General features: G+C 46.0%; 68 protein-coding genes (1 of these 68 running past the window's edge). 52 read left to right on the forward strand and 16 right to left on the reverse strand.

What is annotated here, in order from left to right; translation table 11 throughout:
• The first annotated feature begins 478 nt into the window (after nucleotides 1–478).
• The 9 genes from J2Z66_RS29440 (at nucleotide 479) to J2Z66_RS29480 (ending at nucleotide 17,112) form a co-directional block, all read left to right on the forward strand.
• Nucleotides 479–1,402 carry an ABC transporter permease gene (locus tag J2Z66_RS29440; RefSeq protein ID WP_245375940.1) on the forward strand — a complete coding sequence of 308 codons (924 nt, stop codon included), beginning with the start codon at nucleotides 479–481 and terminating at the stop codon, nucleotides 1,400–1,402.
• A gap of 33 nt (nucleotides 1,403–1,435) precedes the next feature.
• Entirely contained in the window at nucleotides 1,436–2,317 is an 882-nt protein-coding gene (locus J2Z66_RS29445; RefSeq protein WP_209976337.1) for a carbohydrate ABC transporter permease, read from the forward strand.
• A gap of 26 nt (nucleotides 2,318–2,343) precedes the next feature.
• Nucleotides 2,344–4,677 carry a helix-turn-helix domain-containing protein gene (locus J2Z66_RS29450; protein WP_209976338.1) on the forward strand — a complete coding sequence of 778 codons (2,334 nt, stop codon included), beginning with the start codon at nucleotides 2,344–2,346 and terminating at the stop codon, nucleotides 4,675–4,677.
• 32 nt (nucleotides 4,678–4,709) lie between these two features.
• Nucleotides 4,710–6,104: a DUF6259 domain-containing protein gene (locus J2Z66_RS29455; protein WP_209976339.1), complete on the forward strand. Its 1,395-nt coding sequence runs from the start codon at nucleotides 4,710–4,712 to the stop codon at nucleotides 6,102–6,104.
• A gap of 153 nt (nucleotides 6,105–6,257) precedes the next feature.
• Nucleotides 6,258–7,820, forward strand: coding sequence for an ABC transporter substrate-binding protein (locus J2Z66_RS29460; protein ID WP_209976340.1), 1,563 nt, complete (start codon nucleotides 6,258–6,260; stop codon nucleotides 7,818–7,820).
• 127 nt (nucleotides 7,821–7,947) lie between these two features.
• Nucleotides 7,948–13,578 (forward strand): discoidin domain-containing protein, encoded by a 5,631-nt coding sequence (locus J2Z66_RS29465; RefSeq protein WP_209976341.1) that lies wholly within the window; start codon nucleotides 7,948–7,950, stop codon nucleotides 13,576–13,578.
• The gene (locus J2Z66_RS29470; RefSeq protein ID WP_209976342.1) at nucleotides 13,578–14,759 is read left to right on the forward strand and encodes a Gfo/Idh/MocA family protein; all 1,182 of its coding nucleotides are present in this window, start codon (nucleotides 13,578–13,580) and stop codon (nucleotides 14,757–14,759) included. The genes J2Z66_RS29465 and J2Z66_RS29470 overlap by 1 nt, the downstream gene beginning before the upstream one ends.
• Nucleotides 14,760–15,028: 269 nt before the next feature.
• Complete coding sequence (locus J2Z66_RS29475; RefSeq protein ID WP_209976343.1) at nucleotides 15,029–15,802, forward strand: glycoside hydrolase family protein; 774 nt, start codon at nucleotides 15,029–15,031, stop codon at nucleotides 15,800–15,802.
• A complete protein-coding gene (locus J2Z66_RS29480; RefSeq protein ID WP_209976344.1) occupies nucleotides 15,799–17,112 on the forward strand; it encodes a hypothetical protein in 1,314 nt (437 codons plus the stop codon). Before J2Z66_RS29475 ends, J2Z66_RS29480 begins: the two co-directional genes overlap by 4 nt.
• Before the next feature lie 329 nt (nucleotides 17,113–17,441).
• Here the strand turns inward: J2Z66_RS29480 and J2Z66_RS29485 are convergent, their stop codons facing one another.
• The 3 genes from J2Z66_RS29485 to J2Z66_RS29495 form a co-directional block, all read right to left on the reverse strand.
• Nucleotides 17,442–18,884, reverse strand: a complete 1,443-nt coding sequence (locus tag J2Z66_RS29485; protein ID WP_209976345.1) for a hypothetical protein — start codon at nucleotides 18,882–18,884, stop codon at nucleotides 17,442–17,444.
• A gap of 214 nt (nucleotides 18,885–19,098) precedes the next feature.
• Nucleotides 19,099–20,742 carry a response regulator transcription factor gene (locus J2Z66_RS29490; protein ID WP_209976346.1) on the reverse strand — a complete coding sequence of 548 codons (1,644 nt, stop codon included), beginning with the start codon at nucleotides 20,740–20,742 and terminating at the stop codon, nucleotides 19,099–19,101.
• Nucleotides 20,735–22,465, reverse strand: coding sequence for a sensor histidine kinase (locus J2Z66_RS29495; RefSeq protein WP_209976347.1), 1,731 nt, complete (start codon nucleotides 22,463–22,465; stop codon nucleotides 20,735–20,737). The genes J2Z66_RS29490 and J2Z66_RS29495 overlap by 8 nt, the downstream gene beginning before the upstream one ends.
• A 185-nt stretch (nucleotides 22,466–22,650) precedes the next feature.
• On the opposite strand from J2Z66_RS29495, the gene J2Z66_RS29500 reads away from it, so the two are divergent.
• The 10 genes from J2Z66_RS29500 (at nucleotide 22,651) to J2Z66_RS29545 (ending at nucleotide 43,179) form a co-directional block, all read left to right on the forward strand.
• Complete coding sequence (locus tag J2Z66_RS29500; protein ID WP_209976348.1) at nucleotides 22,651–24,345, forward strand: extracellular solute-binding protein; 1,695 nt, start codon at nucleotides 22,651–22,653, stop codon at nucleotides 24,343–24,345.
• A gap of 250 nt (nucleotides 24,346–24,595) precedes the next feature.
• Complete coding sequence (locus J2Z66_RS29505; RefSeq protein ID WP_209976349.1) at nucleotides 24,596–26,557, forward strand: putative phage tail protein; 1,962 nt, start codon at nucleotides 24,596–24,598, stop codon at nucleotides 26,555–26,557.
• A gap of 134 nt (nucleotides 26,558–26,691) precedes the next feature.
• The gene (locus J2Z66_RS29510) at nucleotides 26,692–27,861 is read left to right on the forward strand and encodes a Gfo/Idh/MocA family protein (RefSeq protein WP_209976350.1); all 1,170 of its coding nucleotides are present in this window, start codon (nucleotides 26,692–26,694) and stop codon (nucleotides 27,859–27,861) included.
• A gap of 72 nt (nucleotides 27,862–27,933) precedes the next feature.
• Complete coding sequence (locus J2Z66_RS29515; protein ID WP_209976351.1) at nucleotides 27,934–31,773, forward strand: S-layer homology domain-containing protein; 3,840 nt, start codon at nucleotides 27,934–27,936, stop codon at nucleotides 31,771–31,773.
• Between the two features lie 61 nt (nucleotides 31,774–31,834).
• Nucleotides 31,835–32,806, forward strand: coding sequence for an aldo/keto reductase (locus tag J2Z66_RS29520; RefSeq protein WP_209976352.1), 972 nt, complete (start codon nucleotides 31,835–31,837; stop codon nucleotides 32,804–32,806).
• 147 nt (nucleotides 32,807–32,953) lie between these two features.
• Nucleotides 32,954–34,660, forward strand: a complete 1,707-nt coding sequence (locus J2Z66_RS29525; RefSeq protein ID WP_209976353.1) for an extracellular solute-binding protein — start codon at nucleotides 32,954–32,956, stop codon at nucleotides 34,658–34,660.
• A 76-nt stretch (nucleotides 34,661–34,736) separates the two neighbouring features.
• Complete coding sequence (locus tag J2Z66_RS29530) at nucleotides 34,737–35,636, forward strand: ABC transporter permease (RefSeq protein ID WP_312894831.1); 900 nt, start codon at nucleotides 34,737–34,739, stop codon at nucleotides 35,634–35,636.
• A gap of 18 nt (nucleotides 35,637–35,654) precedes the next feature.
• On the forward strand, nucleotides 35,655–36,533 hold the full coding sequence (locus J2Z66_RS29535) for a carbohydrate ABC transporter permease (RefSeq protein ID WP_209976354.1): 879 nt from the start codon (nucleotides 35,655–35,657) through the stop codon (nucleotides 36,531–36,533).
• A gap of 87 nt (nucleotides 36,534–36,620) precedes the next feature.
• On the forward strand, nucleotides 36,621–38,018 hold the full coding sequence (locus tag J2Z66_RS29540) for an S-layer homology domain-containing protein (protein ID WP_245375945.1): 1,398 nt from the start codon (nucleotides 36,621–36,623) through the stop codon (nucleotides 38,016–38,018).
• A 1,078-nt stretch (nucleotides 38,019–39,096) separates the two neighbouring features.
• The gene (locus J2Z66_RS29545; protein WP_209976356.1) at nucleotides 39,097–43,179 is read left to right on the forward strand and encodes a carbohydrate binding domain-containing protein; all 4,083 of its coding nucleotides are present in this window, start codon (nucleotides 39,097–39,099) and stop codon (nucleotides 43,177–43,179) included.
• A 224-nt stretch (nucleotides 43,180–43,403) separates the two neighbouring features.
• Here J2Z66_RS29545 and J2Z66_RS29550 read toward each other — a convergent pair whose 3' ends face one another.
• The gene (locus tag J2Z66_RS29550; RefSeq protein ID WP_209976357.1) at nucleotides 43,404–44,288 is read right to left on the reverse strand and encodes an AraC family transcriptional regulator; all 885 of its coding nucleotides are present in this window, start codon (nucleotides 44,286–44,288) and stop codon (nucleotides 43,404–43,406) included.
• A 126-nt stretch (nucleotides 44,289–44,414) separates the two neighbouring features.
• On the opposite strand from J2Z66_RS29550, the gene J2Z66_RS29555 reads away from it, so the two are divergent.
• From J2Z66_RS29555 to J2Z66_RS29605, 11 genes are all read left to right on the forward strand, one after another.
• Entirely contained in the window at nucleotides 44,415–47,033 is a 2,619-nt protein-coding gene (locus J2Z66_RS29555) for a family 78 glycoside hydrolase catalytic domain (RefSeq protein WP_209976358.1), read from the forward strand.
• Between the two features lie 137 nt (nucleotides 47,034–47,170).
• Nucleotides 47,171–48,496: an ABC transporter substrate-binding protein gene (locus J2Z66_RS29560; RefSeq protein WP_245375941.1), complete on the forward strand. Its 1,326-nt coding sequence runs from the start codon at nucleotides 47,171–47,173 to the stop codon at nucleotides 48,494–48,496.
• Nucleotides 48,497–48,630: 134 nt separating this feature from the next.
• Nucleotides 48,631–49,509, forward strand: coding sequence for a carbohydrate ABC transporter permease (locus J2Z66_RS29565; protein ID WP_209976359.1), 879 nt, complete (start codon nucleotides 48,631–48,633; stop codon nucleotides 49,507–49,509).
• Nucleotides 49,502–50,332, forward strand: a complete 831-nt coding sequence (locus tag J2Z66_RS29570) for a carbohydrate ABC transporter permease (RefSeq protein ID WP_209976360.1) — start codon at nucleotides 49,502–49,504, stop codon at nucleotides 50,330–50,332. Before J2Z66_RS29565 ends, J2Z66_RS29570 begins: the two co-directional genes overlap by 8 nt.
• 48 nt (nucleotides 50,333–50,380) lie before the next feature.
• Nucleotides 50,381–52,471 carry a beta-galactosidase trimerization domain-containing protein gene (locus J2Z66_RS29575; protein ID WP_209976361.1) on the forward strand — a complete coding sequence of 697 codons (2,091 nt, stop codon included), beginning with the start codon at nucleotides 50,381–50,383 and terminating at the stop codon, nucleotides 52,469–52,471.
• A 231-nt stretch (nucleotides 52,472–52,702) separates the two neighbouring features.
• A complete protein-coding gene (locus tag J2Z66_RS29580) occupies nucleotides 52,703–54,520 on the forward strand; it encodes a sensor histidine kinase (RefSeq protein WP_209976362.1) in 1,818 nt (605 codons plus the stop codon).
• Entirely contained in the window at nucleotides 54,517–55,329 is an 813-nt protein-coding gene (locus J2Z66_RS29585; RefSeq protein WP_209976363.1) for a response regulator transcription factor, read from the forward strand. Before J2Z66_RS29580 ends, J2Z66_RS29585 begins: the two co-directional genes overlap by 4 nt.
• Nucleotides 55,330–55,457: 128 nt before the next feature.
• A complete protein-coding gene (locus J2Z66_RS29590; protein WP_209976364.1) occupies nucleotides 55,458–56,840 on the forward strand; it encodes an ABC transporter substrate-binding protein in 1,383 nt (460 codons plus the stop codon).
• 11 nt (nucleotides 56,841–56,851) lie between these two features.
• Nucleotides 56,852–57,724, forward strand: coding sequence for a carbohydrate ABC transporter permease (locus J2Z66_RS29595; protein ID WP_209976365.1), 873 nt, complete (start codon nucleotides 56,852–56,854; stop codon nucleotides 57,722–57,724).
• On the forward strand, nucleotides 57,724–58,548 hold the full coding sequence (locus J2Z66_RS29600) for a carbohydrate ABC transporter permease (protein WP_209976366.1): 825 nt from the start codon (nucleotides 57,724–57,726) through the stop codon (nucleotides 58,546–58,548). Before J2Z66_RS29595 ends, J2Z66_RS29600 begins: the two co-directional genes overlap by 1 nt.
• A gap of 105 nt (nucleotides 58,549–58,653) precedes the next feature.
• Nucleotides 58,654–60,621 carry an alpha-amylase family protein gene (locus tag J2Z66_RS29605; protein WP_209976367.1) on the forward strand — a complete coding sequence of 656 codons (1,968 nt, stop codon included), beginning with the start codon at nucleotides 58,654–58,656 and terminating at the stop codon, nucleotides 60,619–60,621.
• 68 nt (nucleotides 60,622–60,689) lie between these two features.
• Here the strand turns inward: J2Z66_RS29605 and J2Z66_RS29610 are convergent, their stop codons facing one another.
• The 7 genes from J2Z66_RS29610 to J2Z66_RS29640 all read right to left on the reverse strand — a co-directional run bounded on the left by J2Z66_RS29610 (nucleotide 60,690) and on the right by J2Z66_RS29640 (nucleotide 74,219).
• Complete coding sequence (locus J2Z66_RS29610) at nucleotides 60,690–61,307, reverse strand: nucleotidyltransferase domain-containing protein (protein ID WP_209976368.1); 618 nt, start codon at nucleotides 61,305–61,307, stop codon at nucleotides 60,690–60,692.
• Between the two features lie 781 nt (nucleotides 61,308–62,088).
• The gene (locus tag J2Z66_RS29615) at nucleotides 62,089–64,128 is read right to left on the reverse strand and encodes a hypothetical protein (RefSeq protein WP_209976369.1); all 2,040 of its coding nucleotides are present in this window, start codon (nucleotides 64,126–64,128) and stop codon (nucleotides 62,089–62,091) included.
• An 82-nt stretch (nucleotides 64,129–64,210) separates the two neighbouring features.
• Nucleotides 64,211–66,256, reverse strand: coding sequence for a hypothetical protein (locus J2Z66_RS29620; RefSeq protein ID WP_209976370.1), 2,046 nt, complete (start codon nucleotides 66,254–66,256; stop codon nucleotides 64,211–64,213).
• A 36-nt stretch (nucleotides 66,257–66,292) separates the two neighbouring features.
• Entirely contained in the window at nucleotides 66,293–69,409 is a 3,117-nt protein-coding gene (locus tag J2Z66_RS29625) for a cadherin-like beta sandwich domain-containing protein (RefSeq protein WP_209976371.1), read from the reverse strand.
• A gap of 1,004 nt (nucleotides 69,410–70,413) precedes the next feature.
• Entirely contained in the window at nucleotides 70,414–71,292 is an 879-nt protein-coding gene (locus J2Z66_RS29630) for a carbohydrate ABC transporter permease (RefSeq protein WP_209976372.1), read from the reverse strand.
• A 16-nt stretch (nucleotides 71,293–71,308) separates the two neighbouring features.
• Complete coding sequence (locus tag J2Z66_RS29635; protein WP_209976373.1) at nucleotides 71,309–72,208, reverse strand: ABC transporter permease; 900 nt, start codon at nucleotides 72,206–72,208, stop codon at nucleotides 71,309–71,311.
• Nucleotides 72,209–72,509: 301 nt separating this feature from the next.
• Entirely contained in the window at nucleotides 72,510–74,219 is a 1,710-nt protein-coding gene (locus tag J2Z66_RS29640; protein ID WP_209976374.1) for an extracellular solute-binding protein, read from the reverse strand.
• A gap of 212 nt (nucleotides 74,220–74,431) precedes the next feature.
• Here J2Z66_RS29640 and J2Z66_RS29645 point away from each other — a divergent pair, with 212 nt between their 5' ends.
• From J2Z66_RS29645 to J2Z66_RS29680, 8 genes are all read left to right on the forward strand, one after another.
• Nucleotides 74,432–76,084 carry a sensor histidine kinase gene (locus J2Z66_RS29645; RefSeq protein WP_209976375.1) on the forward strand — a complete coding sequence of 551 codons (1,653 nt, stop codon included), beginning with the start codon at nucleotides 74,432–74,434 and terminating at the stop codon, nucleotides 76,082–76,084.
• A gap of 2 nt (nucleotides 76,085–76,086) precedes the next feature.
• Nucleotides 76,087–77,736, forward strand: a complete 1,650-nt coding sequence (locus J2Z66_RS29650; protein WP_209976376.1) for a response regulator — start codon at nucleotides 76,087–76,089, stop codon at nucleotides 77,734–77,736.
• Nucleotides 77,737–77,890: 154 nt separating this feature from the next.
• Nucleotides 77,891–79,447, forward strand: coding sequence for a hypothetical protein (locus tag J2Z66_RS29655; RefSeq protein WP_209976377.1), 1,557 nt, complete (start codon nucleotides 77,891–77,893; stop codon nucleotides 79,445–79,447).
• 122 nt (nucleotides 79,448–79,569) lie between these two features.
• Nucleotides 79,570–80,736, forward strand: coding sequence for a Gfo/Idh/MocA family protein (locus J2Z66_RS29660; RefSeq protein WP_209976378.1), 1,167 nt, complete (start codon nucleotides 79,570–79,572; stop codon nucleotides 80,734–80,736).
• A gap of 694 nt (nucleotides 80,737–81,430) precedes the next feature.
• Entirely contained in the window at nucleotides 81,431–82,429 is a 999-nt protein-coding gene (locus tag J2Z66_RS29665; RefSeq protein ID WP_209976379.1) for an SGNH/GDSL hydrolase family protein, read from the forward strand.
• A gap of 29 nt (nucleotides 82,430–82,458) precedes the next feature.
• On the forward strand, nucleotides 82,459–85,173 hold the full coding sequence (locus J2Z66_RS29670) for a family 78 glycoside hydrolase catalytic domain (RefSeq protein ID WP_209976380.1): 2,715 nt from the start codon (nucleotides 82,459–82,461) through the stop codon (nucleotides 85,171–85,173).
• A gap of 25 nt (nucleotides 85,174–85,198) precedes the next feature.
• Entirely contained in the window at nucleotides 85,199–86,185 is a 987-nt protein-coding gene (locus tag J2Z66_RS29675; RefSeq protein ID WP_209976381.1) for a zinc-binding dehydrogenase, read from the forward strand.
• A gap of 55 nt (nucleotides 86,186–86,240) precedes the next feature.
• Nucleotides 86,241–87,269 (forward strand): zinc-dependent alcohol dehydrogenase, encoded by a 1,029-nt coding sequence (locus J2Z66_RS29680; RefSeq protein WP_209976382.1) that lies wholly within the window; start codon nucleotides 86,241–86,243, stop codon nucleotides 87,267–87,269.
• A 319-nt stretch (nucleotides 87,270–87,588) separates the two neighbouring features.
• Here J2Z66_RS29680 and J2Z66_RS29685 read toward each other — a convergent pair whose 3' ends face one another.
• The 3 genes from J2Z66_RS29685 to J2Z66_RS29695 all read right to left on the reverse strand — a co-directional run bounded on the left by J2Z66_RS29685 (nucleotide 87,589) and on the right by J2Z66_RS29695 (nucleotide 90,634).
• Nucleotides 87,589–88,503: an AraC family transcriptional regulator gene (locus J2Z66_RS29685; protein ID WP_209976383.1), complete on the reverse strand. Its 915-nt coding sequence runs from the start codon at nucleotides 88,501–88,503 to the stop codon at nucleotides 87,589–87,591.
• Between the two features lie 138 nt (nucleotides 88,504–88,641).
• The gene (locus tag J2Z66_RS29690) at nucleotides 88,642–89,382 is read right to left on the reverse strand and encodes a phytanoyl-CoA dioxygenase family protein (protein WP_209976384.1); all 741 of its coding nucleotides are present in this window, start codon (nucleotides 89,380–89,382) and stop codon (nucleotides 88,642–88,644) included.
• Nucleotides 89,383–89,518: 136 nt separating this feature from the next.
• Nucleotides 89,519–90,634: a GntR family transcriptional regulator gene (locus J2Z66_RS29695; protein ID WP_209976385.1), complete on the reverse strand. Its 1,116-nt coding sequence runs from the start codon at nucleotides 90,632–90,634 to the stop codon at nucleotides 89,519–89,521.
• Nucleotides 90,635–90,908: 274 nt separating this feature from the next.
• On the opposite strand from J2Z66_RS29695, the gene J2Z66_RS29700 reads away from it, so the two are divergent.
• The 6 genes from J2Z66_RS29700 to J2Z66_RS29725 all read left to right on the forward strand — a co-directional run bounded on the left by J2Z66_RS29700 (nucleotide 90,909) and on the right by J2Z66_RS29725 (nucleotide 103,729).
• Nucleotides 90,909–94,259, forward strand: a complete 3,351-nt coding sequence (locus J2Z66_RS29700; protein WP_209976386.1) for an Ig-like domain-containing protein — start codon at nucleotides 90,909–90,911, stop codon at nucleotides 94,257–94,259.
• A 1-nt stretch (nucleotide 94,260) separates the two neighbouring features.
• On the forward strand, nucleotides 94,261–95,919 hold the full coding sequence (locus tag J2Z66_RS29705) for an S-layer homology domain-containing protein (RefSeq protein ID WP_209976387.1): 1,659 nt from the start codon (nucleotides 94,261–94,263) through the stop codon (nucleotides 95,917–95,919).
• Between the two features lie 353 nt (nucleotides 95,920–96,272).
• On the forward strand, nucleotides 96,273–98,741 hold the full coding sequence (locus J2Z66_RS29710; protein WP_209976388.1) for a glycoside hydrolase family 38 N-terminal domain-containing protein: 2,469 nt from the start codon (nucleotides 96,273–96,275) through the stop codon (nucleotides 98,739–98,741).
• 130 nt (nucleotides 98,742–98,871) lie between these two features.
• Nucleotides 98,872–101,982 (forward strand): NPCBM/NEW2 domain-containing protein, encoded by a 3,111-nt coding sequence (locus J2Z66_RS29715; RefSeq protein ID WP_209976389.1) that lies wholly within the window; start codon nucleotides 98,872–98,874, stop codon nucleotides 101,980–101,982.
• A 215-nt stretch (nucleotides 101,983–102,197) separates the two neighbouring features.
• Nucleotides 102,198–102,962 (forward strand): S-layer homology domain-containing protein, encoded by a 765-nt coding sequence (locus J2Z66_RS29720; RefSeq protein WP_209976390.1) that lies wholly within the window; start codon nucleotides 102,198–102,200, stop codon nucleotides 102,960–102,962.
• 407 nt (nucleotides 102,963–103,369) lie between these two features.
• Nucleotides 103,370–103,729: a hypothetical protein gene (locus tag J2Z66_RS29725; RefSeq protein ID WP_209976391.1), complete on the forward strand. Its 360-nt coding sequence runs from the start codon at nucleotides 103,370–103,372 to the stop codon at nucleotides 103,727–103,729.
• Here J2Z66_RS29725 and J2Z66_RS29730 read toward each other — a convergent pair.
• Entirely contained in the window at nucleotides 103,704–106,343 is a 2,640-nt protein-coding gene (locus J2Z66_RS29730) for a glycoside hydrolase family 2 protein (protein WP_209976392.1), read from the reverse strand. The genes J2Z66_RS29725 and J2Z66_RS29730 overlap by 26 nt on opposite strands.
• Before the next feature lie 129 nt (nucleotides 106,344–106,472).
• Here J2Z66_RS29730 and J2Z66_RS29735 point away from each other — a divergent pair, with 129 nt between their 5' ends.
• The 3 genes from J2Z66_RS29735 (at nucleotide 106,473) to J2Z66_RS29745 (ending at nucleotide 109,259) form a co-directional block, all read left to right on the forward strand.
• Nucleotides 106,473–107,138 (forward strand): MgtC/SapB family protein, encoded by a 666-nt coding sequence (locus tag J2Z66_RS29735; protein ID WP_209976393.1) that lies wholly within the window; start codon nucleotides 106,473–106,475, stop codon nucleotides 107,136–107,138.
• Between the two features lie 125 nt (nucleotides 107,139–107,263).
• Nucleotides 107,264–108,577 (forward strand): amidohydrolase, encoded by a 1,314-nt coding sequence (locus tag J2Z66_RS29740; RefSeq protein ID WP_209976394.1) that lies wholly within the window; start codon nucleotides 107,264–107,266, stop codon nucleotides 108,575–108,577.
• 277 nt (nucleotides 108,578–108,854) lie between these two features.
• The gene (locus J2Z66_RS29745) at nucleotides 108,855–109,259 is read left to right on the forward strand and encodes a GNAT family N-acetyltransferase (protein ID WP_376774504.1); all 405 of its coding nucleotides are present in this window, start codon (nucleotides 108,855–108,857) and stop codon (nucleotides 109,257–109,259) included.
• A 742-nt stretch (nucleotides 109,260–110,001) separates the two neighbouring features.
• Here J2Z66_RS29745 and J2Z66_RS29750 read toward each other — a convergent pair.
• Nucleotides 110,002–111,231, reverse strand: coding sequence for an RNA polymerase sigma factor (locus tag J2Z66_RS29750; protein ID WP_209976396.1), 1,230 nt, complete (start codon nucleotides 111,229–111,231; stop codon nucleotides 110,002–110,004).
• Nucleotides 111,232–111,330: 99 nt separating this feature from the next.
• Here J2Z66_RS29750 and J2Z66_RS29755 point away from each other — a divergent pair, with 99 nt between their 5' ends.
• The 5 genes from J2Z66_RS29755 to J2Z66_RS29775 form a co-directional block, all read left to right on the forward strand.
• On the forward strand, nucleotides 111,331–111,783 hold the full coding sequence (locus J2Z66_RS29755) for a GNAT family N-acetyltransferase (RefSeq protein ID WP_209976397.1): 453 nt from the start codon (nucleotides 111,331–111,333) through the stop codon (nucleotides 111,781–111,783).
• 262 nt (nucleotides 111,784–112,045) lie between these two features.
• A complete protein-coding gene (locus tag J2Z66_RS29760; RefSeq protein ID WP_209976398.1) occupies nucleotides 112,046–112,810 on the forward strand; it encodes an IclR family transcriptional regulator in 765 nt (254 codons plus the stop codon).
• Between the two features lie 110 nt (nucleotides 112,811–112,920).
• Complete coding sequence (locus J2Z66_RS29765; RefSeq protein WP_209976399.1) at nucleotides 112,921–113,682, forward strand: SDR family NAD(P)-dependent oxidoreductase; 762 nt, start codon at nucleotides 112,921–112,923, stop codon at nucleotides 113,680–113,682.
• On the forward strand, nucleotides 113,679–114,458 hold the full coding sequence (locus J2Z66_RS29770; RefSeq protein ID WP_209976400.1) for a creatininase family protein: 780 nt from the start codon (nucleotides 113,679–113,681) through the stop codon (nucleotides 114,456–114,458). Before J2Z66_RS29765 ends, J2Z66_RS29770 begins: the two co-directional genes overlap by 4 nt.
• Nucleotides 114,458–115,343, forward strand: partial view of a hypothetical protein gene (locus tag J2Z66_RS29775; RefSeq protein ID WP_209976401.1) — the 5' portion only. Its footprint extends 239 nt past the window's final position; the window shows 886 of its 1,125 coding nt (coding positions 1–886); it begins with the start codon at nucleotides 114,458–114,460; the stop codon falls past the right edge of the window. Before J2Z66_RS29770 ends, J2Z66_RS29775 begins: the two co-directional genes overlap by 1 nt.

A 115,343-nucleotide genomic window follows, 5' to 3' on the forward strand; every position in this document is an offset into this window, starting at 1 on the left:
CCGTCGAGTATACTTTTTTGCCTTCGTGCCGAGGAATTTAGGGCGATTGAGTTACGGAGTTGACAGATACGTTCATATCAGGGAATGGCTGTGGGAGGAAGAGCGGTAGCGTCCGCCTTTAAAGATTTGTTCCTACCTCCTCATCTATACCAATAAAGGGAACAAATCTTTAACAGCGGCTGGAGCCCACAGCCATTCCCTCCGCAACACACTCAAGTCACGAACGCGCACTTCAAAGGGCGCCGCAAGGCGTTTTCTTTAACAGCGGCTGGAGCCCACAGCCATTCCCTCCGCAACACACCCAAGCCACGAACACGCACATCAAAGGACGCCGCAAGGTGTTTTTTTTGTCTTAATGTTTATATTTTATGCCTGTGGAGCTATCTTTTGTAGGGAGAAGTATCCTATTTGTAATTTTAATCTCCTGTGAAAAGAGTAACATAAGACTCTGAAGATATAAGGTGAAGGAGTGACGGGGATGAATACAACATGGAGGTTCAGGCTGAGAAGGGTGGTAAAAAACCGCTGGCTCCTTTTGATGACGCTGCCGGGCATGCTGTTTCTTTTGATTTTCTCCTATTTGCCCATGTTCGGTATCTTGATTGCTTTTAAGGATTTCAGGTACGCAGACGGGATTTGGGGAAGTAAGTGGGTGGGCTTTAAAAATTTCGAATTTTTGTTTGCAACAAGGGACGTTTGGTCCGTTACGTTTAATACGTTAATGCTGAACTCGCTTTTTATTGTTTGCGGCTTGATAGTGTCAGTCGCCCTTGCTCTGCTCATGTTCGAGGTTAAGAATAGAATACTGAATACGATTTTTCAGTCCTCTTACTTTTTGCCTTATTTGCTCTCATGGGTACTCGTCGGCTATTTTGTGTATGCCATGCTTACGACGGATGGATTCGTCAATCAAATCCTGGCCTATTTTGGAATCGAATCGGTTTCATGGTTTACATCTCCGGGCTACTGGCCAGCCATTCTCGTGCTTGTATCGGTGTGGAAAAGTGCGGGGTACACGAGCATCATCTATCTGGCCAGCATATTGGGGATCAATACGGAGTATTACGAGGCGGCCAAGCTGGACGGAGCGACTAAATTGCAGCAGGTGTTTTATATTACACTGCCGCTGATTATACCTGTGATCACGATTATGATGCTCTTGCAAATCGGTCGCATTTTTTATGCGGATTTCGGTTTGTTTTACAATGTTACACGTGATTCAGGCATGCTGTATGCGACGACAGATGTTATTGATACGTATGTGTTTCGCATGTTAAGGAAGGTTGGTGACTTCGGGATGGCTTCTGCGGCCGGGTTTTATCAAGCGGTTGTCGGGTTTATTCTTGTGTTTGTGTCGAATTTGATTGTGCGTAAGGTGGACAAAGACAATGCCCTTTTTTAAAAAACTGTTTTTAGGATATAGGAGGTTGTACGAATGCATAGTATACTAATCAAAGCTGCCATAGGAAAAGGTGTGCTTTACCTGACTCTAATCCTGCTTACGGTCATCTGCATCATCCCTTTATGGCTGGTCGTATCCACATCGCTCACATCAGAAAATGCTTTGACGCTCCATGGCTACGGTTTAATCCCGCAGGAATTCAGCTTAGACGCGTATCGGTATATATGGAACGACTCCAAGCAGCTGCTCGATTCTTATAAAATTACTATTTTGGTTACGGTGCTGGGAACTATATCTGCACTTTGTTTCACTTCTTTACTTTCGTATCCGTTGTCGCGTAAAGACTTTGTATTTCGGAATCCGTTCTCATTTTATATTTTTTTCACCATGCTGTTTAATGGCGGTCTTGTACCTTTTTACATTTTAGTCAGCCAATACTTGCATTTAAAAGATACGATTTGGGCCTTAATTATTCCTTATCTCGTGCAGCCTTTTTATGTTCTTTTGATGCGTACGTTCTTCGCTACTATTCCAGATTCCTTAATTGAATCAGCTAAAATAGACGGAGCGGGAGAATTGTACATTTTCTCTAAAATCATTGTCCCTTTATCCACACCGGTGCTGGCTACTGTAGGTTTGTTTATTTCTTTAATTTACTGGAACGATTGGTACCTGGGTCTTTTATTTATTGAAGATAGAAAGTTACTGCCGCTGCAATATTTACTGATGACTTTGATGACCAATATTGAGGTTATGTCTTCCAATTTGCAGGCAAGCGCTGGTCTTTTACGGATTCCGGCTGAAACGGCAAGAATGGCGATGGCTGTTTTGGCGATAGGTCCGATTGCATGTATATATATGTTTTTTCAAAAGTATTTTGTGCGGGGACTTACGGTTGGAGCTGTTAAAGGATAATTAGTTTAATTGAGGGGATTGATCTTGTGAAGCTGTTATTGCAATCCAGTATGTTTGTAAAAATGCTTGTCTACATTATGATTATTCTTGCAGCAATGACAATCGTTTTATCTGCTGTATTGTATTTCAGCTTTGAGCGATCCGCTCTGGAGACGGTCACCAGAAACAACAGCATCTTTCTGTCGCAAATTAGTTATGGTGCGGACCATATGAATGAGAATGCAAACAACTTCACATGGTCCATGTATGGGGAAGTGGATACAATTCCGCTTATGTATCAGACTAAGCCTGATTATTTGCAATTAATCGGTGCGATGGACCGGATCAATCGTTCGATGCAGTTAAATTCTTCTGTACATTCGGTTTATATTTACAATAGTAAGATGAAGCGTTATCTGGCTTCGGGAAACCGCTCTGTGCATAGCAGGGATTCTTTCTACGACAAGGAAATCGTCGCTATGATGGAGAGCCCTGGATTGCAGAAGCCGGGACGGCTTGTTCCTATTCCGCGGACCATTCATGATTCCTTGGAAGGAGAAGGCGGGGGAAACAGCATTCCGGTGTTTACCTATATCATGTACGACACAGTAACAAGTAACGACACTGTAGAAGGCGCTGTGATTGTAAACATTAAGGGAGAGTATTTGCAAAGCATCATGAATGCGATGAAAACCAAGACTGCCTGGTCAGAAGGGGATACCTTTGTCATTGACAAGAATAGTTCGATCATCAGCACATCGCGAGACAGTAAAATTAGCACTGAGTTTGCTCAGAGGATCGGGATTAAAGCAGCGCAGATGAATAAAGATACGGGTTATTTTTTGGATACCTTAGATCACACGAAAGTGATGGTCAACTATGTTTCTACAGGCTCTTTAGGGTGGAAATTCATTCATGTTACTCCCTATGAAACGATTATAGCGGATATCCGCAAGACACGGGAGACCACCATCCTGGTTGTGCTTGGCTTGCTGTTCATTGGCTTATTAGCTTCTTTTCTGCTTTCCTGGCGTTTGTATTCGCCGATTCGACAATTAGTAAGCAAAGCGAGTCAACTGCTGACTTCCCCTCAAGCTGACGAACCAAGAACGCATGAGCTTGCTTTTCTGAACAACACGATTTCGGAAGCTTATGTGTCGATGAGAGGTACAATGATCAATCGGAAGCATGAGATTTTGAAGGGTATGTTGCTGCAGCAGCAGCCAACCCTAGATAATATGCCTGCCTTGTTCAAGAAATATAAGATTGCTCTTGATCCCACGCAAGCCTATTTGTTGATGGCGTTTAGAATTGATCACTTTGAGCAGTTCAAGCGGCAGTTTTCCGAGAAGGATCGAATGCTGCTTCGTTTTTCAATCGGTAATTTGGCTAGTGAAATGGTTGGTGCTCATTACAAGAATGAAACCGTGGATATGGGGAATGATCTGGTTGTGGTTATCTTGAATGTGGACCAAGAGGCCTTGTCCGGAGATGATAATGAGAAGATTGCCGAAATTGGCGCACAAATTCAGAGCTGGTGCATGCAGCATTTAAGCTTGTCGGTTACAGCCGCTTTTGGATACGCTTCACCCGAAATGTCGGATATGCATCGAGGCTATGAGGAAGTGCTTGTGCACACGGGTTACCGTTTGATATTTGGACATGGCGCCCTGATAACGCCAACCCTCGTAAGCGACAGGAGTACAGAACCTTATAAAATATCGGCACAGGAGGATGGGCAGCTGTACGAAGCGCTGGTGAACGGGAAATTGGAGGAAGCAGCAGCTCTTCTCAGCGGAATCATGACTAAGCTTGGCAATCACACTGTGGACCGGGTTATGTCTAACATCCATTATTTGACCTATTCCGTATATGACACTTTGCAATTAATTGAAGATAACGGCCTGGATCGTTTCGAGGTTGATTACAATGCTTTTATTCAGCAAATTCATCAATTAGAGACAATTGGCGAGATTGAACGCTTATTTGTTGAGCTTTTTACCCATATCACCAAGATTGTAGCATCGAAGAAGGAAAAGCGAAGTACAGTGCTTGTAGATACGATGATCGAGCTTATCAGGCTGAATTATACAGACCGTAATTTATCACTGGAAAGCATCGCTCATACGATGAATATGTCCAAGGTGTACATTGGCAAGGTATTCAGAGAAACACTCTCCCAGTCCGTTGCTGATTATATGCTGGATGTCAGGATGGATAAGGCGATGGAAGCTATTCGATCGGGGGACCAGTCCCTTACAGAAATTCTGGAAAAGGTCGGCATCGAGAATAAAAAATATTTCTACACATTATTCAAGAAAAAATATGGCGTAACCTATAGTGAATACAAGCTGAAAAACATTAAATCAGATTCCCGATAATTTGATTCACCACTACAAGGAGGACTAAAGATATGGACATGAGTATGAGTATAATGGCTGCAGAAACCAAGCAAATGTGGAAAATAGGATTGGAAAGCACGATCATCCCACTGGGGGTTCCAGAAGTAACAGCATGGAGGGAGCAGAATCAACTGACGCTTCGTTTCTCGGATATAACGAAGCTGGCACTTCATTTGCCTACTCATAGCGGTATACGTTTAGACCACACGTTTAACCATGAACAACTGCCATTACCCGGACATTATTCCTGTCCCATTGGAGTCATTGAATATGAAGGCCGTTATTTTACCTTATTTGATCCAGAAGACAAAACGGATATGGAGGTCTATTCGGGTCAGCGCGGCTGGGAATGGGTGTGGCGAACCGAAGAGAACCAAGAGAATCTCGTCCTCATATGGGGCCAGGCTGAAAGCTTAGCAGAATGTGTTGCCTTATACCGGACATACAGGCCTGCAGGAATCGTGAATAAAGAGTTCACAGCTCCAATCAAACGGATTATTACGCTGGATATGATGCTGTCCAGTGGAGAAATCAGCCATCGGTTTGACGATGCGACAGCTTTAATCAACGACCTGGCCTCCCGTCAATTAGCGGAGGGAACCCTCATTTATATCCCTGGCTGGTGCGGCCCTTATGATAAGGACTACCCGAACTATCAACCCAGCGAGCAGTTGGGCGGAGAATATGGATTTACCCGTATGGTGGAGACAGCGAAACTGGAGCGTGCATGCATCATGCCGCATATGAATTATTGGGGTTACGATCCAGGACTGCAGCTTTTTGATGACAAGCAATTGATGGAGATGCAGCTGCGGGATGAACACGGGGAACCGGCAGGCTGGGCTGGTCCTACAAGCCCATTCATCTACATGAGGCCGGATCACCTGGTGTGGCAAAATGTCCTGCTGGAGCAAATCAGTTCATTCCTGGCCAAGTATGATGTCCAAGCGATCATGCTGGACCAGATCGGTTTTGAGATTAAGGACAAACGCTGTGATTATAAGACAGGAACAAATCAAATATTGAGTCATATCCGCAAGCTGCGGCCTCAATTGATCATTTCAGGAGAAACGTTGAACGATGAGCTGATCAGCCAAGTCAATCTCATTCAATTATGGGGAATGCCTTGGTGCGGATTGGATGTGGATTTAACCGCATTCACGTCGCCTCTTATTAAAGAATTATTCCCGGAAGTAGCCTTCTATGGACATCTCGGATTGCCTGCCATATCGGAAGGGAAGTATACATGGACTAATCATGAATATCTTCGCACAAAAGGTATCGAAGCCGCCTTCTATGCTGCGCAGAAACATTTGCAGCATATGGGGGGAATTCCGCATGTAAGATTGCATGATGGATCAAAGGGATTGGATCCTATTTCCCTGAATTACCTTCAGTCTCTATAGAATAGGGCCAGATGTTTAAATTTCAAACCTTCCAAGGTATTGTTTTCAAGCAAAACTAGATGATTTGGCGTTTATTTAATCTGTTGCGCCACTGTATGATGAGCTCATGCCGATCGGATACAGGGGTTGGTAACACATAGAGGAGGGCTTAGAATGAGGTTGAAAAGCAATATCGCATTCACAAGTTTGTTTCTTGTCTTGATGATTCTGATTAGTGCATGCGGAAACAATGCGGGGGGAAACACGGCATCGCCTGCGGCCACCAATCAGAGCGGTACAACAGGGGTTAATGAAACGGGTTCTAATGAGACAGAGGCGGGTAAGCTTGATCCGGTTGAGCTGACTTGGTATTTTCCTAACACACCGCAGAATATGAAAGATGTTGCCATGGTGCAGGACGCCATGAATGTAATTGTTCAGTCCAAGATCAATGCCAAGATTAAGCTGATTCCCGTGGATTGGGGAACTTATGATCAGAAAATGAATGTTATGACTGGAGCAGGCGATACTTTCGACCTTATGTTTACAGCTCCTTGGAGTAACAATTATTTCCAGAATGTTTCCAAAGGGGCGCTGCTGCCTCTTGATGATTTGTTGACGGAATATGCTCCCACCTTGAAAGCGGCAGTACCCGATTCTGTCTGGAATGCGGCCAGGGTGAACCAAAAGATCTATGGAGCGATCAATTGGCAGATTATTGCGATGCCTTATGGCTTGCAGGTTAATCAGAGTTATATAGATAAATATAAAATCGATCTGAATGCTGTTCAGAAATATGAGGATATGGAGCCCTATCTGGCGGCATGGAACGAATCTTATGATCCGCTGAATTATGCGAAGGATGATGCTGATCCCTTTACTCGCCAGCCCCCTTATTTTGAGATGGACAGTATTGGGGAAGATACCTCAGTTGGCTGGATCCGGCTTGACGATTCGGAGACACAAGTATTTAATCAATATGCGTCAGATGAATTTAAGGGCTTCGTTCAATTGATGCGCAAATGGTATCAAGCCGGCTATTTCCCGAAAGATGCTGCCCTGCGTACAAGTGTGGAAAGAGCGGCAGATGCCAAAGCTGGCAAGATCAGTCTCTTCGGCATTGGTTCGCCAATCAAACCAGGGGTTGAACTGGAAGCGAAGGCATCGCTGAACGTAGACCAGAAGTTCAAGCCCTTAAGTAAAGCGATTATTACAACCAACCGTTCCATTGCTACAATGACGGGGATAAGCGCAACCTCCAAAAATCCTGAACGGGCAATGATGTTCCTAGAACTTATGAATAGTGATAAAGAGTTATATAACCTGATTTGCAATGGAATTGAAGGCGTACACTACAACAAAACAGCAGATAATGTCATTGAAAAAGTAAAGGATAACAATGGATATAATCCTGTAACAGATTGGCTCTTCGGCAATCAGTTCAATGCCTATTATACATCACCGGATGCTGTTGGGATCTGGGAGGAAACACTGGAGTTGAACCTGACAGCTGATGCGTCACCTCTGCTAGGCTTCACCTTTAATCCCGACCCGATTAAGTCAGAGATTGCGCAGACTAACGCAGTTTACGCGCAGTATAAGGATGCCTTGCTCAGCGGAACAGCAGACCCGGACAAATTGCTGCCCGAATTCCTCGATAAATTAAATAAAGCGGGAGCAGAGAAAGTAATTGCAGAGAAGCAGCGGCAAATCGAGGAGTGGAAAAAAATCCGTTAAGCTGTAAGACCCAAATGACAGTTAAATGAACATAGGAAATATGTGGCCGGGCAGCCGGCCGCATGTTTGCCGATCACTCTTTTTACTTTGTTTGATTCGATCAAATCTTGTTAGGGGGTATTTTGTTATGCGAAAAAAACTGATTTATCTTCTGGTTTTCTCTCTGTTCATTGAACTCTGCTCCGCTTTTTTTGTAGGTCAGCCGGAAGCAAGGGCTTCTTCTGGTGTGGACATATACGTAGCTCCCAATGGAGCCGGAACTATATGCGAGGTCAGTGTTCCATGTTCTCTGGAAGCAGGAAGGGACAAAGTACGAACGCTCAACGAGAATATGAGCTCCGATATTATCGTTCTATTGCGCGGCGGTACCTATACACTCAATGAACCCTTCGAATTGTTTTCGGCGGATTCAGGAAGCAATGGCTTCGATATTTATTACAAAGCTTATCCTGGCGAGACACCGGTGATAAGCGGCGGAGCAGTGATCACGGGCTGGGAGCTGCACGATACCGCTGCCAATATTTATCGCGCACCAGCAGCCGCTTCTTTGGAAACGCGTCAGCTTTATGTGAACGGGCATAGAGCTGTACGGGCCAAAGGCGGAGAATTGCCCGGCGCTCAGAAAACGGCAACCGGTTACACAACAACAGATCTGACGATAAAGGATTGGGGCAATGTTGGAGATATCGAACTAGTATTTCGTAAGCTCTGGACGGAAAGCCGCTGCAGCGTTGCCGCGATTACAGATGGCACGATTACCGTGGATGAGCCCTGTTTCACGATGGTGAACAATACAAGGTCGGTGCAAGCGGGCAATCCTACATGGATTGAAAATGCTTATGAGCTGCTGGGTGAAGCGGGAGAATGGTATCTGGACCGGACAGGTCATTTCATCTACTATAAGCCTCTGACGGGTGAAGACATGTCTACTGCTGAAGTCATAGCACCTGTATTGGAAACGTTGGTGAAGGGGACAGGGACGTTGGAACAGCCTCTTGAGCATGTTGTGTTTGAGGGATTAACATTCTCCCATGGAACATGGTTGCAGCCCAATACCGAGTATGGCTTCAGAGATATTCAGGCCGGGTTTATGTCACCTAATGAGCCACCGCCTGTCGCATATTCCTACACGGATGTGAAAATGCCGGCAAGCGTAACGATCAGTGGCGGGCGCAACATTCACTTTGAACGGAATACGTTTGTACATCTTGGCGCAGTCGGGTTGAATATCGATTACGGGGCACAAGATAACCTGATCCAGGGGAATATATTCAGAGACATTTCAGGTAATGCGATCATGCTGGGCGATGTGAAGCAGGAGGATTATCATCCGAGTGTAGAAGTCAGGGCAGTAGACCGCAATACGATTAAAAATAATTTTATTACTCAAGCAGGTGCAGAATATCACGATTCAGTGGGCATCTGGACGGGATATACGAGGAATACGGTCATTGCCCACAATGAAATTACCGATTTACCCTATTCCGGAATTTCAATCGGATGGGGCTGGGGGGAAACCGATGAAGGAGGATCTATCGGGTACACGATTCCGACGATCGTCGAGAACAACAAAATTATTAACAATAAAATATGGAACACCATGCACACGTTGATTGATGGAGCGGGAATCTATTCGCTCTCTGCTGATCGCAATCAGCTCATTTCAGGAAACGTTATCTCGGACGTCCATACGCATGGCGCTATATACTTGGACAATAAAAGCCGGTATAACACGATTATCAATAATGTCTCATTTGATATTGCGGGCAGTAATCATCTGTTTTTAAATGACAATAAAGGTAACACGTTATTTTCCTATAATTTCTGGGATCAATCTGCCAAGCTATATGACAACAGCAAGAACGGAGTGTTTCTCAGCAATCAGGTTGTGGAGGATCCACTAACACTTCCGGCATCCATAATAAATAATGCCGGACTAGAGCAAGCGTATCAGGATCTGAATCCGCGAGTCATTCCGGCAGACACGGAGGCGCCAGATGCTCCTGCAGCATTCTCTCTGGCAGAAACCGATACAGCGGTGACTGACAATAGTGTGACTTTGCAGTGGAGTGCATCTGCAGATAATACGGCAGTTACGGGTTATGAAATTAAGCGTGATGATATTGTCGTAGGGGTTACGACAGATACGACCTTCACTGTGCGTAATTTGCAACCTGGACAAAGCTATGTATTCACTGTAGCAGCAAGAGATGCTGCCTGTAACTTGTCATCAGCTAATCCATCCCTAACGGTGGAGACTACTAATCAATCCATACTCGACAACCTGGCCTATAACAAACAGGTTACAGTTCAATATGATTCGCCGGAAGGTCGCGAAGCGGATATGCATCCCAGCCGGGATCCGGAGAACGCCGTAGATGGTGATCCGGCAACGTACGCTGTTTCAATCCATGAATACGCGTGGCAGCAGCAGGTTGATCTGGGATCGGTGCAAAATATCAATAGAGTTGTGGTAAAGATGGATCCTGCTTACTATGCGTCCAAGTATGATATTCGGATCTCGGATGACGGGATCAACTTCACCACGATTAAATCCGTAGTTGGCTTCACTGGTGGAACCAGTGAAGAGTCGTTCGATGACAGTGAAGCGCGATTTGTCAGAATCGTTGCGGTCAAGCCGGATGGGGCGAATCAGCCCGGCAATCAAATGGTCATTTATGAGCTTGAGATTTATAATGACCTGCAGGATGAACCTTCTGAATTGAACCTGGCACTGAACAAGCCAGCTAGAGCCTTCTATATTGGCGGCGATAATATAACGACCAAAACGATGGGTTACGAAGCTATTGTGGATGACGATCCAACCACGTGTGCGCAGGTGCCTCGCGCAACCGTATGGAAGGCTGCTGTAGATCTGGGGTTTGCAACCGACTTTAATCAGATTAAAGTCGTGATGCCACTGACCGCCTATGCAACTGATTTTAAGATAGAGGTGTCCGAGAATGGCAGCAATTACAGTGTTGTTAGCGAGGTTGCCGATTTTGAGGGCGGTAGCTATACGACCTACAGTCCGCAGAACGCCCGCTATGTGCGGGTGGTAGCCACTGCGCCTGTAAATCCTTTGGAAGGCAAACAAATGGCTATTGCTGAAATAGCTGTATACAACACGAGCAATCTTGCTCTTGAACAATCTGCGCAAGCGTTGCAGGATGACGGTACCGATGCAGCTATGCTGCAAGGGCACGAAGCGGCTAAAGCGAATGACGGGAATCCGGCTACAAGTGCCCGCTCTGTGGGACAGGATCCCTGGCATTGGAATTTGGACCTGGGTGCTGTGCACAATATGAATCAAATTCGCCTATTGCTGGATGAAATATCAGATCCGCTGAATAATGTGGATATGAAGATTTCAACTTCCGTGGATGGCGTTGATTTCACGGATATTGAAGAGGTGACGGCGTTCGGCGGCGGCTGGAAGACGATACGCTTCGAAGATCGGAATGCCCAGTATATAAGGGTAGCTATATCCTTCACAAGCGATACACCAGCATTTAACGCCAAATTGGCGCTAAATGAAGTAGAGGTTTATCACGAGAATGTGGTGGAGGTAAATCAAAAAACAACAGATTCCACAGATGCGGATCGTTTCTATTACCAGAAGGTGTCCTCTCAGGAATATGTCTTTAAGGCAGGGGATGTGCTGGAGTATGAGTTCATGCTGTTATCCGATGCTGCAGCAATTGGCGGCATAGATATCGTGACGGCTGACGGAAAGAGACTAAAGGATCAGGGTGGTTGGTACGACCAGTGGCACATCTCTGGTAATCCTGCATCCGATCTAAGTGGGCAAGGCCAGAATCAGTGGTTGAAAAGGACAATGAAGGTATCCTCTGCGATGCAAGGCCGAAGTGCCTCTGCATGGCTGTTGGCCATGGAGAATGATCTTGCGCTCACAGAGCTCGGGGTGAAGTATAGAAATCTGCTTATTCGCAATGCGTATGGCCAGGTTGCAGTGAGAATAAGTATGGATGACAGCATCCCTGTAGAGGACGGTTATATTCAGGGGTACGAATTGGATACTTCCGTAAAATTGGTACAGCTCAATGAGAGTTCCCTGGATCTTCTTATTGGAGACACGGCGACAATGGTTGCCAGCGTCATACCGGCTTACGCGACAAACAAGCAGGTGGTCTGGACCTCCAGCCATCCAGATGTGGCAAGCATTGATCAAGAGGGCGTAGTGCATGCGAATCAGGCTGGTACTGCTGTTATCACGGCGGCAAGCGTTGATGGCGGATACTCGGATACAGCGGAGATTACAGTCAGATTTCATACGACACGCTCCGGGAATTACGCATTGAACCGGCCGGCTAAAGCTTATACAAGCGGCGGAGCAGACAGCACGACCCATCCGGGGAGCGAAGCGGACAAGGCGAACGATGGGGACATCAACACCTTTGCAGCTTCTAACATGGTGTTTGCATGGAACTGGGAAGTGGATCTTGAGGAAGTCAGGCAAATCAGCTTGATTCAAGGACATATGCACGAAGCCAACTATGCGACAGAATTTGAAATTGCAGGGTCGGTTGACGGTCAGAGCTACGAAACAATCGCCCACATTCAAAACTTCACGGGTGGAAGCTTTGCTTCACGGATTCCGGCAGCAGACTTTCGTTATATCCAGATCAGAGCGATTAAACCCGATGGTCCCGGACAGGCAGGCTCGATGATGTTACTAAACGAAGTTGAAGTGTACATGGAAACGCCAATAGATCCAACGATTACGCCGACAAATGCATCCTTTGACAAAAATATTGCCCATGCGGCAGATCTGGAACTAAGCCTGTTCTTGAATGGGCAAACCTTAACCAGTATTGCCAATGGCGAGGATGAGCTGACGCTTAATGTGGATTATACAATCAATGGTGATGTAGTTACGCTCAAGAAACAATATCTTTCAAGCTTGACAGGATCAGAAGTGCCCCTTTTCTTCCGCTTCAGCGCGGGGCCTGCCCGGAGCTTCACTGTAGCTATAACAGATTCGACTCCCGGTTCCCGGCCTGAGCCTCATGTGGAATCGCCAAGTCCTTCTCCGGTTCCTTCTCCTGGGCCAAAGCAGGAAACAAATGGGGAAGAGGTCAAGCAGCCGACGGAGCAATCTCCGAATGCTGTAAAAGACAATCCTAAAGGTGGAACGCTCAAAGATGTACCAGCCGCTCACTGGGCTGCCGCGGCCATTGCCAGAGCGCTCGAACGCGGAATTGTGAATGGGTATCCGGATGGAACGTTCCGTCCGAATGCTGCGATTACCCGTGCTGAATTCGTGACTTTGCTGATGCGCGCATTAAAGCTGGAGGCCGAGTCTGGGGCAAAGGTTGAGCCCAAGTCTGAGCTCGAGCCTAAGTCCGAGTCTGATGCCAAGCCCGAGTCCGGGCCTAAAAAACTCACCTTTACAGACTCATCGATAATTCCGGAATGGGCGAGGCATTCTGTCGCACTTGCTGTAGATGCCGGAATTATTGACGGATACAGCGACGGCAAGTTCTACCCGAATAACAAAATTATCCGTTCCGAGATGGCGGCGATATTGACAAAAGCGTTGAAGCTTCCCATAACGGAGCCATATGCACTGACGTTTGCCGATAAAGATCTCATTCCCTTGTGGGCGGTTCCCTATGTTGCCACGGTCTTCAAGGCTGGGCTTATGCAGGGCAGAGACAATCATTTATTCGCACCGCTAGCAGAGGCGACAAGAGCTGAAGCTGTATTTCTACTGGATCAAGGAGTTGTTAGATAATGAATATTGCAGTAATTGGCTATGGAAACCGGGGAAGGTGTATCAGTGACATCTTGTTGAAATTGAACCGGGATATTCGCTTGACGGCCATTAATGACACGAATTTGGATACAGTCCAGGCAGCATTGCAGGAAAGAAGTCTGACACCTAATTTGTACGAAAATGTGGATGAAATGCTGGATAAAGAACAGCTTGATGGTGTTATCATTGGCACCCGGTGCTCGCTCCATACCGAGATGGCGATAAAAGTACTGCAGAGAAGAATCCCTCTGGTTCTGGAGAAGCCGGTTGCCACAAACATGGAAGATTTGCTGGCGCTAAAGCAAGCGTATGAAAGCTCAGGAACCGAAGTAGCGGTTCCATTCTCGCTTCGGCTCAGCAACCTTGGCCGGGCAGCCAAGAGAATTCTGGATTCCGGAAGGCTCGGAGCTATCGAGCATGTTCAAGTTATTAATAATGTCAGCTATGGCAATGTGTATTTTCAAGGCTGGTACCGGGACGAGAATGAAACAGGAGGATTATTTCTCCAGAAGGCGACCCATGATTTTGATATGATAAATTTCATGCTTGGTCTGCAGCCCACACAATTGTGCGCGATGAAAGCTAAACAAGTATTCAAAGGGAATAAGCCGGCTAAACTGAAATGCGGGAATTGTGAGGAGCAGTACAGCTGCCCAGAAAGTGCAACGTTGCATCGGCTGCGCGGCGAGCCTGCCCATCATGACATGTGCTGCTTTGCAGTGGATACGGGGAATGAGGATTCCGGAAGCGCCATTATTGAGTACGAAAGCGGCATGCATGCTGTATATTCTCAGAACTTCTATGTCCGCAAAAAAGCAGGTGCCCGCACCTTTCGCTTCCTTGGTGTTGAAGGCACGATGGAGTTCGATTATTTTACGAGCCAGATCAAGGTGTTCATGCATCATGAAGATCATGTCGAAATCCACGATATTTCCTCTTCCGGGGATGAACACGGAGGAGGGGATGTTATACTATGTGAAAACTTTATTGAAATGATGCAGGGCGGGCGCTCCAAGACTCCACTGGATGCGGGGCTGATAAGTGTCCTGATGTGCTTGAAAGCGAAAGAGGCTTCCATTACCAATACCTATCAGGAGATTAAATGGCTGGCTAAGCAAGATGGCTATTCATACAAGCTTCAGGAGGAGAGGGATAACTAGTGGCCAATCCTATTCACAGCAGGATCCTTCCGGCACCTCGGAATGGCGGATTCCAAATGGAGGATTATTACATTTGATGCGGCTCAGCTATCAAGGGAGAGGATGGACGTTATCATCTATTTGCTTCGAGATGGCGCAAGGAGCTGGGGTTTGGTCATCAGTGGCTGTTTAATTGCGAGATCGTCCGGGCATCCTCGGATACACCGGAGGGACCTTATCAATTTGCTGAGGTTGTATTAAAGAGAAGAGAACGCCAATATTTCGATGCCTTGAATCAGCATAATCCTTCCATTAAGTACTGGAATGGAACGTACTATCTGTTCTATTTTGGAACGACATATGGGGGGCCTATTCCGGGAGCGGGGGATGCAATATCAGCCGAAAGAGCGTTGGAGGTATGGAATAACAAGCGGATTGGACTGGCAACAGCCCCTTCGGTATTCGGCCCGTGGACGAGACGGGATTTCCCCCTGTTGGAACCGCGAAAACCAGGCCATTGGGATTGCACAATTACATCAAATCCATCTGCAGTCATTTTGCCAGACGGTACAACGTATTTGGTCTATAAATCACGTGAGTACGCCATGTCTACCTTGAAGCTGGGAGTCGCCAAGGCGTCCCGGCCGGAAGGGCCGTATGAACGACTGCAGGACGATCCAATCCTGCGCTTTGACAATCCTGATTTTCATGTCGAGGATCCTTATATTTGGTATTCCGAAGGGATGTTCCATATGCTGGTGAAGGATGATTATAAGAATGAATGCGGAGGATTAACAGGAGAGTGGGGAGCCGGTGTATATGCAACGAGCCAGGATTGTATCCACTGGGACATTCACGCCGAGCCTAAGGCTTACAGTACGAAGATTCTGTGGGATGATGCTGCAATCAGCTCACCGAATAATCTTGAGCGTCCCAATCTGCTGTTCCATAATGGAAAGCCTACGCACCTGTTCCTGGCAACGGGCAATGGACCAGCCCCCTATGAGTTTAATAGCGTGACCTGGAATATGGTTATTCCGCTGAAATCGGAGGATGAAATATGAATCAGCATTCGGATAGGTGGGATAAACTGCGCGTCTTGACCAGGCAAGTGGTGGAGGCTTCACGTATTCAACCTGAAGTCAGCCTATTGGATCTGCCCGGCGGAGAGGAGCTTGCAGCGAGCCAGCCTTCGATGCCTGTCAGGAATACGACAGGCATTACCTTGATTCGTCCTGGCGGCGGGTCGTGTTATCCGTCATTCTGGATTCGAGATTTTGCTATGTCGTTGGACAGCGGAATGATTTCGGCCGAAGAACTTCTCGGCATGCTTCGCCTGACAGCTTCGACACAGAATGGAAGGACTCCGATAGAACTGGACGAGGGTGTCGTTCCGGCCTTTGCGGTAGCAGACCATATTAATCTTGATGGCCAGCCGGTTTTTTACCCGGGCACCTATAGCCCGGGAACCGACCAGGCAGGTAATGGCTGGGGAGAGCATCCGCCCTATTGCGATCAATTTTATTTTATTGAAATGGCCCATTTTTATATCAAGACAACAGGTAATCAGAGAATTCTAATGGAGATGTGGGAAGGAATTCCACTGTTGGAGCGGCTGGAGGGAGCTTTCCTTGTGCCTGCTGCCGAACCCGATACGGGTATTGTCTATTCCGCGCTTAAGCCGCGGGCGGTTAACTTTGGTTTCGTGGACAGTATCATTCAGACCGGAAGCCTGCTATTTAGCACGCTGCTTAAATATCGTTCCTCCATCTTAATGGCCGAAATTATGGAGCTGTGCGGCCAGGCAGATCAAGCCGAGATGTATATCCGGATTTCCCGGCAGATCCGTCATCATGTGCCCTTGGTGTTCGGGAGTGATTCCGGTTGGCTGCTTGCGGCAACGGAGTATGGCCGACAACCGGATGTATGGGGAACCGCCTATGCAATCTATTTGGATTTGCTGGAGGATCTGCCTTATGAAGCGGCGCTTGCAGCCATCCTGGACGGTTATCGCAAGGGTACGACCTGTCTGAAGGGCAATGTGCGCCATGTACCGACAGATGCCGACGCCTCGAAGGAATCTGTCTGGGAGAAGAAAACGGCCGAATATCCGATCAACACCTATCAGAACGGTGCGTACTGGGGAACACCGGCAGGCTGGTATATGTATGCGTTGAGTTTGACGGATCCTGATGCATCCCAGGAGATGTTCGAGGCTTATGTGGACGGTATGTTGGAAGAAGATTATCGCAAGCAAGGCTGGGGAGGGGCACCGTGGGAATGTATTCATCATGACGGGAATTACCGGCAGAACGGTGTTTATATGACTAGTGTCGCTACTCCTTATGGAGTGCTTCTCAAAAAGTTTGGTTAAGGGACAGATTTTCCTTATTGCCATTTGCAGCTGAGAGGGAAGGGACGTGGAGGAAGAATGGGAGGAAGCAGCAATGTAGTAGCAGTCGGTGTGCCGGTGTGTCCACTTAACGATATTTTTCATCGTTAAAGCAAGTGTTCCAGGTCAATCCGTCGCGTTAATGATGATTTTCATCGTTAAAAGAGGCCAGATGGCCTCTCAGGGTGGTTAAAAGGGATTTTAACGATGTTTTTCATCGTTAAAGTAAGGATGTGGAGGGGACCTGATGCTTTTAACGATGAAAAACATCGTTAAAGTAGCAGATCCTCTCCGTTTTTCATGAGGCAAATTTAAAACAATTCACGCAGCAATTCCAGCGAAGCAGCAGCAATCATATCCGCAGCCTCAGGAACGAATTTAGACCAGTTGGATGTTGTAGTTTCGTATCCGCCATGCGGGAATGCTTCCTTCGTTGGAATGTACCCGGCGAACTGCGTATTGTGAACAATATATGTGGGATATGCGGGCGAAGCCAGCTTGATTTCCATACCGGTTTCCGCAAAAGGCTCTCCGGGCAAGCCGACAAAAGCCGCATCACCAATACGCAAAACTTGAACTTCATAATCGTACAAGGGCTGACGCTCGTACTGCTCGTACAAATCCACTAAGCCCGATGCGTACACCCATTTGTCGTCCAGCACAACTTCGTCCAGCCACTTTGGAATCGGATTATCGGCCAAATATTGCTTCGCATTTGCGACTTCCGTCTCGTCCATGTGTCGGAGTGGAATCTGAATACGTTTGATTTTCCAGTCCAGGACCGCTTCGTCGGAGAAAGTAATCCCCTCTATGACTTTGCATGCTGTATCTGCAAGTATATTTCCTGTATACTGGGCATCGTCATTTGGTTTCTCCGCGTAGGGATCCCATGGATTAATATTGCCGCAAGCTCCGTTGAGCACAAGTGGGGTACACGGACCACCTAATCGTTCCTTCATTTGATCCGACAAAGCTCCAGGCCAATCCGCAGAAATGAAAAATTTAGTGATCTCATGTACAGGATGGCAGGTATAGCTTAGGAGCAGCGCTCGGATTTGCTGCGAACTTGGTTGAGAGTCTTGCTTTAGGTCTTGATCGCGATCTGATCCCTGTTCTGCACCAGAGGCTGCTATTTGCTGCAATTCCCGGAAACAGACAACGCCGAGCTCCGGGTCTATCGGACCTTCCAAATACCGGCTGTGCGGCTGCGGGGGACCGCTTTTGCTTGGCATGCTTGCGGAGCCATCGCGCATGATCATCCTGCGATTAAAGGCGACCCGTCCTTCTATGCCGCTAGCGGCTCCCATTTCTACTGGAATCATGGAATGATAGGCGGTCTCGATAGAGTCAATAATTTGCTTGAAGGCATAGGCGTGAAAGCCCTCGTCTCCTCCACGAACCCAATCTAAGTCTGCAGGAATTCCTTTATAAGTATCACTGATTTTGAAATGACCCAGTGAGGGACTTTTATGATTTTGTGTAGCATGGATCATGATCGCATCACGCTCAAATCCCCAGCGTCTTTCAGCTTCATCGCGAATAAGCTCCACGTAACGCTTGGTGATCATTAGCAGATCAAGTGATATGATGCATAGCTGACGCTGATTGGAACGGATGATTAATGTTTTCGCATATAAGGGATCTTTAATTGCATCGACGCGGATTTTGCCGCTAATAGTGGCTCCGCCAAGAATGACGCTCTTATCGGGAGTCACGTCGACCTCGCTGCTGCCGATATATAAGTGATTGCTCAAGCAAATCTCCTCCATTTAGAAAATATATCCTACAGGCCACACGTAGTGAGTTTTAAACAGTGTGTTTACTTAGTTATAATATTTACTTTATTCCCTTATTTTAAAATGCGAAAGCATCCGCGTCCAATATAAAAATATGATGTCTATTATAATCAATTTGGAATGAAAAGATGGTCGTGGCCCATCCAATGGATTTTATGTAATCATTATTAGGTCATATCGTATTATTCTGTTTATACTCCTGAGGAGATATCCCCATGTTTTTTTTGAAAAACTTAGTAAAATAAGAGACATTATAGAAGCCGAGCTCCAGTGCCACTTCCTGAATTTTGATCCCCTCCACTAGCAGCAGCTCTTTGGCCCGGGCAAGCTTAAGCAGCTTCATTCTTTCCGATAGAGATATTCCTTTTTCTGCATGATAAAGCCGTGACAAATAGTAGGGACTGAGATGAAATACTTTGGCCAGATGGTCAAGGGACGTGTTTTCATGCAATGATTTAATGATATAGGCGTCCACTTTATCGATAATATCTTTTTTCTGATCCTTCTTCTCACCCTCAGCATAGGAGAACAGCAGGACAGCCAGGCGCGAGCAATAATCTTCAAAAGCAGGCCAATTGGCGAACATGCCATAGTTGGCAAGAAGCTTTAAATCAAGCTGCTCACCGATGCTTTGCGTTATTTTCCGTGCGTTCATGTAGGATAGGAACATGGCGGTCAGGTGCGCGAATATTTCCAACTGCAGGGTAAAATCAAGAAAAACAGCTTTCTGCATATGGTGGAAAAAGTTGGTCAGTGTATGGTGAAAGGTTACTTTATCTCCGGATTCTAGCAGGTTAGTTAGCTGGTTTATGTTTCTTTTGATGTCCTGTGGTAAAAGCTCCTGCTCACTGTACTGTGAAAGGATGCTGCTTGCCTGCTGGGCGAGGATGATGCCTTCATCAAGCCCGATGCCACGCTGTAGCCAGTCGCCCATTTCTTTGTAAGTATGATGGATTTGCTGCCAGCCCACATTGGGTTTAGAGAGAACAAAGGAGACAGGCAGGTGCAAATACTGCTGGATGGATTGCTGTATTTTCTCAAGCAGCTCGTTAATGTACCATTGCAGGTGGCTGCTATCTTGGCTATCAAGCTGAGAAGGGGGGGCCTGAATCAGCCAAACTACATGGCGATCCCCGATAAATGCGGCGATTCTGCAAGACCCACGCAAATATTCCTCGACAATATTGTTGACAGCATACTGCAGCAGCAGCTTGTCCTTCAGCTGAAAGTCCTGTGGCCAGCGGTCAGCTCTCCCGATCATAAGGATGATGTCCTGCTCCGGATCAAGGGGAATTTGCAGCGTTTGCACGTATCCGGCAATGGACTCCGGTGTCAGAGGGACGCCGAACAATAAATTTTCGAAAAAATCCTTATGCAGCAAATAGTGCGCTTTCTGCAGCTGCAGCTCCGACTGTACCATAATATCCTGCAGCTGCAGGTCGGACGCAATCTCCGCAATCACCCGCTGGACCGTTTCCACAATCACTTCATCCTCAATGGGCTTCAGCAAATAATCAAAGGCGTTCTCCCGCAGAGCGGTTTGCAAATATTCGTAATCCGAATAGCCGGACAAAAATATGACTTTACAGCGGCTCCACTGCTTCTGCACATGCTTGATTAGCTCAAGTCCTGACATGCCTGGCATACGCACATCCGTAATCAGGATGTCGATCCGGTTGCTCTTCATAATCTCGATGCCCTCGGGAGCAGAACCAGCTTTCCAGATGATCAGCTCCAAATGTTCCATTCTTGATAGCATATTAAATAAAGTTTCTACAATAACCGGTTCGTCGTCAATAAGCAAAATGTTATTCATCTTCGTTCGCTCCTTCTATCAAGATAATCAGCGTTGCGGTGAGTCCGCCCAAGTGATTCGTATGCAGCCTGACTCCACTGCTGCTGCCATAGCGCAGCTGCAGGCGGCGATGTACGTTCCACAAAGCGTGATCGCCAAATTCATCCTCCAGTGTACTTTGTTCTTCCCATTTCATGAGCTGCTCAGGCGAGGCGCCCTTGCCGTTGTCCTCGATTTCGACAGTTAAGTGCTCTGCGGCTGCGGTGACGCGGACATTGACAAGACCATTGCTGTACGTATCCTCAAGTCCATGAACAATAGCATTTTCCAGAAAAGGCTGGATAATTAACCTGGGCACTTCCCATGCATTCAAGGGACCATCTTCAGCAAAATGAAACGCGATTCTACTGCCGAATCTGATCTGCTGGATGGAGGTATACACTTTGGCGTGCTGGAGCTCTTTGTCCAGTGGGATGAAATCAGCTTTATTTTGCGTAATAAATTTGAAATAATCACCTAAATGCTTGGACATCGCCGATACGCCTTCGAAATCCTCTTCTTGAGCCATCCGGTACAAAATATACAGACTATTATATAAAAAATGCGGATTCACCTGTGACTGCAGCTGTTTCAGCTCGGCCTTCTGGCTGCGGATCGTCTGCTCGTACACTTGCTGAACGAGTATTTTCAGCTTTCCCGTCATCTGATTGAATTGCTGGTATAAATAATGAAATTCGTCCTTGTTGCGGTGTTGGAGGTTAATATCAAATTGGCCGATCTCGACCATTTTGAAAGCTTGCATTAATTTGCGCAGCGGTTTGTGAATGAAGCGCAGTAATAACAGCGATACGATGAGAACGACAAATATGGAAATCGCATAGAGTACGGACAACCATATTTTAAACGAATATACAGGCTGTAGCATTTGGTCTCCTTCAACAACGGTTACAAAGGACCAATCGGTAAATGTAAATGGTTTTGTGAAGCGAAGATAGTTTTTATTATCCTTTTTAAACATGGTATCCTGCATAGATGCGGTTTGTTGAATAAACTGTATGTTCTCGGCAGTAGCATCATTTGGAGAAATAATAAAAGAAGTGCTATTTTCACTGCCCATAATATAAGAGGTACCATTTCCTATCGCGTTAGGGTCGGCCAGCTCTTCACTGATCTTATCAACAGACAATTCGATCACTAACAAAAATTGACTTTTGGTGAGGTAAGGAAAGCCCATGGGGAAATAAATCCGCTCATCGAAAGCAACTAAGCCGGAGGCTGAGGGCTTTTTTGTAAGAAAATCGTTCAGCTCTTTTGAATTCATTTCCGTCAGGCCTGTAAGCGAGGATAAACGTCTCTGGATGTTCGGCATGATAATAAATGCCTCTTTAATATATCGACTTGATACCGAGAGTGTGAACAGCTTGGAATGAAGGTCGTTAATCGTTTTTGTTCGTTCATAAGGCCTTAACGTATCTGAACGTATGCTAATAACCTGCAAATCCGGATCCTTAAGAAAGTCTTCTTGCAGCTGAAAGACGCGCTTTAATTCCGAATCCATGGAAGAAACGAAGAAGTCAGACTTTTGCTCCATCAGTACAAGAATTTGCTGGCGAATGAGTTCAACTCCGGATTTACTCATCAATGAGCTGATTAAGTAGACAGGAATACATATAAGCAGAAAGGTTGTCAAAAGCTTTAGGAAAATTCCGTATCTGAAAGGAAAAAGCGCAGACATCTTTATCATAACCAAGGCCCCCTTCATTTGAATTTCATCATACTTTGAATGGAAAAAAAGAGCAATAGATAGCAACAGATAGCAACAGAGTGCATAACATGACAAGTATTTGCCCTTGTTCAGGCATGCTGCTTCACTTAAAGTAAATATATACAATTCGAGCTGTAGATGATAATGGATTGGGGGAGCATCGATTGAAAGTAAAAAGAGGTAAATATTTGATTGTTTTTTTGCTAATCATCATGGTTATGACCTCGGTGTTGAGTGCATGTGGCAGTAAAGGAACGAATGACCCGAAAGAAACAAAGGAAGCTCATTCAACATCTGCCACCAATACTCCTGCTGGGAATGTGAATGAAGCTGTTGATCCACTCGGTAAATATGAGACACCTATTGAAGTGAAGATTGGCAGAAGTGCTGACAACCTCAAGTTTGAACCTGGACAGTCCATCGATAACAATCTGGTTTATGACTTTTACGAGAAGCAATTGGGAGTTAAATTAATCAATGAATGGGTTGTACCTTCAAATCAATATGCTGCTAAATCAAATGTAATTATTTCTTCAGGCAATATTCCGGATCTATTTAGGGTGGACGGAATTCAACTGAGAAATTTAGTGGAAGCTGGTATGATCGAGGACCTGACGGAAGTATATAAGAAATATGCAAGCGATGCTACGAAAAAGACAGTGGCCGAGGATGGTGGTTATGCCGTTCATGCAGCCACGATAGATGGTAAAATGTATGGCTTTCCAGAAACTTCACAGGGATTCTGGACCTCGAACGTGTTATGGCTCCGTCAGGATTGGTTGGAGAAGCTAGGTTTGCAGCCACCTAAGACGATGGATGAATTAATTCACATCGCTTCGGAGTTTGTTAAGAACAATCCGGATGGGGTTCAAGGGACATACGGGCTAGGCGTCTCCAAAGAACTGGGTCAGTTAAATGGTTTCTTTAACGGCTTTCACGCGTATCCGTTTCAATGGATCAGCGACAGCAACGGTAAAATTGCCTATGGAGGCATCCAGCCGGAAACGAAAGCTGCCGTATTAAAACTGGCTGAAATGTATAAAGAGGGACTTATTGATAAGGAATTTGGAGTGAAGGATGAAAGTAAAATTAATGAGGCATTCGTTGCCGGGAAGTTAGGGATGATATATACTCACTTCGCATATCCATCTGTCGGTGGCATGATGGATTTGATCGCCAATCATCCAGATGCCAAACTAAGCGCTTATCCGATGCCATCTGCCGACAGCGAACCAGCTAAAGCGTTTGTAGGTCCCACTGCTGGAGCGTTCTGGGTAGTGAAAAAAGGATTTAAGCATCCGGAAGTCGTTATTAAATTAGCAAATATGTTTACGGAGCATTGGATGGTGAACCCTAAGCCGGAATATGGGACAAATGAAGAAACAGGTATTATGTATTATCCATATTCGATTCTGGCATTCAGTTCGCCGATGCATCAAATCAATCAACACCGAAGGGTTAAAGCTGCGATGCTTGTCAAAGAACCAATAGATAAATATGCAAATACCAGTGATGAATATTTTTATTTGAAAGGGATTTATGATTACTTAAAGAATCCCAAAGATACCAAAAAAACGGAAATTAAAACCGGGTGGATGTATCAAGGGATCTTCGGGACTCCTAATAGCGGGGCCGAAGTATTGGATTATTACTTTACGAATAACCTGACGATCACGACACCACTTAAAGTAGCTTCTACGCCTACCATGTCACAAAAAATGCCGACACTGAACAAGATGGAAGAAGTGCTCTACACCAAAATCATCCTTGGTGAAGCAGGAGCAGCTGATTTTGATAAGTTTGTAGCCGATTGGAAAAAGCAAGGCGGGGATGAGATTACTAAGGAATTGAACAACTAGATGTCTTGGCAGAAGAGCAAGCAGGGGGGATCCCCCCCATTGCTATAATCTTAAGGATAGGACGATGGCATGACACAACATACGTCCGCTAGGTTCAACATGAAAGCGTATTTATTTCTGCTACCGACAATAGCGATGCTACGGAGCCAGAAAAGAAGACTATGTTCGGAGAGTTAGTAAGGTGTATCGGCTAAAGCTTAACGGCTTAAGCCTCCACATAAAATAGAAAATAGAGGAGATGTTTTTGCAGATGAAAATTTCTAATGATGGTTCCAGGGCAGACGTAAAGGTGGCTGAAAGCGCTGACATTGATGCATTGAACCTGACTTATCAGGACACTAGTGATAGGCCAGCAAATCCATCGGTGATGAGCCGAAGGAAATTATTGAGTGCACTGGGGATAGCAGGGGCCACCGCCGCCGTCGCCGGGATGGGATTAAACGGATTTGCAGGAACAGCTTCGGCAGCTCCATCAAATGTCTTAAAAGTAGTCACGTCGATTTCAGCACTAAGGGCGCTGACGAAGGTCAATAATACATACGCCTACGTGACAGGCTATTATTCGTCCGGGGATGGTGGCGGCGGCAACTACAACTACGACTCGACCGACACGACGAGTTCCGATAATGGCGGTACTGTGATCGTAGCTGCTGATGGAGGCCGCTGGAAGCTCTCTGCCACTGGCATGGTCAGTCTGAGGCAGTTCGGTGCAAAGGGCGATGGGGTTGCAGATGACACCGCAGCGACGCAGGCGGCGATGACATGGTGTGAGACGAATAACCGTGCTCTCTATGTACCATCAGGCACGTACAAAATTACGTCTCCTGTTACTACCGCCTACACTATCACGGTGATTGGCGAGGCGATTAGTCCATCTGAAACGCCAGACTATCGGCTAGGCGTGCCAGCCGTTACCTTCCTCTCCACGGTTGCCGGGGATTATTGCTTCAAATTCGGGAACACACCCGGGGGATACCGGCGCGGCGGTCAACTTTGTAATTTTCGCGTCTTTGGGGCTGGTATCAATGGTTCTGGAATTTATCTCCTTAATCAGGGTTGGGATGGCCTGATCGATTCCATTACTGTTGAGGGATTTGGGCAATATGGCGTGACCTGCGACTATATCCAGGACATGCATATCCGCGCGCTCGGCATCATCGAATGCGGCAAGGAGAACGTCTACCCCTCACTCTATCTTCTGAATAACTGCAACTCGGTCCATTTCGACCGACTGCATATCGAGATCACCCCTTACATGTTGCATATCAGTGGCAGCCACGATATTACATTCAACGGTGGCCACTTCGAAGTCAGCGAGTATCCGTCTGACAACATAACGCTTCTGAACAGATACTCCCGATACTCGCAGATTATCATTAACAATGGTTCTACCCACATCGATTTCAACGCATGTATGTTCGCACCGAACAGCGTTCAGGGGGTAGCTTCGCATTTCGGTATTGCAGAAACGTCTGTGGAGCCGTTCATGACCGCCACTGGCGTAAAGATCAACCTCCGGCAATGTTCATTCCGTCAGACACAGAACGGCAAATCGTCGAATATGTTGTCATTTACTTATTCGTCGTCATGCCTCGTTGATGGTTGCTTTTTCGAACAGGTATATATGGATCAATATTCCATCCTTTTATCCGGCACTACCTTCGTAAACAACGAGGTCATGTGGATCGACAATGGTACAAGCACGAATTTTTACGGCATTGCAAACAGCAGCAATGGCTCACCATCCCGGGTAAGAGATAATCGTTTTTTTGCCTTCAACAGCACATTCGCCGATAAGACGGATGGCTTCCTTGTATTTAGCGCCTCCGCTATAGCGCCGATTACTCTTGGCGACAATGAATATTTTGTGCCGAAGTTTTACAAACATCATAATGCAGCATGCAAAGCAGATGCCTTTATTGCGCGAGACCGGATCATGTTGACCGGCTTGCCCGCAACGCTTGATCTTGAGCGATACGACATCAATACACTTTTTGGCTATACGGGGACCACAACGACCTCATCAATTATCAATCCAGCAGCCGGCCAACAGGTCAGCTTCATCAATTATGCGGCAGAATCATCAACCATTGTGAATGGAGGCATTGTTGCTCTTAAGGGCTCAGCAGATGCAACGCTTATAACAAATGGTTTGCTTGTGCTCCAGGAAACACTTAACGGTATTTTGGTTGAGAAATCCCGTAATTTCTGAGGTCGCCATTCATCGTGACACACAACGCGTTGATGAAAATGTGAAGGTATCTATCCGCATTCAGTCCCTCCTACTGCAGGTGGGGCTGAATGCGGATAGCCAAAGGGCTTATCCAAGGGTAGGAGGAAAGAGTAATGACTAATGTGGGTGTGATCGGTTACGGGGTTCAAATAAGAAGGCTTTTGACGATATTGCAGGAGCAGGATCCAGCCTGCAAAATTACGGCGATTGCAGATGTGAGATATGTGGAAATTCAGCAAAATCTCTTGTTGGAGGGGGTGGATATATCCGGAATTCGCTTCTATAGTAGTGCAGACGACATGCTCGCTTCGGGCGGGCTCGACGGCGTTTGTGTCGGAACGAGATGCTCCCAGCACACGCCGATGGCGATTAAGGTGTTGGCTGCCGGGATTCCATTATACCTAGAGAAACCGGTTGCGACTACGATGGACGATCTGGTCAAGCTGCGTGATGCTTACCGGAAATCGAACAGCCAGGTTATCGTCTCCTTTCCTTTGCGTGTTACTTCACACGTGCGGCTTGTTAAGGAGATTATTGACTCCGGTAAGATCGGAACGGTTGAGCATATACAGGCGGTTAACAACGTTCCCTACGGCTCGATTTATTTCCACGGGTGGTATCGGGACGAGATGGAAACAGGCGGGCTTTTTCTTCAGAAGGCGACGCATGATTTCGACTATATCAATTATGTTTTAGGGAGCACTCCGGTTCTAGTATCCGCCATGACGTCCAATCGCATTTTCAAAGGGGATAAGCCGGCCGGCCTGAAATGCGCCGATTGCACAGAGCAGGAAACGTGCCCGGAAAGCCCGCAAAACTTAAGCTTGGCAGGTGAGAACCGTTTCGGAGACTATTGCGGGTTTGCCGTCGATACTGGAAACGAAGATTCCGGCAGCGCCCTCTTGCAATATGAATCCGGCATGCATGCCAGTTATTCGCAAAACTTTTTTGTGCGCAAAAAAGCTGCACAGCGTGGTGCCCGCTTTATGGGCTACAAAGGCACAGTGGAATTCGATTGGTACACGGATGAAGTCAAGGTTTATATGCACCATACGCCCCGAGTGGAAACGTATTCCATCGATTCGGCGGCAATAGCAGGGGGACACGGTGGAGGCGACTATGCCTTAATGCGTAACTTTGCCGCGATTATGCAGGGGAAAACGGATGTTTCCGTGGCTCCGCTTGAAGCAGGACTCTCCAGTGTACTTGTTTGTCTGAAGGCGAAACAATCTGCAGAAACAAGCACCTTTCAAGCGATCCAATGGCCAAGGGAGGAGGGATAGCAAGATGAATGGGCAGCGGTAAGCGGGTGAGTAAATGGTTTCACAATAATGGATAAGAGGAGCTGAATTTAAATGAAATCCTCCAAAGTTGTATTCATCATCTTATTTATTTTTATATCCATTGTTCCGCAGTTAGCTGTTGTTAGGGTATATGCGAGCGCATGTAACCCGATAGATGAGACTTACACGGGACCATGGGATGTAACGGCATTATCTCAGGCTCCTGCAATTCAATGGGGTAATTCAACGGAACATGCAACCTATACCATGAAGGAGATATATTTTTCCGGTGAGCCTTATCAGGGCAATTCGACCCGGGTATTCGCCTATTATGCGATTCCAAAAAATGTGAGCGGCCAGTTGCCGGCCATTGTTCTTGCACATGGGGGTGGTGGAGCAGCCTATGAGGAATGGGCGGCACAATGGGCCGAAGAGGGATATGTTGCCATCGCCTTGGATCTCATGGGCAACGGACCCGGAGGTACCAGATTAGTGGATGGCGGTCCAGCCCAGACGAATACCTCTGTTTTCGAAGATCTGGCCCACCTCAAGGATATGTGGGGGTATCATTCTGTTGCTGACGTTATGAAAGCAATTTCAATTCTTTCAGTTGATTCCAACGTGGATCCCTCTAAAATCGGCGTCATGGGGGTTTCATGGGGCGGTTATACAACGGGGATTGTTGCTGGAATAGATGATCGTCTTGCTTTTGCAATGCCTGTCTATGCTTCGGGCTATTATTTAGAGGGTTCTGTTTGGCGAGATGTGTTGAAAGCCCTTCCGGAAGCCGATCTCAATGCCTGGATTGAAAATTTCGATATGCGCCAGTATATTAGTCAAGCTCAAATTCCAATGTTCTGGGCAACTGGAACGAACGATTCAGCTTTTTATCTGGACAGTTGGAGAAAAACGAGTAGAATGGCACAAGGTACAAACACTTTGCGATTGATTCCTTATTGGACGCATGATCATGCGACTTCATGGCATACACCCGAGTTTGTGGCTTATGCCGACTCTATAGTGAAGGATGGACAATCGCTCCTATCTATTACACCGCAAAGAAAGACTGGGAGCGAGACATGGGTCAATTATTCTGGCGTCCCAACGGTTACAAGCGCTGCCCTGTTCTATACGACGGACAGAGGAGAATATACAAATCGGATATGGAAATCCATTGAAGCCACTGTTCATTCAGCTGATAAAAAGATAAGTGCCAATATCCCTAATGGCGCCACGGCTTACTATTTCAATATTACGGATAGCCAGAATTATGTGGTTAGTTCCCAGCTTGAAGAGAGCTTTGCACAAAAGGTAGAAGCTGAGGAGTATAAATCGGGTGGAAGTGGTCAAGGTTATCACATACCGGTTTCAGGAAACTCCAATACTTACAGGAATGACGATGTAGGTATATACTCGTCTCCTGGTACGCTGTATTCCAATGGCCATGCTCTTGGAGAAACGCAAGCAGGACAGTGGATGGCCTATGAAATCGATGTTTCAACGGGGGGTAACTATCATTTTGATTTTTCTGTGGCTACCCTGGATCATTCGGCAATTGTCGAATTGATCGTTGATGAGATTTCTAAGGGGACAGTGACATTACCGAATACAGGTTCCTACCAAACGTTTCAAAAGGCTACGCTTCCTGAAGTTGCTTTAACTACTGGAAATCATGAGATTAAAATAAAAATTACAGAACAAAATAACGCGTTTTTATTGGATTACTTTGAATATTCGCCGGATCTTGTACATGGGAGTGATCCTGAGCTCGTTGCTATCTCAGACACATTCTCCATCGATGGTGTCAAGCGTTCGGTTGGCAGCTCGTTAAATGGCAAACAGGCTGAAATTGGAAATGTGAATTGGGAAACTACTTATATTAGTTATCCTTATGATGGAGCGTATGCTTTTGCAGAAAAGGACGGAGAACAGTTCGTCAAGTCTGAAAGTGTGGGGGTGTTCCAAGCTAATGTACCATTTATACCGGAAGTGTACCAAGTGAGTGTCGAAGCAGATGTTGGCCCGGATGTTCAGAGTGATGGATGGATGGCCATAGGGTTAAATAAAGAAAATTCTGAGTTCTGGTCCAAGGGTCAAGTATGGATGTTACTATATGGAAATGGTTCCTACCAGGTTTATGTCAATGGAGCAGCTCATATGATTGGTCAAGGGATGTCCGCTTCTTTCATTCCGGGTGGAATGAACAAATTGAAACTCACCTATGATGCTGCCGGGAAGTCGGTAACCGCTTGGTTAAATGATGACATGGTTGTTGATCATTATAGTTTGAACAATTTTGTGCCGGATATTCGATATGCCGGTTTTATGGTCATTTCCAGTAATGTGACGGGTCAGCCGATCGATAACTTCGTCGTCAGGGGAAAAAAGGATCCAGTATTACCCATACAAAATGCTGATTTGAGTGGGTTGACGGTTAGCACGGGCGCTCTTGAACCAACGTTCAGCCCTGCCATCACTTCCTATAAAGTGCATGTAGGTAATGAAGTTACGAGCTTGAGTGTTACAGCTGCAACCTATGAACCAACTTCATCGATCTCGGTTGCAGGGCAAGTGTACGGCAGCGGAACATCGATACCCGTGAGCCTGAATGTGGGAGTGAATGAACTGCCCGTTACCGTCATTGCCGAGGGAGGCTTGACGAAAACCTACCTGTTAGAGATTCATCGTGACGCCGCGAGCGGAGTTAATCCTGACGATGGTAATGGAAATAGTAGCGGAAATGGCAGCAGCAACAGCAACAGCAGGAATAACGGAAACAGCGGCGCTGCTGTTGAGAAATCCGGGGTTCTTGTGGTGAAACCGGGTGATTTAAAGAAACCCGCTGGCAAGGATAACATAACGATTCAAATTGCCGCAGATATTACCCAGATTGTTCTTCCTACCGATGCAGTTGAACTACTGAAAGGGAGTCAACTGGAACTGATATCGGATACAATCACGCTTATAATACCGGAGGAATTGCTTAAGCAGCTTATCGATCAAGTGAATTCCGAGGTATTGATGGACAGCAGCATAGTGATTAACATGAATCCTTTGTCCAAATCGGAAACAGATGAACTCATGACAAAAGCCTCAGCTTCCAGTCAAGCACTAATCAGCCTTTCCGGCAAAGTATATGATCTAAGCTTGTTACTTGTCACGAAAGCTGGCAAAGAATTCAAACTAATGACATTTGACAAGCCTATCATGATGAGTATGAAAGTTGATAAGTCTGTAAATCCACAATTAGCTGGGATATACAATATTGCTAAGAATGGTGCATTGGAATTTATCAGAGGAAGCTATAGAGGAGGCCAAATAAAGGCCGAAATCAATCATTTCAGTCCTTATGCTGTGCTGGAATTCAAAAAGAACTTTATCGACGTACCATCTACGCATTGGGCTGCCAATACGATTCTTGAACTTACCGCCCAGCATATTGTTAGCGGTACTAGTGCTACTGAATTCGAGCCGCAAAGAACGATTACCCGCGCCGAATTTACGGCATTAATCGTGAGGGCTCTGAATCTGAATTCCATAGGAGAAATAACATTTAAGGATGTACCTGCAAATACTTGGTATACAAAGCCGGTAGCTATTGCGGTTCAAGCAGGTATTGTCACAGGTAGAGATGATACAAGATTCGATCCGGATGCCCGGATTACACGTCAGGAAATGGTTACGATGCTGATACGGGCTTACAAAAGGATGAAAGGCACACAATTAGAAATGTATCCAAGCACTCCGTTTAAAGATGAATCGAAAGTATCGCCTTGGGCTTTAGATGCTGTCAGAGCGGCTGCCGCTCTTCATCTTATTCAGGGACGCACGGCTAATGAGTTTGTCCCGGCGGGAATAACCACCCGGGCTGAAGCGGCCCAAGCTATCCGTAATTTCTTAGGGTTGAACTAATTAATTTTTAACAGGGGTGTAGATCTGGTGAATCGGTAACGAATCTGAGGAGGTTTTATGAATGATACTAAAAATGATTCCTGCTACTAATTTGCACGCTTCTGTCATTTGTTTGGGTACTGCTCCGTTCGGTAGTTCAATTAACGAGACGGAATCATTTAAACTGTTGGATTCATTCGTTAACGCGGGTGGGAATTTTATAGATACATCGCTTAATTATGCAGACTGGGCTTGTGAGATCAAAGGTATCAGCGAAAAAACGATTGGAAAATGGCTGAAGACTCGAAAAAACAGAGGGGACATCATTGTCGGAACAAAGGGTGCTTGTCCATCGACCGATCCGCGATATTTCTTCAGGCTATCGCGGGAAGATATCCTGTCTGATCTGGAGCAAAGCCTGCGTAACCTTGAAACGGATGTCATCGATTTATATTGGCTGCATCGTGATGACCCGACAAAGCCGGTTGAGGGTATTATTGACGTGCTAGATGAGCAGGTACGAGCAGGTAAGATCCGTTTTTTTGCTTGTTCGAATTGGACAACAAAGCGAATTGAAGAGGCACGTCTTTACGCAGTTAATCATGGCAAGCATCAATTTTGCGCTAGTCAGATAATGTGGAGCCTGGCTGAACCGAATCAGGCTGTTTTCTTGTCTGATCCAACAATAGTTTCGATGGACGACAAGACTAGGCATTACCATGAACAAAAGAATTTGGCAGTAGTCCCGTATAGTTCACAGGCAAACGGTTTTTTCAGCGGCCAATACCGCAAGGACGAGCTGCCAAACAAACCAGCAATTGTAGAGAATTATTTTAACGATCTCAATTTTGATAGACTGGATAGGGTTATGGAGTTATCGCGACAGCTGGATAAACCTCCTTCTGTCATCTCATTAGCTTATTTGTCCTCGTCGCAACATGGGTTTCCAGTCTTTCCGATCATTGGGGCGAGTAATATCAAACAATTGGAAGAAAGCTGTCTGGCAGGGGATGTAATTCTTGATGCTTCAGCAGTCCGATATTTAGAAATGTAGCTGAAAGAAAAGCGCAGACAGCTTTATCATAGTGAGCAATAGAGTGCATAACATGACAAGTATTTGCCCTTGTTCAGGACTACTGTTTCACTTAAAGTAAATATATACACTCGAGTTGTATATAATAATTGATTGGGGGAGCTTCGATTGATAGTAAAAAGAAGTAAATATTTAATTGTTTTTTTACTAATCATCATGGTTATGACTTCGGTATTGAGTGCATGTGGCAGTAAAGAAACGGGTGACCCAAAAGAAACAAAGGAAGTTCAATCAACAACAACGGCTACGAATACACCTGATGGGAATGTGAATGAAGTTATTGATCCACTCGGCAAATATGATCCACCTATTGAAGTGAGGATTGGCAGAATTAATGATGACTACAAGTTTTTACCCGGTCAGACCATTGATAAAAATGAGGTTTATGACGATTACGAGAAGGAATTGGGAGTCAAATTAATCAATGAATGGGTTGTACCTTCAAGTCAATATCCTGCCAAATCAAATGTAATTATTTCTTCAGGCAATATTCCGGATGTATTTAGGGTGGACGGACTTCAATTGAGAAATTTAGTGGAAGCCGGTATGATCGAGGACCTGACGGAAGTATATAAGAAATATGCAGGCGAGGCTACGAAAAAAATAGTGACCGAGGATGGTGGGTATGCCATTAATGCAGCCACAATAGATGGTAAAATGTATGGCTTTCCAGAAACTTCACAGGGATTCTGGACCTCGAACGTGTTATGGCTCCGCCAGGATTGGTTAGAGAAGCTGGGCTTGCAACCACCTAAGACGATGGATGAATTAATCCACATCGCTTCGGAATTTGTCAAAAATAATCCGGATGGGGTTCAAGGGACATACGGGCTAGGCGTCTCCAAAGAACTGGGTCAGTTAAATGGTTTCTTCAACGGCTTTCATGCGTATCCGTTTCAGTGGATCAGCGACAGCAACGGTAAAATTGTCTATGGAGGCATCCAGCCGGAAACGAAAGCTGCCGTATTAAAACTGGCTGAAATGTATAAAGAGGGACTTATTGATAAGGAATTTGGAGTGAAGGATGAAAGTAAAATTAATGAGGCATTCGTTGCCGGGAAGTTAGGGATGATATACACTCACTTCGCATATCCCTCTGTCGGTGGCATTATGGATTTGATCACCAATCATCCAGATGCCAAACTAAGTGCTTATCCGATGCCATCTGCCGACAGCGAACCAGCTAAAGCGTTTGTGGGTCCCACTGCTGGAATGTTCTGGGTAGTGAAAAAGGGCTTTAAACATCCGGAAGTCGTTATTAAATTAGCAAACTATTATATAAAGCCAGACACGAGAACGGATGAGGAAAAGGAAGCGCATAATAAGCCATATCAAGAAGCTGGAGTTTCGCCCTGGCAATATCTGATTCTTGCATTCAGTTCTCCCATGACGCAGATCAATGAACACCGAAGGGTTAAAGCTGCGATGCTCGCCAATGAACAACCTGATAAATCTATAATGACCAATAACGAATATGGTTATCTGAAAGGGATTTATACTTATTTGAAAAACCCCAAAGAAACCAACAAACAAGAAATTAAAACCGGATGGATGTATCAAGGGATCGTCGGGACTCCTAATAGCGGGGCCGAAGTATTGGATTATTACTTTACGAATAACCTGACGATCACGACACCACTTAAAGTAGCTTCTACGCCTACCATGTCACAAAAAATGCCGACACTTACCAAGATGGAAGAAGTGCTTTACACCAAAATCATCCTTGGTGAAGCAGGAGAAGCTGATTTTGACAAGTTTGTAGCTGATTGGAAAAAGCAAGGCGGGGATGAGATTACCAAAGAACTGAACAACTAGATGTCCAGGGGGGCAGCGGAAATACCGGATGTCTCCCTTCTTTTTTTGAGATGTTGATTTAGGAGGTAAATGTAAGGTGAACTCAAAACACTGGAGAATGAACTTGCAGCTTCATGTCATGTTAATTCCTGCTACTATATTGGTCATATTGTTCTCGTACATGCCCATTGCCGGGATTGTTATTGCTTTTCAAAGGTTCATCCCTAACAGAGGTTTTTTCAAATCAACCTGGGTGGGGTTTGATAATTTTATTTATATGCTTAATATGCCGGATATTTATCAAGTTGTATACAACACCGTATTTATCGCTGTGATGAAAATCATTGTTGGTTTTATTGTGCCGATCGTTGTTTCTTTATTACTTAACGAAATCAAAAAGAAAGTGCTGGTAAGAACTGTCCAAACGTTGATTTATTTACCTCATTTCCTTTCATGGGTCATTCTGGGAGGCATCCTGATAGATATTCTGTCTGTCGAGAATGGATTTATCAACAGGATTATTACGGGGCTGGGTTTGCCACCGATTTTTTTTCTGGGCAGCAATACCTGGTTTCCATTCACGCTTGTATTCACGGATGTTTGGAAGGAATTTGGCTTCGCCACCATTATTTATATGGCTGCTTTGACCTCCATAGATCCCTCGATCTATGAAGCTGCCTATATCGATGGGGCAAATCGTTGGAAACAGACGCTGCATGTCACACTGCCTGGCATTACCCCGATTATTGTACTGCTTGGAGTATTAAACTTGGGTGGCATTCTTAATGCCGGATTTGAGCAAGTATTTATGCTTTACAGCCCATCCGTATATGATTCCGGAGATATTATCGATACGATGCTTTACAGGATTGGTTTTGTTGATGCCCAGTATGGGGTCGCAACAGCCGTGGGGCTAGTAAAATCAGTTATTGCCGCAGCTTTAATCGGGATTTCTTATTGGCTTGCTTATCGCCTTGCGGGGTATAGAATTTTTTAAATAAAAGAGGGATTAAAGATGGGATCGAGAGCAAATCGTTCACAACAAATAGCAAACATTATAATTAGCGCTGCCATGACCTTGCTTGGCATTGTGTGTTTACTTCCCATTGTTCATGTTTTGGCATTTTCATTAAGCAGTCCTGCTGCTGCAAGCGCTGGCAAAATTGCGTTATGGCCGATTGAATTCACCATGGATGCCTATATATATGTAATCAATGAACCTAAATTTGGCAGAGCGTTTTTAGTATCCGTTCAGAGGATTATTTTGGGTTTATCTATAAGTACTTTATTAACCATACTTACAGCCTATCCGCTCTCTAAGGAATCTGCACAGTTTCGGCCACGGACGTTCTATGCCTGGTTTTTTGTGACGACGATGTTGTTTGGCGGAGGACTTATTCCTACTTATATCATAGTGCGGTCATACGGTTTGATGGATACAATTTGGGCGCTTGTGCTTCCAGGTGCTGTTCAAGTATTTAATATAACACTTATGTTGAACTTTTTTCGGGGGTTGCCGAAAGAATTGGGTGAATCTGCGTTTGTTGACGGTGCAGACCACTGGACGACTTTGTTCCGTATTTACCTGCCACTGTCGCTGCCTTCCTTGGCAACGATTTCTTTATTCACGATGGTTGGCCATTGGAATTCCTGGTTTGACGGATTGATCTATATGAACAGAGCGGAGCATTATCCACTTCAGACGTATTTGCAAACCATTATTACCAAACCGGATATGAGCAGGGTGTCTAACTTTACGGATGTAAAGAACATTACCACGGAAACAGTCAAAACAGCTCAGATTATAATTGGGATGGTTCCGATCATTGCGGTATATCCATTTTTGCAAAGGTATTTTGTGAAAGGAATTGTATTAGGAAGCGTGAAAGGCTGAGGTAATACGACCTGTGCAATTTGGTAGGGTAACGCTATAAATTAGCAAAACCAAATATGATTTGATGAGGTGAAGGTTAGAGTGAAAATGAAAAAGAAAATAGTAGTTACGACTATGGCTGCGAGCTTATTGTTCGGAGCTGCAACAGGACTTCCTTTAAGTAAGAAGGAGGTGGCAAGTCAGCTTGGTTTTAGCACGGGTGTAGCGTTCGCCGATGCAGATCAATTAAAGGATGAAACCCCTGAGAAGAAAGCGGAATTGTTAGCGGCAGCTCGGACCCAGGCTGAAGAAGCCGTTAAGAAAATGGCCATTATCGACGTGTCCAAGGCCATTACCATTGTTGGCGATAAAGCAACACTAAAGTTGAACGTTGGCGATTTAGTCAAGCAAATCGCAGAGATTAACAAGCAAGTTAATGCTCTTAACGAAACCCTGAAGAGTTTGGATCCAAATGCAGTGGGTGTCAAGGCAGAATTCAGGCTTGATTTGGGTACAATAATTGCCAAAACAACAGAAATTCCGCTTCCCAAAGAATTATTCGCAGCTTTGAAAGATAATGGTATAGCAACGCTAGACATACTTAACGGGCTGCGCGCGCTTGAAATGTCCATAAGCTCAACTGAATTTTCGGATGACATGATTCTGGTTATCACTAAACAAGATAAGACGGTAGCTACGAATAAAACAATCGTATCAGATGTCTATAAATTTGAATTTAAACATAGATCAAGTGGAGCCATTGTTAGTAAATTTACTAAGCCGATTCGATTAATGATCCCTATAACTAATAGCTTCATGATCGATATAGAACTGCTGACACTAGCTAAGATTGTTGACGATAAACTTATCATCCTCGTAGGTAAATATAAAGATGAGCACCTGGAAGCTACACAGAATTCGTTCTCTACTTACACAGTTGTAGAAAACAAAACTACGTTTGGTGATACTGCACCGGTACAACAATGGGCAGGAAGACAAATTCAAGTAGCTGCAGCCAAAGGAATTCTCGAAGGACGAGAAGCGAATTTATTCGTACCAAACGGTAAAGTGACACGTGCTGAATTCGCAAAAATGATCGTTAAAACGTTTGGTCTTGAAGATGAGGCTGCAACGGAAAGCTTTAAAGATGTTAAAGCCTCCGATTGGTTCAAGATGTATGTAGCTTCTGCAGTTAAGCATGGTATTGTAAATGGACGTGCAGAAGGCGTGTTTGATCCTAACGGTCAAATCACTCGTGCTGAAATGGCCACAATGGCTGCAAGAGCTCTTACACTAACCGGAACTGCAAAGAGCGTGGCAGACGTGGACGCAGCTCTGAAAGGATTTGTTGATGCTGCAACTGTTAATGCTTCACTTAAGGCAGGGGTAGCCTTGGCTGCAAGTGAAGGCATTATCATCGGTGAAGAAGGCAATAAGTTCAATCCCAATGCGGATTCCACTCGTGCACAGGCAGCTGTTGTAATCTATAGACTTTTAAATAAATAAATTTAATGCGATTGTAAACTTGGTACCAATAGACTGGACACTTTGAAAAAAAGTGTGCGGGCTGTGGTACCTTTTTGTATACTAGAGTAACAACCTAGGATGCGGAATCATCGGAAGCAGGGGGTCAACATGTTCGAAAGCAAAGCTGCGGCCTACTATTTTGCCGGATTTTTTTCCTAGTATTCTCATCTGTTTTTTTTTTGAGAAAGGATTGACGTACCAGGATGCAGGAGATCATTTACATTCGAAGCTTTTCCTCCTGGAGGTATGTGCTGCCTAATTATACCGCCATTTGCTTCTGCTTGGTGATCTTGAGCTGCTTTGTTTTTCGCTAACCTCTCCTGATTCGGAATGTGCAATATCCGATTGGGTTTATGCAGTTACGATAACTTGAATTCTTGTTATTATTAAATCGTTATCATGATGAAAGATATAGAAAAGTGTGAGACGCAAAGCTGCTAGAATGTAAGATGCAAAAAGAAATATTGTTGTTATATTTAGGCTCAACCTAATAATCAGTGCTTGACAGTCAAGCTAACCTTCGATGGCGGTTAAATTCTACGAAAATGCCAACTTTATAGCGGCCCGGTACTTGTCATAGCTATTTTCATATCGGCGAGGGTAATACGTGCGCTAATGGTCACCGCAGTCCGTTAGAAGCGGAAATGCAGCGAAATGAGAGTGTAACGGTCACGGATGTCCCTTACAGGCTGAAAAGGGGGCGATTGTGGGGAAAACCGCCTTCTAATGGTCGCGGATGTCCATTAGAATCGTAAATATGTAAAAAACAGCCTCTAAAGGTCAGCGGTGACCGTTAGAGACAGGACCTTTCCGTATCTGGAAGATATCTTCCGTCGTTGTGATATACGGATTCTGTATCGGTCTATTCCTCTTTTGTTGTTGGGTAGGACTTTCAACCGTACAGGATTGGCAGGACCAAAGTTTAATTTAGTCTTTTCTGAAAGCGATTGCAAAGGAGTTGTCATACGAAAGGGGGAGGTAACTTTGTAATTTATTTAGAAGGTACACCAGGAACTAAGAAGAGAGCGTTACTAATTATGATGAGAGGATGAATACAATGGACATACGAAAAAAATCAAGGCTTGCAATGTTATTAATTTGTTGTTTAGTGTTTCAACTGTTGGCTGCAGTAATGGTGAAGCCAGCTGCCGCTGCATTAACCGGAAATCTGATTGAAAATGCCGGCTTCGAGGATACGACAGGAATCATTCCTGCGAAATGGACCCCTTTCGGAAATATATGGAATAATTCAATTAAGGCGTCGACAGAAGCTGCTTATACAGGAAACTATGGTGTTTCAATCCAGACTAACACTGGCAATAGTCCTTGGGTAGCCATAGCGATTCCTATTCCAGTTGAGGTAGGGGCAACATACGAAGTGACGTCCTGGTTTAAATCAATTAACGTCACTGGAAGACCCGGTTATAAGGTCGAATTTTTCAAGGGAATGGAGAAAACAGCTGAAAACTGGATTATGGGCTATACATATCAATCAAGCCCGGATCAAAACAACGGTCAATGGAACGAATTGGAGTATTCAATCCAAGCTCCTCCAGAGGCCACCTATATGTATGTCTACTTACGCCTTTGGTATGGGAGCGGTACTGTCTATTTTGACGATGTTTCCGTCACGAAAACGAAAAACAAACCACAGCTTATCGTGGAGTCTGCGCAAACTTATTATTATACGGATGTGTTGAATGGAAACGTCAGGCTGCTGAGCGATCCGATCGATGAAATTTATTCGGGAAAAACGATCGATGTCCGTATCATCAATGAAGTGTCTGGAGAGGAACTGTTTGCGCAGAATGGAATTGCGGCCGCTGCAGAAGTAAATGTTCCATTCGATACCTCGGGCATGGCAGTGGAACAGTCGTATCGCATCTTGGCAGAACTGAAGGATGTATACGGACAACTGATCGAAAATAGTGAACAATTGATCTATCGTTGGGACCGTCCAACTGCTATACCTGCAAATGGTCCCATTCTTGTAGATGGCAAGCCGTTCTTTCCTGTCATCGCTTACCACGCCGAGCAGTCCGATTATCCATTCCTTAAGGAGATTGGTGTCAATACTGTCCAGGGGGTAATTCCGACAAACGAAGCGACGATGCAAGCGATACTCGACATGACACATGCAAACGGTTTAAAAATGCTCGTTCCGCTTTATTACAATATGAGGGTCAAAGAAAATTTTGAGCGTACCCGACAGTTCGTCACAAGGTTCAAGGATCACCCTGCTATTCTTGGCTACATGATCATGGACGAACCGACCACGAACGGCATCCCGCAGTCGGAGCTTGTTGATGCATACAAGCTGATCCGATCGATCGATTCTGTTCATCCGACTTATATGGTAGAGGCGGAATCACTTCATTACCGGCAGACCGGACAGGCAACGGACATACTTGTTACAGACGTTTATCCTTACAGTCAGGGCAGCCCCATAACGATTTCAGCAGTCGGAGATGGCGTTCGCAAAGCGATCTCGGATGTAGACGACGTGAAACCGATCTGGACAATCCTGCAGACATTCCGAATTCCGGGTACAGGCTGGAACTATTTGCCGACGATTGATCAATTGCGCAACATGGCATATCAGTCGTTCCTGGCAGGCACCAAAGGGTTCGGCTATTACTCGATCCACGATCCGGGCTGGAACCTGAAAGAATCGGAGCTCTGGCCGGGTCTGGTCAATTTCAAGGAGGAAATTGCTCTGATCGCCAGTCTTGTCTCTGGGGGAAGCAAAGTGAATGAGAACATTGGCAGTGCTGTCCAATGGGCAATTTACAACAAAGGACAGGAGCAATACGTAGTCGCGCTCAATGTGACCCAAACAGCACAAACAGCGTCCATTCCGGTGACGCAAGCGGGCAATCAGGTAGAGCTCTTGTATGGTGACCAGCCTGAGCAATGGGGTAGCTGGGATTCTGCACTTAACGTTGATCTTGGTCCTGAGCAAACGCTCGTGTACCGGATAACGCCTTTCGTGACGGGTGTCGATCAGGCGATCGGTGAGATGCAAAGCGCAATCGGTCTCATTTCGAATAACCAATGGGAGAAAAAAGCGGAAAAGGTGATTAATGAGCTGCTTAAAGTGAAGGAGGAACTGAACGGAACATCGATTGATGAGGGGAAAGCCATGAGCAAAGCAGAAAAAGCGATGGACGAAATCACCAAGTTGCGAACGTGGGTGAGCGGAAAATCGGATCTCATCTTGCAAGGGAAAAGAGATCAGATCAATGCCTTGCTTGACCAAGTGTATGCAAGGCTGCTGCCTATCGTTCAGTCGATGGCTCGCCTTGAGTTGCAGCTTACCGCTGCATCCTGGCTGCCTGGAGATGAGCAGGATGTGAGTATCCTGGTCCGGAACGTCGGGGATAAAGCAATCAAAAATGCACGGCTGTCGATTGAACTGCCATATGCAGCCGGGCTTCTTCCTATTCAGAAGCCTGTAGGAAAAATCAAGAGTGGAGAAAGCTTTGCCGTCACCGTAAATCCTGTCATACCCTCTACAATGCTACCAGGAACTTATGATGTGAAAGCAATACTGTCTTATGAATACAAAGGAAAAGAAATCCATATTTCTACCAAGAAGGAAGTGAAGGTAACACCACTACTGCTAGCACAGCTTATGCCAAACAGCTTGGATGTGGCGAAGGCGGGATCTTATCCCTTCACTATCAAGCTGACGAACGGCTCTGGTCAGCCTCTATCTGTTGATCTTTCTCGCGTTGCTGCGTCCGGTATTACGGTTGATCTTCCAGCATCGTTGACACTTGCGGGTCTGGAAAGTAAGACAGTACAAGGATTAGTAACGGTGCCGGTATCGGTCACGAAAGGTGATTTTGCCGTAAGCATCGAAGCGCTAGCTGGCGGTGTACGGCATGCTATCCTGCCGCTGATGGTTTATGTGGATACGAATCCGGTGTACAACGGAAGTTTCGAAAAGCAGGCGGCTGCAGGAAGCCAACCTGATGGTTGGAACATGCTGGCGGGTGTATGGGATAAGAATGTTGCCCGCAGCGGGCAAGCTTCAGCAAGGCTAAATCCGGACGCGAACAATACATTTAATGTGATAAATACTAACTCTATCAGAGAATTCCCGCTTGCCTCAGGTGCCAAATATACGCTCACAGGATGGGTCAAAACAAGTGCAACGGCCGGCTCGGTTGCATTAGGCATCAGACAGATCGAAGCGGGTGGCGCTTCCATTGGCTACACATGGAAAGAGGTTGAGAAAACCGGCGATTGGACGAAGGTGGAAGTCACCTTCACGACTCATCCAAACGCAAAACGGGCTTCTGTTTATTTCAAAATGGATCAGGCGGCCAATGGAGCGGCTTGGTTGGACGATTTGGAAATGAATGAGGTCACCACCGTTCTTGATGCCAGGCTGACCCCGGAAAGCATGGAATTGAATCAGCCGGGAACATATCCTTTCGAAGTCGAGTTGACGAACTATACTTCTAATCCAGTAACGGTCGATTTGTCGCGCGAAGTGCCAAACGGTATTACAGTGACGCTTGAATCTGCTGTAACACTGGCGGCCAGTGAGAAGAAGACGGTGCAGGGAACCATTCATATCCCCTCATCGGTAACTGAAGACGTGTATAGTGTAGTCATCGAAGCAAAGATTGGGAATGTGAGCTACGCTACGCTTCCACTTTCAGTTGATATCAGCACGAATCCGGTATATAACGGGGGCTTTGAAAAACTGACATCAGCCTCTAAGCCGGATGGGTGGTATACGAGCGCGGGAGTGCTGGATCCATCAGTCTTCCATAGCGGTCAATATTCCGTAAAGCTGAGCGCTGACGCAAATAATGCGAATAACACGATCAATACGACACCACAGCGGGCAATCACTGTAATACCAGGACGTAGCTACAGACTCTCCGGTTGGGTCAAAAATAGCACTACGGCAGGCTCAGTAGCTCTGGGAGTGAGGCAGGTGAACGAAAACGGGGGGAGTATTACCTACAACTGGACGGAAACGGTTAAGAACAATGAATGGATGAAGGTTGACGTTACGTTTACGGCGCTGCCGCAAACGAAAACAATTTGGGCTTATTTCAAAATGGATCAGGCCGCTAATGGACCTGCATGGGTAGATGATCTGGAACTGATCGAGGAGTAGAACAGGTGATATGTCTCTACCGTAACCGAGCAGTCCTCCGTTACGGTAGAAATTATAGAGTTGAAGAGCTTATGACAACTGTTGAACCACCCAAACATGCCAAGTCGTTGGATGTGAATGGGAGACATGTCGTATGAACGGACCCATATCAAAAGCCGCTCCTATGTGAGCGGCTTTTGATATGGGCCCAGATCGTACATACTCTTGTCCTGGTTAAGCTGGCATTATATCCCCCCTCTCATCTGAAGGGGGGTATAACCAGTTTTTTTCTTGAAAATTCGTGAGAAGTAAGCCACATTGTCATAACCAGTTTGACTTGCAATCTCCTTGATTGTCATATTCGTGGTTAATAGCAGTTCAATCGATTCCTGAATGCGTAGACGGATGACGTGCTGGTGCAAGGAAGTTCCGGTATAGGCTTGAATGAGTTTATTTAAATAGATGGGATGAAAGTGAAAACTGCTTCCCAGAATTTCATAAGTAATGGGTTCTTTGTAATGAAGCTGTATGTAGTCGAGTATTTCATGAACGAGATTTTTTTTGAAATGCATGGAAGCTTTCTGAATCTTCGGCAAGCGGGCGACAATCATGAGCCACGCAGTAAACAAACCGTTCATATAAGCTTGATTGAATAGAAGGCCGTTTCGGAATTCATCTGAGATTTCCCGTAAATATTGGCCTACTCGCGGTTCTGACAATACATTGATGTGGGGCGGAAAACCTTCAAAATCGGCAAATGCAACGCTTTGAGACTTCATGAGCGAAGAATCGAAATACGCTAAGTCTAAAGGTCCGATTGGAAATTTCATGTACTCGTATCCGCTGACAAAATCAAAATGGATACCGGAAAGTGTAAATGGGTGCTCGTGGTCAGCAGAAATGCGGTGAACTACCTGCGGTCCATAGAAGAAAAGATCTCCGGGAACTGCTCGATAAGAGACCCCATTGATGTCAATGACCCCTGTTCCATCAAATATATATAGGAATTGATGATCGTAAATCATACGTGGACCATAAGTTTGTCCAGAATAGAACTTGAAAAGATTGATAAATCTTACATGAGGATGGATGTCATTCATAGGGATAACCTTAGGGTTAGGATTTGTCAAATACAGCAACTCCTCATTCGGAATGTGCAATGTCCGATTTGATTTATGCAGTTATTATAGCATAAATTACTGTTATTCTTGAATTAGGATTCATATTTACTAGAAAAAAAGAAAGGGTGCATGATCATGCTGCTTAAAAATCTGAGAGTTGAATACATTAAAAATCCCCTTGGTATAGGAACAAATGTGCCAAGATTTAGTTGGGAGCTTGAAGCCCCGGTAGATGTACGAGGCGTTAAACAATCCGCTTACCGAATTCTGGTTGCAACGGATATCAAGCTGCTTGAAGGCGACACCGGAGACTTATGGGATTCGAAAAGAGTCGATTCTAACGCCAGTGTCAGTATTGAATATGCAGGAGCTGGCCTGGCTTCAGGTCAATATGCGGTGTGGAAGGTGATGGTATGGGATCAAGAAGGTCAGCCAGTTTCGTGGAGCGAGGCAGCGATGTTCACGATAGGTTTGCTGGATGCGAGTGATTGGCACGGGTCGTGGATCGGGATGGCTTCTGCCGCCGAGAAAGAGCATATCTGGGTTAGAAAGACATTTACTCTGGAACGTATCCCGACTATCCGGGCGCTAGCCTACATGGGATCTGTGGGTTACCATGAGCTTTACATCAACGGGGCAAAAGTTGGAGATCAGTTATTGGCCCCTTCTGTCAGCAACTTACAAGTGCGTGCGCATTATGTGACGTACGATATTCAAGACTATTTGCAGGAAGGAAAGAATGTAATTGCATTATGGTTGGCTGCCGGTTGGGCGATGTATACTGGAGCGAACGAAGACAGGTCTAAAGTATATGACCATATAGAGAAAGGACCGCTAGTGATCGGCCAGTTCGACATGCAATATGAGAATGAGCAGATCCTCATCACGACGAAGGAGGATTGGAAATGCGCGCTCAGCCCCAGCAAGCATATCGGTGGCTGGGGAAACAATGATTTCGGAGGAGAACAATACGATTCAAATAAGTACCAGGAAGGGTGGAACCATGTAGAATTTGCAGATGAGAATTGGGAATCAGCGACTTCTTATAGCCCTGGCTTGTTATTATCTCCAGACTTGATCCCCCCGAATCGAAGGTGCGAGGTCGTTTCTCCGATTTCCGTCATTCCGATCGAACGTGCAAAATGGAAGGTGGACATGGGGAAACTGTTTACTGGCTGGATCGAAGTTGAACTCAAGGGTTCTCCTGGAGATAAAGTGACACTGGCCGCATCCAGTGATGAGAGCCTGGAATACGATTTCAATCAAGTGAATGAAATCATTTTGGACAATAACGGAAGAGGAAGGTTCAGTAATCGCTTTACTTATCAAGAATTCCGGTTCATTACGATCCAGGGGACGGGAGAAGAGCTATCGATTCTAGGTAGTACAGGTTATCGAATAGGCAATGATTTCACTAGAGTTGGAAGCTTTGAATGTTCCGAACCACTAATCAACAATATTTATCGTTATACGTTGAATACCTATGTCAATCTGACGACGGGAGGCATGACGGTTGATTGTCCGAATCGGGAACGCAAAGGATATGGCGGGGATGCTCACACGAGCCTTGAGCTGAGCTTGATGAACTATGACTCTCATGCTTATCTTGCCAGATGGGCGCAGGACTGGTGTGATGTGCAGCAGCCGGATGGTTGGGTTCCCCATACCGCTCCTACCATTCAAGGTGGCGGAGGTCCGGCTTGGAGTGGCTATCTGGTGATGATGCCGTGGGAGGTGTATCAAACGTATGGTGACCTTCGGCTGTTGGAGCGGGTGTACCCTTTTATGAAGAACTGGATGAAATGGATATTGTCCCGAACACAAGAAGATGGCCTTCTGTTGAAGTTTGGCGGGTACTGGGATTTCATTGGAGATTGGCTCACACCACACGGGAGTGAAGAGGCTGCCTCACCAGACGCACTGTTGTTTAATAACTGCTATTATCTGTTATGTTTACGTACGATGTCAGATATTTCTTCCAGACTTGAACTTACTGAGGATGCTGAGGACTATGTGCGACAGGCTGATCGTTTAGTGCAAGCGATAAATGCCAGGTTCTTGGACCCGGAGAGGTCAACCTACATCGGTACCCGGCAAATTCATTGCGTGATGCCACTGCTATCACAGGCCGTACCGCAGGAGCATGTAGACATAGTGAGGGGAAATTTGCGTGATGAAATTTTGATTCATCAAAAAGGCCATCTGGATACTGGCTTGCACGGGACGTATTACATGACGAAGTATTTAACCGAGCAGGATGATAACGAGCTAATATTCAAGTACGCAAGTCAAACATCTTTCCCGGGATACGGATATTTGATCAGCCAAGGGTACCAGACATGGCCAGAGTATTGGGAAGGGGCTCCTTCCAAAATTCATGGCTGCTTTAACGGCATCGGCGGCTGGTTCCAGCGGGGGGTGCTGGGCATTCGGAACATACCTGGACTGCCCGGATATCAACAGTTTGTAATTAAACCAGGTGTCATTAGCGGCATGACCTGGGCAAGTGGACATTATGAAACGCTATACGGAAAGATAGAATGTATTTGGACGAAGGAGGAAGGCGGATTGGTTTGCTCGATTACTGTTCCAGTCAATACACAAGCCTTGTTATACCTTCCAGCTGCATCTGCGAATCTCATTTCCGAAGGCGGACAGCCACTAAGTGAGGTGAAGGGGGTTTACGTGATCGGCAGTGAAGATAACAAAATCCAATTACTAGTCGAGTCGGGAGCTTATACATTTCAGGCTTGATAAAAGTAAGTCCAGATTCGGAATGTGCAATTTCCGATTGGGTTTATGCAGTTACGATAACTTGAATTCTTGTTATTATTAAAACGTTATCATGATGAAAGATAGAGTTCATATTGTAAAACACAGGAGGGTTTAATTTGAAAAGAAGATTCATGTTAGTTTTAGCAGTTGTGTTAGTGCTCTCATTGGCAGCATGCGGAAAAAGTGAAAATGGCAGTCCTTCTTCATCACCGGCAGGCACCAAGGCGCCGGATGCTTCTGCACCACCTAAAGAAATGAAATTGAAAATCGGCCTTCCGGGCGCCTATGACGTAACGAAGAAAGAAATTATCGATGGCTTTATTGCGAAATACCCAAACATCAAGACAGAGGTCGTTGAAGCGCCTTGGGGCGATTTTACGACAAAGATTACGACGGAGATCGCGGGCGGCACCGCGCCAGATATCTGGTTTCAGGAAAACGCTGTAATCCTTGGCTATGGGAGCAGGGGAATTGCCGAGGACCTGACACCTTATATCAGCAAAGATTTAAAGGATGACGAGTATATTTCAGGCCTCTTTGCTGCCAAAGCGTCTGACGGCAAAGTATACGGCATTCCACATGGCATCAACCCGGTGGCATTGGCCTACAATAAGAAAATGTTTACGGATGCTAATATTCCGGTCCCTACTGATGACTGGACTTACGCAGATATGCTGGATGCCGCCAAGAAATTGACGAAAGATACAAATCAAGACGGCAAAACGGATCAATACGGCTTCGCTGCTTCGCAAGGCATTACGCAAGGATGGTACCCGTGGACTCGTTCCCATGGCGGCCAGGTGCTCGATGAATCCAAGACGAAAGCCATGTTTACCGAACCCAAATCCATTGAAGGTGTGCAGGCATGGGCAGACCTGGTGAAGGACGGCATTAGTCCGGATGCCGATTTCCTCAAGCTGGCAGGAGGCGATTGGAAAGCATTCGGCGCCGGCCAGGCAGCTATGTTCTTTATGCAATACAGCACTCAGGTGCTGATTAATAAGGAATTTGCAGCGCTTGATTATGATACGGTTATGATGCCAAAAGGAGCTGACGGTACACGCATCGTGCCGATGGTAACGAACAGTTGGCTGATCTTCTCCAAGGCCAAGCCGGAATCCAAAGAAGCAGCATGGGAATTTCTTAAATACTACTTAAGTGAAGAGGCGCAAACGATACTTGCGCAGAGTGGATCTTCCATTCCTGTTCAGAAGAATGCGATTACCAAGCTGGATACGAATGTAAACCCGAAAAATAAAAAGGCGTTCAGTGAAGGTATCGCCGAAGCTGGCGTAACTACAGATGAGAATCCTTCATGGCAAGAATGGCGACTTGCAGCTCAGCCGTTTTACACCGATATGTTCACCCAAAAAATTTCAGTCCAAGAAGGCATGAAAGAGATTCAGCAAAAGGTGCAAAGCGTACTTGATCAAAACAAATAACTATTGATAGTGATGGCGGCGGTTCCTGAATGAACGAATTGGGAATTGGTGAATGAAGGGAACCCCCGCCAGCTATCTTTTTTGAGTCAGACTGGGTGGATGCATCTTGGTATTTGCTTGAAGGAGGAGTCGAGTTGCGTAAAGAAGCTCGCTGGGGCTATATATTAACATTGCCGTTTAGTATCCAATTGCTAGTATTTTTTGCATTCCCTTTTTTCTTCTCTTTATATTTGACCTTTACGCAGTGGGATATGTTTAACTTGCCCGTCTGGATTGGAGCCAGCAACTGGATCCGGCTGCTTGATGATAAGTCGTTCTGGTACTCTTTGAGAAATGTACTGATGTTCGCCGTTATTTTTGTTCCACTGCAGACGATTATGGCTCTTGTGCTCGCCTTTTCCCTGAATCAGGCGATCCGCGCGAAATCCTTGTACCGCGTCATTTATTTCCTGCCTGTGGTAACGCCATGGCTGGCGGGCGGAACGATGTGGGTTTGGATGATGAACAAAACGTATGGACTGGCCAACTATCTGCTGGGTATCATGTCGATATCGCCCGTGAATTGGCTGGACAGCAAGCATTGGGCAATTCCTATTATGAGTGTTGCGCTTGTTAATGTGTGGAAGGGAGTTGGCTCCTCCATGGTCATTTTGCTGGCTGCCATTCAAGGGGTATCTAAGGATCTCTATGAAGCCGCATCTCTTGAAGGAGCGAGTCGCCGGGCTCTATTCTGGCATATTGTGTTCCCTATCGTTTCCCCGATGGTTTTCCTGGTTTTGGTGTTGTCAACCATTTCAGCATTCCAGGCGTTCGATGTGTTCCTGATTATGTTCGATACGCTCAATAACGTTCCCGATTCGAAAGTCACACCGAACATCTTGATTTACAAAGATGCCTTTCTCACGAACAAGATGGGCTATGCCTCGGCCATGTCCTGGGCGCTGTTTATGGTGATTCTGGCCGTTACCCTTCTACAGAAATATTTTGAGAAGAGGTGGGTTCATTATGAATAAGAAATCTCCCTATAAGAACTTTTTTACCCATATTCTCTTGATTCTTGGCGGGGCGGTTATGTTGATTCCTTTTTATTGGATGGTTGCCACTTCACTTAAGGCCGGGGCTAACGTGGCTTCCATCCCGCCGCAATGGATTCCGAATCCGTTTGTGTGGAGCAATTATGCGGAGGTATGGCTAAAGGTAGACTTTGGCAGGTATACGCTGAACAGTTTTTTTATCGTGATCCTGGATGTTATCGGTATTTTGCTTTCCTGCTCCATGGTGGCCTTTGGGATGGCGATGTTTCAGTTTAAATTGAAAAAGGTGTTGTATCTGGGGATGCTAGCTACCCTTATGCTGCCGTTTCAGGTAACGATGATTCCAGGGTACTTCATATGGAAGTCATTTGGGGCTCTTAATTCCTATTACCCGCTCATAGTTCCAAGCTTTCTGGGGGGAGCCTTTGGTATTTTTCTGCTGCATCAGTTTTATAAAAGCACAACAAGGGAATTGTACGAGGCGGCTACCATCGACGGCTGCGGCCCCTGGACGGCGTTATGGAGAATCTATTTCCCGCTATCGCGCTCGGTATTGTCTGCACTTGCCGTATTTACGTTTATGGGGGCGTGGAGCAATACCATTGGCCCGCTGCTGTACCTGACGGATAAGAAATTATTTACGCTGCCGCTTGGCCTGTTATTTTTGAGAAATGAGGCAGGTCTGGAGCAGCAAATTCTGATGGCAGCGGCTGTGATTGTAACCTTGCCGGTCGTTCTTGTGTTTTTATTCGCGCAGAAGCAATTTGTGGAGGGGATCGCCTCGACTGGATTAAAAGGCTAACTGGCTCTTGCCGTCGGTTCCGAATCTATAGATGAGAGGATTTTTTCAATGAAAAATAAACGGAATAACCTTTATGCTCAAACATTTCGTCGAGGGTTATTTGATTTTCATGCAGGTGAAGCCGTGCCCGAGGTTGAGATGGACATAAGTGCCTATTTCACCGCAGCGGCAAAAGCAGGCATCCAAACGATCACCTTTATGACCAAGGATGCTTTTGGCAACAGCTATTTTGATACAAAGACAGGCCATAAGAACAGGCGGCTGCAAGGAGACCTACTGGCAGATGCCACTGCAGAAGCAAAGAAGCACGGCATTGACATTATCGCCTACTATAATGTAGGTCTGAACAGCCACGTGGCGAAGGAAAATCCGGATTATCGGCAGCGGACTGCAGATGGGCAACCTGTGACCGAAGCCTTCGATTATTACGATATTCTCTGTATGAACTCGCCGTATCGCGATTATGTGTATGGACAGCTTGCCGAGATTGCGCGGAATTATGAGGTGGCGGGATTTTTCTTTGATATTTCCTATGTGTGGGAAGGCAGTTGTCACTGTGAATATTGCCAAAGATGGTACCGAGCAAGATTCGGACGTGCGATGCCCGTTTCTCCGCAGCCTGGCACGGAAGAGTTACGACAATGGAAAACCTTTCAACGGGAAATCAGACATCACTTTCTGCGTGATGCTGTCAGCCAGCTGAAAAGCATTAATCCTGCCTATTTAATCGGCTGGAATCATGCGGGAGACCCGAAATTCGGGCAAGTAGAGGCCGATGAGCATGCGGATTACTTCACTTCCGAATTCCATCCTCCTCATTATATGTACGGCAGCTTATTGGCCAGATGGAAACGATCCTTCGACAAACCATTCGAATTAATGATGCCAAGCGAAATGGGCAGCTGGGGAGAGTGGACGGTTGCACCGGCTGCTACACTCAAGACAACTGCGGCGATTGCTGTGGCTAACGGTGGTTCTATTAGCTTCGGGCATGTGGTTTATCCTTCTGGAGTGCTAAAAGGCCAGATTCCAAAAGCAGTGACAGACACCATAGGCGAAGCAAATGATCTGGTAAGAGAACTGGAACCCTGGCTCCTGGAAGCGAAAAGCATGCCAATGGTGGCCGTGCTCCATTCCATCGAGAACCAGCGTATGCTGGAAGCTTCCGCTCTTGCCGGGAGTCCGGATGCTGCTCATTTGCAAGGCATTCACCGGATATTAATCGAAGGACATATTCATTTTGATATTATCGATGAACATAAGTTAATGGAAGCTGTTCACCTGTATGAAGTGCTGATTGTTCCTGATCAGGCTTATTTGAGCGAGGCGGTAGAAGCCGGTATTCGAGAGTATGTGCGAAATGGCGGCTGTGTACTGGCCTCAGGCAGGACCTCGCTATACGGACAAGAGGGGATCCAGCGACCCAATTTTGGATTATCTGATTTGTTTGGTGTCGATTTCATTGATTTCTCGGTATACAGTACTTCCTATCTGTATCCCATCGAAGAGAGCATCAAGCAGAACCTTCCCGATCTTCCGATTCTGCTCAAGGAGCAAGGCCAACGCAGATTAAACGTAATAGCGAGTCCGCAGGCAGCCTGCTTAAGCGGCAGTATGAACCCTGCTGTTGAAGCAAAGGTGCATCGTCATGTGTATCATCAGCATGCCCATCCGGCGAATGAAGCCCCGTATCCTGCTGTTGTGACAAATGCGTTTGGCAGAGGAAAAAGCTTATATATAGCCGGACCTATTGAAGCCTCCTACTGGCAAACCGGCTCACCGTGGCTGCGTAATCTTTATTTAAATTGCCTGCGTAAACTGAATCAGGAGCCTAGGCTGGTTGTCAAGGCACCATTGTCAGTGGAAGTGAATGTGATGGTCCAAGCCCGAACCCAGGATCAAGCTTCGCGGATTATTGTACATCTTATTAATGTTCGTGAAGACAAGGCGGCAGGTTCCAAGTCCTTTATTGAGGAGGTTGCTCCTGTAGACAATGTAGAGGTCAGGATACAAGCTTCAGCTAAGCGGGTTTACCTAATACCGTCCGGTACGGAGCTGTCCTTCACGCAAGAAAAAGATAGCATTCGCTTTACAGTGCCTCGCGTGGATATTCATACGGCGGTTGTTATTGATAAATAATAGATAGTTTTCATAGAGAAAAGTAAGATCCCTTTTAGTAGAAGAACTATTTGGGGTCTCAACTTTTCTTTTTTTATTTTTGAGAGAACGCTAGTAAGGCAGGACCCTATTCATAACGAAAGTTATTTGTTAGGATAAACAAGAAGACAGCTTTCCTTGGCAGGTTCAGCCAGCAGCAAAATGGGCAGAAGACCAAGGTGTTCTCTTTTCATCCTAAAGCAGGGGGCCAACATGTTCAAAAGCATAGCTTTTCAAAAAAAGCTGTTTATTCATTATTCCATTGTTGTCACGATCATTATTGCCGGGTCGGTTGCTGCCTTTTATCAATATATGGTGAAGACGACAGAAGAAACAGCGATGAACAATTTGAAGCAGGTTGCGGTGAAAACGTCGGAGCAGCTGGATTCACTTTTTAGAAGTATGGATCAAATTGCTCTGCAGGTTATTGTGAACCAGCGGGTTATTGAAATGATGGGCGTTATTCATGAGAAGCAGATTTCAAGTAATTATTTCGAGATGAATGTGCGAGACTCCACGGAGCTGGGGAGGATCTTGCTTACGATCAATGGACCCAATATTGCGGCTCCGCGGATAAGTGTGTTTAATCTTCAAGGCGATTATATGAGCTTGGGTGTCCTGGAAGAGTCCGCTGAACAAATTCAAAGACACCTTCGTTCAAAGCCATTATCAGCTCTTTTTGCTGAGCTAAATGAATTGAAGGGCAAGAGCAAGCTGCTTAAGCCTCATAGCGATTACTGGTCGGAGGGGGCGGAGGATGAGCAGCAGAAGCTGATCTCGATTGTTCGTCTGATTAGAAACTTGTCCACAGGCGAGAACTACGGAATGGTAGAAGTGCAGCAATATGAGCATAAAGTAACTGATTTGCTAAATTTAGAACATATAGGTAAAGTGAGGGCGCTTGTATTTGATGACAAAGGAGAAGTCGTAGCATCCCATACGGCATTGGACAATCAACCTGCTGTGAAGGAACCGGGGCATTATTTTCTGAGCGTGGATGAAGGAGGTGTTCAGAGCCGCACTGTGATCAACCCTGAAACTGGAAAGGAAGAGGTGATGGTTGGCGTGAACATAGCCTTCTCCAATCTCTCGCTGGTTCTGGTGCAGCCGAGGCATGATCTGTTTGCGACAAAGCGTACAGCTGTTCAAATTTTGCTTTTCCTGGGAGTTAGTCTGGTTGTCGTTACGTTGGCTATTATGTTTGTTATGTCCAAGAACCTGACCCGTCCACTGAAGCAAATAAGAAAATCGATCCATGAGGTCACGCTCTTCAATCTTTCGATTGAGCTGGACCCAGCTGGCAAGGAGAATGAGCTTATTTTACTGAATCGGACATTTGCGGCGATGTTCAAGCGTTTGAATGAATCCGTAAATCAAGAAATCAAGGCGCATATGCTGGCTTTGCAATCGCAGATGAATCCTCATTTCTTATACAATATACTGAGTGTGATCAGTTCGACTGCGGAAGAATCCGGCAATGATAGAATCATGAATATGTGCTACAAGCTCTCCCAGATGCTGCGTTATGTCTCGACGATTAATGAAGCTGACATCACATTGAAGGATGAGATCGCGCATACAAGCAATTATCTCGATTTAATGAAGGATCGGTATGAGGAGTATTTCTCGTATGTGATTGAAGCGGATGAAAAAGCGGTTGCGCAGGTCAAGGTTCCCAAGCTGATTCTGCAGCCAATCGTCGAAAACTGTTTCCAGCATGCCTTTACCCAAACTTCTCCACCATGGTTTATAAGGATATCGGTTCATGTCGATGATGATTCCAGATGGACGGTTGAAGTGTCCGATAACGGCACAGGGTTTGATCAGGAGGCACTACATGCTTTGACAAATACAATAAATGATACTATGGTGAATTTGTCCAATACAGAGGCACTGAAGATTGGTGGACTTGGACTCGTCAATACCATTGTCCGCTTGAAGCTGCTGTACAGAGAGGATTTTCATTACCAGATTACGAAGAATGAGCCGCAAGGCACTTTAGTCAGGATGGGTGGCAGGAGCAGGAAATGATCAAGGTGATGATTGTAGAAGACGAACCTCCGATTGCAAGGAGCTTGAAGAGGATGATGGAATCAGAGCACAGCAGCTATCAGGTGGTGGCTTGTGCAATAAATGGACAAGAAGCGCTTGAGTGGCTGCAGCGGGAGCAGATCGATGTTGTTTTTACGGATATTCGCATGCCGGTTATGGATGGGATCGAGCTGCTCTCCCGTCTGAGCTTGCATGATCCGCAAATTCTGAAGGTAGTCATTAGTGGGTACCAGGAATTCGAGTATGCCCGCAAAGCGATCCAGTATCAGGTATTTGATTATATGCTCAAGCCCATTGTAAAGCCGGTTCTGGCAGAATTGCTCCATAAAATAGCTGATCAGATCCAAGTGAAAGAAGCGGACTTAAAGAGACAGCAATTGTATGAACAATTGAGCCAGACGATGCTGCCTGGAGAGCAAACATCGGAAACTCAAGCATTGGAAGCTCAGACATTAGAAGCAAAAACATCAGAATCTCAGCCTTTACCTGTCGTTCTGGAAGTTGAACGATTCCTCCAGAAGCATTATACAGAAAACATCACCAATGAAATGCTATCCCAAAAGTTCGGGTTTGTTTCTTCATACATCAGCAAGTTGTTTAGAGCGCACAAGGGGGTGTCACCGTCCCAATATGTAACGAAGCTTAGAATCGATAAAGCCAAGGAAATTATTCGGTTACAGCCTCATTTAAGGATGAAAGAGGTCGCAGAGCTCGTCGGATATAACGATGCCCTCTATTTTAGCCGTGTGTTCCGGAAGGAAACGGGAGACTGGCCGACCCAGTTTTAAAGATTTTACTATTGTCCATTGGATGTTTCATTTTATCCATTTAGCCTTGTTGGCAGATCATTTACAATGTACCTAAGCGGCGGTGATCCTGCTGGCGATAGTAAATATACGATAGAGGGGCGACTGGTATGCGGTTTCAAAGACTTCAAAAACTTCAAAGATTTCAAAGCTTTCAAAGCTTTAACAGGTCTAACAGGTTTAAAACGATTGCTGTAAGCATGTTGTTGTTCGTAATGATTGTGGTTAGCGCTTGCTCAAACAATGGCGATGGAGGAAGCAAAGCATCAGGCAATGGCGGACAAGAGAAAGGAGGAAGTAAGGAGCCCGTCACGATTACGTACATGATCTCTCAGACATCACTGAAAGAAGTACATAAGAAGATGGCTGAAAAGATCAAACAGGACGAGAATATTACGGTGGAATTCGAAGTCGTTCCGGATGTGCAGTACACCAATTTGCTGCAAACCAAGATAGCATCGGGAGAGGTGCCGGATGTGGTTGCCTTGAACATGCCGGAGCACCTGCAGATTTTTAACATTGATAATTTCGAAGATTTGAGCAGCGAGCCGTGGGTAACCCGGTTGAACAATCCCGATCAATTCAAATATATGGACGGGAAGTTTTATGGCTTTCCATATGCGGCCCCTGAGCTAGCTTTAGGTGCGGTTTATAATAAGAAAGTGTTTGCTGATTTAAGCTTGTCTGAACCGAAAACGTACAGTGAATTTATAAGTGCGCTGGATACAATCAAAGCATCTGGCATCGATCCGATATATATGTCGAACAAAGAGCTATGGACCACCCAAATTGCGATGTTGATTTATACGAATGCAGCGTTGAAGGATCGGGCGGCTGCGACGTATACGGACTTGATTGAAAATAAGAAGAAATTTGCTGATGTTCCGGAATATAAGCAGGCGATGGAAGCTGTTAAACAGCTGGTAACGGGCGGCTATGTGAATAAGAATCATGTGACGGCTACTTACGATATGGCCAAAGAAATGGTTGCCACGGAAAAGGCTGCTTTGATGATCAATGGTCAATTTGCGATTAATGATATTGCGGCCAAATGGCCAAATGCCGACATTGGATTTTTCCCTATCCCTTACGAGGGTGCCGATTCGGTAGTGACATCGAATATTTTCAACAGTCTAGCCATCATGAAAAACGGCAAGCAAGTGGATAAGGTGAAAAAGTGGTTGGATCTCTGGTCTCAACCGGAGTATCAGAATTTGTTCAACCAAGAGAATCCGGGTATTCCCGGTGTTAAGGACGCCACACCTGGTGAAATTCATCCAGCGATTCAGTCGATCAATGACAATTACTTGAATAAAGGGAAAAGCTCTATTCAAATGAACGACTATTTCAATGCTATGGGCAACTTTGGGAGCGGCCTGTTGTATCCCATCTATGTAGAGATTCTGATGGATAGGAACATAGATGAGGCGATCAAGGACATTGACAAGGGCTGGCAGGACCTGGGCAAGGAGAAGAAACTGCCCGGTTTCTAAATCATAGGACGATGAAGAAAATCTTGAATTTATACAGCTATTCCCTTACTTATCCGGCGCTGCTGATTTACTTTGTTTTTTTCGTAGTTCCTGTTGGCGCCGGGCTTGCAATGGCTTTTACGGATTGGAACCTGCAAAATCTGCTGCAGCCAAAGTTCAACGGACTGGACAATTTCAAGATCATCGTGGACGATGCGAGGTTCATCAAATCACTCTGGAATACGCTGGTGTTCGCTTTCTTTACAACCGTATTCAAAGTCATGTTTGGCTTGCTGCTCGCGCTTGCTCTGGTTCAGAAGCTAAAGCTCAGAAGCTTGTACAGGTCGATTTTTTTCTTTCCGGCGATGCTAAGTGTGGTTGTGATTGGCGTTATTTTTACCTCAGTGTTTCAAATGGGTGGATTGTTCGATCAGCTTCTGAATGTGTTTGGCATTCAAGCGGAAATCAATTGGCTGGGACAGGGAAGCACGGCTATGCTTGTCATTATTTTAACGGAAATATGGCAGTGGAGCGGTGTGATCATGATCATCTTTATTGCCGGATTGATGGGCATTCCAACCGACTATTATGAAGCGGCGAGAATTGACGGGGCCTCTTGGTGGGGGCGGTTTAAGCACATAACCTTTCCACTACTGGCTCCTGCGTTCACCATTTCGGTTACGATCAGCCTGGTCGGAGGGTTGAAGGTGTTTGCTATCGTTTATGTACTAACCAATGGTGGACCAGGCTTCTCTACGCAGGTATTGTCTACCTATATTTTCCAGGCGTTTACAAACGGCTTACTGGGCCGATCTAGTGCGATGGGGCTAGTATTGACCGTGCTCGTGACCTCATTCACGCTCGTCTTGAATTACTTTCTGCGCAGAAGGGAGATCGAGATGTAATGACTTCCTTCCATAATAAAGCGAAAATGATCCTGCTGGAGCTGCTCGTTGTGCTCTCAAGCCTGATTATTGTGTTTCCTCTGTTGATGATGATCTTCGGATCGCTGAAAACGCCCATGGAAGCTGCGCAGTTCAATATTAAGCTGCCAACGGAATGGAAATTCGATAACTACAGCTTTGTTTTTCATGCAGGCGGCATCATGAGGGCCTTTTACAACAGTGTAATCATCACTTCATTCGCGACCCTGGCTACAGTGGTCATGTCATCGGCGGCCGCTTTTGTTATCGCCAGAAGAAATACGAGATTAACGGAAATGATGTATATTTTCTTTTTGATCGGCATCATTGCACCGATGCAAATTGTTACCACATATGCTTTGTTAAAGGCTCTGGGATTGATGGGATCCTTCTTGGGTGTCATTTTGGTCAATGCAGCTATTAATGTGCCTTTTAGCATATTTTTATATTGTGGTTTTATCAAAAGCATTCCGCGTGATCTCGACGAAGCAGCAGCCATTGATGGATGTGGCTCGTACCGGCTTTTTGCCCGGATAATTTTGCCCTTACTATTGCCTGTGGTTGCTTCGAATGTCATTTTCTTAGTGCTTGGCATCTGGAATGATATCATGCTGCCCTTATATTTTCTGAGTGGAACCAAGTGGCCGCTGCCGCTTATGGTTTACAAGTTCTTCGGGCAATACTTCAGCAACTGGAACTATGTATTTGCCGATTTGATTATCTCAGCAATACCAGTCGTCGTGTTATTTTTGACAGCTCAGAAATATATAGTTTCTGGTGTTGTTGCTGGAGCGGTTAAGGGCTGAGCCCAATAATGCAAATAAATCGGCTGAAGAGGCAAAGCTTTATACAAGCATTATCCTTATAATTTGAATCAAAGCCCAAAATAAATTTATAAAAGGAGTTATACGATGCGATACATTAAAAGAGCGGTTCATATTGATTTTCATACCCTGCCGGACATTCCTGATTTTGGCGCTAATTTTGACGCTAAAGTGTTTGCCCAAACGCTGAAGGATGCCAAGGTGGAATTCATTAATGCATTCGCCAAATGTAATCTTGGCTATGCCTACTATCCGACAGAGGTTGGGGTCACGCATCCGCATCTGGATTTCGATATGTTCGGGCAAACGGTAGAAGAGTGCCATAAGCTGGGCATTGGTGTCACTGCGTACTTTAACCTCGGATTGGATCATGAAATGGCCCGCAAACACCGGGAATGGACCATCGTCAATAAAGAAGGACAGGTAATCTACGGGGACAGGACGGAGCATTTCTTCCGGAATATGTGTCTGAACTCAGGTTACGGAGATTACATGCTGGACATGATTAAAGAGGTTCTTGACCGTTATCCGGTTGAAGGGGTTTTCCTCGATTGTATCAATATGCACCCTTACCCGTGCTATGGCAATGAGTGTAACGAGGATATGGTGGAGCGCGGCATGGATCCGCTGAACGATGAGCAGGTGCTGGCTTTCTCCAGATTACAGACGCTCGAATATTGCCGCAAGGTTAAAGAGCTCGTAGGAGATGACAAGTTCCTGTACCTCAACGGCCTGCTCTTTGGCGAGTCCCAGGGACTGAGCACGCATGCGGAGATTGAATGCCTGCCAGGACTCTGGGGGTATGATTTCTTCCCGGCTCAAGTAGCCTATGCCCGGAATTTGGGTATCCAGGTGTTCTATATGACGGGACGGTTTCAGGCGAGCTGGGGAGATTTCGGCGGTCTGAAGACCAAAGCATCGCTTGAGAATGATTGCTGGGATGCGATCAGCAACGCCGTAACGACATCGGTTGGCGATCATATGCATCCGCGTGACGGGCTGGATCAGGCTGTATATCGAATGGTCGGAGAAGTGTATACCGAGCTTGAGAAATATGAGCCATGGACGGATCATGCCAAAGCGGTGGCGGAGATTGGGGTGCTGGTTCCGGTCAGCGGAGTGATCAGCAATTATCACAACGCGGCTGTCCGCCTGCTCGGAGAGCTTAAATACACGTATAATCTCATCGATGAACGTATGGATCTAACCCCCTACCAAGTCATTATCCTGCCCGATGAGCTGACGGTTTCACCAGTGCTAAAGGCCAAGCTGGAGCAGCATCTGGCTGCGGGCAAAGGGATCATCAGCTCGGGCTATGGCGGACTTAATCCGGAGAAGACGGCATTTGCGGTCGAGGCGTGGAATCTGGATTATGACGGAGAGGACCCATGGAATGCCTCCTATTTCACCATGCTGGAGCCTACATCGGGGGATATCCCGGATATGCCGCATGCCGTCTACAAACAGGGCATCCTGATGCAGCTGAGAGAAGGCGCGAGCATGGTGGCTGATTATATCCAGCCGTACTTTAACCGTCATTGGGATGGCTTTCACGGCTACTTTTATACACCTCCTGAGAAAAGCACCGGCCGTCCCGCCCTGGCCCGATCGGGGAATGTATTTCAGTTCAGCTTCAAGATTTTCTCGGCCTACCACCAGTATGCGATGGTCACTCATAAGAATATGGTCAAATATTGCCTGGAGCAGCTGCTGGCTAGTCCGCTCATAAAGTGCGAGAATATTTCGTCCTCCTCACGGATAACGGTGACCCAAAAGGAACATATGCGCATCATTCATATTAAAGCGACACAACCGGAAAAAAGAGGCAACTATAATGTGGTCGAGGACTGGCAGGCGCTGTCGGATGGCGTGGTTTATCTGAGAAGCGGGGAAGATGGCAAGGAAGGCAATGCAAATGGAGGTAAAGAAGACACTGGAGTCAAAGCCGTATATCTGGCTCCGTCGAAAGAGCCTTTGGCCTATGAGCATGTAAATGGTTATATGCGTATTGCTCTGCCGAAGGTGGAAGGGTATGCGATGGTAGTTGTGGAATAACATTGAAAAAACAAGCCAATCCCCTTTATGGGGTTTGGCTTGTTTCGTTTGTTTCGTTCAGATATAAATCACGATGTTAATTGATCAATGTGTTTTATCCATTCATGACCACTCGGAAACTGTATGTTCAAAGATGATCTAAGCCATTCGATTGCTTGTGGGGAAAGAGATGGAAGCAGCAAAAGCAGATCATTAAGATCCTTTGTCCTGATTTCTGAACTGCTGCCCTTATAAAGAAGTTGTATTTCTGGCTTCAAGTAAGGTACTCCCTCATGTGTTGTGGAGCATATATCTTTCACTGGTCTCCGAATCGAGGTTTCTCTGCCATAAACCCAGGCTTCCTCTTCCGTGTCAACGATCATAATCTGAAAGGCCCAAGGTGAAGTTGCGTCTTTACTTACCCAAATATCTTTCGTGGCGGTTAGCCGTTCTCCTTCTTTCCAGAGACTCAGGTTTCCTTTGTGCGCTTTGTACAGCAACCAATCTTTTGACAAATATTCGAACGCGGTGAATTGATCTTCTCGAAATATGATTACATCGATATCCTCATGGACCCTCGATTGCCTTCCTAAGTACAAATCTAGAGCCCAACCACCTGCAATACACCATTTCACTGAAATATTGGAAAAGATTCTGAAAATATCAGGTACAGTTAAAGGCAGCCAATTATAATAGTCCGTCCTCAAAATTATCCTCCTTAATGAAATGAACTTAATAGTTTAGCGTGGCCAGGTAATAGTGCGACAAGTTGTCCGTAATGCAGATTACTAAACAAAATAAGCACTATATATTAGTGTAGCATAAAGAGAGAGGAAGGCTAGCAGTAGGTTGCTGATCGGCTGAATCAAGGTCATGGCAGCTAAAACGATGCAGAAGTGGACATGAGGTACGTTATTTCCCCGAAATCGGTCTGATTCGAAAGCCTTACGGACATGACAGACCTTATTTGCCCATAAAAGGGCTAGAACAAGAGAAAATATGCCCAATAAGGGCTTCTGTGTCCGTAAGGAATCCAAAAGATGTGATTTTGCCAAAATAACGTCCGTGATGTCCGTAAGCATTTTCGCCAAACATTTCGTCAAACCTCTCGCCTCTCGCAAGCCTCTCGTCAAGCTTCTCACCGACAACTCGCCAAAAAGCGTTCCTCGGTATAAACAGACTAATCTCAAACGGACAGCCAGTAGACGTCTGCTTCCTGAGGCAAAGGGATAGTGATTACAATGAACATTTGGAATTCCTTACAGATTCCTTTATCCAACAGCGATAATACATCACTACTTATTTGCATTATCGCTTAGTCGCATTACCGCTTTACTTATATAAATTGACGAGAGATTAATGTGAAATGTCAACAACTCATCTTTATTAACACAAAAAACCGTCAGGAGAATCATTCCTGACGGTAATCGATGCGCAGCTATTCATACAGCTCTTACAATTCATACCGCTAATTAGCAATGAAGAACCCTAAGGATAAACCTGACAATTCAAAACGCCTGCATCCGTAATCGTGACTTTATAGGAAGTTCCGTTAGGTGACTTCATGATGTAACCTTCTCCAGCGGTGCCCAGAGCGTTATTTAGCTGATTGATGAAGGATTCGCGATGCAGAATTTCCTGCTGTGCGAATACCTCCATGCCGGATACGAGGATTGAGCCGCTGTCTGCTGATATTTGTAAATAAGCGGAAGCTGCGGCAGCCGGCACCGCAATCGCTTTCACGACTTGCGTCCATTTCGTCGTCTTGATATCTGCAGTTGTAATCAATGTAAAGGAGCCGATGACCACTCCGCTTGCATTCACCCATACGATTTTGACGGTTTCATCCGCGCCCCCGGTCGTATATTTCGCCCACCCGCGGAAGGAAATCGCATGGCCCTGCGGAATAGGGAAGGGGTGAGAATAAATATAGGAAATTCCGGAGGATGCTTTCACCTCAATAGCACTTTGGAAACCAAGCGGTACATCCATGGTGTTTTTGCGGAAATAAACAGTACCTGTTCCTGTGTACACATACATCATCCAGCCCGACTTCGGATTGGTGTCCGAAACAGCTGCCATATATTGCCCTGTAGTGTCCACATTGACAGCAAGGTTCGTAAAGCTCTCCTGATCATTAACCAGCTTATTGTAAAACACAGAATCTGTATCGGTAAAGTTGAAACGGGTATGCTCCACATGAACGCGGTCTCTGTCTGAGCTGGCGATCCGGTAATCGGCCCACTCGTGAAATTTTGATTTTTCGATAATCACCTTGTAGGCGGGGGCGGCACTTAGTCCATGAATCACATATGCCGTTGAAATACCGCCAAAGCCAGAAGTTCGTTTGGTGAAGACCCGATTTAGAAGCAGCCTGCCCTCGGTATTAGGCGCAACCTCGAATAAATGCTGATAGTTGCCTCCTTGAAAGCCCATATCCGATTGGGTGATATAAGCATCTCCTTCCAAATATCCCCACGTACTGCCGATTTCGATTGTGCAATTGCTGAGGGTAAATACACTTCCTTTAAAGGCGTAGCCTTCGGCACTTGCTACTTTCAATATGGCGCAATTGTCAATGGTCAGGGAAGTATCTTTATTATAGAAGCAATATGCATCTGCATGGCTGTAAGGAGTAGGGCTTAATGTATTCCATTCATAAGGACTGCAGTCGATGACACCGCCCATTATTTTTAAAACTCCGTTAGGTTGATTAAGGATCATGCAGTTCTGTACACTTCGAAAATGAATGCCAAAAATGTAGTTCTCACTTTGCGGTGCATCCAGGGGACTCGGATCGTCCAAATAAGCTCCATATTGAAGTCCAACTATAAACCGGTTGATCTGCAAACCATATATTTTGATATGCTCGGCAGGTCTTGTATTGCTTTCAGAGCGCCAGTGGACGCCGCATTTATAGTTCAGACTGAATTCATATGCGATGACTTTTATATTATACAATTGCAAATATAAGCCGGCGATTTCCAACACACAATCCCGTTCGGCGGCGGTATCTGAGCTTGAACTGATTCCCCACAACCAGAAGCCGTTGAAGTCGATTTTCTGGTCAATACCAAACATCCGGACGGATTTTACATAGTAATCTCTATTGAAGATAACCGGTTTTCCAGAATCAAAAGCGGCCTGCACCGCTGCCGTATCGTCAAGTCCAGTCCCGACTTTATAAAAGTCAGGAGTTATAGATCTACCGGCAAATTCCGAATCGATTCGTTCAAAGTTGCCATTCACATCGATACTATCCAAAGGATCCGTTTGCTTCAGCTTCAAATTAGGAGTTAGTGTTGTTGTGGAAGGACCCGTGACCGAGCTTCCCAGCATTAAATCCTTCACTTTCGTGCGGCTCTCTATTGGATCGGCATAGGCTTTGGATATAGCGCCATTAACGAGCCCTGTGGATGCAAGCGCCACACCAGCCATTCCTAAAGAAGCGAGCAGTTTTCTTCTGCTAATCAAGCTTTTTTCTTGTTCAGGGCTTTGCAGATCTTCCATTTTTTTATCTTCTGACATGTTTCATTCCTCCTGTAGGTGTGAGATAAGTGGGCAGAGAATCTGTTGGTATCAATATTAAATAGAGCTCAATTAGAGCTATCTAAACAATAGCTGTTGGGGTCAGGACACCAGAATCATCAATTGTAATTTTGTATCTTGTTCCGTTGGAGGACGTCAGGATAATACCTTCACCCGCGCTGTTAAGCGCATGATTGATCTGATTGAGCAGCGAATTGTGATGGACACTTTGCAGATGTGCATGCAATTCCAAGCCTGTCACCATTATGGACCCGGCATCCACATTAATTTGCAAATAAGCAGAGACTGCGTTGGTTGGCACCGTGACGTTCCGGATCAATTGCTTCCATTTTGTTGTATAGATATCTCCAGTCTCAATAACCGTTTTGACGCCAAAGACGGCTCCGTTCGCATCGACCCAAACGATACTAACCTTTTGTTCCGCACCGCCTGTTGTATATTTCGCCCACCCTTTGAATACGAGAGATGAGCCTGATGCGACAGGGAAGGGGGACGAATAAATATAGGACATGCCGGAGGAAGCTTTTACCTCGATGCAGCTTCTGAATCCTACTGGAAGATCCGTCGTTGTTTTACGAAAATAAACGCTGCCAGTACCTGTGTACACATACATCGTCCAGCCTGACTTCTTACTCGTATCAGAAGCGGTGGACATGTTTTCACCCGTGGTATCCACGTTTAAGGCCAGATTAGTAAAGTCTTCTTGATCGTTAACAACTATATCATGAAACATGGACTCCGTATCGGTATAGCTGAAACGTGTATTGTGTACGTAAACCCGGTCACGACCTGTACTTGCGATGCGATCTGCCCACTCCACAAATGTAGAGTTGTCGATCGTTACTAAATAGTTCGCTGCCTGATCCAATCCATTAACCACATGTGCATTTGAAATCTCACCGACCCCAATACCAGTGTATCGTTTAGTTAACAACCGGTTCAGGTTTAACCTGCCTTCCGCTCCCGGTGCTATTTCAAACAGGTTTCTACTAAACCCGCCCTGGTAGCCGCCATCCGAATAGTTAATATGGGCATCACCCTCTATGTATCCCCAGGTACAGCCGATTTCAAGTGTACAATTATTTAAAATAAATCTACTTCCTTTAAAGCCGTAACCTTCTTGACTCATTACTTTTAAAATGGCACAGTTATCGATGACCAAATCTGTATTTTTGTTATAGAAGCAATAAGCTTGCTCATGACTATATGGATTTGGAGTTTGCATATCCCATTCTGTTGGATGACAATCGATCACACCACCAATAATTTTCAAAAAACCATTGGGTTGATTAAGAATCATACAGTTTTGTGTGGCTCGAAAATGAATCCCGAAAATATAGTTCTCACTCTGCGGGGCATCCACCGGATTGGGGTCATCCAAATAAGACCCGTATTGAAGCCCAACCATAAACCGGTTGATCTGCAAACCATATATTTTGATATGCTCGGCAGGTCTTGTATTGCTTTCAGAGCGCCAGTGGACGCCGCATCTATAATTCAGATTGTAGCCGAAGTCGGAAATGACTTGTACGTTATACAATTGCAAGTACAGACCGGCGATTTCTAGCACACAATCCTTCTCTGCAGCAGAATCCGTACTTTTGCTAATTCCCCATAACCAGTGGCCGTTGAAATCAATTTTCTGATTAATGCCGAACATCCGCACTGATTTAACATAATAATCCCTGGTGAAAATAACAGTTTGACCAGAATCGAAAGCAGCCTGCACGGCTGCAGTATCATCCTCTCCAGTCCCGACTTTAAAGAAGTCTGGAGTTACGCCTCTCCCGGCAAATTCCGAGTCGATCATTTCAAAATTGCCATTTACGTCGAGACTATCCAAAGGATCCGTTTGCTTCAGCTTCAAATTTGGCGTTAAGGTCGTCGTGGAGGGACCCGTAACTGTACTGCCCTTCATTAAATCCTTTACCTTCGTACGGTTCTCGGCCGGATCGGCGTAGGCTTTTGAAATAGCTCCGTTAACCAGCCCTGACGATGCAAGCGCAACGCCAGCCATCCCCAAAGAAGCGAGCAGCTTTCTTCTGCTAATCATGCTTTTCTCTTGTTCCGGGCTTTGCAGGTTTTCCAATTCCTTATCGTCTAACATCGTGCATTCCTCCTGTTATTTTGAGATGGGATTTGTTTAATTCATAAATCCTGCAGTCTGCAGCATCCGTTTAATAACAACCGCAGCCTGTGCGCGAGTAGCCAAGTCTTGAGGAGCAAATTGATGCTCTGTGATACCTGTCATCATACCGGATTCAAGCATTTGTGCTGCCGCAACCTGTGCCCATGAGCTAATCGCCGATTTATCTTCGAAAACAGCCAACAAAGGAAGCAGCTTTCCAGCAACAGCAATAGGTTTATTAGCAAACAATAACGCATTTGAAAGCATCACAGCCATTTGCTCTCTTGTTATCGTGTCATTAGGCCGGAAAGTTCCGTCCTCAAACCCGCTGACGATTTGCGCCTTCACCGCCGCGCCAATTGCACCCGCGAACCAGTCGGTTTCTGCAATATCCGTAAACGCTGGGGGATTGGTCTGAGTATTCGTTGGAACATTTATCTGAGCTGGCATCGAATCCTCTTCAAGCCCTAATGCACGGATAATGAGGCTGACGAACTCTGCACGAGTGACATTCCCTTCTGGAACAAAGTCCGCTTCGGTCTGCCCATTTACGATGAGCTTGGAGGCAAGCAGCTCCACATCGGTTTGCGACCAGTGACCTTGTAGATCGGCAAAAGATCTCTTGGACTGAGCTATCGTGTACAGACTGTTTCCGGTGCGGAAGATATGGACCTCTGTTAATCCGTTCATTGTTGTAAAGGTGGAAGGAACAAATGAGAATTCGCCGGTTTGCGGATTGATCCTGACTGCTGTCGCCATATCCATATCCGAACCTCTGTCTGACTCTGTCCCCGCAGCAACAATGCTTCTGCTCACATACGTACGTCCGAAGTCAGTGAATACTTGTTTACTGCCATCCACCTCGATACTAAGGGTGAAGTCGATGATGTCTCCTACAAGCGTCACGCCAGCTGCTTTCGCCTGCTCAACCATCTGTTCTTTAGCTGTGCCTGTGATCGTTTCTATCGTAATGAAGACAGTTGCTTGTTCCAGCTTGCCGCCGAGCTGCTTCAATCGAGCTGTAAGCGTAGGGAAGTGGATTGGCAATGTGTAGCTGGCATTCTCCGTCTTGATCTTGATTAAGGCATTGGGATTTTCACTAGCAGCTGCAGTAAGCAATTGAGCCGGAATGCCAACGTTGCGGATAGCTTCCGTACCCGGTATTTCAAACAAAATGGTTTGCGACCCTTTTGTTTTTCCTTTAAGTATGCTGAATGCTTTTGTTAGCGAGTCCGCATGCAGCATTGCTGTGGCCTCCGTTTTTCCGTTCGTTTCCGCAGCTGCCTTTACGGTGAATACTGCCGCATGGCTAGTAAGCGTTGCGCCACTTGTAGTCTCTTTTACATCTTCGGATTCCGGCTTCAAGGTGTCCGTCTTATCCGGAGTGCTTGTATCCGAAGGAGTAGGAGGTCTGTATTCAATGGGGGCTTCTGCCCGATTTACGGTTAAGGTGTAGGTCTTGCTAGTTAAACCATCTGCTGCCGTAGTCACAAGCATGACCTGATTGCTTCCTACTTGAAGGCTTACGGGATTCGACACACCGCCGTTATACGATTGACCATTGATTCTTATCGTAGTCGCAGGGTCATATGTAACCGCTGTTACACTGATGCTGGATACGGTATATCCGACTTCAACAGAATAAGAGAGTACTTCCGGAGCAAACAAAGGCTGCAAAGCGCCTGCACTAACACTGATTTCACTTAGATCAGCATTCGGCTCGGTATCACCAGCCCGGTAAATCGTTACCGTGTACGTCCTGCTTGTCAGCTCATCTGCCGCATGTACGACAATGGGCAGCACGTTAGCCCCTATATGCAGGCTCACCGGTATCTCCGCGTTATTTCCGTACACTTGCTCTGTGACCGAAATACTCGCAGCTGAATCATACGCTGCTGCCGTTACGGTAACATTTTCTACCTCATTTCCTACATGAACCGAATAACTGTTGATGCTCGGATAAAATGCCGGGCTAAGGCTCCCTGTGCTTACCGATAACGTGCTCAAATCCGCATCCGTGACCCGCTCATCGGCGATGACGGTGATTTCGTCACTATTGAAGTTGGCTACATAGACTTTGTTCAGTCCTGTGTTCACAGCAGCAGCAATTGGGTTCGTTCCAGCCGCTACAGTAGACGTCATCAGACTCATTCCATCGATCACAGTCACATTGTTGCTGTCATAATTCGCTACATAAATCTTATTCGTAACTGCGTTGATGGCCAGCGCACTTGGTCCGGATCCAACGGATACCGTGGAGAGGTTATGATTGGCACCATCAATGACCGTCATATTGTTACTGCTCGTATTAGTCACATAAATCATTCCAGTCACTGGATTGACTTCCACCGCAGTCGGCGTTATGCCAACATTCAGAGTAGAGACGTCTCCCGTAGCTCCATCAATTGCAGTAACGGTATTACTGTAGAAGTTGGCCACGTACACACTGCCTGTCAGTGGATTTACCGCTAATGCATTGGGTCCAGCGCCCGTCGAAACAGAGGAGGGACTGTTACTGACACCGTCAATGACTGTCACCGTGTCACCATCCACGTTCGCCACATACATCTTGTTCGCCGCTTCATTAACAGCAATGGCAAACGGACTTTCCCCGACTTGCACCGTTGCAGTTTCGGTATCGGTATCCGTAGTCGCACCGTCAATGACCGTCACTGTATCGCTGCCTAAGTTGGCGACATAAATTTTGTTGGTCACCGAATTGACTGCTACAGCAAACGGCAGGATGCCAACCTCCACCTCGACGGTGTTGTTCGTCACACCGTCGATCACGGTTACCGTATCGCTATCCACGTTCGCCACGTAGATCTTGTTCGTCACCGGATTAACGGCTACCGCGTAAGGCGTTGTTCCAACCTCGACGTTAGCCACGGTGACAACACCCCCGCTATATGTATCTTCCAGCACGGTCACGCTGTCGCTGTCGGCATTGGCTACGTAGATCCTGCTAGTTACCGGATTTACAGCAACGGCATGCGGCCCTCTACCTGCAGCGATATTTGAGGATGAAGCAGCTGCAGACACTTGAGAAACAGGCAATCCTGCAGCAAGTAACAGGAAGACGATCATTCCTACGAAGCCATAACGCAGTAGGAGGTTTGTTTGAAAATTCATTAACCACCAATCCTTTTCACAAATTTGTTAACGCTTTCACTTTGAAAACCAATTTTAAATCAGTTTTCACACTTTCATTATGCTTTCATCGTGTTGTAGGTTCTTTAGCTGATCACCTCCTTAATATCATATATTGGCCATGAATACCTGCAATTGTGCAGGTAAATGGCGACTTCGATCGGTCAAACGGGTAAAAGATGCAGAAAGCCTGCACGTTTGCAGGAAATTGCTTTTTACGGGTTCATTATTGTCCCCAAAAATGTACATATGTTCTTTTTTCCCGTAGAGAGAGTTGGTCACTTACAAGTTAATCAAGAGGTATGGGTTTAACGATGTTTTTCATCGCTAACGCAGGGATTTCCAGGTGGATCAGCGATTTAACGATGAAAAACTTCGTTATTGGAGCAGGTAAATCCCACTTCGACGAATAAAGCGACTTTTAACGATGTTTTTCATCGCTAACGCAGGGATTTCCAGGTGGATCAGCGATATAACGATGAAAAACATCGTTATTGGAGCAGGTAAGTCCCACTTCGACGAATAAAGCGACTTTTAACGATGTTTTTCATCGCTACCGCAGAGATTTCCAAGTGAAACAGCGATTTAACGATGAAAAACATCGTTAAGGAAGCCGATTTCGTCTGAGCATGCCTCGCCTTCGTTAGCCAAGCATCCCGCACGGAAAATCCCTGTAAGGAAGATCCCGAAAGGGAAGGGAATCCCGGAATCTCTTCCCTTCCGGAATCTTTTTCAGCCAGGAAGAAACCCTGGCTGGCTGTCCATTTGAGCTTAGCTTGTTCTGCACCATGCAGCTAAAAAGAGGGAAGAGGTGTGGGTGGAAGAGCGATAGCGTCCGCCTTTAAAGATATGTTCCTACCTTATTAGATTCCATTGAGGGAACATATCTTTAACAGCGGCTGGAGCCCACACTTCTTCCCTCCCCCAACGCACCCACGTCATGAACACGCTCCTCAAAGGACACCCAAGCCAGGCGGCTCTTTCGTTTAGCCTTTTACGCTGCCAAGCACAATCCCTTTAATGAAAAAGCGCTGCAGGAAAGGGTATACGATTAGAATTGGAAGCATGCCCACAAAGATTTGCGCTGTTTTTACGGTTCGTGTGGATATGTCCTGAAGCTGTGATAAGTTTTGAATTTTCGTCAGATCAGGCTGTGCGACCATCGTTTGCAAATAGGTTTGCAGCGGATATTGCTCTGCCCGGTTCATATAAAGCAGTCCGTCGAACCAGGAGTTCCAGTGGCCTACCATCGTGAACAAGGCTATTGTGGCAAGGGAGGGCAAGGATAAGGGCAAGTAAATACGAAATAAAATGGTCCAGTGCCCGGCACCGTCAACAAAGGAAGATTCCTCCAGTTCCTTGGGTAAGCCGCGAAAAAAGTTTAACATCAGGACTATATAATACACAGATACGGCTGTAGGCAAAATTAAAGCCCAGAAGCTGTTCATGAGTCCGTAGCTTTTGATGGTCATATAGGTTGGAACGAGTCCGCCCCCAATCAGCATGGTGATGACGAAATACCATACATAGACGTTTCTCATCCTGAAGCGAAGGTTCTCTTTGGATAGGGGGTAAGCAGTCAGGATGGTAACGAGCAAGCTGATGGAGGTCCCTACGGCAACTCTTTGGATAGAAACCCAAAATGCTTGAAGGAACTGTGGTTCGTTCAAAATATAAGCAAAGGCATCGAAGTTGAGTTCGACAGGCCAGAGTGTGACAAGTCCCGAATTGGCTGCGGAAGAACTGCTTAATGAAATGGCAAAAATATGGATAAAGGGCAGCAGGCAAAGAACGCCAAGCGAAATTAGCAATGTATTATTGATAACATGGAATAACTTTCGCGAAAAAGATTTATGTTCGAACATCCGGTTCTCCTTCCTGCTAAAATATGCGGTAATTGGCAAACTTGTAAACCAGTCTGTAAGAAACAATAATAAGAATCATGCTGATTACCGATTTGAACAAGTTCACTGCAGTGGATACGCCATACTGGGCATCCAGAAAGCCGATCCGGTATACTAGCGTGTCGATAATATCGCCTGAATGATACACTTGCGGATTGTATAAAATAAATATTTGTTCAAATCCGGCATTTAACACATTGCCTAAGCTGAGTAAAGCAAGCAGAACCATGATCGGAGCAATGCCCGGCAAGGTGACGTGCTGCGTCTGCTTCAAACGATTGGCGCCATCGATATAAGCCGCTTCATATAAAGAAGGATCGATGGAGGTTAAGGCGGCCAAATAAATAATGGTGGCAAAGCCGAATTCTTTCCATACATCAGATACGATGACGGTGAAGGGGAACCAGGTGTTGCTTCCTAGGAAATAGATAGGCTCAATTTGCAAAAAAGATAAAATTTGATTAATAATCCCATCATTGATAGACAAAATATCGATCAGCACGCCGCCAAGAATGACCCAGGAAAGAAAATGGGGGAGATAGATCATCGTCTGTACAGAACGGGTGATGAATTTATTTTTCATTTCGTTTAGCAATAAGGCCACAAGGATTGGCACCAATTGACCAAAAATAATTTTCCCGGCAGCAATAAATACCGTATTGTAGATAACCTGGTAAATATCAGGCATGTTGATCATGTAAATAAAGTTATCAAAGCCGACCCATTTGGATCCAAATAATCCTTTATTGGGGACGAACTTTTGGAAAGCTATGACGATTCCGGCCATTGGAATATAGGAAAACATAAAGACAAGGATGGCGCCTGGTAAAATCATCAAATGAAGAGGCATATTTCGTTTCCACTGTTTCAATTTCATTCTGTTGTAACCTCCTCAAAAAAAGGAAGCAGGAGATGGTTGCATGTGATTCACAGACTGCTACCAGGTTGCTGAATAGCATTCCATTCATAGCACTCATAGCTACTTCCGAATTTTCCGCATCTCTTGAATCTTCAGCAACTTTAGCAGCTCCCGCATCTCCAACTTCTCCTGCTTCCCTGAATCTCTAAAACTCTAAAACTCTAACTTTCACTTTCTAGCTCTCTAACTATCTAACTATCTAACTATCTAACTATCTAACTATCTAACTATCTAGCGCTATAACGCTCTAGCTCTCCAACTATTTCAATTCATTAACTTCCTTAGTAATTTGTTCGCCGCCCTGCTTGTACCAATCCTGGACGAAACGGTCAAACTCATCGATGCCGACATCGCCGACAATGATTCGTGTCATCATCACGTTCTCCATCTTGTTTAATGTCGCCATTTTTTCTGCCATAGTAGGCGTCGAAGAGACGGTTAATGCTGTATTGATATACAAATTATTTTTGAGATAGTAATCAACGACTTCCACGCCGCCTTTTTCCCCATAGGTCCGGTCGGCTATCCAGCCGTTTAAAATTTTGGTGTCTTTGGTATTCAGGCGGTCGGCATTGTAGGCGGTTATATTGTCATAATAAAATTTTTCGTTAGAAGTGAATTTGGAAGTATCGTAAGTATCGCCCCCGGCAAATGCAGCTTTCAGGGTACCGTAGGTTTCAACAGCTTCCATCGCTTGAGATGGCGTTACTATGGCATAAGGATAGATTTGAGTTCCTGTTTCCTTATTGCTTCCTAGAGATTCGTCAACATTAACGATGGTGCGATCGACCCAGTAGTTAGCCAATTTGACCACAACTTCAGGATGCGCGTATCCTTTTTTGATGGCATAAAAAGAGGCTACGGATGAACCAATAAATGTTTTCGCCGGACTGTCGGTTGCAGATGGAATCGGATAAGCCACCCACTTGGCTTCTGGATTTTGTACGATGGAATCCTTATTGGCATACCAAGGCACCGCAAAATCGCCATAAAACATGCCCACTTTGCCTGCACTTATCGATTCGAATACTTTGGCTGTATCTTTAACGCCGAATTCTTTGTCGATCAGGCCAGCCTTATACATTTCCGCTAATTTGAGCAGGGCCTCTTTGACTTGTGGCTGTGTGCTGCCATATACGATGCTTCCGCTGCTGTCTGTATACCAGGATGCCGGATAGGCGCCATATCCTTGAAAGAAGCCTTCCAAGCCCGGAGCACCCCAGAAGAACAGCTCTTTGGAAACTCCAAAGCCGTAAGTGTCTTTTTGTCCATTATTGTCTGGATCATCATTGGCAAAAGCTTTGGCGATGTTCATGACATCATCCATCGTTTTGGGTGCTGGCAAATTTACTTTATTCAGCCAGTCCTCGCGAAGCCAGAGCATTTTCGTTGTGCCTATAGCTGGAATGGTATATGGGATTGCATAAAGCTTGCCGTCTATTGTGGACGCCTTCATGGCAAAGCCGCCATCATCGGTCATCAGCTTCTTCAAATCTTCGCTGGCATATTTCTCGTAAGCCTCTGTCAAGTCTTCAACCATATCAGCTTCAACAAGGTTTTTGAACTGAAGGGACTGGACACTGACGAGGTCGGGTATATCTCCTGAAGAAATGGCCACATTCAGTTTACTGTTATAAGCATCTGCACCCGAAACGACCCAGGCATTTTTCACGTTGACGCCTAAATCCCGGCTGTATGCATCGTAATAAGGGTTTTTGTCAATGGATGTGCCCTCATCAAACTTCAAATTGTCATTCGTGCGGGCAATGTTCAGTTCAATAGCGGGCTCATATTTACCAAGCGGATCTTCCGCTTTCACGGCAGGCTTGTCTGTTGCAGCAGCACTCTCTTGGGGCTGGATGCTGGCAGCTGGCGTTTCATTTGTTTTAGCGCAAGCGCTGATCATGGAGATTACAAGTACAATAAGCAGAGTGGAAGTGAGCAGGCTTCTTTTTTTCATTTGTTTCATTGATACATCCCCTTCATGATTTCTTTAAATTTTGTTAGCAAGAGTAGCTACTCAGGTGATTCCTATTGTAAGGGTGGTGCAAAAACGTTACAAGGGTAATTCAATGATATTCATTATACTCTCATGCTCTTTTTTATAGCTTAAGGGGAAAAAGGACGTGCATGTCGAATACTAGCTCTAGGATAAAAAGAGGATGTACGGGGGTGCAGCATATGCATATAAGGCAGTTTTTTTCGGTTAAATATGGGATCTTTTTTAAGCTGTTGACGGCTTTTTTAATCATTGTTGTTCCGATTTATTTGATTAGTTCCTTTATGTACCGCTCAGGTGTGGATACGATCCGCGAGCAAATTATGACGGTCATGCAGCAAAAGGCAGATTTTCTGGTGTCCTCCATGGACTCGGAGTTGAAACGAACCGCCCAGCTGCAGGTACAGTTTATTAATGATTCCGATTTGCAGGATCTCAGCATCCGTTCAGAATCATTAAGAGATTACGAACGTTTCGAAGTGGTTAACGATCTTCAATCCAAGCTAAGGGCGCTAGCTTCATCCAGCCGCTATGTGAAAGATGCATTTGTGATGATGCCGCACTATAACAAGAAATTGTCGTCTCTCTCCCAGCTTACGGATATGGACAAGAGCGAGTACGAAACCTTTCGGGAGGCGAGGACCGATGCATCAGGGTTGGCTTTTATTGATAATCGCTATTTTCTATTGACGGGTTATCCGGTTGCGACCAATACGCAGTATATGTTGATCATTGAGCTCTCCATCGATAATATAGATGAAAGTCTTGGAAACTCGGCGTATATTAAGGATGAGGAGCATAACCTGATTCTGGCTCCAGCAAATTTCAATGAGAATCTGGAAACTATAGAGAATGATTCTGCCTATTTAACTTTAACGAAACAATTTTCTTTCAACAATAAGTGGTCCTTGGTGACGATCAACGAAGAAGCAGCTTTACTAGAACCGGTTAATGCTTTCAAGAAGTGGAATAGTATACTGTCTGCTTTAGCGGTGCTTGTTATTCTGATTGCTTCCTATTTGCTTTTTCAATTGATTCATAGGCCACTGAAAATATTAGTCCAAGCTTTCAAAAAAGTGGAGAGCGGCCAATTCGACCTTAACCTTGAGCACAAAACGAAGGATGAGTTTGAATATTTGTATCACCGCTTTAACCATATGGTGGCGCAACTGAAGGTGCTCGTACAGCAGGTGTATGAGCAGACCATCCGCAGGCAGCAAGCCGAACTGAAGCAGCTGCAGTCGCAGATTAACCCTCACTTTCTGTACAACAGTCTATATGTACTGTACAGGCTGGCGCAGGACAAAGATTTTAACGGGGTATCCTACCTGTCTAAATATTTAGGCGATTACTTTAAATTCATTACTCAGAATAAAACCGATGATGTGGCTTTGGATAAGGAAATCGAGCATGCCCGCGTATATGCTTCGATCCAGCAAATGAGGTTTGGCAACAGGCTTTCTTTTCACTGGGAGGTTCCAGAAGACTTAAGTCAGTGGGAGGTGCCGCGGCTGATCTTTCAGCCTCTTCTGGAGAATGCGGTTGTGCATGGACATCGCGACACGTTCAAGGATGGAATCGTCCGCATTGCGGTTACGGCTGACGAGAAACGGCTGGAACTGCAAGTAGAAGATAACGGCATAGGCATGACCGGGGAGCAGCTTAAGGAATGGGAAAGCAGACTGAACAGACCGGATGAGATGGATGATCATGCTTTGTGGAACATTCATAGACGGCTGCAGCTGCGCTATGGAGAAGGCAGTGGACTTGAGCTGAAAAACAATCCGGAGCGTGGTTTGATAGTAACATTGGTCATCCAGAGGGAGGAAGCATAAAGATGCACAACATTTTAATGATCGACGATGAACCTATTATAGTGGACAGCTTGTATCGTCTGTTGTCTGAATTGAAGGAGCCTGCGCTGCAGGTATGGAAAGCATATTCAGCCCAGGAAGGGCTGCTTGTCATGGAACAGAACCGGATCGATGTGCTCGTTACGGATGTAAGAATGCCAGGGATGTCGGGCTTGGAGCTATGTTCACTTGTTCGCAGTCAATGGCCAGGCTGCAAAGTCATTTTTTTATCCGGATATTCCGAATTTGAGTATTTGCAAACGGCTCTAAGGCAGGACGCATTCGATTATTTATTGAAGCCGATCGATGACGAAACGGTTGTGGAAGCCATTAGGAAGGTCATCCTGCAAATTAACAAGGAAACTCAGGAAGAAGATGAAGTGTCTCGTGCCGGGGAGCAGCTGCATAAAGCACATGATTTGTTGAAACGGGACTTTATGAACCATCTGCTGCAAGAGAAAGCTTTGACTATGGAGAGGGTACACGAACAAATTCAGACGCTGCAGCTTCCCGTCAGTCCTGACGGAAGGCTGATCCTGATGATCGGCAGGGTGGACCGCTGGCCTAATGGATATGCGGCACGGGAGAAGCTCCTGCTGCATTATGCGATAGGGAATATTGTTGAAGAATACATCGGACAAGCCTGTAAGTTTGTATCGCATACGGAGGGTCGGCATTTGACATGGATTTTACAGAGCGGTGGCCCAGGCAGACATGGAAGTACGGGTGATTTACTTCAGCTGCACGGGCATTTAACCAAGATGCTGGGACAAATTCAAGCTTCTATTCAGCAGTTCTTAAAGCTTTCTTGTTCTTTTGTCGTTTCGGGTCCTGAAATTGATTGGCTGCAGCTTCAGCAGACGTATGTATCCTTATGTGATTTGTTGCAAAGAGGTATCGGATTGGATGCGGATATTATTTTAGTAGATAAAGCGGAGGCCTTGCTGGCTCATCATCACCATGAAACGGAGCTTTTGCAGCAGGAAGCGAAGCGGAATGTGTATCAGCTCGTACATTTGCTTGAAGCAGGAGAGCAGGATAGCTTTCATGAACTATTGGCCCGGTTTTTTCATTCCGTACAAAGCTCTGTATTTCTTGATTATGGGCTTCAGGCAGAAATTTTTTCACACTTGTCCTCTATGTTTTTATCCTATATGAATGCAAGGAGAATTACACAAACCGTCGGACTGCAAATGGATTTTGAATTTCTCTTCAGCTTCAGTAAACATTCGGATTGGTTTGCTTTGGAAGAAAGCTTCAGTCAATTGGCCAAGCTGCTTTTCTCATCTACAGAAGTAGGGTTAAAAGAGCAAAAGAAAGAAATTGTTGAAAAAGTCGATGCCTATATCAATAAGTCCCTGCATCAGAATATTTCTCTGGAGCTGCTTGCCAAGCATATTCATCTGAGCCAATCTTATTTATCAAGGCTGTATCATACGGAAAAAGGCTGCTCGATTTCAGATCGAATCAAGGATTTACGGTTAGCCCGGGCCAAAGAGCTGCTGCTGGAGGACGGATTGAAGATTAAAGAAGTGGCTGCCCAGCTTGGCTTTGATAATGTTCCTTATTTTACTAAATTTTTCAAAAAGCATGTGGGTGTTACGCCTCAAGACTATCGGCAAAGCCATAAGTGAGCAACAAAGTATAAGGGATGACATAGCATTACCGTGTTCTGGCTGAATAGAGAGCTTTATAATAGATAGATAAGTTTGATGTTTTGATACTTAAGGTTGCTTAGGGTCAATCACAATCAGGCTTGTCTATTTTTTATTTGGAGGGTGTAATCCTATGAACATGCATTACCCGCTTGCTTCGTCCATTGTGCTGGACCCGGCTCGTACACAATTGTTGAAAGCAATGAAAGCAGCAGGCTTGAATAAAATTTGGCTGCACGGTTATTTTTACGGACATATGGCTTCTTCGTTATCAGATATGGTTGAAGCGAAGAGCATTCTGGAGCAGCTTGGATTTGAAGTTGGCATTATGAACGTTCCTTTCAATCATCAAGGCAATGCATTGAACCCGGATGATCCGGATATGCAGCTTACCTTGCCCGATACCTGGAAATACCGGATAGACCGTCACGGAGATCCCGTGTATTACTGTGCGGAAATTGAAGCGAATATGATCACGGATCAAATAGCAGCGATGGAAGTGCTGAGAGATGCGGGCTTCACGGATATTTTTCTGGATGACGATACGAGACAAGGCAATTGGAGTCCTGAAATTGAAGGCAGCTTTTCCGAGGAAAGTATTGTGGAATTTAACGAAAAATGGGGCAGAAGCGAAAGCAGAGAGAGCTTAAGCCGCCGCATTGAGCAAAAGGAAACGTCTGAAATATTAAAAGAATGGATGATCTTTAACAGCGCTAAAGTGACGGCATTCATGAAGGCCGTGTCGCTGCCTGGCATTCGCATTGGCCATATGATTATGCCGGATGGGGATGAAAGGCAGGGGCTTGATGTTGTCGCTATGCAGCAGGCCATTCCAGCGTGTATGTTCCGGGTCGGAGAGCATCAATACAGCGACCGTGCTTACGGGAACCCGAAAGGAAGAGCGCTGGGCTATATAAGCACACAAAAACATTTAAACCGGATTGGCAAGGAGTTTGCCTATAGTGAAACTACAGTGTTCCCTGACCGGGCTTTAAGTGCTGACAATCTTGCTTTTAAAGCCAAAATGGCGGTCGTTGCAGGGATCTCAAATATTATGTTTATGAGCGGCACAGCAGTTATAGCTGAGGACAACTGGAGCGTCATCCAGCAGGAGCTGCCAAAGCTGCAGGAGTTGGAAGGCTATTTGGCTGCTTGCGAGCCGGAATTCCCTGTTCATTTGGTTTACAGTACGCATCCGGTTTATCAGGAGCCGCTGGAAACCCCGACGCTCGCCACACTTGCTGGACTGCCCGTCAAACCGGTCCGCGGAACGGAGAAAACGCCTGCCGGCGACATCCTTCTCGTATTCGGAGATTACAAGCTGGACGAGGAGTGGGAGCCTCAACTTCAAGGCTATAAAAAAGTGATCCTCGATGCAGCGGCTGCAAGGAGAAATCCCGAAAGATTGAATGGGCAAGGCGGAGAGAATATCCATGTCTGGAATCATGAAGTCGGAACAGCGTCCCAGGAGGCTGAAGCCGCCATGCTGCGGGAGCTTCTGCAGGCAGATGAGTGGGAATTCCCGTGGCTAACTGCAGGCGACAACGTGCTTTTGGTTTGGCTGAAGGACAGCCGGCGCGTTCTCCTGGTGAATCTGGATGAGAAGGAGCAGGCTTGTCAGCTTCGCTATAGCGGCGCTAGGCAGGATGTATCGGTTCCATCGTTAGCATATAGGCTGCTTTCACTTTAGCAGATTTATGAAGATAGTTTAGTTAGCGAAACTCAGCATATGCTTGCGAAGAAAGTTTTGCAAGGCAAGCCGAGCTTACGAAGAAAGTTTTGCTAAAGCAAAACTTAAGGAGGAAAGACAACGTGTCAAGAATTGGGGTTATTGGTTACGGCTTTCAAGTGCGGCGGATTCTGAAGATTCTGCAGGAGCAGGACGAGAATTGCCAAATTACGGCGATTGCCGATTTAAGAAGTGAAGCGATCAAGCAAGAGCTTGTTGCTGAAGGTGCTGATGTCTCGGGAATTCGCTTCTACGATAATGCGGATGAGCTGTTGCAGACTCCGGACGATTACGACGGTATTTGTATAGGTACCCGATGCTCTCAGCATACGCCGATGGCGATAAAGGTGATGGCAGCAGGGCTCCCTCTGTATCTGGAAAAGCCGGTGTCCACCACCATGGAGGATCTGGTCAAGCTGCGTGATGCATATCAGCAGTCGAGCAGCCCGGTAGTCGTTTCTTTTCCCTTAAGAGTGACTCATCATGTAAATCTGGTGAAGGAAATCATTGATTCAGGCAAAATAGGCACGGTTGAGCATGTACAAGCCGTGAATAATGTCGCATACGGCGGTGTTTATTACCATTACTGGTACCGGGATGAGCGGGAAACGCAGGGGCTGTTTCTGCAGAAAGCGACCCATGATTTTGACTATATCAATTCCATTCTTGGAGCCAGGCCGATGAAGGTATGTGCTATGACGTCAAAGCAGATTTTCACGGGGAACAAGCCCGCAGGCTTGAAGTGCAAGGATTGCAGCGATCAGGACATATGCCCGGAAAGCCCGCAAAATCTGCGTAAATCGGGAGAAACGCCTTTTGGGGAGTACTGCTGCTTTGCTGTGGATACCGGGAATGAAGATTCGGGCAGCGCATTGGTGCAGTATGAGAGCGGGATGCATGTCAGCTATTCCCAAAACTTTTTCGTGAAAAAGAAAGCCGGAACAAGAGGAGCACGCTTCATGGGCTACAAGGGGACTGTGGAATTTGATTGGGCTACCGATCAAGTGAAGGTGTATATGCATAACACGCCCCGGGTTGAAACGTATTCGATCGACTCTGCAGCAACGGCCAGCGGACATGGCGGCGGCGACAGTACGTTAATGGAAAATTTCAGGATGATTATGAAAGATAGAAGCACTGCTTCGGTAGCACCTCTGGAAGCGGGGCTGGAAAGCGCGCTGATGTGCTTGAAGGCTAAGGAATCGGCACAAACGGGCAGTTTTCGGGATATTGTCTGGCCGGATGCATAAAAAGATGCGTAATAGATAGCGAAATAGTGTCGAAATGTTCGAATCATAGAATCTATAGGGAAGTCCCCATTTTCCTTATAGTCATTATCCCTTTCGCTCAGGAATCAGACGTCTGGTAGATGTCCGTTTGAGAATGGCTTGTTCGGGAACTTTGTAGATAAAGAGAGGGAAGGGGTGTGGGGGGAAGAGCGATAGCGTCCGCATTTAAAGATGTGTTCCTACCGACTCATCCTCATCCATTCAAAGGAACACATCTTTAACAGCGGCTGGAGCCCAATGTTGTCAGGTTACCGAGGGGCAGCGGACGCGAATGGGAAGCCAGTAACTGTAACGGACGCCAGTGTTCCTTAGCGCCTCCCAAAAGCTCAGCTGGAATTCTAACGGACATTATCGCCTCTTACAGCCCTAACGGAGCGTATTTTTCCCTTGTTGAGAGGCTAAGAGTCGCTGATGTCCGTTAGATGGGCGACGGATGAAAAAAACGCGTCTAAGGTGCAACCTTGTCCGTTAGAAATCCGTCCGCTCTCCGCGTGCCGTTGCTCGGGTTGCTCGGCGTATCGCTTGAGAAGTTGCTTAACCTGACAACATTGGCCCACAGCCATTCCCTCCCTCCATGCACCAACGCCATGAACACACACATCAAAGGACGCCACAAGGCATTTTTCTTACTAAAAATCTAAAGAGGTGAAGCAGTATGGAAAAGAAAAGACAGTTGGGTGAAAGTGTTGTGCTTATCCATGAGGACTACCATAAGCTGCGTTATTCGGGTCTGATAAAGTGCATAAGTGTTAGGAGTCACTCGTTTCCAGCAGATGATGGGAATTTAGAATATGAGGAAGGCCGGGATTATCGCATTAACCATCTGGAAGGGACGATCAGCAGGACGCCGGACAGCCGGATTCCGAACTGGGCGAATCATGTTCTGTATGAGAAGGCTGATTTCGATCATAACCTTTATAAGGATTGCAGCAATCGGGCTTATACGATTTGGGTGGATTATGAATATGATCAGGAGGTCAACCCTCCACTGGATGGGCTGGAAGCTCCGGCACAGAGAAGAAAGCTGCAGCGTGTCATCGATAAGTTGGTGGGTGGCAGGAGCATCCGGTATGTGGTCTTCGGCGATAGCATTAGTGCCGGCGGGGATGCCAGCCGGGATGAGGTGGCTTTTTATCAGCTTTTTGCTGATGAGTTAAGAAAATCTTCTAAGCATGCTGATATTGAAGTGATTAACAAAGCTATTGGAGGCGAAAGCAGCGTAGGCGGGTTATCCAGAGTAGAAGCGGATGTCATCTCCCTTCAGCCGGATTTAGTTAGTATTGGCTACGGCATGAACGATCATTGCAGGATGGGGGAGGAGATTTGGAACGGTATACCGCCTGGCTTATTCGAGCGCAATATCAGGCAGATAGTGACAAAGATACAAGAACAAACAGATGCGGAGATCATACTCGTGACACCGTGTATCTCCAATCCCTTGTGGACCCACTCGAGCGGGGATATGGCGATTTATGCGGATATTTTGCTGCGTCTAGGCAGAGAGTGCGGAGTATGTACAGCTGATGTGCATGAGCTCTGGCTTCAGGAGCTATATGCAGGAAAGACGCATGAGAGCTTGCTGCTGAACAACATCAATCATCCGAATGATTATGGACATCAGATCTATGCGCAGGCATTCAGGCACTTGATTTAAACAGACTGAACATATGTTAGAAGCATTGCATGTATTTAAAAGCATTGTATGTAATCCAGAGCGGTAAGGAAGTGACTCCTATGGGCAATATGAATCCTACAAATTCAAACAAGCTTTCTGTACACAATCTTAGAGTAAATGAACTGAGCAGTCCTATGGGAATTGACGAGAGATCGCTTGTTTTCTCCTGGCAGATCAGTAGTTCTTTAAGGGGAGCAAGGCAGCTTTTTTACAGAGTGTTAATCGCTTCAGACGAAGCACGTTTACAGCAGAATAAGGCAGACATATGGGACAGCGGCAAAACAGCAGGAAACTCGCAGCAAGTGCTTTATGAGGGGCCGCATTTAAAAGGTCATACCCGGTATTGGTGGAAGGTAATGATTTGGAACGGGCAGGATGTGCAATCAGAGTCAGCAATCGAGATTTTCGATACCGGACTTTTTAAGGAGGACTGGCAGGCGGCATGGATTTGGAAAGCTGGAGCTGTGCAGATCAACGATTTCGCTTATTTTCGCAAAGAGATTAGCCTGCGCAAGCCTGTCGCCCTGGCCAAAATTTTCGTGTCCGCACATCATTATTTTCAAATGTATGTGAACGGGGCGAGAGTAAGCGGCTATGGATCTCCTGCACCCAGCCATCCGTACAAGCATAAATATTACCTTGCATATGATGTGACCTCTTTGTTGCAGGATGAGTTGAATTGTTTGTCCGCGATCGCTCATTACTTGGGCGGTGAAGGCCAGAACTATATCCAGGCACTGCCGGGGTTTATTTTGCAAATGGAGATTGTCTATGAGGATGGAAGCACTGAAACTGTAGTGACGGATAAATCGTGGGAGACGCTGGATGTCATTCCCCATCAAATCGGCACACCTTATCAACAAAATCGGAAGCTGTCTGCTATTGAAGACTATGATGGACGGAAGCTGCATACGGATTGGATGAGAGCGGGTTTTGCGGAGGGGGTACGCAGCAGGGCTGTTGTGGCAGGAAGGATCGAAGCACAGCAGTGGCCGATGAAATGGCAGCAGATTCCTGAGGGGATTATCGAAAGGACGATTGTGCTGCAGCCTGCGAACAGACAAGAGACCGGTCGTCAAGTATTTGATGCGGGTTTTGTTGTAACAGGCTGGCCGCGTATAACCATCAAGGGAATTCCAGGAGTAACGATTCGTATGCGGTATTCGGAAGACCTGGATGAGCACGGTTATGTGAAGCATAATGTGACGAATGAAGAGTCCGAGACTTATTACGATCAGTATACGATGCGCGGCGATGAAACGGAAACGTGGGAGCCTGATTTTTCCTATAAAGCATTTCGTTATGTGGAGGTAACGGGTTATCCTGAGCTGCTGTCAGCCGAACAAGTCGTTGTCGTTTCTGCTCATACAGCGGTTTCCCATGAGGGCAGCTTTCACTCCTCCAGTGAGCTTTTAAATAAGATGTACGAAGCCTGCATCCAAACGCAGAAAAATAACACATTAGGTCTACTCGTCGATTGCCCGCACAGAGAACAGGCGCAGTTTCTTGCCGATGCGGATCTGCAGGCAGAGACATTGCTTTATAATTTCCAAGGCTCATACCCAGTGCTGGAAAAAGTGCTGAGTGATTTCACTGATGGCCAGCTTGAAAATGGCACGTTTCCCTTCGTCTTTCCGTCGAGCTATACACATCCTGGCTTTAGCGGCTGGATTCCGGAATGGGATCTGCACTTTTGTACGATTCTGTGGAAAGCCTATGAATGGTTCAATGATCCCGGGCTTTTGCAGCGCTATTATGAGCCGGCTAAGCGAATGCTGCTGTTTTATCTGGGTAGTGCTGATGCCAGGCTCGGTCTTATCCCTAAATCTCAGGATCCAACGGACGGGCACATCAGTGATCATCCTCATGCGAACATCGATCAGAGCGGAGATTTCCTCACTGTGCAGAACGCCAAAGTTGCTCATACCCTCGACCTGATGGGCAGAGCTGCAGAGATTCTGGGCTACAAGGCCGATGCGGAATGCATGAACATGCGTCATGAGCATTTGAAAAAGGCGATGCAAACCCACCTGTATGATGCGAAAAATAAACGTTATACGGATTGCTATTTGTCGGAGCAAAGCCATCAAGGAACCCAGGTCGTTGCTCTTCAATATGGTCTTGTTCCTCCTGAGGACCAAGGGGCCGTATTGGATTTTATCAAAAGCCAGGGCCTGGATTGCAGAACGCTGCTATCGTTAAACCTGCTTCAGGTTTTGTTCGACCATCAGGCTGGAGCAGAAGCCTACAGTTTGCTTGCTAAAACCGACTTCCCAAGCTGGGGGTATATGATTGAACAAGGCTCCCTCACGATGTGGGAAGGCTTCCAGGATATCGAATCCCACAGCCATGCATGGAACGCCTATCCGGCTAGAATGATGGTTGAGTACCTGGTCGGCATACAGATGGCCTTGCCTGGCTGGGAGCGGGTTCGCATCAAGCCGTATATACCTGCTGGTATTGAGACTATGGAAGGCACAGTCACTACTGGCAGGGGCAGCCTATACGCCAAATGGGAAGTGGTGCCGGATGGTTTGCAAATGCATGTAGACATTCCTGCGAATACAACGGCAAGTGTTATCATTCCTATACCTGAAGGTATAGCCGAGTGGAAACTTGAGGAGTCCGGCGAAGAATTGAATAGCTGGGAAGAAGTACCCGGCGGTATCGCTGTTGATATTGAATCGGGTAGATACACGTTCAAAGTGAGCTTTTCTGAATAAGCAATAAGGAGGTCGGTCGATAACAATGGAAGCCAAAGCGGTCGTGTTTACAGATAAGATGAAGGTGGCTTTTCAAGCTGTGGAAATTCCCGAGCCAGCCAGGGATCAAGTGCTTATCGATGTGGAGTATTCCTGGATCAGCATTGGCACGGAATCTTCCTTTTTGCGTCAAGAGCGCATTTCGGGTGAAATGGCCTATAAGGAAGGAGACCCGTCTCCCTTTCCACATGTCCCCGGCTACCAAAAAGTAGGCGTAATCAGGGCAATCGGCCCGGACGTTGAAGGCTTGGCTGTGGGTGATTATGTTTTCGCAACGATGGGGGAGGTTAACGGGATGTTTTTCCCGAGTGGTGGACATATCAGTCCATCTCTTACGGACGCCAGTCAGGTATGGAAGTTACCTCAAGGCGCTAATCCCATTGCCTATTCAGGTCTTGTCCTTACCCAGGTAGGCTATAATTGCGGTATGCGGCCGCCTGTTCAGTCTGGGGATGTTGCGGTTGTGATCGGAGATGGGCTTGTCGGGCAGTGGGCTGCTCAGACTTTGCTGCATCGTGGAGCCGAGGTTATCGTGTTAGGCCGGCATGAGGAACGATTGCGATTATTACCCGAGTCCATTAGAGGGATAAATGTCAAAGAGGTACAAGTCACGGAGGCTGTTCAGGCGTACAAAGGAATTAACATTGTTGTGGATTCTGTGGGAGCAATGGATACCTTCTATGAACTGCAGCCATTAATGAAGCAAAACAGTCACTTCGTATCTGCAGGATTTCTGGGCACGACCGGGACCATAGATATTCAAACACTTCGTGCTCAAGAAATTACGCTGTACTGTCCTTCTGGAGGAGACAAAGTAAGGTTGGATGCAACGCTTCAAGGCATTGACGAGGGCTGGTTATTAACGGAGGAGCTCATCACTCACCAATTTTCAGTGGAGCAAGCGGCAGAAGCTTGGGAATTGATTTTGGATAAGCGGCAGTTTTGTCTGGGTGTTGTTTTGAAGTGGAAGTAGCTAATAAGAACAAGGCGGGGCTCAGAAAAAGACAGCAAAAAGAAGGAGAATATAAATGAATGAAGCTAATAAAGTGAATGAAGCGAATGAAGTTAATAAAATTAATAAAGTCCAAGAAAATTCAGGGAAAAATACGATGAAGGCTTTACAGATCATGGGTGTAGAGCAAGCAGAGCTTCAGGAGGTAGCGATACCCGAGCCTGGAGCGGGTCAAGTTCTGGTTAAAGTTAAGGCGGTTACTACATGTCCACAGTGGGATCTGCATGTTTTTTATGGTAAACCGATGGTTGGTGAAGTACCGTTTCCGTTTCCACATACACTTGGACAGCCTGGTCATGAAATGACAGGAACGATTGCCAAATTGGGGGCAGGTTGTACGTTGAAGGTTGGGCAAACCGTCAGTGCGTGGAGAGATCAGGGCTATCACCGGACGGGATGTTATGCAGAATATGTGATTATGGAAGAACAAAACGTTCTAGCTGTCCCAGATTCTCTTCATTACACAAAAGTAGCCTCTCTGGAATTAGCGATGTGTGTAGCGGCAAGTATTTTAAGAATGAAGCAGACGGTAGGGATTTCTGGTAAAAAATGCGGGGTGAACGGACTCGGACCTGCAGGACTGATCGCGGTACAGATGTTGATTGCAGAGGGAGCATCTGAAGTGGTCGGCATTGATCCGAATGAACAGCGGCGGGAATTGGCAAAAAAGCTTGGAGCAAGCGACGCAGTTGTGCCGGATGATGCATCTTTGCAGCTAAGAGGCCAGGCCGGAGCCTTGCAAATCACCATTGATTGCGTGGGTTATCCACAGGCTGTTCACTCGATCATGGACCGTACGGACGAAGCGGTTGCCCTGTTTGCTGTTCAGAGGCATCCTTACGAGCTGTATCATCAGGGCCTTACAGTCCTCGGCTATCCAGGTCACTCCAGGGAAGCTGCCGAATATTCGCTTCAACTGATTATAGATCAAAAGCTGGATATGAGCGTGCTGATCAGCCGCGAGCTTCCCTTCGAGTCCTATAAAGAAGGTGTGGAGCTGCTTCGCAGTCAGGAAGCGATCAAGATTTGTTTCGTGCTGGAATAGGGTCAGTGAACAAGGTTAACGGAACAATGGGGGAATGCTTTGCAGCTTGCTGCGGGTGTTTCCCCTTTTTCGAAAGCAGAATGCTAGGCAGCTCAATTTTAACGATGAAAAACATCGCTAAAGAGCTGAGCTTCAGGGAAATATCTGACTTAACGATGAGAAACATCGCTAAAATCCCGGAATTCAGCTGAAATCGGAAATAATCTCACTTTAACGATGAAAAACATTGTTAAATATCCGATTATCTGTAAAATTCTTCGTATAACGATGTTTTTCATCGTTAAAGTGAAGAATGTTAGATCTACAGAGGAGGAATTCCTCAAACGGAAAGCTGAGACGCCCTGTTTCGCAGCCCTCTAGGTGACAGGCCGTAACGTGCTTTGAAGGCACGTTCAAAATAAGGCAGCGTGTTAAACCCTGAGGCAAAGCAAATTTCTGTAATGGGGAGAGAGGTCGTGCTGATGAGTGATTTGGCGAACTGGAGTCTCATGTCTCGCACGTAAGCCTGAAAGGTGAAACCGGTTTGTTTGCTGAAGCTTTCGCTGAAATAATTGGCAGATAAACCAGCTAACTGGGCTACTTCTGCCAACAAGAGAGGATTGCGGAAATGATGCTGCAAGTAAAGAAGCGCCTTTCGAATGGACGGATGGACAGGCAGCAATGTTTCCACTCCCACTTTCACTTCCGCTCCCGCCATTTCTCCCGCCACCGCCACCGCTTCCTCTTGCATGTTTTCCACGGGCAACGTGCAGCTGCGGGACAGGTCGACCAACAAGCGCTCGATACAGCCTTTGACGATTATTCCGCTATGCTCCTGCCACGCCGCTGATTCATTCAGAATACGCTCATATTCCCGTTCGGCCTCCACATATGCTTCTGGCTCCAATAAACAAATATATTCTTTTCTGCGCTCAAACAACTGCTCAGAGAGCTCTTCCGAGATCATGCCTTCGGTAAAAATCAGATTGTACAGCTGAAGCGTCTGCCCGGGGTCGGGCGTAATCTGATGAAAATCCGCTGGCGTCAACAGAAAAGTATGTCCCCGTTCCAAGCGGAGAGGAGTCCCGTTAATTTTGTGCACACCGGTTCCAGACACGACAAGCCCCAGCTCGAAAAATTGATGCCAATGCGTGTCGATGTTCTGGTCGAGGGTATGCCGAAACATGCGAAAGTTGGAAGGTGTATCCACATATTGATTGATCTGCAGCCGCTCCGGTATGTCTCGAATCGTCATTCATCCACCTCCTTATTCAACACGTATTCAATTTGAACAATCGGTTCTTCCAATTCCGTTCTACTTGAGGCCATACGTTTAACCATATATGAATCTAATGTACGTTTGTGTACTATACATTTACTACACGTTTACATACTACACGTTTACAAATTCGCTGCCCGCAAGATCCTTGCCCCGCGCAAGCCAGATCTTAAAGCCTGGATTTTTCTCCGGGATCACCCGAGCTTCTGTAGAAAAGTATCTCATTGTATAGCCGCAGCGGCGGTATGGACTCGTATTGGCTGTGGCGCCGTGATAAATCCGTGAATCGTGCAAGGAGCATTCTCCTGGCTCAAGCTCGAAGTAGACGGCTTTGGATTCGTCGATATGTTTAATTTTCGTAGGGAAAATGTTCTTATCCTCATCTACGCTTTCATATTCCGAGAAGCCGTTATGATGAGTACCCGGGATGACTCGCATACAGCCGTTCTCGCGGTTGCTTCGATCAATGGCCAGCCAGACCGTAACAATTTTATCAAAGCGGGAAAGTCTTCCTTGCCAATAGGCAGAATCCTCATGCCAAGGCGTCTGTTTACCGGTATAAGGCTCTTTACTAATAAAATGGCTGGACCACAGCCCGATATTGGGCCCGATAATCGGCTCTACCAAATCAAGAACCTCGTCAGACAACAGAAACTCAAGCAAGCGCTCATCGCGAAAATGAGGAGTATCCAGCTCGCTGTTCAGCTTTTTGCCAACCATCGCCCACTGCTCTTCGAAAATATCGGTTAATCTGTGCATTTTCTGCGCTTCGAATAACGGCTTCCGATGGAGCGCGTACCCGTTACTCCTGTATCCCTCAAGCTGCTCCTCTGTCAATGTTCTATCTTCAGACATTTTCACATACCTCCCATAAAGTTGTGCATCCGGCCTTCACTTTTATTATGGAGACAAGGGAAGCATAAATCTTTGCCTCATTACGGAAAAAGTATGCTTTATATCGGAATTTATATCGGAAGCTGATCAAACCGCCTTACAACTTTACCCTCGCGGTGCTGTCCCTGACGATTAAGTCAGGAGCAATCATTGATTCAGCAGCATGCTGCTCACCCCGCGATAGCTGGAAGATCACTTTTGCAGCCTGGGCGCCGAACTTGAACGTATTTTGATTTACTGTTGTTAGACGAGGAAGGGTGTATGCTGTAAATGGTTGTCCATCGTACCCGATAATGCTGATATCTTCAGGCACACGGTATTTCTGATCCTGGGCTGCATATAACGCGCCGAGCGCTTTATAGTCGCTGCCTGCGAAAATAGCAGTTGGCGGATCAGCCAGTGACATGAAATGCATGAACCCTTCGTACCCTGACTGCGTATCCTCTTCCTGAGCATCATTCACAAAGATCAGCTCTGGCGAAAATTCAACGTTAAAGCTGCTTAAGGCCATCCGGTATCCCTGCAGCCGCAGAGCAAATTCGGTATTAATATCAAAATACGAGCGCCCTGTTAAAATAACACCTATTTTCCTATGTCCGAGAGACAGCAGATGCTGTGTAGCCAGAAATCCTCCGGTCACATTGTCGCCAACGATATAAGGGAGGTTCAGGTGCGGGAAATAAAATTGTATAGTCACAAGCGAACGTTTCTCATGCTCCCAACGCTCTAATGTATCGAGCAATTCAGCGCTTAGATTATGCAGAACATCAAATATAATAAATCCGGACTCCGGTTCATTGGGCAGCTCAAAGTGTTTATCAATGCCCAGTAGATGAAAATCAGTGCCGTTCTCCGCACAAATTTGTTTAATGCCTTCGAACATTGAAAGATAAAAACTTTGATTCAGCAAAGTGATCTTGGATTGTTGATGGACAAAATAAATTTTGTCTAATAGGCGGCTTGACCCTGGATCAGGTGCAACAGACGGGTTTGTTCCAATAAAGCTGCCCTTTTTGCGGATGCGATAAATGAAACCTTCGTCAGCCAGTATGGAGAGAGCCTTGCGCATGGTCATTTCACTCGTTTTATAGATACGGGATAACTCAATTTGGGAGGGAAGTGGATCATTCGGTTTAAGCTCGCCCAGCATGATCTTATTTTTGAAATCGTCGATAATTTGTTGATATAGGGGGACGCCTTTTTGTGCCTTCATTTCATGCTGCACTCCTTTGAGGATGTGAATTAAAGATGCAATTTTCTTTTATTAAAGATGTTTACAATTTTATTATAAGCAAATATAATCGTTAAAGATACTATTTTTGTGAAAAATATTAAGGACATATCTTTAATTTTGTGGGAGGGGAGCGAAGGCTGCATTTGTATGTGCAATTGAATTTGTATGCGTTTTCAGTTATTTTTCCAGGCATTCGATTGGCGATTATTTTTTTTGAAAATGAACCCAATTACAGAAAGCAGGTGGAATGATGATGAAGAAAAGATACAAGTTATTGGCATTTTTTACGCTATTGCTCTCCCTTTCTCTTGTGTTAGCAGCCCTTTCCACGCAAGCCTTGGCGGGGGATACACAACATGTGTCCACGACAGCGTCAATCACAACAGGCAAGATTTCAGACGAGAAATACCCCATCGGCATTTATTGGCCGCCTACACCTGAGTACACAACGCCCGCACAGTATGATCTGATCAAGGAAGCTGGAATCAATACAATTGAAGTGCCTAACATACCGGGATACCTTGCCGTCAGGAATGATGCAATTCTTGATTATGCAGCGGCCCGCGGAATGAAAGCCTTTGTTCCTCCATCAGAGGCGATGGGCGCTAATGCGATGGCACTTACTGACGATCAGCTTCAAGCGTATGTGAATCAATATAAAGATCATCCGGGCTTGGGCGGCTATTTTATTATGGATGAGCCAGGACCGGCTGTAATGAGCGAGGCAGCGCGCATATATAAAAAAATTGCCGAGCTCGATCCGAACCATCACCCCCATGTGAACATGCTGCCCTTCACCAATTTATTTCAACAGTGGGTAGATCTTGTAGGCGCAGATAAGTTGAATTATTTGGCCACGGATTTTTATCCCTATATCGTGAAGCCTGGTGGCGGTACGGCGATTAAACCCGATTTCTATTCGTTTCTGGATGAACTGAGAAAGACAGGCTTGAAAAATAACGTCAAAACAAGCAATTACCTGCAGTCAGTCGGCATAGACGGTTATCTTGTGAGACCGGATGCCAACAGAATGAGGCACGATGTTTACTCCAATTTGTCCTATGGTGTCAAAGGCTTGACCTGGTTCACCTGGTGGTCGCCTGGCAATACCGGTGTGGAGAAATTTTCAGATGAAGCTATTGTCACTAAAAATGGGATGAAATCCGATCTGTATGAGCCTGTCAAAGAGCTGAACAGACAGATCACTACGCTTGGCCCAACACTGCTGAGGTTAAATGCTGTAGAGGTTTATCACGCAGGACAAATGCCTGATGGAACGGTAAAGGTTCCTGCTGATTATTTTTTTAAACTGATTCCGGATGATAAGGGCAAGGAAACACAGACGATTATTTCACATATGGTGGACGCCGAAAGCGGCAGAAATTACATTATGGCCGTCAACAGAACCTTGGCCCAGACGTACGACTTATCCTTCAAGCTGGATCCATCATGGAAAATTAAAGAAGTGACCGAAGTCTCCAAGAAGACAGGCAAGGAGATTCCAACCGATTACAATCCCACAACAGGTGTTCTAAAAGGAAACTTCCTGCCAGGGGAAGGAAAATTGTATGCACTTGACCCTGATTTTACATACCAGGCTTCTAAGGCTGTAGGTAATGACACACCTGGAAATCCGAGTACAGAACCCGTTTACGGTCCCTATACGAACCTGGCCTTGCAAAAGCATGTAACGGCAACAAGTTCTTATGACACTGGCGGATGGGGCTTGTGGCAAATTGTTGATGGCGTAAATATGGACGGTCTCTCACATGGGTCGAATTTTGGCTGGTCAAGTCTTGGCGATATTTATAGGAATCATACAGATTCAGTGACCATTGATTTGGGTGGACTGTATCCGGTTGATCAGGTTAAATTATTTCCGACTATGGGGGCTGGATATTTTCCGAAGCAATATAACATTCAGGTATCCGAGGATCTAATTAATTGGCAAACGGTAATAACGTCCTCTGAACAACCTTTTGATAATGATCAGCTTATAAAAGATGCAGTAGTGCACGGATTTACTCCAACATCTGCACGCTATGTGAAGACAGAAGTAACGGATATGGTGCAAGCCGCCGAGGTCCACGCCCAGTTTGCTGAAATTGAAATTTATGCCAGAACGATATCGCCCTTATCTGTAAGCTCGGATTCCAAAATATTAATTGCCCATAAACCGGCTCCTCTTACCGTGAAAAAATGGAATGCAGCAGGAGAGCTAGTGAATGTGGCGGGTGAGAACGTGACCTTTGTCAGCAAAAATGAAGCTGTTGCAACCGTAGATGCAGGCGGAGTTGTGACGGGTTTAACATCGGGTCAGACCCAGATCACGGTAACTGTAACAGATGGTGTTTATGGTCCTAGCGAAAGCATAGATTATGGTATAGAAGTTATTGCCTTCCCGCAACCTTGGGATGCATCGTTTATAGGCTCAGCAAGTGGAAGATTACTGTCATCTCCACCGGACACGTTCACGATCAACTCTACTGGCAAAGGGCTGGGGAAAGGATATGCCTACATCAAGCAACCATTGGACATAAGTGAACCGTTAGTACTAACGACAACTTTGAACCAGTTGTATCAAACCAATGAAGCAGGTGGAATGGACGGACGTGCGGGGCTGCTCATAAGCAGTGATAATCCGGCAGAAAATGTTTTTCTTTCGGCCAATGCCAGTGGCAGGTTAACTTTAGTGACTGGATCTCAGGTAGTACTCGGAGATTATGTGAATTTTCCAGCTGAATTGGCACTGATTAAAGACGGGAATTCTTATTCAGGATATTACAAGAAAGCGGGGAAATGGGTTCCTTTCAATAACACCCAGGCACAATCCACCTCATCCGGTAATATGGGCGGAGCACTAACGTGGGGAGTTGCCACTTTTTCCAATTCGGACACCCTGCATAACCAGGCTCAATTTTCCGGGACCAAAAGTTATCCAGGGATGAGCGCGGACATAAGGGCCTTGCTTTCCTATCCGAAGATGCCGATTGATGCTCAGCAGCAGATTGTTATTTTGGGAACAACTAAAGAAGGCTTTCCAGCGGCTGTTCCAGCTAATTATGAGATGGCTTATAAAAGCAGTAATTCAGATATTGCTACAGTAGACGAGAATGGAACGATTCAAGCTATAAAGGCTGGAACTATCCAAATTACGGTAACTGTATCAGATAGCGGCAATGTAAGAGCTGTACTCACTGTGGACCTAGAAGTTCAACCAGCAACCTGGACGGATGAGATCGAAGAGGTGGATCACGGAAGCCCATTTGAAGTGAGAGATGCTGTGTTTAAAGATTTCGAGGGCAATGTTATCGATCGTTTGATTGGCAGAGACTTTGTTAAGGCCTATGCAACTTTGCATAATAAGTCGGACCAAGCCCAAACGGCCACCATTATCACAGCCTTATACGATTCGAAAGGGGCCATGGTCAACTTATCTTATTTGGAGCACACCGTTCAAGGTGGTGGCACCGATTATCTCAATGCCGGTTTTCGGCTGCCCGAGGAAACAAAGGGGTTCGTGCTTAAGATGTTTGTATGGGATACGCTGAACCAAATGACACCTTGGTCAAACGAAGTCTCACTGAAAAATGAGGTGGAGTAGGATGAGGAAAGCAGTCAACTATATGTTGCTGGTTGTTGGGATGTTTGTGCTTTCTGCATCCAGCGTGTTTGCGAGTACAGATCAGACTAGTCTGACGGAACAAACAAGTCAAACCGCGCAGACTAGACATATCAATCAGACTAGTCAAACGGAAATGGCACCGACGAGGATTCAAGCTGCGGGGTATTGGAACGCGCAATCCTATATAGCTCATATCGAAGGGACTATTACGAGCGGGGAAGGGCGATGGATCACTTTATCTGTCCATAGTCCTTCAGGCAAGCTGTTCTATATTGATCAAACTACGAGTGGAGCAGGCGGGAAATTTGTATTTGACTTTCCGATCGATAAGCTTGAAACGTACAGCTTTTCGGTGAATGGGAGCGGGGCTGCAGAGAAGTTTCAGGGAACGATCAGCAAACAAACACCTACAGATCCTGTAGATCCCGTGGATCCCGTAGATCCTACAGATCCGGGGAATCCTCCAGGTCCAGGAAATCCACCTGGCCCATCAGGTACTGCTGGTGGCGATACAGGAAAGGAAACCCATTCAGCCGACGTCTGGAATGTATCGCTTGATGAACTGAATGAAGCCATTCGTCTTGCGGCTGATAAGGTTGTTAGCCTTGAACTATCAAAAGAAATCAGTGAAGTGAACCTGCCAGCCGAGGCGATGGAGAAGCTGTTAGGACTAAGTCTGGTTTTCAAGCAAGGGGAGCTGCTGGTGCGGGTGAATGATCTAGCAGATCTCTTTCCTCAAGTTACTGGAGATCAGCTTGAGGGAGCTAGCATTGTGTTTTCTGTAAAACGTACAGCAGGCAGGGAAAATCCCGTAAGCTTTGAGAAGAACTTGAAGTATGTCTTGGCGGGGGATGTATATCAACTTAAGCTGTATCTTAAAACGAAAACAGGAAAAGAAATCCCTTTTTCGGGAGCGTCCGTCTCTGTGAGTTTGCCATACAGTCATCCTGCGATTGAAGAGCTGCTGGGCATTTATCATTACAATGAAACAAGCGGACAATGGAATTACAAGGGAGGGGAGGTTGATTCGGTCAAGCGGACTGTAACGGCAAGGCTTACCAGCTTTAGCCAGTATGCTGTGATCGAATATGACAAAAGCTTTGACGATGTGGCAAACAGCCACTGGGCGTGGAAGGCAGTTCACACGCTTGCTGCCAAGCACATTATTAAAGGAATTGATGAGACTCACTACGCACTCACTAATAACGTGACGCGGGCAGAATTCGCCGCCCTGCTCGTTCGGCTGTTGAAGCTGGAGTCAGTTGGACAGTCACCGTTCCACGATGTGCAGAATAATGAATGGTTTGCCCGGGAAGTGACCGCAGCCTACGAAGCGGGAATAATCCAGGGGCGCACCAACGAACTTTTTGCTCCGAGCGAGCCAGTAACCAGGGAGGAAATGGCAGTCATGCTAGCCCGATCGATCGACCTTTCGCAGAATCAGCCTGTATCAGACAGAGCTTTCAAGGACAGCAGCCATATATCCGCTTGGGCACTTGATGCAGTACAAACATTGTCCAAACATAACATAATCGAGGGAGACGATCAGGGCAACTTCAATCCGGGTCATTTGCTCACTCGTGCAGAAGCGGCACAGGCCATTTATAACTTATCGTTGAAGGTGAACATGGATAAATAAATAGGCAGGCAGCGCAGAATCTAAACTGTGCCTGAGGGGTTAAAACACTCTTTTAATGATGAAAAACATCACTAAGGAGCCCAATTTATTGTGAATCTCCCACTTAGAGATGAAAAACATCATTAAAAGCTCTGAATTCAGCGAAAAAGGAAGCTCCACGCTTCGTTAACGATGAAAATCATCGCTATTGCACCAAATTTACGAATTATGCCTGCCATAGCGATGAAAAACATCGTTAAGCTCGGGATGCGCTCGGATTATGATGAAGGATCAGGTGCGCTTAAGGCGAATCGATGATTAGAGACATAGAGACATTAGAGACATTGACACATAGACAGATGGAGGGATTTGCCTTGAAAAAGCTTCACTTGCTCAGTAATGCACACTTGGATCCGGTATGGCAGTGGGAATGGGAGGAAGGTGCGGCAGCGGCGGTTTCGACTTTTCGCGCGGCAGCTGAATTTTGCGAGGAATATGAGGGTTATGTGTTTAATCACAATGAGGTCATATTGTACAAATGGGTGGAAGAATATGAGCCGGCCTTGTTTGAGCGAATCAGGCAGCTGGTTGCCAAAGGCAAGTGGAATATAATGGGGGGCTGGTATCTTCAGCCGGACTGCAATATGCCCTCTGGGGAATCGTTCGTCCGTCAGATTTTAACCGGTAAAAGCTATTTCAGGGAAAAGTTCGGTGTGGAGCCTACAACGGCAATCAATTTCGATTCATTTGGGCATACCAGGGGGCTGGTACAAATTCTTCAGCAGGCGGGTTACGATTCCTATATTTTTATGCGTCCCAATGATTTCAAAGGAGTTTCCGAAAGAGATTTTATATGGAGCGGCTTTAATGGCAGTGAGGTAATGGCTCATAAGATTATTGGCGGTTATAATACCTTACTCGGTCAAGCGCATGAGAAAATTCGTGAATGGCTGCAGGAGAATGAGGAGGAAAAAACTGGTCTTATTTTATGGGGAGTGGGCAATCATGGAGGGGGGCCATCCCGTCTGGATATCACGAAAATCGGTGAACTGATGGAGCAGACCGAATCTTTCGAGATTGTCCATTCGACGCCTGAATCCTATTTTCAAGAGTTGAAAAGTATGAAGGAATTGCCTCGTTTCGAGGGGGATCTGAATCCGTTTTTTGTGGGCTGCTATACTTCGCTCATTCGGATCAAGCAGCTGCATCGCCGGTTGGAGAATGAACTGTACATGACAGAGAAAATGCTTTCGGCCGCTGCCATGCAAGGTCTGCTTACGTATCCATCCGCTGAGCTGCATGAAGCATTATGCGATTTGTTGACCTCGCAGTTTCATGATATTTTGCCGGGCAGTTGTGTGCAGCCTGCTGAAGAAGCTTCGCTGCGCTTGATGGAGCATGGTTTAGAGATTTTGGCACGCTTGAAGGCACGCGCTTTTTTCGCGCTTGCAAAGGGTCAGCCTAAGGCAGCGCTGAAGGAGTATCCTATTCTTATTTATAATCCTCATCCATTTCCGGTCAGAGGCATTTTCGAATGTGAATTTATGCTGGAGGATCAGAACTGGAAGGATCAGGTTTCACTTCCAACCGTGGTGCAAAGCGGAGTCGAGGTCCCTTCCCAGCTGGAGAAGGAGCATAGCAACCTGAATCTGGATTGGCGCAAAAGGGTTGTGTTTGAAGCGGAGCTTGCGCCTTCCACGATGAACCGGTTCGATTGCCGGATCGATGTGCTGGAAAGCAAACCGGCTCCACTGCTTAAGGAGGAGGGAGGCGCATTCAAATTTATAACACAAGATTTGCAGGTTGTAATCAATGCAAAAACCGGACAAATAGACGAATATGCCGCACGCGGAATCCCTTATTTCCGGGAAGGCGCCTTTACTCCTCTGGTGCTGGATGACATTGCAGATTCCTGGAAGATGGATGGCCATGCTTTTTCACCTGTCAGCGGTCGCTTCGAGTTGATGGATCAGGAAGCAGGAAGCCGCTTTTCCGGTGTGAAGCAAGCACTGCCCTCTGTTCGCGTTGTCGAGGATGGAGAAATCCGTACCGTTATTGAAGCGCTGCTCCATTACAATCAATCTTCGATTTGTATGACCTATAAGCTGCCCAAGAAAGGAACGGAAATTGAGGTACAGCTGCGGGTGTATTGGCATGAAAAAGATAAAATGCTGAAGCTCTCGATTCCAACATGGATGCGCAATGGGGTTTATTGTGGGCAGACTGCCTTCGGCATCAGTGAGTTGGCTGACAATGGCGATGAAACGGTTTCGCAGAAATGGGTATCCGTGCAATCCGCCGATAGCGACCAGGCGCTGACCTGTATCAATAACGGCACTTATGGTTCAGATTATCGGGATGGAGAGATTCGCCTGTCCCTGCTGCGCAGTTCCGCTTATTGCGCACATCCGATCAAGGAGCGTCCTATTGTGCCGCAGGATCGTTTTATGCCGAGGATGGATCAGGGAGAACGGATCTATACGTTTTGGGTGAATGGCGGAAAGCTTGCACAGCGGCAGGAACAAGTGGATCGGGAGGCTGTCATTCATAATGAAAGGCCTTATGCCTTATCTTTTTTTCCGTCAGGGGATGGGGTGAAGGGGGAGCCGGCTCTCATACTCGAAGACGATATAGTACAGCTTAGCGCATTCAAAAAGCAGGAGAATGGAGATGGATACATCCTTAGAATTTTTGAACCGACCGGCAGTGCAAGAGCAACTGCGATCTCAATTCCTGTCTTTGGTATTCGCAAGGAAGTTCAACTGAACGGTTTTGAATTTAAAACCTTCGAGCTTGACCCCATAATGGGTAGCTTGACTGAAGTTGGCATGTGTGAACGCTGACTATCCCGGTAAGTTGTGAGAAATACGCCCTTTATGGACGTCCTTAGAGGAGCGTGTTCATACGTGGGTGCATGAGGGAGGAATGGCTGCTGGCTCAGGGCCGTTGCTAAAGAAAAGGAGGGACTGAAACATGGGAAATGTATGGTTGGATACGCTGGAGCTATACAATGTCCATACCATGTATGGCAGCGAGAATCGGACGCGTGTTGAGTCAAGTGGACCGGGAAGCATACAGGAACTGTCTTTTTCCCGTGGATTTATATCAGGCCCCCATGGCAAAATTGCGATAGAGCTTGAAGTTCCAGCGGCAAGGCTGCAGACTTTTGTGTTTGCGCAGGGGACGAGCGGAGGGTTCGAAGCGGAAATTACAGGAGATGGACGGCCGTTATGGATTAGCGATGGAAAAATAACACCCGAAAGCCAACCGCTTTACATCGATGTGGATTTGTTCGGCGTCTCGCGCATAGAGCTGCGAATGAGCGGGGGCGAGGCTGATTGCGATTGCCAGGCACTTTGGGTCGAGGCCAAGCTCCTTATGGACCAAAGTACTGCCAAGGCATCTGGAATCAGCATGCTTGGCGAACTGCAACCTGCGGTCATACGGCCTGGTTATGATCACTTTTACAAGGATAGAACGCCATCGGGAACCGAAATATCTGTTGGAGGTAACATCTATCAGAAGGGGATCTGTCTGAGCGGCGACGGCGATCTGATCTATACGTTTAATCAGGGCAAATATGCACAATTTGAGACTTATATCGGTATTGATGCTGGCTCTTTGCAGGGAACGGCATGCTTCCGGGTTTATATGGACAACGTATCCGTCTTTGTGAGTCCTCAGCTTGCTATTGGTGACGAGGCGATTTTGGTGTCACTGCCTCTGAATGGTGCGTGCGAGCTGAGGCTCGTTAATGAGTGCAGCCAAACAGGTGTTAGTGCAGTCTGGGCCTCGCCGCTGCTCAAAGACAGCTTGAGCAAAATTGATGCTCAAATTGATGCCCAAGTTAATGCTCAAGATGCACGAGATGTTCAAGAAGGTCAAGAAGCTCAAGGTGCTCAAGATACTCAAGATACCCAAGATATCCAAGCAAAAGTATCTGCAGAAAAAACCTTCTATGAGGTAGGGAATGCTGATTGGCATATTGATTTGACAGCAAGAGGCGAAATCGTCGGAGTTCACTGCGGACAAGGTAAGCTTGCGCAATTCTTTCCAGCCACAGGCTTTACGGCGTTAGCTGGCTGTACAGCGGAAGTGACTGCTGTTGTGGGGGACGCTACAGGCGTATCATTTGAAAAGAAGTTCCATGATGTTGTCACCGGCGCCGTTTGTTATGCGATTGAGAGCTTTACGCCGGATGAGGGAGCGATTCGCTGGGATTTACGAATCCGTGGAGAGGGGAAGCCATGGAGCACAGCGATTGAGAGCGTGCTTGCGTGGCCGGTCACTGAGGCGGGTTCACATTTTTGGACCGCTTGGGGAGATGTGGATCTGCGGACTCAAGGCTGGCGGAATCCTTTGGAGAGCAGACCGTTCCGTGATCTGCTGCTGTATTACGGCAGCCACTACTTCCGCGGGGATGAGCCGCGGCTTGGCTACAGTCCTTTCCAGCCGGACGTATTTGCGATCCCGATTGCAACCGTGATTGAGTCATCACAGGGGATTGGCTGGAGTGCAGTCCTATCCCCCCAAGACCTGACGCTGGATATGTCCCTGCGAACGAGTGCCGGCGGAGAAATGGCTTTTTCCCGTGTCAATCATCGGATTACGTCTTCTCAGGAGCTCCACTTCACGATGCATTTGGTCATGCATGAGCCGGAATGGCGGGGCGGCGCAAGCTGGATAGCTGGAAAATATCCGGCTTACTTCGAGCCAGCCAATCGCGCGGTGCATGAGCTGTCTGGCTGTGGAGCCTATTCGATGCATGAGGGCGAGCTCGATGTGGAGAAGCTGAAGCAGATGGGCTTCAGTGTGAATTGGAAGGCGAGCCTGGACTTTCCGTATATGGGGATGTTTTTACCTCCGGTTGCTGAAGAAACGCCATGGTCCCGGTTTAATGAAGACGGAGCCTATAGCTACGACGGAAATCCCGAAAAGCATCGGGGAGCATACGAACAAGCCAGCATCCGCAAGCTTGCCGATTATTCGAAGCAAATGCGGGAGCTGGGCTTTCATGTGCTCAGCTATTTTAACGTAACCGAGTTTGGGCAGAAAATTACCGGACCGGACAACGTCCAACTGGATGCTGACGACCCTGATTTATGGAAGAGCGCGAATGATTATTTGTTTGGCCGTTTGGCTGATGGTGTGCTTTATTGGCCGCAGGGCTTTCCGGAGCGGGAGGGGTTGATTGAGACGTGGGGATGGGCTGTTGCTATGGACCCTGGAGGGCAAAGCTACCAGAGCTTCTTGCTGGAGCAAGCCCAGCGCCATGTGGATCTTCTCCCAGCAGCGGATGGCATTTGCATCGACCGTCTTGATTGGCTGCGTTTTTACAATGACCGTGAAGACGATGGCGTAAGCTGGCATAACGGCAGGGCGGTGCGATCACTGGTGGTCTCCTGGCATCATCTGATGGAGAAGCTTGGTCCTATCATGCATGAACAGGGTAAGGTGATATACTGCAACAACCATGTCCGGCGAATTGATCTGCTTCATCATATCGACGGGATTTTCGGCGAATTTGAGTATTCCGGCGTAGCGGCTAATTTGGCAGCCTATTGTGGATTTGGCAAGCCTGTAGTTGGCTGGATTTTTGATGAAAGTAATTTGCTGCCTGACCCGGATGCCTTCCTGCAGCGGTTTCTGCATTTAGGCATGCATCCGATGGTTCCTTTTCCGCTGAACAATCATTCGATTAATCCAGGTGTGGCCTGGGCGGATCAGCAGTTTCTTGACTATGGTCCCTTGTTCAATGCGATGAAGGGAAGGATCTGGCTGCTTACGCCAGGCGCGGTTGAAGTCGCTACGAGCTCAGCTAATTGGAATGTGTTTACGGTAAAAGAAAGCTGGCTGATTGCTGTAACCGGAGGCGCCCTGGAACAGGAAGTACGTATTGTGCTGCACAAGCCTGAGTCTCGATGGAAAACGGAAGTACTGACTATATCGGTCATTTATCCTGGAGATCCGACCTGGTATCCTCTTTATACGGGGAGATGTACAGAAGGCTTGGAAGTTCGTACACCTTTGCGGCGGAAATGTGCCCTTGTCCGGGTCTCGCCTGTGCGCGAAACGCAGTCTTGATGAAGAACCGTATCGCATTGGAAAGTATGGTTGAATGGCAGGAGCGAGATTTCTTTTAATATCTTTTAACAGGTCGAACTAATAGGCCGAAAGTGGTAGAAAATGGGAGGTGAGTTGCAAAAAAATAACTCTCTGGAAGGATTGTAGACCTAAAAGCCTCCTGCTAGCATAAAAGCAAGAATGGAATTTACGCTAGGGAGGATGAAATCGAAGCAATGAGAAAAGCAGGTTGGATGCAAAAAGTGCTGACCGTGGCGGCCGCTATGCTGCTGATCGTAACAGTTGCGAAGATGCCGCAGGGCGAAGCCAATGCGAATGCGTATGCGTATGCGTATGCCAATGTCAAGTTCAATGCAAATGCAAATGCTGTTGCTATGGGCCAGATTATTAAAAGCGACATGGAAAAAAGCACCGCCGCTGAACCGGAAAATGTGCTGGATAAAGCTGTCGAGACGGCTAGTGCTTGGGCTCAGGAAGATGTGAAGAGCGCCATTCTTCAGGGTCTGACGACAAACAGCGTGCTGGGAAGCTTTCAACAGCCGATCACGCGCCAGCATTTTGCAGGCATTGTCGTAAAGCTGATGGAGGCGCTGACCGGAGAGAAGGCGGAGCCGATCACCGTCAACCCGTTCATCGACACGGATGATCCCGATGTTCTGAAGGCTTATGCACTCAGCGTGGTTCGTGGGGTTAACGATGACAAGTTTGATCCGCAAGCCAAGGTAAGCCGGCAGGAGATCAGCGTTATGCTGTACCGCGTGTTCCATCTGACGGGGAAATTTCCTCAAGGCGCCAGCCAGACGGTCGTCTTTTCCGATGAAGGCAAAATCGCTTCGTGGGCGGCGGATGCAGTCAGCTATATCGCATCGGCGGGAATCGTCCAAGGAAAAGGCAACGGCATTTTTGATCCGCTTGGCAGCGCCACACGGGAAGAAGCCATCGTGCTGATCAAACGCTGCTACACTGCGGCGGCGGAGTAGGGGATGGCTGTAAGGTTGGCGGTGTGACGGCAAGGAGAAGTAAAAAAAGGGCAGTAATAAAGGGGTGTAACAAAGGGCTTTCTCCTTCTGAGGGGAGAGCCTTTTTTGCTTAACTCTGTAAGCATAAGTGTCTGAAGATTGGCTTGTTTTGCATTTAGTAGCTGAAAGAGGGAAGGGTGGTGGAAGGATGAGCGATAACAGCAGCCCGCCCTCCACCGAAATGAGCGTGTGTCCACTTAACGATGTTTTTCTTCGTTAAAACATGAGTTCCAGGTCAAACCGTCACGTTAACGATGATTTTCATCGTTAAAAGAGGGTGGATGACCTCACTGGGGGGTTAAAAGGGATTTTAACGATGTTTTTCATCGTTAAAGTAAGGATGTGGAGAGGACCCGGTGCCTTTAACGATGAAAAACATCGTTAAAGTAGCAGATCCTCTCCGTTCTTCAGTCCCAGCGGTTTGCCCGCTAGGAATTTCCCCCACCAAGAGAAAAATCCCTGTTGGCTGTCCGTTTGAGCTTGGTGTTCGAGTGATTCGTACGATTCGTGCGAGTGTAGCTGAGAGAGGAATGGCTGTGGGAGGAAGATTGATAGCGCCTGCCTTTAAAGATTTGTTCCCCAAAAAAATTCATTCCATTCAGGGAACGAATCTTAACAGCGGCTGGAGCCACATCCATTCCCTCCGCGCAACATATCCAAGCCACGAACACACTCCTCAAAGGACGCCGCAAGGCATCTATCTCATTGATTTATGCACTTCGGAATGAGGCAGTCAGTGCTGAAAGATTCGGAAGGCTTCGGCTTCCTCATCGATATCGTTCTCTGTTCACCTGGGAGCAAATCGAAATATTCATCGCTGAATTGAATGCGTTCATCCAGCCCGAAATGGACTGCATGGGCAAAAACATCGCTTGTTACAGAGAATGAAAGACAATCTCCTTTATCCTGAATATTGGAAAGGGTCAGCAGCGCACTTGGTATCATTAGGTCTCTGAACGAAGCAGCTCTTAATACCGCTGGTTTGAAGGAAGGAAGATCGCTGACCGATTTTGCATATTGAAAGGCTTGGTGAGGATCGTACTCATTCGCTTTCCACTCAAGTATTGTGCCTCTGTAGGAAGGAGGGATGACCGCATGGAACAGTTGAATCGGTTGTTTATCCTCTTCCACAGCATCGTATCGTGATTGACCGTATGCTATCGTTTCCGTTATTGTTGAGCTTGTTTCATTGATTGCTGTGAGAGTGACGGTCCCGTTCTGATGACGCAATATGAGCTTGACTGGTTCGAAAGCACGTTTAACAAAATAATAGGAGATTTTACGGGTTAAATAATAATCGATAATCGACCAGCCGACCTCTCCCCAGCAGTCATTATACATCCAGAACAGAGCGCCGGAGCAAAATGGCTTGGAGAGCATAGATTCAAGTGAATAGCCGTACATTAGCCCTTGGCATAAGCCGGCATAAAGTAAGTAGTCATCAATGTTTAGATTCTCTGAGGGGACATAGTGCTTATCAATTCCTGCCAAAACCGTGTCTTTCTCAAAGGTGTTATTATGAAGCTGCCATACCTTGCTTGTCCGATCTAGCGGGAGGCCCTGGTGGTAAGCCTCGATCGATGACTTGCGGCAGGGACCGATATAGCCATACTCAGACACGAACTTGGCGGTTATTTTATCATATTCCTCAGGAGTAATTCGTTTCTCCATTTGTTCATTCATTGTGCAATCATGCCAATGGTGCCTGTCCCCTGAGACACTGCCGTTCGGACGAGTACCTCCGTAAGGTGATCCGTTCCAGTAGGGGATTTCTGGACAATTGCGTTCTACGATACGAGGGGCTATATCATTGTAACAAATTGCTCCTCCGAAGAAATCAACCGCATCGGTCTCATTCCAGCCTTCGTCGAATGCCCATTGGACTTCGTTGTTCCCGCACCATAGGGCAAGCGAGCAATGATTGCGCAGACGTAATGTCTGATAATCGATTTCCCGTTCCACCTCTTCGCGAAACCAGGCTAAGTGGTCCGGATATTTGGCACAGGCGAACATAAAGTCCTGCCAGACCAAAATACCGTATTCGTCACACTTCTCATAAAAGATATCCCGTTCATAGATGCCGCCACCCCAGATTCTAAGCATATTGAAATTCGCTTCCTTGGCTTCTTGCAGCAAAGTTTCATAGCTCTCATTCGTCAGTCTGGCGTAGATGGAGTCTGCAGGAATCCAGTTGGCGCCTTTGCAGAAAATTGGCACTCCATTGATTTCAAAGGCAAAACGGCGCTCAACATCCTCACATAAGATTGCACTTTCATTTTCTTTCTCTTTCTCTTTATCATTCTCGCTCGCATTCGCATTCGCATTCGCATTCGCATTCCCATCAGTCAGCTTCTCCATATTCAACCGCAGCGTGCGGATGCCGAATTGGAAGGAAGGGAGGTCGACTCGCTGGGAAGACGATTGCGCAGAAGCCCGCACGGTATAAAGCGGCTGATCGCCCATGCCGTTCGGCCACCACAGCTTGGCATCGGGAACCTCCATCCGAAGCTTGATATAATTAATGCCTGATCGGAGATAGTGTTCGGCTTCCGTACTGACCGCCAATTGGGAGCCATATAATAATTCTACCTTAAGACTCGTTTCCATGGTCCGAAAAGGGTGCAGGTTTTCCAATTCAATTTGCAAGCTTACCTGTGCCGCACCGTTCCCGCCAGTATCAACAGACAAAGTTACTGCGTGAGCGTTGCGGAAGCGCAGTCCCTGACTGAAGTCGAGGCGGACATCACCAACTATTCCGCAGGTAGCTATCCGGGGGCCCCAATCCCATCCGTATACGTATTGGGGTTTTCGCACCATCACCCGGCGTTCATCGCCGCGCACACCAATGACATTGCCCGTTAATGGAACAACGGATTCCCGGGTGAGGGAAATATCCTGCTCGGAATATCGCTCTAAGCCGGAGGTCACTCTTACGAGCAGCCGGTTTTCGCCCTCATGGATGAGGTTTTTCACCTCACGCGTAAACGGGTAGAATGCACTGCGATGATGACCTAGAAATGTATCATTCAACCATACATCCGCTTCCGCGTCCAGCGCTTCAAAGGTAATTTCAATTCGCTCAGAGGCGATCTGTTCGGCATTTATTTTAAAATGCTTGGAGAACCACCAGGAGCGTTTTTCCGTCCATTCGCTCGAAAAACAATTGTCTGCATGGAGAGGTTCAGCAATGATGTTATACTTGATTAATGGCATATGGATATCACAAGGCAGATTAGCATCGAGCCAATCTTTGGACTTGTTTCTTACATGGAAAGCGTCTGCAGCTTCACGTGAAAGCGGTTCCCAAGTTATTTTCCAATCATCGTTTAATAACATTCTCATCGCTGTTCCTCCTATATTCAATTCCTTTGAATTAAATATAAGAGTTATCAGGCAAAATCACAATCCATAATCTTGTTTAAATAAAAGTATCACAGGCGTAAGCTCGTAGATGCGATTAGGAGGCGAATTATGATGCAGTATGATTTCTTATTGCGTGTAGTTTTAGCTGGTTTTTGCGGTATTCTTATCGGGTATGAGCGCAAAAGCCGAATGAAGGAGGCTGGGATAAGAACTCATTTTGTAGTTGCTATTGGCGCATCTCTTATGATGATTATTTCCAAATATGGTTTTCAAGATGTGTTAGGCAGGGAAGGTATTGCTCTAGACCCTTCACGGATCGCGGCCCAAGTGGTTAGTGGAGTCGGTTTTCTGGGAGCGGGTATGATATTCATGCAGCGGCAAACGGTGAAAGGCCTGACAACGGCTGCAGGTATATGGGCAACAGCGGGAATCGGTATGGCTATAGGTTCTGATCTTTATATAGTGGGTGTAGGTGTTACAGTTCTCATCCTGGTTGCCCAAAAGCTATTGCATAATCGAATTGGCTGGCTATCCCCTCCAAAAACCGAGCAGTTATCAATTCGTATAAATAATGAACCTGACTCAGTCACCTGTATTCAAAAATTGCTTAAAGAAGAGGGCATTTCCATTCTAAATTTTCATGTGGAAAAACGGAATGGGACTTCAGAAATCCTTATGGAGATTACGATCAAGCTTCCTGCAGCCTTTGAAGTTGATCAATTATTGCCTCTCATTCAAAAGCTTCCGTTTGTTAATATGCTTGAGGTTCAGTAGGCCACATTGGGTAACAACCTTCGCTAGATAGTGAACTGAGCTATACAGATCAAGAAAAATGTTGACCTTAACCTTAAGTCATAGTTTATCCTCCAATTATCAAACGATAGCAGGAGGTTTTTTTTATGAAAACATTAATCAAGAATGTCGTCATCCTTAGCCTAACCGGTGAGACCAGTCCCATTAACGGACATAGATTTGGAGAGAAATTTGGAGATATCCTCATTGAGGGGGATACGATCCAGAAGCTGGGGCATGCCATTACCGACGATGTAGACAAGGTTATTGAAGGTCGAGGCATGCTTGCAATGCCTGGACTTATTAATGCCCATCAGCATACCCCGATGAGTTTATTGAAGGGTTTCTCGGATGATCTGAAATTAATGGATTGGCTGGATCAAAAAATGCTGCCCGCTGAGGCAAGAATGACGCCTGAAGATATATTTTGGGGAGCTAAGCTCTCGATGGCAGAAATGATTAAGTCAGGAACTACGGCTTTTGCCGATATGTATATCCATATGAATGAAATTGCTTCAGCTGTCGTTGAGGTTGGGATGCGGGCTTCATTGGCGAGAGGGATGGTGTTTCTTCAGGATGATGGGGGCAAACGGCTCACAGAAGCACTTGAATTGGTTGAACGTTGGAATGGAAAAGCGGGTGGCACGATTTCAACCATGTTGGGTCCGCATGCACCCTACACTTGTCCACCGGAGCCTTTGAAGGAAATAATAAAAATAGCAGAAGAAATGAACCTGCCTATCCACATTCATTTGGCCGAAACAAAGGAAGAAGTTATCAAGATTCGGGACAAATACAATCAGACCCCGACAGAGTATTTGTATCAAGCCGGTCTTTTTGAAAAGTCTCATGTTCTCTTGGCCCATAGTGTGCATGTGAACCGCCGCGATATCGGTTTGTTGAAGGGAATGAGAGGAGGTGTATCCCATAATCCTGTAAGTAATTTGAAGCTCGGGTGTGGGATTGCACCTGTTTCTGAAATGATGAACCAGGGTATCGGCGTGGGTATCGGAACGGACGGATCAGGAAGCGCCACAACGATCGATATGTTCGAGGAGATAAAAGCCGCTGCTTGGCTGCAGAAATTAGATTATGGCGATCCAACCGTACTTCCCGCCAGCCAAGTTCTGCGTATGGCAACAATCGGAAGCGCTAAGCTATTGAAAATAGATCATCAAGTAGGGACTCTAGAAGTTGGGAAAAAAGCGGACATCATTCTCATTGATATGAACAAACCGCATTTACAGCCTGTTCATCATATCGAGTCGCTGCTTGCTTATAGCGTGAATGGAGCAGACGTGGATACAACGATCGTCAATGGCAAAGTGCTCATGCAAAACCGGAAGTTAGTTACAATCGACGAAGAAGAGCTGTTGAAACAAGTATCTACTCGTGCGAAACGGATTGTGGAGGGGATATAGTAGAGGCTGAGAAGGATCTGGAAGGATTTATTTTATCACCTCTAGCTAATTGGCTTGCCAAACGCAATGAACATATTGCAGCTGAGATGACCGCTAAAATGATTGGCTGGTTTGGAATATAAATCGTTTTTCTGCTGCCGCGGCGGATGGATGCTGGGCAAAGGAGCGGGAATTTCGACGGAAATATAGACGAAAATATAGATGAAAATGTTGATGTTGACTGGATGAATAGTCAGTTATATAATCGTTCCAACTATTATCCAAGGATGTGATGGGTGTGGAACAGGCTTATGGTGATTTTATAATTAGTGATGATAAGTCACTACTGAAGATCGAGACGATTTGTGATTTTCTTTCCAGGAGCTATTGGGCTAACCAGAGGCCAGTGGAAACAACCATAAAATCAATTCATAATTCGATTTGTTATGGTATTTATCTTGGAGATAAGCAGGTTGGTTACGCTCGAATAGTAACGGATTGGGCCACGATTTATTACCTGTGTGATGTTTTCATTGATGAAGATTATAGGGGCAAGGGGCTAGGGAAGAAGCTAGTTGAAATTATAACAGAACAATATGAAGGAATGATGGGCCTGCTGGGTACCTTGGATGCTCATGAACTGTATGAACAGTATGGTTTTATTAGGAATACGGAACGTTTTATGAATAGAAGACCGCGGTGATTGGAAAAATGGACAATGAGTGCATATATCAGAAAAGGCTGCCGTTTGGCAGCCCTTTTTCTAACAAATTAGCAAGTTAAGTGCTTCCCCGAATGGAGTGGGTGCTTTAGCGATGTTTTTCATCGTTAAAAGAGTGTTTCCAGGTCATTCAGCTACGTTAATGATGTTTTTCATCGCTAAATGAGCACGGATGGCCACAGTGGGTGGTAAAAAGGGATTTTAACGATGTTTTTCATTGTTAAAGTAGTATGTGGGGATGATCTCGTTCATTTAACGATGAAAAACATCGTTAAAGTAGGATAGCCTCAATTATCTTCAAGTATCTTCTCATATCCCAGCAGATTCTCACGTATGTACACGCATCTACACGTATCTTCACAAATCTTCGCGCATCCTATCATATCCAGGCAGATTCCTCTCGCTCTCTATCCCCAGTGTCTGAGCTCGCTAAGAAATCTCCTCCGGTCAAGAGAAAAATCCTTGTTGGCTGTCCGTTTGTGCTTGGTGTTCGTACGATTATAGCTGAGAAGAGGGAATGGCTGTGGGTGGAAGAGTGATAGCGTCCGCCTTTAAGGAAACAAATCTTTAACAGCGGCTGGAGCCCACAGCCATTCTCTCCCTCCATGCACCAACGTCACGAACAAGCTCCTCAAAGGACGCCCAAGAAGTTGAAAGAATTCTATTGCTCACAAACATTTGTTCTGCTAAAATTTATATAGCTGGGATTAAAAGATCAGACTGATTAGTGTTTATTCCTCAAATACTGAACCCACTGCTCATACAGCTCTAACTCAGTATGCTGAAAGATTTCGTTGAAATCAGTGGGCTTCCTGATAAGCTTGTTTAATGCATCATAACCGTATTTATCAATGATGAATTCCACAATCAAATAAGAAAACTGAAATCCTTTCATTGTTCCAAAATCCCACGTATCGTTATTTAATTCCTGAAAAGTTGGGATCACAAGATTGTGGATGGTATCTGAAGTCGTATTTTTTATATATGCCTCGCTCATTTGTTTGCATTCATATCCGCCTATGCCCTGACGCATCCATTTGGGAGCATGGGGATTGATGTCGCTGATTAACCACATCGTAAACAGATGGACAGTGGATTTAAGAATGGATTCATACGTATGCTCAGGTCCCGGATTCAGAGGAGAAACAATTTTTAATTTGTTTTCCTTATAAGTACCCATAAACCAATTAGGTGCGTCTGCTTCTCCCACAGCCTGATGGAAAGTCGGAAGATCTGGATATATTTCAACAATAATTTTTGTCGAGGGCTGGTGATTATATTTGGATGAAATGCGCTCAACATTATTTTTTAGTTCATTAAATAAGTCCTGATGCACCTTCGTAAGACTATCGTTCTTGTCGTTGGCATCACTTTTATTTACAATGGATATCCTATCTTGTATAGACATAATAGTAATGTCACCCCATTCTTTTAATTCACTTCTTAATTTTTCCAAGGAGCGGTACAATCTGTTCTTTACCGCACTCTCGCGCATATCCACAATTTTGGAGATTTCCAGTAAGGTACAATCTACAAAAAAGCGCAATGCAATAATTTGTTGGTCCAGCTCATTTAGTTTTTGTAGTGCAGAGCTAATATCAATACGAATTTCAACATACTTGGCAAAATCCAAAGAAATGGACTGTGATTCATAATCTGTAAAGTCATAGGGGATTTCTTTTTTTCGTGCTAAGCTTCGCCATTCATTTTTAACGGTATTCTGGGCAATTTTGAAAATCCAAGTGAATAAACTGGAATTTTCTTTGAAGGTATGAATGTGTTCCATGGCTTTTAAGAAAACTTGCTGTGTTAAGTCCTCCGCAATCATCGGGTTTACTTTTAACGAGATATATTTGCAGATTCTTTCGCGGTATTGATCATAACTGACTTCAAATTTTGCAATGCTTCCCTGCTCATCCGGATAAACAGGGCTTTTATCTTGAGCTCCAGACATTGTAAGAACCTCCTCTAGACCCTACACATCATTAGACACCGCAGAGCGATAAAAAGCCACATCAAGTAAAAAATTCTTTTTTGGCAAGGAGATATACACGTGGAAATACGTAAGCTGCATGCAAATGAACAATTTCCAATGGAGTTACTGTTATTGGCGGACCCTTCGCAGAAGCTAGTTGAAGAATATACCCAAAGAGGGCAATGCTTTGTAGCTGAAGCAGATAGCCGTGTAATTGGTGTCTATGTGCTGCTGCAAACAAGACCTGAGACGGTTGAATTAGTCAATATAGCAGTTGATGAACAGCAACAGGGCAAAGGAATAGGCAAACAACTGGTCAACCATGCTATTGAACAGGCAAAGCTGCGCGGTTTTAAGACGATTGAAATCGGTACTGGAAATTCAAGTATAGGGCAGCTTGCGCTCTATCAGAAATGTGGGTTCAGAATCATTGGAGTGGACAGGGACTTCTTTATTAGACACTATAATGAAGAAATTTTTGAAAATGGGATACAGGTCGTGGATATGATACGTTTATCGCAAGATTTATGAGCAAATGAGCAGCAAATTCCATATTCACTGAGCATTTTTTAAATATACTTATTTAATATCTATCGGGATTGCTAATCTTTATGTAGAATGATTAATTGTGAGCTCAAATTGGAAATATAGTGCTTTGAAAAAAAAACTTCATTTTCCAATGAAAATGCCCTGAATTCGTTCTAGAGTTACATAGACAAAGTTTATGAAATCGTATACAATGAGCCTACAAATTCATATAAGTGAATACTTTTTTTGAAAAGGGTGAGTAGATTTGGAACAACAATCACATAAGGTGAAATCTGCAGACCGGGTGCTTGATATATTCGAGCTATTTACCGGGGGGACAGAATCCTACAATTTAACGGAGATTTCCAAAAATTTAAATATGCCGCCGAGCAGTACGTATCTTCTGCTTCAAAATATGCTAAAGCGCGGATACCTTGAGGTCGATAAATCAGGTAAGCAGTTCAGGATCGGGTACAAGCTTTTTATGATTCAGAATAGATACAGCCAGGGCACCAGCTTGAGCGAAGAGTTCTATCAAGTAGCGGAGAAAATCGCCTTTGACCTTAATGAGACTGTAAGCTTAGCGATCCGAAGCGGAAGCCAGCTTCATTATATTGGAGAGAAAATAAGCACGCAAGGGCTTCGTTATACTCCGAATCAAGGAGAAACACCACCGCTTCATGCGACTGCATCCGGCAAAATATTTCTGGCCCATATGACTAAGGAAGAACTGCTGGAGCTCTATCCAACTGAACAATTGGAGAAGATTACAGATAAGACGATTGGTACTCTAACCGAGCTGCTAGAGGAGCTTGAGAAAGTCAAGAGCCGCGGCATTGGTTACAATATGGGGGAAACCGTAACGGGAGTTCACTGTGTAGCTGCAGCGGTATTTGATGCGGAGCAAAAGGTCGTAGCCTCCATTAGTATTTCAATTCCGGTGGTTAGGATTACAGATGAGTTATGGTCTAGAATACATGATTGGATCGAGCGTGCGAGCTCAGAGCTTAGCCGAAAAGTGTACGGGTAATGGAGTTGTAATGGAGTTGTAAATAAAGGTTGACTTTCCCTGAATAAATATTTACTATGAAAGTGCTATATCGTGAAATTAATTCACATACGTAAAGGGAGAGAACAACTGTGGGTTCTTTACAGCTACAAGACAAAGTGATTCTGATTACTGGTGCATTAGGTGCTGCCGGACGTGCGGCTATCGAGTTGTTTTTAGACAAAGGTGCTTTAGTTGCTGCAAGTGATATCAAAACTGTGGAACATTTCCCTGATTTGGAAGATTTGCAGAAGCAATATGGCAGCAACCGCCTGATTTATGTAGAAGCGGATTTTATGAAAGAAGATCAGGTTAAGGCAGTGATGGCGCAAATTAACAAGTATTTTGGCAGACTGAATGGGTCTTATCATAATGTATATATCAATGCTTGGGGGGATATTGCGAATTTATCCCTGGAGGAATGGGAGGCTTCCATTACAGGAACTTTAACCAGCACATTTCTCGTATGCAAATATGCCGCGGAGCTGATGATCGCTTCTGGCGGTGGCTCCATTGTTAACGTATCCTCGATTTTGGGAGGAAAAATAGCCATGTCGCATAATGCCGGTTATGGTGCGGCCAAGGCGGGAGTAGAGCATTTGACACGAATTATTGCCGTTGAATATGCGGAGCATGGGATCCGTGCTAATGCCGTTGTTCCCGGTGATTTCAAGAACGAGCAGGTATATGCAACCATGTCGCAGGAGCACTTCGATACTATGAAGAAGACCACATTGATTGGAAGAAGCGGAACACCGAATGAGATCAACGAGGTGGCAGCCTTTCTGCTTTCAGATGCTGCTTCCTATGTGACGGGTTCGATGTATCCAGTAAATGGAGGATTGGGAATATGAAGGATATACTACTACATTATAATACGCGGGAAGAAATTTCAGAGAAAGCCGCTGCCGGGTACGCAGTTGTCATTCCACTTGCAGCAACAGAGCAGCACGGACCCCACTTGCCTGTGTTTACTGACAGCTTGATTTGCGAGCATATTGTAACTGAAGCGGTTCGTAAAGCTGCCGGTACAGTTCCCTTGTTGATGGCTCCGGTACTTACAATTGGTTGTTCCCAGCATCACCTTTCCTACGGAGGCACACTTTCCTTCACTTCTGCTACGTATTTGCAGATGCTTAGGGATATTGGAGAAAGCTTAGTTAAAGACGGCTTTAAGAAAATTATTTTTGTTAACGGTCATGGAGGCAATGATCCGATTATGGTCCAGACGGCAAACGATCTGGCTGTTAATCATCCAATATGGGTAGCATCTACCGCTTATTGGAGTGTATCACGCGCGGCATTAAGCGATGTTAACGCGGCTGAAGTTGGTATGGTTCCAGGACACGCTGGCGGTTTTGAGACGGCTGCCATTATGGCGCTGAAACCAGAGCTGGTACGTACTGACCTTATTAATACAACGCATGTGATGAGAGAATGGCTCAATTCTGGTCTGCCTGGAACGTTTATCGGGAAGCATCAGGAGCTGACTGGCTACGACGGCTACACCGATGCTCCAAACAAAGCGACCGCCGAACTGGGCAAAGTTTATCTGGCTGCTATTGCTAACAGTGTAGCTGATTGGTTAGTAAGTGTCGTACAAGCTATGGAAAAGGGACGTGAAGTGTAATGACCGCCAAGCACTCCATTCCTAAGGGTAATGCCAAGAGAGTCGCTGTTATTGTCACAGAGTATAGATTCAATTCCCATGCCGATGTTATTCTAGGCAGATTACTGGGTGATCTTGATTATGTACCAAGGGTTGAAGTGGTTTCGCTTTACACAGATCAGGTTCCGGATAACGACATGAGCGTAGAAGAAGCTGCGCGGTGCGACGTCCCGATCTATGCGAGAATTGAAGAAGCCATCAAAGTCCCTTATTCCAAAGGCGGGCTTGATGGTGTGATTATCATCGGTGAGCACGGGGAATATCCTCTGGATGAACGGGGCTGCAAAAGCTATCCGCGCCGGCGTTTACTGGATGAAGTGTTACAAGCCTTGGATGATTTGCAATTGAATATTCCTATCTTTTCGGATAAGCACTTATCTTACAATATTGAAGACACGTTTTGGATGTATAATGAGGTGCAGAAGCGGAATATTCCATTTTTTGCCGGGTCTTCGATTCCGCATTGCCCGTATGTACCGGCTTTCGACCTGCAGCTTTTGGAGGATGCCGAACAATTATTGGTGATCAGCTATTCGACCGAGTATGAAGCCTATGGGTATCACGGTCTGGAGACACTGCAATCCATTGCGGAGAAGCGGGCTGGCGGAGAAACGGGCGTTCGGTCTGTGCAGGCTTTTAAAGGAGAACGATTAGGGGAAACCGTGGAAGATTACCCGGCAGAGCTGATCGAGAAGGCATGCGCTGTATATGATCCTTCCGGCTCCCTGTATGCCAAGCATAAAGATGATCTTATGGTGCTTTTTGTCGTAGAATATGTGGATGGAACCAAAGGTTATGTCATTCAGCATCCGAACTGGGTGGAGCAATGGGGCTTTGCATTCCGCC

Origin of the sequence: Paenibacillus eucommiae, assembly GCF_017874215.1 — a bacterium.
GTDB lineage: Bacteria > Bacillota > Bacilli > Paenibacillales > NBRC-103111 > Paenibacillus_AI > Paenibacillus_AI eucommiae.

Coding starts and splice junctions, on each gene's coding strand:
- J2Z66_RS29715 (WP_209976389.1), top strand. CDS start 98,872: ATGGGAAATGTATGGTTGGATACGCTGGAGCTATACAATGTCCATACC.
- J2Z66_RS29480 (WP_209976344.1), top strand. CDS start 15,799: ATGAATCAGCATTCGGATAGGTGGGATAAACTGCGCGTCTTGACCAGG.
- J2Z66_RS29670 (WP_209976380.1), top strand. CDS start 82,459: ATGTATTTAAAAGCATTGTATGTAATCCAGAGCGGTAAGGAAGTGACT.
- J2Z66_RS29505 (WP_209976349.1), top strand. CDS start 24,596: ATGAAAATTTCTAATGATGGTTCCAGGGCAGACGTAAAGGTGGCTGAA.
- J2Z66_RS29620 (WP_209976370.1), bottom strand. CDS start 66,256: ATGTTAGACGATAAGGAATTGGAAAACCTGCAAAGCCCGGAACAAGAG.
- J2Z66_RS29440 (WP_245375940.1), top strand. CDS start 479: ATGAATACAACATGGAGGTTCAGGCTGAGAAGGGTGGTAAAAAACCGC.
- J2Z66_RS29545 (WP_209976356.1), top strand. CDS start 39,097: ATGGACATACGAAAAAAATCAAGGCTTGCAATGTTATTAATTTGTTGT.
- J2Z66_RS29700 (WP_209976386.1), top strand. CDS start 90,909: ATGAAGAAAAGATACAAGTTATTGGCATTTTTTACGCTATTGCTCTCC.
- J2Z66_RS29675 (WP_209976381.1), top strand. CDS start 85,199: ATGGAAGCCAAAGCGGTCGTGTTTACAGATAAGATGAAGGTGGCTTTT.
- J2Z66_RS29725 (WP_209976391.1), top strand. CDS start 103,370: ATGAAAAACATCGTTAAAGTAGCAGATCCTCTCCGTTCTTCAGTCCCA.
- J2Z66_RS29770 (WP_209976400.1), top strand. CDS start 113,679: ATGAAGGATATACTACTACATTATAATACGCGGGAAGAAATTTCAGAG.
- J2Z66_RS29445 (WP_209976337.1), top strand. CDS start 1,436: ATGCATAGTATACTAATCAAAGCTGCCATAGGAAAAGGTGTGCTTTAC.
- J2Z66_RS29575 (WP_209976361.1), top strand. CDS start 50,381: ATGAAAAATAAACGGAATAACCTTTATGCTCAAACATTTCGTCGAGGG.
- J2Z66_RS29605 (WP_209976367.1), top strand. CDS start 58,654: ATGCGATACATTAAAAGAGCGGTTCATATTGATTTTCATACCCTGCCG.
- J2Z66_RS29510 (WP_209976350.1), top strand. CDS start 26,692: ATGACTAATGTGGGTGTGATCGGTTACGGGGTTCAAATAAGAAGGCTT.
- J2Z66_RS29750 (WP_209976396.1), bottom strand. CDS start 111,231: ATGTCTGGAGCTCAAGATAAAAGCCCTGTTTATCCGGATGAGCAGGGA.
- J2Z66_RS29580 (WP_209976362.1), top strand. CDS start 52,703: ATGTTCAAAAGCATAGCTTTTCAAAAAAAGCTGTTTATTCATTATTCC.
- J2Z66_RS29650 (WP_209976376.1), top strand. CDS start 76,087: ATGCACAACATTTTAATGATCGACGATGAACCTATTATAGTGGACAGC.
- J2Z66_RS29455 (WP_209976339.1), top strand. CDS start 4,710: ATGGACATGAGTATGAGTATAATGGCTGCAGAAACCAAGCAAATGTGG.
- J2Z66_RS29735 (WP_209976393.1), top strand. CDS start 106,473: ATGATGCAGTATGATTTCTTATTGCGTGTAGTTTTAGCTGGTTTTTGC.
- J2Z66_RS29600 (WP_209976366.1), top strand. CDS start 57,724: ATGACTTCCTTCCATAATAAAGCGAAAATGATCCTGCTGGAGCTGCTC.
- J2Z66_RS29555 (WP_209976358.1), top strand. CDS start 44,415: ATGCTGCTTAAAAATCTGAGAGTTGAATACATTAAAAATCCCCTTGGT.
- J2Z66_RS29645 (WP_209976375.1), top strand. CDS start 74,432: ATGCATATAAGGCAGTTTTTTTCGGTTAAATATGGGATCTTTTTTAAG.
- J2Z66_RS29640 (WP_209976374.1), bottom strand. CDS start 74,219: ATGAAACAAATGAAAAAAAGAAGCCTGCTCACTTCCACTCTGCTTATT.
- J2Z66_RS29615 (WP_209976369.1), bottom strand. CDS start 64,128: ATGTCAGAAGATAAAAAAATGGAAGATCTGCAAAGCCCTGAACAAGAA.
- J2Z66_RS29685 (WP_209976383.1), bottom strand. CDS start 88,503: ATGACGATTCGAGACATACCGGAGCGGCTGCAGATCAATCAATATGTG.
- J2Z66_RS29730 (WP_209976392.1), bottom strand. CDS start 106,343: ATGAGAATGTTATTAAACGATGATTGGAAAATAACTTGGGAACCGCTT.
- J2Z66_RS29635 (WP_209976373.1), bottom strand. CDS start 72,208: ATGAAATTGAAACAGTGGAAACGAAATATGCCTCTTCATTTGATGATT.
- J2Z66_RS29495 (WP_209976347.1), bottom strand. CDS start 22,465: ATGATAAAGATGTCTGCGCTTTTTCCTTTCAGATACGGAATTTTCCTA.
- J2Z66_RS29585 (WP_209976363.1), top strand. CDS start 54,517: ATGATCAAGGTGATGATTGTAGAAGACGAACCTCCGATTGCAAGGAGC.
- J2Z66_RS29490 (WP_209976346.1), bottom strand. CDS start 20,742: ATGAATAACATTTTGCTTATTGACGACGAACCGGTTATTGTAGAAACT.
- J2Z66_RS29720 (WP_209976390.1), top strand. CDS start 102,198: ATGAGAAAAGCAGGTTGGATGCAAAAAGTGCTGACCGTGGCGGCCGCT.
- J2Z66_RS29540 (WP_245375945.1), top strand. CDS start 36,621: ATGAAAAAGAAAATAGTAGTTACGACTATGGCTGCGAGCTTATTGTTC.
- J2Z66_RS29465 (WP_209976341.1), top strand. CDS start 7,948: ATGCGAAAAAAACTGATTTATCTTCTGGTTTTCTCTCTGTTCATTGAA.
- J2Z66_RS29630 (WP_209976372.1), bottom strand. CDS start 71,292: ATGTTCGAACATAAATCTTTTTCGCGAAAGTTATTCCATGTTATCAAT.
- J2Z66_RS29460 (WP_209976340.1), top strand. CDS start 6,258: ATGAGGTTGAAAAGCAATATCGCATTCACAAGTTTGTTTCTTGTCTTG.
- J2Z66_RS29590 (WP_209976364.1), top strand. CDS start 55,458: ATGCGGTTTCAAAGACTTCAAAAACTTCAAAGATTTCAAAGCTTTCAA.
- J2Z66_RS29515 (WP_209976351.1), top strand. CDS start 27,934: ATGAAATCCTCCAAAGTTGTATTCATCATCTTATTTATTTTTATATCC.
- J2Z66_RS29740 (WP_209976394.1), top strand. CDS start 107,264: ATGAAAACATTAATCAAGAATGTCGTCATCCTTAGCCTAACCGGTGAG.
- J2Z66_RS29705 (WP_209976387.1), top strand. CDS start 94,261: ATGAGGAAAGCAGTCAACTATATGTTGCTGGTTGTTGGGATGTTTGTG.
- J2Z66_RS29695 (WP_209976385.1), bottom strand. CDS start 90,634: ATGAAGGCACAAAAAGGCGTCCCCCTATATCAACAAATTATCGACGAT.
- J2Z66_RS29520 (WP_209976352.1), top strand. CDS start 31,835: ATGATACTAAAAATGATTCCTGCTACTAATTTGCACGCTTCTGTCATT.
- J2Z66_RS29595 (WP_209976365.1), top strand. CDS start 56,852: ATGAAGAAAATCTTGAATTTATACAGCTATTCCCTTACTTATCCGGCG.
- J2Z66_RS29655 (WP_209976377.1), top strand. CDS start 77,891: ATGAACATGCATTACCCGCTTGCTTCGTCCATTGTGCTGGACCCGGCT.
- J2Z66_RS29470 (WP_209976342.1), top strand. CDS start 13,578: ATGAATATTGCAGTAATTGGCTATGGAAACCGGGGAAGGTGTATCAGT.
- J2Z66_RS29680 (WP_209976382.1), top strand. CDS start 86,241: ATGAATGAAGCTAATAAAGTGAATGAAGCGAATGAAGTTAATAAAATT.
- J2Z66_RS29665 (WP_209976379.1), top strand. CDS start 81,431: ATGGAAAAGAAAAGACAGTTGGGTGAAAGTGTTGTGCTTATCCATGAG.
- J2Z66_RS29570 (WP_209976360.1), top strand. CDS start 49,502: ATGAATAAGAAATCTCCCTATAAGAACTTTTTTACCCATATTCTCTTG.
- J2Z66_RS29625 (WP_209976371.1), bottom strand. CDS start 69,409: ATGAATTTTCAAACAAACCTCCTACTGCGTTATGGCTTCGTAGGAATG.
- J2Z66_RS29690 (WP_209976384.1), bottom strand. CDS start 89,382: ATGTCTGAAGATAGAACATTGACAGAGGAGCAGCTTGAGGGATACAGG.
- J2Z66_RS29535 (WP_209976354.1), top strand. CDS start 35,655: ATGGGATCGAGAGCAAATCGTTCACAACAAATAGCAAACATTATAATT.